This is a genomic window from Pseudoalteromonas sp. SCSIO_11900 (assembly GCF_000576475.1).
GTDB classification, from domain to species: Bacteria; Pseudomonadota; Gammaproteobacteria; order Enterobacterales; family Alteromonadaceae; genus Pseudoalteromonas; species Pseudoalteromonas tetraodonis.
The window spans coordinates 862,534-977,876 of sequence record NZ_KK070023.1; the positions used below are offsets into that span (position 1 = coordinate 862,534).

Below are 115,343 nucleotides of genomic sequence, written 5' to 3' on the forward strand. Positions count from 1 at the left end.
TTTGGTATTTTTCGGCCGATTTTTTCTGACTCAACCAGCACAATAACTTCACGCGCCGCTTTAGCCATCACTTGGCTTAGCCCAACAAGTTCATTAAACGTGGTTGTTCCTCGTGCTACATCAATGCCATCGGCACCAATGAACAGCTGATCAAAATCATATGAGCATAGTACATTTTCGGCTACTTGCCCTTGAAACGATTCTGAATGCGGATCCCACGTGCCACCTGTCATCAAAAGGGTTGGCTCGTTTTCAAGTGCTAATAAACGCGTTGCTACTTTAATCGCGTTCGTCATAACAACTAACCCCTGCTTGGTAGCCAACTCAGGGATCATCGCTGCTGTTGTACGCCCGCTGTCAATAATAATGCGGTTATGATCTTTTATAAGCGCCGCTGCTGCCTGAGCAATGGCTACTTTGCGCTTAGAATCAATCTCATCGCTTACAATCTCTTTTGGTAGCGCAATAGCTCCACCATAACGGCGCAGCAACAAGCCACTTTTTTCAAGCGCGGTTAAGTCTTTTCGAATGGTTACTTCTGATGTTTGAAACTGTTCAGCAAGAGTCTCAACGGCCACTTCACCAAGCTCATTTACTTGGCTAAGGATCAGATGACGGCGTTGCTGAGTGTTTCGTTTGGTCATTAAGTAACTGCTATTAAGTTTCGTTTCGAAAGTTAGTGGATTTTAAACGAAACATTATAAATGGCAAGTGAATGCATAAAAATAAAGCAATTTTATTCAAATTATCATCATGCATAAAGTAGGTTAAGCTAGGCACCATTATTTAAGTTAAACAAAATTGATATGCAGTCATTTAATAGTATTAGTAAAGAGAATCTAGCGCAGCGAAAAGCTGTGCACGAAATTTGCCGCTTATTTAATAAAAGCCCCAGTAAAGGTAATTTAAAGCGAATAAAAGAATTATGCTCACACTGTGGTGATGGAGTAATTATTGAAGCGGGCTTTCATTGTGACTATGGCTCGCAAATACATATAGGTGATCGTACTTTTATAAACATTAACTGCACTGTATTAGATGCACCAATTAATGAAGGAGTGATTAAGATTGGTAGTGACTGCTTAATTGGCCCTAATGTTCAGCTATTAGCAGTTTCACATGCTGTGAACCCAACTGAGCGCCTCAATAAAGAAAATTTTGCAGCACCAATTTCTATAGGTAATAACGTATGGATTGGCGCGGGAGTTATTGTGTTAGCTGGTGTTACCATTGGTGATAACACTGTTGTTGGTGCGGGTTCAGTGGTAACTAAGAGCATTGCATCAAATACCGTGGTTGCCGGCAATCCAGCACGTGAAATAAGAAAGTGCTAAGGATCATCGTTAAGCCTTAGACTCACATTTACCCTTATACCTCGAACCCATATTTTCACTTTATTCCAGACGTAAAAAAGCCCGACTATTTCTAGTCGGGCTTTCTCTTATTTGGAGTCGGTGCGCTACTTCGTAGCGACAACGCAGTAGAGTGTCGTGGTGCCCACAGCGGTAGAGAGCCACATAGCAGATGTATAGAGTCGGCTTTAGGCGCTTATTATTTTCCTTTTACCTGATGCCCTTTACCTTTCACCTGCGCTTTCACTTTCCTGCATACGTAAAAAAGCCCGACTATTGCTAGTCGGGCTTTCTCAATTTGGAGCTTGGTGATGTCGTGGTGCCCACAGCGGTAGAGAGCCACATAGCAAATGTATAGAGTCGGCATTAGGCGCTTATTATTTTCCTTTTACCTGATGCCTTTTACCTTTCACCTGCGTTTTTACTTTCCTGCAGACGTAAAAAAGCCCGACTATTGCTAGTCGGGCTTTCTCAATTTGGAGCCTGGTAATGTCCTACTTTCACATAGCAAATGCTACACTATCATCGGCGCTGTTTCGTTTCACTACTGAGTTCGGCATGGGGTCAGGTGGGTCCAAAACGCTATTGTCACCAAGCAAATATGGTGCAAAGGATTAATGACAAAGCACGTAGTGCCTATATTTCCTTTGCGCAAGGTGCCTCAATGTTAACGCTACGCGCTAAGAGTCACCTCATAAATTTGGAATTCTGATAAAAAAGTCTTCAGTAATCTACTTTAGTCTATTAACTTCTTGCTTAAACTGTCGCATAAAACGCGTTTGGCGTTGTATGGTTAAGCCTCACGGGTAATTAGTACAAGTTAGCTTAATGGCTCACACCACTTCCACATCTTGCCTATCAACGTTGTCGTCTTCAACGGCCCTTCAGAGACTTTAAAAGTCTAGTGAGAACTCATCTCGAGGCCTGCTTCGCGCTTAGATGCTTTCAGCGCTTATCAGTTCCGAACGTAGCTACCGGGCAATGCCATTGGCATGACAACCCGAACACCAGCGGTTCGTTCACTCCGGTCCTCTCGTACTAGGAGCAACCCCTCTCAATTCTCAAACGCCCACGGCAGATAGGGACCGAACTGTCTCACGACGTTCTAAACCCAGCTCGCGTACCACTTTAAATGGCGAACAGCCATACCCTTGGGACCGACTTCAGCCCCAGGATGTGATGAGCCGACATCGAGGTGCCAAACACCGCCGTCGATATGAACTCTTGGGCGGTATCAGCCTGTTATCCCCGGAGTACCTTTTATCCGTTGAGCGATGGCCCTTCCATTCAGAACCACCGGATCACTATGACCTACTTTCGTACCTGCTCGACGTGTCTGTCTCGCAGTTAAGCTGGCTTCTACCATTACACTAACCGTACGATGTCCGACCGTACTTAGCCAACCTTCGTGCTCCTCCGTTACTCTTTGGGAGGAGACCGCCCCAGTCAAACTACCCACCAGGCACTGTCCGTAACCCCGATTCAGGGGCCAACGTTAGAACATCAAAACTACAAGGGTGGTATTTCAAGGACGACTCCACAAAAACTAGCGTCTCTGCTTCTAAGTCTCCCACCTATCCTACACATGTAGGTTCAATGTTCAGTGCCAAGCTGTAGTAAAGGTTCACGGGGTCTTTCCGTCTAGCCGCGGGTACACAGCATCTTCACTGCGATTTCAATTTCACTGAGTCTCGGGTGGAGACAGCGTGGCCATGGTTACACCATTCGTGCAGGTCGGAACTTACCCGACAAGGAATTTCGCTACCTTAGGACCGTTATAGTTACGGCCGCCGTTTACCGGGGCTTCGATCAAGAGCTTCTCCGAAGATAACCCCATCAATTAACCTTCCGGCACCGGGCAGGTGTCACACCGTATACGTCATCTTGCGATTTTGCACAGTGCTGTGTTTTTAATAAACAGTCCCAGCCACCTGGTCACTGCGGCTCCCGTCCGCTTAGAGAGCAAGTCTCATCACAGATAGGAGCGTACCTTCTCCCGAAGTTACGGTACGATTTTGCCTAGTTCCTTCACCCGAGTTCTCTCAAGCGCCTTAGTATTCTCTACCTGACCACCTGTGTCGGTTTGGGGTACGATTCGGTATAATCTGAAGCTTAGAGGCTTTTCCTGGAAGTATGGCATCAGCAACTTCATCACCTTGGTGACTCGTCTCGTGTCTCAGCCTAACAGCAACCCGGATTTACCTAAGTCACTAGCCTACACACTTTCACATGGACTACCATCGCCATGCTTGCTTAGCCTGCTCCGTCCCCCCATCGCAATTATACCAAGTACGGAAATATTAATCCGTTTCCCATCGACTACGCCTTTCGGCCTCGCCTTAGGGGTCGACTTACCCTACCCTGATTAACATGGGATAGGAACCCTTGGTCTTCCGGCGTGCGGGTTTTTCACCCGCATTATCGTTACTCATGTCAGCATTCGCACTTCTGATACCTCCAGCATGCCTCCCGGCACACCTTCAACGGCTTACAGAACGCTCCCCTACCACTCAAAATAAATTTTGAATCCGCAGCTTCGGTGCATAGTTTAGCCCCGTTACATCTTCCGCGCAGACCGACTCGACCAGTGAGCTATTACGCTTTCTTTAAAGGATGGCTGCTTCTAAGCCAACCTCCTGGCTGTCTGGGCCTTTCCACATCGTTTCCCACTTAACTATGACTTTGGGACCTTAGCTGGCGGTCTGGGTTGTTTCCCTCTTCACGACGGACGTTAGCACCCGCCGTGTGTCTCCCGGATAGTACTTTACGGTATTCGGAGTTTGCAAAGGGTTGGTAAGTCGGGATGACCCCCTAGCCTTAACAGTGCTCTACCCCCGTAAGTATTCGTCCGAGGCTCTACCTAAATAGATTTCGGGGAGAACCAGCTATCTCCCGGTTTGATTAGCCTTTCACTCCTAACCACAGGTCATCCCCTAACTTTTCAACGTTAGTGGGTTCGGTCCTCCAGTTGATGTTACTCAACCTTCAACCTGCCCATGGCTAGATCACCGGGTTTCGGGTCTATACCTTGCAACTATTCGCCCAGTTAAGACTCGGTTTCCCTACGGCTACCCTAATCGGTTAACCTCGCTACAAAATATAAGTCGCTGACCCATTATACAAAAGGTACGCAGTCACCCAACAAGTCTGCTCCTACTGCTTGTACGTACACGGTTTCAGGTTCTATTTCACTCCCCTCACAGGGGTTCTTTTCGCCTTTCCCTCACGGTACTGGTTCACTATCGGTCAGTTGGGAGTATTTAGCCTTAGATGATGGTCCACCTATATTCAGTCAAAGTTTCACGTGCTCCGACCTACTCGATTTCACTTAGAATGCGTTTTCATGTACGGGACTATCACCCTGTATCGTGGCACTTTCCAGAGCCTTCCATTAACACATAATAAGCTTAAGGGCTGTTCCGATTTCGCTCGCCGCTACTCTCGGAATCTCGGTTGATTTCTTTTCCTACGGGTACTTAGATGTTTCAGTTCTCCGCGTTCGCCTCGTTAACCTATGTATTCAGTTAACGATACCTGCAAGCAGGTGGGTTTCCCCATTCGGAAATCCTAGTCTCAAGTGCTTTTTACTAGCTTGACTAGGCTTATCGCAAGTTAATACGTCCTTCATCGCCTCCAACTGCCAAGGCATCCACCGTGTACGCTTAGTCACTTAACCATACAACCCAAACGGGTCTTTGTTTTGTGACAGTTTAACTTCGCCAGAAGTTAATATTGAATACTAAAGTAGATACCAATCAACAAACGAAACGTTCATTAAATGGCACTGAATGATACTGCTATCATTCTTTTTTACTTTTGAAAACTCTGTACAAATAACATTGTTATTCATACGAATTTTATTATCAGCTTTTCCAAATTTTTAAAGAGCATATTAATTAGTTAAGCCAGTGGCTTAGCTAACTAACAATCATCTGTGTGGACACTACGAACAAATAAGTTCTAAATCGTATAAGGAGGTGATCCAGCCCCAGGTTCCCCTAGGGCTACCTTGTTACGACTTCACCCCAGTCATGAATCACTCCGTGGTAAACGTCCTCCCGAGGGTTAGACTATCTACTTCTGGAGCAACCCACTCCCATGGTGTGACGGGCGGTGTGTACAAGGCCCGGGAACGTATTCACCGCGTCATTCTGATACGCGATTACTAGCGATTCCGACTTCATGGAGTCGAGTTGCAGACTCCAATCCGGACTACGACGCACTTTAAGTGATTCGCTTACTCTCGCGAGTTCGCAGCACTCTGTATGCGCCATTGTAGCACGTGTGTAGCCCTACACGTAAGGGCCATGATGACTTGACGTCGTCCCCACCTTCCTCCGGTTTATCACCGGCAGTCTCCTTAGAGTTCTCAGCATTACCTGCTAGCAACTAAGGATAGGGGTTGCGCTCGTTGCGGGACTTAACCCAACATCTCACAACACGAGCTGACGACAGCCATGCAGCACCTGTATCAGAGTTCCCGAAGGCACCAAACCATCTCTGGTAAGTTCTCTGTATGTCAAGTGTAGGTAAGGTTCTTCGCGTTGCATCGAATTAAACCACATGCTCCACCGCTTGTGCGGGCCCCCGTCAATTCATTTGAGTTTTAACCTTGCGGCCGTACTCCCCAGGCGGTCTACTTAATGCGTTAGCTTTGAAAAACAGAACCGAGGTTCCGAGCTTCTAGTAGACATCGTTTACGGCGTGGACTACCAGGGTATCTAATCCTGTTTGCTCCCCACGCTTTCGTACATGAGCGTCAGTGTTGACCCAGGTGGCTGCCTTCGCCATCGGTATTCCTTCAGATCTCTACGCATTTCACCGCTACACCTGAAATTCTACCACCCTCTATCACACTCTAGTTTGCCAGTTCGAAATGCAGTTCCCAGGTTGAGCCCGGGGCTTTCACATCTCGCTTAACAAACCGCCTGCGTACGCTTTACGCCCAGTAATTCCGATTAACGCTCGCACCCTCCGTATTACCGCGGCTGCTGGCACGGAGTTAGCCGGTGCTTCTTCTGTCAGTAACGTCACAGCTAGCAGGTATTAACTACTAACCTTTCCTCCTGACTGAAAGTGCTTTACAACCCGAAGGCCTTCTTCACACACGCGGCATGGCTGCATCAGGCTTGCGCCCATTGTGCAATATTCCCCACTGCTGCCTCCCGTAGGAGTCTGGGCCGTGTCTCAGTCCCAGTGTGGCTGATCATCCTCTCAAACCAGCTAGGGATCGTCGCCTTGGTGAGCCATTACCTCACCAACTAGCTAATCCCACTTGGGCCAATCTAAAGGCGAGAGCCGAAGCCCCCTTTGGTCCGTAGACATTATGCGGTATTAGCAGTCGTTTCCAACTGTTGTCCCCCACCTCAAGGCATGTTCCCAAGCATTACTCACCCGTCCGCCGCTCGTCATCTTCTAGCAAGCTAGAAATGTTACCGCTCGACTTGCATGTGTTAGGCCTGCCGCCAGCGTTCAATCTGAGCCATGATCAAACTCTTCAATTAAAAAGTTTTATGTCTTTCGACAGCTCAATGAATTCTGAATTTATTTAATATCTTTCGATATTGAATTGACTGTGCTGCAATAAATAAATTTATTGCTGTTGGTCACTCAGTTTCAATTGAGACTCTAAATTTGTTTGCCTCGTTACTTGCTCAATAAAGAACGAAGTAGCTTGGCTGTTAGAACTCAATCTGTACGAGTGCCCACACAGATGATTGCTTTATATTGTTAAAGAACGTTGCGGTTAAAGCGTTTAACTTTATCTCGCTAGGGCTGCGCATATTACGCTTTCCTATTTTTTTGTCAACACTTAATTTTTAGTTTCTTTTAAAAGATTTAAAAGCTAAGTTTTACTCGACTTATTTACCGTTTGTTCAGCGCTTTTCATTGCTGCCTGCCGGGTCAGTGGATGCGCATTATAGGGATATTCTGGAGAGGGTCAATGCTTTATTTCAGTTTTATTAAATTAATTTCAATTTAGTACAATAACCATACAAATAAAGGGTTGCAGAGGTGTTTTTGATTAAAAAGCATTCAGAAAAGGCATAGTTATTAAGAGAGGAGAAAGTAAAAGCGATTTATAGCTAACCGCTATATCGCTTTTACTTAAAACTTTACTAATTACTGAGTTGTTATTTCCCATACGGCAATTGAGCCTGAGATTTCATTACCGACTATAAGCAGTGCTTCGTTTGTTGCACTTTGCGCTGCAGGAACAAATGTCATTCCTTCAGGAGCGAGATCGCCACTTATATCTGCACTTGGTTCTAAACCTCGATTATAAAAGTAGTCTTGAAATTTCACATCGTAAGGGTTGGTTATATCAAACACCATTATTCCGCCCATGCGCTCTAAACCAACAAAAGCAAACAACCTATCGCCAACCTTACCTAATGTTAGCGCTTCGGGTTCTGCCCCTTTATCATCTGAGCGTGTATCGCCTTTGTTTTCATCTTCATTATTATTAAACGCGTTGCCATGAACAGAAGCGGTTACTCGTGCAATTTGATCGCCTGAGTCAAACACCACCAACCCATTGCTATCCCAAATGGTAAATGAGCGTGCGCCATAAGCATAAAGCGATTCGTATTGGCCATCGTTATTTTTATCACCTTTTGCTGTTGTAACTTTTAAACGACCAATGTCGTTATCATCGTTATTTAAGTAATCAAAATTGGCTGCGAGCGTTAGATTTTCTACGCGGCTTTCATCTATATATGCCAAACACCCATCTTTAGCGTCATAATCAAGGCCGCCCTGAGCGATACAATCAGCTTCATCGCTGGCATCAAAAAAGTATTCGCGTGCATCACCCTCATTGGCAGATACAATAAAGTTGGCTCCTTTCCAACTAAAACTTGCAATTGTATCTGGCTGATACATGCCATATAAACCAGGGTATGATTTAAAGTTAACACCGCCGTCTTTGTCTGAAGCGTCAAATTGTAAGTTTGACCAATCTTTAAAACCGAGCCCTTTTAGCTCAAGGGAATTATCTTCAAGGTTGATGATAGCTAGGCCGTTATTTTCTTGAATAGAGACATAGGCGTATTTATTATCCTTGGAAATACTCACATACTCTGGCTCTAAATCCATAGCAACGGTGGTATTTATTAAATTACCATTAATAGTACGTCCAGTAAGATTGGCAAACACTAAACCCCGTGCTTCTAATTCTGCTTGCTGATTATTGTAAGCTTGAAAGTTTATGCTCAAAGCGTTATCGGCAATAGTGCCGTTAGTGATATCGATAATGCTAATAGTGCCTTCGGGATCGATACTGTAGTCGCCATTAGGTTCACCTTCATTAGCAACCACTACTTTTGCACCATCATGACTAAATGCCACCATGTCGGGTAGGGCGCCTACTATTACATTTTTAACAAATGCAGGTGTATCTCCGCTAATATTGTAAAACGCTATTTGGCCAGCTTCACCCACGCTTGTAGCAGCCATTGCTACCGCTAATAATTGGTTATTCGCATCGATAGCTATGCTGTTTGCATCGCCAGGCGTATTTTCATTTAGTGAGAGCGTAATGGCAGAGGCTAAGTTGGTCGCGGTTACAATACCTTCGTTATCTTTTGCTAATGCTGCAGTGTCGAACGTATCGGCAGGAATGATATTCACAACAGCTTCATCACCAGAGCTATTAATGGCATAAATCCATTTTTTAGAGGCTTGGTAGGCGACTATTTCAGCTGCCCCTTCCGGGCTTTGTGCATTGAGTACTGCGCGGCCAATAAGATTGATATTTAAAGCTGAATTTGCATTAGTGCCGTTTTCGCCATTATTACCCGCTGTACCTTGTACACCCTGTGCGCCATCTTGGCCGTCATCACCATCTAGTGAGCAACCAGTTAATAGTGATAGCAAAGAAAGGGCTATTATTGATTTGTTTAACATTATTGTTTTCCTTAGTGTTGTATTAGTTAAATATCAACACACAGGGATGACAACAGTATGGCATTTTTAGTTGAATTATATTTAGACAATAAAAAGCGAGTTATAAAACTCGCTTTAAATATTTAATAAGTAATGGTCATTACTATTTTTTAACTGGGCGTTTCCAACCGTCTAAATTGCGTTGCTTGCCACGTGCTACGGCTAACTGATCATCCGCGACAGTATTGGTAATAACAGAGCCTGCACCCACAGTTGCTGTAGCACCAATGTTTACAGGAGCAACCAGTGACGAGTTAGACCCTATAAAGGCATTATTGCCAATAATAGTTTTTGCTTTATTAACCCCATCGTAGTTACAGGTAATAGTGCCTGCGCCAATATTCACTTTTTCGCCAATTTCAGCATCACCTAAGTAACTTAAGTGGTTTGCTTTAGAACCTTTGCCTAAACGAGTTTTTTTCATTTCGACAAAATTGCCAATGTGCGAGTCTTCTTCCATTACTGCACCAGGGCGAAGGCGGGCGTATGGGCCGAGTGTACATTGAGCTGCAACTGATGCATCTTCAATTAGTGTATTGGCTTTAATAATAACATTATCACCGATGCTACAGTTTTTAAGTACACAGTTAGGTCCAATTTGTACGTTATTACCTAAGGTCACTGTACCTTCAAAAATAACGTTGATATCGATGAGGACATCTTCACCTGTTTTAACGTCGCCACGTACGTCAATACGTGCAGGGTCAGCAAGGGTGGCCCCATTTAGCATGAGTTCTTCTGCTTGCCATGCTTGATAAGCACGCTCTAATCCTGCAAGTTGTACGCGGTTATTTGCACCTTCAACTTCCATTGGGTGATCTGGTTGTGCTGATGTAATTTCTACGCCTTCACTATGCGCCATAGCAACTATATCTGTTAGGTAGTATTCACCTTGGGCATTATTGTTAGACAAGTTACCTAACCATGTTTTTAAAAGCTTACCATTAACCGCCATAATGCCAGTGTTTACTTCGTTTATAAGTAACTGCTCTGCGTTAGCATCTTTTTGTTCAACAATACCCACTAGCTTGCCATCAACACGCAGCATGCGCCCGTAGCCATTTGGATTTGCTAAATTAACGGTTAATACTGCTAAACCATTTTTAGGTGTCGCGGCTAATAAGCGCTCAAGTGTAGATTGTTTCGTTAAAGGTACGTCACCGTATAAAACCAGTACAGCGTCGTCGTCATTTATATGTGGGCTTGCTTGTGCCACTGCGTGGCCTGTGCCTAGTTGCTCAGCTTGTAGCACCCAGTTTACGTTATTATCGGCTAACTGTTGTTGTAATAGTTCGCCGCCATGACCATAAACTAAGTTAGTCGATGTAGCACCTAGCGCATTGGCATTATCGATAACGTGTTGCACCATAGGTTTACCTGCCACTTTATGCAGTACCTTAGGCAGAGCAGAGCGCATACGAGTACCTTTACCCGCTGCAAGAATTACTGTTGTTAGAGCCATTAAAACAATTTCCTTTTTCCGTTGTTTTAGCTTGATAGAATAAGTGTGCTGCAAAGTAGATTACGTAAGTCACATCATGTGCAAATACTCAGTAGGCTAAGCAATGACTACTGAATCTTAACTTAAGCAAAATAACACCTAATAGAATAGGGTTATTGTAACGAGGATCTTGCGTAGATATAAGTAATAATGAAGAGATATTAGCCATTACGATTAATTTATTTACAAATAGCCACGGGATTTATCATCAAGCACAAAAAAGCCCACATAAAGTGGGCTTTTAAAAACCAGATAGGCTTACTTTTTACGTAATTGCTGAATAATGCGTAGCTGAGCAATTGCTTCAGCTAGTTGCATTGCTGCTTGATTGTAATCAAGTTCAGCAGATGCGCCTTTTGCCATTTGGGCTTCAGCGTCACGCTTAGCTTGCTCTGCAGCTTTTTCGTCTAGGTCTTCACCACGAACAGCTGTATCAGCAAGTACGGTCACTATGTTCGGTTGAACTTCTAGTGTACCGCCAGCAATATAGATGAGTTCTTCTTCACCAAATTGCTTAACTAAACGTACCATACCAGGTTTAAGGGCAGTTAGTAGTGGGGCGTGACCGGCGTTAACACCTAACTCACCTTCACTACCAGATACTTGAATAGATTCTACTAAACCAGAAAATAATTTCTCTTCAGCACTTACTACATCAAGATGTACAGTCATAGCTGCCATACTACCCTCCTAATTACATGCTTTTGGCTTTTTCTTGAGCTTCTTCGATAGAGCCAACCATGTAGAACGCTTGCTCTGGCATATCATCAAACTCACCGTTTAAGATACCTTTGAAGCCTGCAATTGTGTCTTTAAGTGAAACGTATTTACCTGGCGCACCTGTAAATACCTCTGCCACGAAGAATGGCTGAGATAGGAAACGCTGGATTTTACGTGCACGAGATACAAGTTGCTTATCTTCGTCAGAAAGCTCGTCCATACCTAGAATCGCGATGATGTCTTTAAGCTCTTTGTAACGCTGAAGAACTGTTTGAACGCCGCGCGCTACACCGTAGTGCTCTTCACCGATTACTTGTGGATCAAGCTGACGTGAAGATGAATCAAGAGGGTCTACCGCTGGGTAGATACCTAGTGATGCGATATCACGTGAAAGTACCACTGTTGCATCTAAGTGAGCAAACGTTGTTGCTGGAGATGGATCCGTTAAATCATCCGCAGGTACGTATACCGCTTGGATTGAAGTAATTGAACCCGTCTTAGTAGATGCGATACGCTCTTGAAGTACACCCATTTCTTCAGCAAGTGTAGGCTGGTAACCTACCGCTGATGGCATACGACCAAGAAGCGCTGATACTTCTGTACCCGCAAGTGTGTAACGGTAGATGTTATCTACAAAGAAAAGTACGTCGCGACCTTCGTCACGGAACTTCTCAGCCATAGTAAGACCTGTTAACGCTACGCGTAAACGGTTACCCGGTGGCTCGTTCATCTGACCGTATACAAGCGATACTTTATCAAGTACGTTTGAATCGTTCATTTCATGGTAGAAATCGTTACCCTCACGAGTACGCTCACCAACACCTGCGAATACTGAGTAGCCGCTGTGCTCGATTGCGATGTTACGGATAAGCTCCATCATGTTTACGGTTTTACCAACACCGGCACCACCGAATAAACCAACTTTACCACCTTTAGCGAATGGACATACAAGGTCGATTACCTTGATACCCGTTTCTAAAAGTTCCACTGAGCTTGATTGCTCTTCGTAAGTAGGAGCTGCACGGTGGATAGACATACGCTCGTCTTCACCGATTGGACCTGCTTCATCAATTGGCTCACCAAGTACGTTCATGATACGACCTAGGGTCTTAGTACCAACTGGAACTTGAATTGCTTCGCCTGTGTTTGCTACTGCAGCACCACGACGTAAACCGTCTGTAGTACCTAGTGCGATAGTACGTACCACACCGCCACCTAGCTGCTGTTGAACTTCTAAAGTCAAACCAGCTAAATCGCCATCTGTTACTTTTAGCGCGTCATATACGGCTGGCACGCTGTCTTGTGGAAATTCGATATCCACAACGGCGCCGATAATTTGGACGACCTTACCTAAACTCATGTCTATTCCTCTCGTTAATCTTTGCCTGAAGCATTAAACTGCTGCTGAACCAGAACAAATCTCACTAATTTCTTGTGTGATTGCTGCTTGGCGAGCTTTGTTATATACAAGCTGTAACTCATCCATAAGGTCACCGGCATTATCAGTTGCAGCTTTCATTGCAACCATGCGGGCAGCCTGTTCAGAGGCAGCGTTTTCAACTACACCTTGGTATACTTGAGACTCAATGAAACGTACTAACAAAGACTCTAAAATAGCCTCTGGGTTTGGTTCATATAAGTAATCCCACGCATGTGTAGATACTTCTTCTTCAGCTTTTGGCAAAGGGAGTAACTGATCTACTATTGGCTCTTGCTTCATGGTATTAACAAAGTTGTTATATACCAGGAATAAACGGTCAATTTTACCTTCAGAGAATGCATCTAGCATTACTTTTACAGGACCAATTACATCCTGTACTGAAGGCTTATCTCCAAGACCTGCTTTTTTAGCAAGCACTTGACCACCAAAACGTTGAAAGAAGCTAGCTGCTTTACTACCTAAAGTAGCAAAATCAGCATCTACGCCTTTTTCTTTCCACGCTTTGATCTCTAATGCGACTTTTTTAAACTCGTTTGAGTTTAAACCGCCACACAGACCACGGTCAGTAGAGATAACAATATAACCAACTCGTTTTACTTCACGTTCTTCTAAGAACGGGTGAGTAAAATCAAGATTTGCTTGAGCAACACGACCAATCACTTTACGTAATTTTTCAGCGTATGGACGGCTTGAAGCCACTCGTTCTTGCGCCTTTTTCATTTTAGACGCAGCAACCATTTCCATTGCGCTAGTGATCTTTTGAGTATTTTTAATACTGCCGATCTTGCTTTTAATCTCTTTTCCGCTGGCCATGACTCTCTCTCCGAATCAAGGTGTGCTTTAGAATATAAAGCACACCATTAATAACTAAATTACCAAGTTTGCGTAGACTTGAACTTCTCTAGAAGTTCTTTAAGCTGCGCTTCGATCTCGGCGTTGTAGTTACCAGTTTCATTGATTTGAGCCATAAGCTCTGCGTATGTGCTATTTGCGTAAGAAAGTAAAGCCGCTTCGAAATCCATAATTTTAGCGATTTCGATGTCTTTTAAGTAACCTTTCTCAGCTGCGAATAACGACAAAGACATTTCAGCAACAGACATTGGCGCGTACTGTTTCTGCTTCATTAGCTCTGTTACACGCTCACCATGCTCAAGTTGAGCACGAGTAGCATCATCAAGGTCAGACGCGAACTGCGAGAACGCAGCTAATTCACGGTACTGAGCTAGGGCTAGACGGATACCGCCACCTAGTTTCTTAACGATTTTAGTTTGTGCAGCACCACCAACACGCGATACCGAGATACCAGCATTTACAGCCGGACGGATACCTGAGTTGAATAAGTCAGTTTCTAAGAAGATCTGACCATCGGTGATAGAGATAACGTTTGTCGGTACGAACGCAGAAACGTCGCCGCCTTGAGTTTCAATGATAGGCAATGCCGTCAATGAACCTGTTTTACCTTTCACTTCACCGTTAGTGAATTTTTCAACGTAATCCGTGTTTACACGTGATGCACGCTCTAAAAGACGCGAGTGAAGGTAGAATACGTCACCTGGGTATGCTTCACGGCCTGGTGGACGCTTAAGTAGCAATGAGATTTGACGGTAAGCAACAGCTTGCTTAGATAAATCATCATATACGATTAATGCGTTTTCACCACGGTCACGGAAGTATTCACCCATAGTACAGCCCGAGAACGGTGCTAAGTACTGAAGTGCCGCAGATTCAGAAGCAGATGCTACAACTACGATAGTATTTGCAAGTGCACCGTGCTCTTCTAATTTACGTACTACGTTAGCAATAGTAGATGCTTTTTGACCAACCGCAACGTACACACACTTAACGCCTGTGTCTTTTTGGTTGATGATTGCATCGATTGCTAGTGCAGTTTTACCTGTTTGGCGGTCACCGATAACAAGCTCACGTTGACCACGACCAACTGGAATCATTGCATCGATAGATTTGTAACCAGTTTGCACTGGCTCATCTACTGATTGACGCTCGATTACACCTGGTGCAATTTTTTCTACAGGTTCAAAACCGTCGTTATCTAAAGCGCCTTTACCATCGATAGGAGCACCTAGTGTGTTTACAACACGACCAAGTAGACCCGCACCAACAGGCACTTCTAAGATACGACCAGTTGTGTATACTTTTACGCCTTCTGTAAGGTCAGCGTAAGGACCCATTACTACTGCACCAATTGAGTCGCGCTCAAGGTTTAGTGCGATAGCATAACGGTTGCCAGGAAGCTCAATCATCTCACCTTGCATACAGTCAGCTAGACCGTGGATGCGAATGATACCGTCAGTAACAGATACAATTGTACCTTCGTTACGAGCTTCACTTACAACTTCGAACTTCTCAATACGTTGTTTGATCAGATCTGAAATTTCAGTGGAATTAAGTTGCATGCTCTTTTTCCCAATTACGATTGTAGTGTTGTGGCTAAGCGATTTAATTTACCGCGTAAAGAGCCGTCAATTACAGTGTCACCCGCCTTGATAATAAGACCGCCAACAACTGTAGCGTCTTCACTACAATTCAGCTTAACTTTGCGTGCGAAACGTTTTTCAAGTGCCGCTACCAATGATTCTTGCTGCGCTGCAGCAAGAGGCGTTGCCGAAATCACGTCAATATCGATTTCTTTGTCATAGTCTGCTTTTAAAGCAGAAAATAAATGAGCAACTTCAGGTAGTGCAATCAAACGTCCATTTTCAGCCATCACCTTAACTAGGTTCTGACCTTGTTCGTTGAGCTGCTCACCACATAAGTTAATAAATAACTCAGCTTGTGCAGTAGCAGTAGGCAATCCAGCTAAAATGGTTGATGCCTGTTCATTGCTGGCAACGTGGCCAGCAAAGAACAACATGTCATTCCAACTTTCAATGGTGCCTTTTTCAACGGCAAGTTCAAAAGCCGCTTTAGCGTATGGGCGAGCGATAGTAGTCAATTCAGACATGCTCATACCCTCCTAATTACAGCTCAGCGACAAGTTTTTCAACGATGTCACTATGTGCGGCTTGATTGATTTCGCGCTCTAAAATTCTTTCTGCGCCAACCACAGCCAGAGTTGCTACTTTCTTACGTAGCTCTTCTGTCACACGGTTACGCTCTGCTTCGATTTCAGAGTGCCCTTGAGCAATAATTTTTTCACGCTCTTGTTGACCACGAACAGTTTCTTCGTCAACGATTAGCGTGGCACGCTTTTTAGCTTGTTCAATGATATCAGCCGCTTGAGCCTTTGCATCTTTAAGCTGTTCTGCAGCTTTGTGTTGCGCAAGTTCTAAGTCTTTTTCGGCTCTATCAGAGGCAGCTAAACCATCTTCGATTTTCTTCTGGCGAGCTTCAATTGCACCGTTTAGTGGTGGCCATACGTATTTCATACAAAATAATACGAACACCGTAAACGCAATTAATTCACCGATAAGAGTGGCGTTTAAGTTCACAACCGCTCCTCCTTAAATAGTAAGCTGTTCAAAAAATAAAATTAAAGTACGAACAACAATACCATCGCGATACCAACACCAATCATTGCTACAGCATCGATTAGACCAGCAAGGATAAACATTTTAACTTGTAGCGATGGTGCAAGCTCAGGTTGACGCGCACATGCTTCAAGGAATTTACCGCCCATGTTACCAAAACCGATTGCTGTACCGATTGCACCGAAGCCGATAAGTAAAGCTACTGCGATGTACTTAAGACCTAATACTAGTTCCATTTTTTTCTCCAAAGTTTCAATTGTAATTAAAAGTAAAAATTAAAAGTTATAAATTAGTGATTATCCGAACTTGCCATGCTTAGGTATACGATTGTAAGCATCATGAATACGAATGCTTGCAATACAATTACCAAGATATGGAATACAGCCCACACAAAGTGCAACGGTAGTTGCATTAAACCTATTGCACCGATAAGGATGAAGATTAATTCACCTGCATATAAGTTACCGAACAAACGCAGAGCCAGTGAAAACGGCTTAGAAACCAATGCGATAAGCTCTAGTAATAGGTTGAATGGAATTAAAAGAATCTGCATAGCTGTATTGTTTGAACTAAACGGGTGAAGTGTTAGTTCTTTAATAAAACCGCCGATACCTTTGATTTTAATTGAGTAACCAATCATTAGAATAAACACGCCCAGCGCAAGTGCTGCTGTCATGTTGATATCGGTTGTTGGTACAATTTTCATGTATACGTCGTGTGAATCCATACCAAACGCAGTTTCGCCAACAAAGCCGGCAAATGCTGGTAGGAAGTCAACAGGGATTAAATCCATTAAGTTCATTAAGAATATCCACACGAATATTGTTAATGCTAATGGTGCAATTAGCTTACTTTTACCGTGGAAGGTATCGCGTACGTTGTCGCCAACGAACTCAACAACCATTTCAATGAAACATTGAAGTTTTCCAGGTACACCCAGTGTTGATTTTTTTGCGGCACTACGGAAGATCCATAAAAAAATTAGACCTAGTCCGATAGACCATGCGAGGGTATCTACATGCCATGTCCAGAAGCCACTATCCGTACATGCTTTATTGAAGGCAAGACCAGCGTCGGTCGAGCACATCTTAGCATTGGTTAAGTGGTGCTGAATATGGCTAGATAGAGTAACTTCTTCTGCAGCCATGTTATATCCCAAAAGTTAATGTTTAAAAAAAACGGGTGTAAACAATCCTGTAAACAACACCAATACATAAGCACAAAAGAAAGGTAATAAAACTACCGGATAAAGCTTTAGCATTAGTGCAAACAAAACGATTGTTAGCATAAATTTCAATCCGTTGCCGCGTTTTAACGAGGCATACGCTTGATTTGCACGACTTGCACCCATATATCTGAATGCATAAAGCGCAAATACAAAGTTAGGAAGTACTGCGACTGCACCACCAGCTAGCGCTGAAAGTGCGGCATTGGTTTCCCAACCTATAAAAATTATTAGTGCAGCTAAAAGGGCCACAAATCCCTGAAGGCAAATTAATTTTAACGCGGCAAGCCTATACGGGCCTGCTAACTTATTAGTCACTTTTAATTAACCTTTATGACGCTCTAATTGTCAGGGTATGAAAACTGGCGAAATTATACTTAATCCTGCCAGTTTTGCAACTTGAGTAGGTGCTTTGTAACACAAAATCGCTGTAAATGCCCCTTTTTAGACATCCAATGAATTAATGGTGGGAATAGTCTTGATTGATACGGTTTAAAATACCGTCTAACTCGTCAAGATTAGTGTAAGAAATAACCAACTTCCCTTTGCCTTTTTTGTTGTAATTTATTTCTACTTTTGCCCCTAAGTTATCAGCAAGCTGTTGCTCTAACTGTTTAACATCTGGGTCTTTTTCTATTACTTCTTTTGCTGGAACAGGCTCTAAAATAGAACGTACTAGCTTTTCAGTTTCGCGAACGGTCAATGCTTTTGCAACAGCTAAACGGGCAGCATCCGATTGCACTTCGCCTTCAAGTGCTAATAAGCAACGTGCGTGACCCATTTCAATGTCACCATGCTCTAACAAAATCTTTACATCGTTATTGAGGTTGTTCAAGCGTAATAAGTTAGTCACGGTAGTACGCGATTTACCAACGGCATCAGCCACCTGTTGATGCGTTAACTCAAACTCATTAAGCAAGCGATTAAGTGCTATCGCTTCTTCCATGGCGTTTAAGTCTTCACGCTGAATATTTTCAATTAGGGCAATGGCAACGGCCGCTTCATCGGGTACATCTTTAATAATACACGGTACAAACTCAAGCTTGGCAATTTGAGCAGCGCGCCAACGACGTTCACCGGCAATAATTTCATAACTGCTATGCGCAACTGGGCGTACAACAATCGGTTGAATTATCCCTTGTGAACGAATTGAACTGGCAAGTTCTTCAAGTGCCTCTTCAGACATGTCTTTACGAGGTTGGTATTTCCCTGAGTGTAAAAATTCGATGGGTAGTTTTTGTAATTCACTGTTGCTAGGCTGTGCCGCATTTTCAACTGCGTTTGTTACATTGGCGCTGTCGTGTTCCTTGCTTTCGCTTGGTGCAGGTTTAGATGAACTTAAAAGTGCATCGAGTCCTCGGCCTAAACCTCGTTTTTTAGCAGACATGTTATTTTTTTACCTCAAAGTTAGGCGACAACGGGAGTTATTTTTTCTTTTCTGCGTAGCATTTCACCCGCGAGAGCTAAATACGCTTTCGCACCACTTGATGCTCGATCGTAGTACATTGCCGGTGCGCCAAAACTAGGGGCTTCTGCAAGTCGAACATTACGTGGGATCACCGTACGGTATACTTTATCGCCAAAATGTTGTTTTAATTGTTCTGATACATCATTTGCTAATCGATTACGCGGATCGTACATAGTACGAAGTATGCCTTCAATCTGTAAGTTAGGATTAACTAACTTAGCAAGTTGCGTAATCGTATCCATTAATGCAGTTAATCCTTCCAATGCATAATATTCACATTGCATAGGCACTAAAATAGAATCGGCAGCAGCCATGGCATTAACGGTTAGCATATTTAAAGAAGGCGGGCAGTCTATAAAAATAAACTCGTACTGCTCCTGAATTTTTTCAAGTGCATTGCGTAAGCGTACTTCGCGAGCAAATAATTCCATCAATTTAACTTCTGCAGCGGTCACATCGCCGTTTGCAGCAATCATATGATACTCGCCTGAGGTTTCTTTAATAATCACCTCATCAATAGGCTTATCTTCTATGAGTAAATCATAGATAGTAGGGACGTCACCATATTTGTCGACGCCACTGCCCATGGTCGCATTGCCTTGCGGATCGAGATCTATTAACAGCACTTTACGTTTCGTTGCAGCCATAGATGCAGCGAGATTAACGGCAGTGGTCGTTTTACCTACTCCGCCTTTTTGATTTGCTAATGCGATGACTTTTGCCACAGTGTCTCTGATCCCTAGTCTTTAGAAAGAATTATTAAATGTCGTTGTGCATCTAAATCGGGTACTTCTAATGCAATTTTTTGCTCAAACTTAACACCAGCAGGGAGTGAGTCTAATTCCTCACTTGGAAATACCCCTTTAAGTGCAATGAACTTACCTGAATGATCGATTAAGTGCGAACACCAGTCAACCATATCTTGTAACGATGCAAATGCACGACTTAGTACGCCATCTAATTTAACACTTGGTTGATATTCTTCAACTCTTGACTGCACAGGGGTCACATTATCAAGGCCAAGCCCATGTTTAACATGCATTAAAAAACGTACACGTTTGCCTAAACTATCTAATAATACAAACTGCGTATCGGGTAAGGCAATAGCTAACACTATGCCCGGTAAACCAGGACCTGTGCCAACATCAATATAATGATGACCGGTCAAGTGAGGCGCAACAACTAAGCTATCCATTATATGTTTAACCATCATTTCTTGAGGTAAACGTACTGAGGTTAAATTATAGGCTTTATTCCACTTATCGAGTAATTCGACATAGCGAACAAGTTGCTGCTGTTGTTTTTGTGTTAGCGCAATATCAGTTTGCGCTAACAAAGTTGTTAATTGTTGCTGTAACACAATGTACCTTTACTGTTACGCAGTTTTGCGCAACAAGCCTTGCTTCTTCAGATACACTAATAATAGCGAAATCGCCGCTGGGGTGATACCAGAAATACGCGAAGCTTGACCAATAGTGTCTGGACGAGCATCAATTAGCTTAGCAACAACTTCATTTGATAAACCAGAGACGGTTTTATAATCAAACTCTTTTGGTAAAATTGTTTCTTCATGACGAAGCTGCTTATTGATCTCATCTTGCTGGCGTGCAATGTAACCTGCGTACTTCGTATGAATTTCAACCTGCTCTAAAGCGGCCTTATTGGTAAACTCAGATCCGAGTCCTTCAATGGCCATCAAGTCGTTATAACGCACTTCAGGTCGGCGTAATAATTCTTCTAAGCTGGCTTCACGTACAAGTGGAGTTTTAAGTAATTCATTTACTTGATCAACAACCGCATGATCTTTATGGATCCAGGTATCTTTAATACGCTGTTTCTCTTTAGCGATCACTTCCATTTTTTCGTTGAATGCTTGCCAACGTTCATCGTTAACTAAGCCTAATTCACGGCCTTTTTCAGTTAAACGTATATCAGCGTTGTCTTCACGTAGTAACAAACGGTATTCAGCACGGCTAGTAAACATGCGGTACGGTTCTTTTGTACCCAGTGTTGCTAAGTCGTCAATTAATACACCAACATAAGCTTCATCACGACGTGGCGTCCACGATTCTTTACCTTGTACTTGTAAGGCTGCATTCATACCTGCGATCAGACCTTGTGCACCCGCTTCTTCGTAACCGGTAGTACCATTAATCTGACCAGCAAAAAATAAACCATCAATAAATTTAGTTTCTAATGATTGTTTTAAGTCGCGCGGATCAAAAAAGTCATACTCAATAGCATAGCCAGGACGACAGATATGTGCATTTTCAAATCCGGTGATCGATTGCACAATTTCTAACTGCACATCGAACGGTAAGCTGGTTGAAATACCGTTAGGATATAACTCGTATGACGTTAAGCCTTCTGGCTCTACAAATATCTGGTGCTTATCTTTATCAGCAAAACGGACAATTTTATCTTCAATAGACGGACAGTAACGTGGGCCTATTCCTTCGATAACACCTGAGTACATAGGTGAGCGATGTAAGTTTTTGCGAATAACATCATGTGTTTTTTCATTTGTGTAAGTGATGTAACACGGAATTTGTTGTGGGTGATCACTTTGTTTACCCATAAATGAGAATACCGGTGTTGGTGCATCACCTGGTTGTTCTTGCATTTTAGAAAAATCAACAGTGCGTGCATCAATACGTGGTGGTGTGCCTGTTTTTAAACGATCCACTCTAAATGGAAGTTCGCGTAAACGATCAGCCAATGCAATTGAAGGTGGATCGCCTGCACGGCCACCTTTAAAGTTTTCAAGACCGATATGAATTTGGCCACCTAAGAATGTGCCTACGGTTAGTACTACACTAGGAGCACTGAAACGCAGACCCATTTGGGTAACGACACCGGTTACACGGTTGTTTTCAACGATAAGATCATCACATGATTGTTGAAAAATCTTTAAGTTTTCTTGGTTTTGAAGTGTGTTCTGAATAGCCGCTTTGTACAAAGCACGATCCGCTTGAGCACGAGTAGCTCGTACAGCAGGGCCTTTAGAAGAATTAAGCGTACGGAATTGGATCCCGCCTTTGTCAATAGCCTGAGCCATTGCGCCACCCAGGGCATCAATTTCTTTAACTAAGTGGCCTTTGCCAATGCCACCAATCGCTGGGTTACAAGACATTTGACCAAGGGTATCCATATTGTGAGTCAGCAGCAGGGTATTCATCCCCATGCGGGCAGCTGCCAATGCGGCTTCAGTGCCAGCATGTCCACCACCTACTACGATAACGTCAAAATTTTCGTGAAAAATCATTAATGGGATCCTACTTAAATCAAACCAGTAAACTTCAAAAGGGAGCGTATTCTACCTAGAAATTAGCAGAAGATAAATGATTAAACAGTGCTCAAGATCTAAGTAAGTGATCTCTAATAATATAAAGGATCTTTTAAAGAGATCTTTTAATACTATTACTACTACTGATCGGGTTTTCTGTTGATAAGCTTTAGATCATGATTAAAAACATATAATTAGATCGGATCTAAAGGTGTTAATATGATCGGATCTTCAGGCAAATAAGCTCTGATCAAAACAGGCTGTTATGCACAGGCCGATCAAGTCTCGATCTTATCCCATGGATAAGCATGGTTAAAAAAGCAGTTTAATCAGTGTTTATCCACAAAATATTTTAAATTATTAGTAAATTGTGGGTAACTTTATTTATAACTTTTTACTTGATCTTTCTATTTTAGACCTGTTTTTGCTATCCACGAGTCTAACCAAGCTAAGGCCGTATCTTCTGGAAGTGCTTCATCAAGAATATTCAGTTCTAAGCGCGGTGCTAATTGTATCGCGCCTTTTTGGCTTAAAAGCGTATCTATATTACGCCCTGCAAGGTTATACGTGTCATAACTGGTATCACCTAAAGCGATGACCGTGTACTTTAAGTGCGATAAATCATCAACTTGAGATAACTCATCAACAAAGTTAATAAGGTTTTCTGGGTAATCACCCGCACCATAGGTTGATGTACAAATTAACCAAATGGTATTTTGCTGATCTATTTCACAAAATTCAGGTTGATCATGTAGTTGGGTATTAATACCTTGGCTATTAAGCGCATCGCTTAGTTGCTCGGCAACGTACTCGGCGGATCCCATTTGACTACCAACGATAAGATTTACTGAACTCATGAATATTTGTGATCACTATTAGTTTTAATTGCCGCCTATGATAGCCCAGTGAGTATAACAGTAAAGTTAAGAGTGCCATTTTGTATAACTATTTTTGTACTTATTTAAGCCTTCACTTAAATATACTTCTTAACTACCTGATAATTAAAGGTTTAACAAAATATCTTTAAATGTAATCTTCTGATCAAGTTGTTGATAAGGTTGGGGAAAGCTCTGCTTAACTATCAATTAAAGTTGCAGTTTTATTGCTAAGTCATTGATTTTATATTTAGTATTTGCCACCAGCGATTGAAAATAAACGTATAGATGCTTGTTGATCTTAATGTGGATATAAAGCTTGTTGATAACCTTAAATTGGGATCGAAAATAATTTTAAAAAATGATCTATTTAGTCAGATCAGGTTAAATAACCATTATTATTTTTTATAAACAGCCCTTTTTTAATTAAATACAGCTTATTTCCCCATTTTAAAGACGTTTAATTTATCTCTGAGGCAAAAAAACACGCAATTGTGGATAACTGATCTGCAAAAAAATAAATTTGAGTGATCTAAAGTGAATATTTAACTGAATTTTGCTGGTGGTGTAGACGAACAAAACGTATTTTTTAGTTACGTTTTATTTTATGACTTGATAATTCCCCCTATTCAAACATGGATAACCAATGCTATAGCTTCAGTTTTAGAGTGTTTAATAAGCATAACTACAGTTATTTTGTTCTATAAATGAAAACGTTTTAGCCGCTAATAGCTGTGATTATTAGCGTTGTTACATTTTTTATGTACATTATTAAAGGCGAATTGAGGCTGATATAAGTGCAGCTTAAACTGTATTTGTAGTCTGTTTGGTTTTTAAAGTGGATTATTAAAGCACAGCTAGGTGAGTTGTTATTGTAAATATTAGGCATGGAAGAGGGCGCCTAAGCACCCTTAATAAATTATATTGTTACTTATTAATTCGACTATTTACCGATACAGAACGAGCTAAATATTTTGCCAAGTAGATCATCTGAGGTAAATTCACCAGTTATTTCGTTAAGATACTGCTGCGTTAAACGCAGTTCTTCAGCCAAAATTTCACCGGCCACATGCATTTCTAATTGTGTTTTACCGGTATCTAAGTGGTAGGCTGCATGCTCAAGGGCATCTAAGTGACGACGACGCGCCATAAATCCACCCTCTGTGGCCCCATCAAAACCAATACAGGCTTTTAAGTGCTCACGCACAAGTTCTATACCGTCAGCATTTTTAGCACTTAAACTGATGACCGGATATTGTTGCTTTTGATCCATACCGACTACATCACCTGATAAATCGGCTTTGTTTCTGATCACGGTCACGCCCATACCTTGGGGTAACTTAGCCATAAATTCTGGCCAAATAGCATGAGGGTCGGTATCGGTTGTATCGGTGCCATCAAGCATAAATAATACCCGATCGGCTTGGTTTATTTCATCCCAGGCTCGTTCAATACCTATTTGTTCAACGCGATCTGGGCTTTCACGCAGGCCTGCGGTGTCGATTATATGTAGTGGCATACCATCTATATGTATATGCTCACGTAGTACGTCTCGAGTGGTGCCAGCTATTTCTGTTACGATGGCCGCTTCTCGTCCTGCTAATGCATTAAGTAAGCTTGATTTACCTGCATTAGGGCGACCAGCAATAACGACGCGCATACCTTCGCGCATTATGCTGCCTTGTTTGGCTTGATTGGTTACGGCACTAAGCTGCTCAATAATGGCATTTAAATCACCGCCCACTTTTCCGTCTGATAAAAAATCGATTTCTTCGTCAGGAAAATCAATAGCTGCTTCCACATACATACGTAAGTGAATGACTTTTTCTACTAGGGTTTCTATGTGCTTAGAGAATTGGCCTTGAAGTGACTGTAGGGCGCTTTTAGCTGCTTGCTCACTGGTTGCATTAATTAAGTCGGCGATTGCTTCTGCTTGAGTTAAATCAAGCTTGTCGTTCATGAACGCACGCTCAGAGAATTCACCAGGCTTTGCTAAACGTACACCGTCTATTTTACTTATTTCTTTAAGTAGCATATCAAGGACAACAGGGCCACCATGGCCTTGAAGTTCGAGTACATCTTCACCGGTAAATGAGTTTGGGCCAGCAAAGTAAATCGCAATACCTTGGTCAAGTTGCTGACCTGCAAGGGTGTTAAATGGCACATAGTCGGCATAACGAACTTTAGGGACTTTGCCTATTATTTTTTCAGCAACCTGTTTGGCTAGGTTTCCTGAAACGCGAATAATACCAACACCGCCTCGGCCTGGGGCAGTGGCTTGTGCTGCAATTGTATCGTGATTGATCATGCGGTTTATTTGCCAACTTAAATAACGTAATGGCGGTATTGTAACCTATCAAATAGGCACTCGCGAATGCTGTTATAAAAAATTGACAATAAAAAAGGCGACCTAAGTCGCCTTTATATAAGTAGGGAGTTTAATCGCCCCTTACTTTAATTCCTTTTTTTTCCATGCCACGGTAGATGATCAACATCTGGACAATAGAAATAAGGTTAGACACTAACCAGTAAAGTACTAAACCAGATGGGAACCATAAGAAGAACACAGAGAAGATAACCGGCATAAAGGTCATCATTTTTTGCTGCATTGGATCGGTAACCGTCATAGGTTGTAGTTTTTGCGTTATAAACATACTCGCACCAAATAAGATTGGTAATACGTAGTATGGGTCTTTTGCAGAAAGGTCAGTTAGCCAAAGTACAAATTCAGCGTGACGAAGTTCTGTAGACTCTAAGAATACATAGAACAAGGCTAAGAAGATTGGCATTTGGAGTAAAATAGGGAAACAGCCACCCATAGGGTTTACTTTTTCTTTACGGTACATTTCCATGGTCGCTTGGCCGAATTTTTGACGATCATCGCCATACTTTTCTTTTAGCGCCTTCATCTTAGGCTGTAACGCACGCATTTTAGCCATTGAGGTGTACTGTGCTTTAGTCAGTGGATACATTAATGTTTTAACGATAATAGTGATGGCAATAATTGCTACACCCCAGTTACCTAAAATGCTGTGTAACCATTTTAATAGTACAAATAACGGCTGAGAGATAAACCATAACCAACCGTAATCAACGGTTAAGTCTAGGTCAGTGTGAATCGCTTCAAGTTTATCTGACTCTTTAGGGCCCATGTAATAAGTTGCAGTAAGTACTTGTTCACTACCAGCTTGAACATTTACCGCTTCGTCTTTAACACCAATAATAGCTGCGTTACTTTTAGTGATTAAACTATAAAGTGTATTCGCTTGATCTTGCATTGGTACCCAAGCACTTACAAAGTAATGCTGAATAAAGGCAACGTAACCACCTTGGGTATTAATGTTTAGGTTTTTATCGGCCATATCTGAAAAACTATACTTTTCGTATGGTTCCTCATCTGTACCGTATGCAGCCCCTAAATAGTTTTGATCAACCATGCTGCCTTTTTCTTGTACGGTACGCTTTATTTGTGTGTAAAGCTGTACTTGTACAGGCGCGCTGGTGGTGTTGTTAACTTTATATTCTAAGCCAACATCATACTGACCCTTTTTGAATACATAAGTCTTAGTAAAGCTTACACCGTTGCTGTCGGTAAATTGCAGTGGAACGCGAAGCTCATCACCTGTTAAGGTGTAAGAGGTTTGCTCTGATTGGTAAGTAGGACGACCATTTGCAGATGCATCTGGGCCATTTAAACCTATTAAACCACTTTGTGAAAAGTATTGTTTACCATCAAACTCACCAAGTAGCATGTAAGGAACATCACTGCCTTTGGTTTCTTTATAATTAATTAAGTTTGTTTCAACAATGTCACCGCCTTTGGTGTCAATTTTAACTTTGAACACGTCAGTTGTAATATCAATGACTGAGCGTTTAGCTAAAGTAGTTGAAGCAGGTAAACCAGAGTCTGATGAAGCTGGAACATAATCATCTGATTCCGGTGAGTTTGCTTTTAGTGTTTGTGTAGTGGCACTAGGATCGGCTTTTGGTGTGTTGTAGTCATTATTCCATTCTTGAAATAATAAAAACGACACTAGCATTAGGCCGATGAATAAAAACGTGCGTTGCGATTCCATAACAGCTCTTATTTCTCGTGTTGGTGGTTAATACGGGTTAATTTTTCAGGAACGGGGTCGTCTCCACCTGAATGTAAAGGATGGCATTTTAATATGCGTTTAACTGCGAGCCAACTGCCTTTTACTGCACCATGCAAATTAATTGCTTGAATAGCGTAGCTAGAACAGGTTGGATTAAAACGACAATGCGGACCCAATAGCGGGCTAATCCACTTTTGATAACCGCGGATAAATAAAACTAAACAACGTGTTGGTAACGCAGCAAGTGGTTTAAGTAACCTCATGTTGTACATGCCCCTACGTTATGTTTAGTGAATAGATACCATGTATTTAAAGACTTACTTTAAGATTTTAAACGCATGATTAAAAGGTGAGCTAAAGATACCTTAATTAACCCTGTAATTCTATTGCTATTGGGTTTGTTTAGTCGATTTAGCTGATTTGTTTGGGCGTTTTTTAAATGGTGGCGGTTTAGGGGCACCGGGTTTGCAGCGTTCATTAATTTTACGCCACAACTTTGTTAGTTGTTTGGTTAATTCTTCATTAGACTGTTCATCAATGCCACTTTTTACCATCAACACAATATCAATATTATCGAGAGTATGTTGGTTTAAACGAAAACTTTCGCGAGCAAGACGTTTAATACGGTTTCGTTGACATGCCTTTTTTACACGTTTTTTAGCAACAGTAAGGCCTAACCGAGGTTTTGACTGGTCACTTGGTTTTGCTAATAAGGTAAAGAAAGGAGTTGCAGCCCGAGCGGGTTCGTTAAATATGCGAGAGTAATGCGAGGGAGTTAACAGACGTAACTCCCTGCCAAAGCTAAAGTCTTCCACTTATAAATTAAGCAGAAAGAACTTTGCGGCCTTTAGCACGGCGACGAGCTAATACTTTACGGCCATTTACAGTTGCCATACGAGCACGGAAGCCGTGTGTACGTTTGCGTTTTAAAACGCTAGGTTGAAAAGTTCTTTTCATAACAATCTCATCCGATCGGTTAAAGTTAAAACATCCTATGCAGGTCGCGATCCTGGCACAGGTGCCATTGCGAGCGCGAGATATTATAGATGAAGTGACGAAAAGTCAATCATAATAGAGTGCGTAAAGCATGTTTATTTATGATCAATTTTCATGATCCGATAGGATCATCATAAATAAGAAGTTTTCCACAGCCCCTGTATAAAAAGTGAATAAAAGCATGGGAAAAGTAAATTAGATCGTAAATTGTGGTCGCGATCTGCTGCCAGTTTTGTTATGATCTCTAATCAAGCTTTAAAATAAAAAGCTATTTAAATCAGTCTGTTATTATATTTATACATCGATATCAACAATTTTACAAAAATCAATCTTTTACTTGTGGATAAAGTGCATTCATAATAGTCGGTCTTGGGCTGCTTATTGAGCCATTTAAACGCAATACAGGTGTGATTTTTGAATCATTATTGATGTGCGGGAATAAAAATTATATCTCTGGGAGTTTTACTGTGTATCTGTCGGTTTGGCAAAGTTGTTTATATGTATTGCAAGATGAATTGCCTTCGCAGCAATTTAGTATGTGGGTCAGACCACTTCAAGCAGAAAGTACCGAAGATACCTTGACGATTTATGCGCCTAATCGTTTCGTACTTGATTGGGTAAGAGAAAAATACCTAAATAGAATAAATGAATTACTGGTTGAAATTTGTGGTGTAGAAGCACCAGAGTTACGCTTTGATGTAGGCAGCAAGCCGCTATTAAATGCACAAGCTGCGCCGGTAGTTGAAACACAATCAGCACCAAGTACGCAAGCAACGGTAAAACAACAACCACGAGAACAAAAACCAGTTGTTGAGCCCGCTCCTAAATCGGGTTATAAATCAAATATTAAAGAAAACTATACCTTTGACAGTTTTGTTGAGGGTAAATCTAACCAATTAGCAAAAGCGGCTGCCACTCAGGTAGCTGATAATCCTGGCTCTGCATTTAACCCTGTTTTTATTTACGGTGGTACGGGCTTAGGTAAAACGCATTTATTACATGCGGTAGGCAACGGTATTATGGCCAATAAGCCAGATGCTAAAATTGTCTACATGCATTCAGAACGCTTTGTGCAAGACATGGTTAAAGCACTGCAAAATAATGCGATTGAAGAATTTAAGCGTTATTACCGCAGTGTTGATGCACTCATGATTGATGACATTCAGTTTTTTGCTAATAAAGAACGTTCACAAGAAGAGTTCTTTCATACCTTTAATGCATTATTAGAAGGTAACCAGCAAATTATTTTAACCTCTGACCGTTATCCTAAAGAGATAGAAGGGGTTGAAGATCGCCTTAAATCTCGTTTTGGTTGGGGATTAACTATCGCGATTGAGCCGCCAGAGCTTGAAACACGCGTTGCCATTTTGATGAAAAAAGCCCAGCAAAGTAAAATTAATTTACCGCATGAAGTGGCATTTTTTATTGCTAAAAAATTACGCTCAAACGTACGTGAGCTTGAAGGTGCATTAAACCGTGTAATTGCTAACGCAAACTTTACCGGTCGCCCAATTTCTATCGACTTTGTAAAAGAAGCACTGCGTGATTTATTGGCGCTGCAAGACAAACTAGTCACCATAGATAACATTCAACGTACGGTTGCAGAATACTATAGAATACGTGTGTCTGATTTACTGTCTAAGCGCCGTAGCCGCTCTATAGCAAGGCCTCGCCAAGTTGCCATGGCACTCTCTAAAGAACTCACTAATCACAGCTTACCTGAGATTGGGGATGCCTTTGGTGGACGCGACCATACAACAGTATTACACGCGTGTCGCAAAGTTAAATCACTACGTGACGAAAGCCACGAGATTAAAGAAGATTACCAAAATTTAATAAGAACATTGTCATCTTAGGGCTGACTTTATTATGCAAATAACAATATCAAGAGAACAATTTTTAAAACCATTGGTGCAAGTATCGGGTGCCATAGAGCGTAAGCATACGTTACCTATTTTATCTAACGTATTACTCGTGGTAGAGAATGGCCAGCTTTCAATGACAGGGACCGACCTTGAAATTGAATTAGTGGCGAGTGTATTTGTAGGTGATGATGTTGCCGATACTAAACTCACATTACCAGCTAAAAAGTTACTCGATATTTGTAAAAGTTTACCGGATGGGTCTGACCTTACTTTAAGCTTGCAAGACCATCAGCTACTTTTAACCAGTGGTAAAAGTCGTTTTTCACTGACCACTTTAGCTGCTGAAGATTTTCCTAATTTAGAGCAGTGGGATGGTGAAGTTGAATTTCAACTAACGCGTTTAGAGTTACGTAAATTACTTGAAAGCACGCACTTTTCAATGGCAAACCAAGATGTGCGTTATTATTTAAACGGCATGTCGTTTGAAGTTGATAACAGCGATATAAAGACAGTTGCCACTGATGGGCACCGTTTAGCGATTGCACAAAAGCAACTAGGTCAGTCATTAAATACACAGCGCCAATTAATTATACCGCGCAAAGGCGTGCAAGAAATTATGCGCTTAATGGTGGCCGACCAAGAGTTAGTCACTATTCAGTTTGGTGCTAACCACATTCGTATTATTGATATTGAATTTACCTTTACAAGTAAATTAGTTGATGGTCGATTCCCTGACTACCGTCGTGTTTTACCTCGAGGTGGCGATAAAGTAATTACTGCGAATCGTGAATGGCTTCGTAATGCGTTTCAGCGTGTGTCTATTTTATCGAACGAAAAGTTTCGTGGTGTGCGTTTAAATTTATCAAACGGTTTATTAAAAATTACAGCCAACAACCCAGAGCAAGAGCAAGCTGAAGAAGTGGTTGAAATAATGTACGAGGGTGATGACCTAGAAATAGGCTTTAATGTGTCTTACGTATTAGATGTACTAAATACATTAAAAACCGAAGATGTATTATTTACGCTTGCCGATTCAAATAGCAGTGCACTTATAGAAGGTGCCGGCGATGAAGAAGCTATGTACGTTGTTATGCCAATGCGTTTATAAGATCATATATACATAATGAGCTTAAGTCATTTGAGCCTCAAATATTTTCGTAATATTGAGGCACTGACGCTAGAACCAGTTAATGGCGTTAATATAATTTATGGTGAAAACGGCAGCGGAAAAACCAGCCTTTTAGAGGCTATTTATTACCTTTCTCACGGCAAATCTTTTCGAACCTCTAAACATAAAAGCATCATAGCTCATCATCAAGATCAGTTTGTTATTTATGGCCGCAAAGCGTTATACGATTTATCTATCCCTATTGGTATTAGTAAAACCCAAGCGGGTGAAACCAATTTAAAAATACAAGGTAAGGCGAGTCGAAAAGTATCTGAACTTGCCCAGTTAATGCCGGTACAAATAATAACGCCAGAAAGCTACTCACTATTTTTTGGCGGTCCTAAGGAGCGCAGAAAGTTTTTAGACTTAGGTTTGTTCCACGTGGAACATGAGTTTTTTTTCTTATGGCAATCGTTTAATAAAGTGCTTAAACAACGCAACGCCTTATTAAAATCTAAGCCTAAGAATTATTTTGACCAAATCAAGTTTTGGGACAAAGAATTTGTTAGACTGGCAGAACAAATAAATAAATTAAGAATCGCTTATATAACTAGGTTTAAGCAGCAATTTTTTGATAAAATGTGTGCAGAATTAACGCTAATACGCGATTTAGAAATTAGCTTCAATGCGGGCTGGAAAGAGAGTGAATCTCTTTGTGATGCGTTAGAGCAATGTTTTGAGCGAGATGCTCGCCAAGGCTTTACAAGTAAAGGCCCTCATAAGGCTGATTTTAGTTTTAGTGTCGCTGGCAGCAGTGTTGAGAATGTATTCTCACGCGGGCAATTAAAGTTATTGTTGTATGCGTTAAAAGTAACGCAAAATAGTTTAATTGAGTCAGAGACAGATAAGCAATCTATATTGCTAATAGATGATCTACCTTCAGAACTAAGCGAAGATACAAAAGAGAAAGTGGGCCAGTTATTGACTCACTGTAGTTCTCAAATATTTATTTCTTCAATTTTATCTGAAAGTATTTCTGCTGTGGTGGAACCCATGCAACGAGAACTAAAAATGTTCCACGTGAAACATGGCAACCTAATAACAAGATAAGTGGGATTAACCATGTCTGAGAATTATGATTCGTCGAGTATTAAAGTACTTAAAGGATTAGATGCAGTAAGAAAGCGTCCTGGTATGTATATAGGGGACACCGATGATGGTACGGGCTTACACCACATGGTGTTTGAGGTCGTTGATAACTCTATCGATGAGGCCTTGGCGGGTCACTGCGATGATATTTATGTCACTATTCACTTAGACGGTTCGGTATCTGTAAGAGATAACGGCCGTGGTATTCCTACTTCTATACATGAAGAAGAAGGTGTATCTGCAGCTGAAGTAATTATGACGGTGCTACACGCCGGTGGTAAGTTTGATGATAACTCTTATAAAGTATCAGGTGGCTTACACGGTGTTGGTGTATCGGTAGTAAATGCATTATCAGAAAAGTTAAAACTAACCATTCGTCGTGAAGGTAAACTTCATGAGCAGTTTTACACTATGGGTGTACCTGATGCACCACTAGCTGTAATTGGTGATTCTGAAACAAATGGTACTGAAATTCGTTTTTGGCCAAGTGGCGAAACGTTCACTAACCTTGATTTTCATTATGATATTTTGGCAAAGCGTTTACGCGAGTTGTCGTTTTTGAATTCAGGTGTAAGTATCATATTAAGCGATGAGCGCGAGGAAAATAAAAGCGACCACTTTAAGTACGAAGGCGGTATCAGAGCATTCGTTGAATACCTAAACCGCAATAAAACACCAGTGCATAAAGGGGTATTCCATTTTACTCACGAACGTGAAGAAGATGGTATTAGTGTAGAAGTATCAATGCAGTGGAATGATGCATTCCAAGAAAACATTTACTGTTTCACAAATAATATTCCTCAACGTGATGGTGGTACTCACTTAGCTGGTTTTAGATCGGCGCTAACGCGTACGCTTAATAACTACATGGAAAAAGAAGGCTTTAACAAAAAAGCTAAAACAACCAGTAATGCAACGGGCGATGATGCGCGTGAAGGCTTAACTGCAGTTGTGAGTGTTAAAGTACCTGATCCAAAGTTCTCATCGCAAACAAAAGACAAGCTAGTTTCTAGCGAAGTTAAGTCGGCAGTTGAGCAAGCAATGGCTGAAAAATTCACTGAGTTTTTATTGGAAAACCCATTGGATGCAAAAATTGTTGTTGGCAAAATTATTGATGCAGCACGCGCCCGTGAAGCAGCGCGTAAAGCACGTGAAATGACACGTCGTAAAGGCGCTATGGACTTAGCTGGTTTACCAGGTAAATTAGCTGATTGCCAAGAAAAAGATCCAGCTCAATCTGAACTATACATAGTGGAGGGTGACTCAGCTGGCGGTTCAGCCAAGCAGGGTCGTAACCGTAAGAATCAAGCGATTCTTCCGCTTAAAGGTAAAATCTTAAACGTAGAAAAAGCACGTTTTGATAAAATGCTATCTTCGCAAGAAGTGGCAACGCTAATTACTGCACTAGGTTGTGGTATTGGCCGTGACGAATATAACCCTGAAAAACTACGTTACCACCGTATCATAATCATGACCGATGCCGACGTGGATGGTTCTCACATTCGTACCTTGCTACTAACATTCTTTTACCGTCAAATGCCGGAAATTGTTGAACGTGGTTACATTTATATTGCTCAGCCTCCACTTTATAAAGTGAAAAAAGGCAAGCAAGAGCGCTATATTAAAGATGATCCAGCATTAGTTGATTACCTTACATCGTTAGCGCTAAGCAATGCAGCATTGTATACCAGTGATAGCGCAGAGGCGGTTGATGGTGAAGCATTAGAATCGATTGTTCACGATTATCAAAACACGGTTAAAGTTATCGAGCGCTTAAAGCGTAAGTATCCGAATACGGTTATGAACCGTTTGATTTACCAAAGTGAACTGAAAAAAGAAGACCTTTCAGACGAAGCTAAGGTAATTGCTTGGACTAAAGAGCTGGTTGATGACTTAATTGAACGTGATGAAGATGCAACTATTTTCCATGCCGGAACTGAGCACGATACAGAGCGCAACCTGTATTATCCAGTTGTGAATATTCGTCAGCATGGTGTGGATAAAGCGCACGTACTTCATTATGACTTTATTACATCAAGAGACTACCAACGCATTGCTCTAACAGGTAAAAATATTGCTAATATCATCACAGAAGGTGCATATATCCAACGTGGTGAAAAAACAAAACCTGTTGATAACTTTGTGGATGCATTGGAATGGTTGATCGCAGAGTCTAAGCGTGGGATCTACATTCAACGCTATAAAGGACTAGGTGAAATGAACCCAGATCAACTTTGGGAAACCACCATGGATCCAAGCGCACGCCGTATGTTGCAAGTGACGATTGAAGATGCTGTTGCAGCGGATCAATTGTTTGCTACGTTAATGGGCGATCAAGTTGAGCCGCGTCGTGAGTTTATTGAAACGAACGCACTGCGTGTGGTTAACTTAGACGTATAAAACATTATCGTAATCACAAAAAAGGAGCCTTAGGCTCCTTTTTTATTTTTTCAAACGCACAAACTGCTTAAAACCTGAGTGTACACAAGGTATACTGAGAGTAATTTTCACGCTACTTCTCAGATAGTAAAAAGCCAAATATGCAAAAATATGACGTTAAAACCTTTCAAGGTTTGATCCTGGCTTTACAGGATTATTGGGCACAGCAAGGCTGTGTCATTATTCAACCACTTGACATGGAAGTGGGCGCAGGGACATTTCACCCACAAACATTTTTAAAATCAATTGGCCCAGAGCCAATGTCGAGCGCATACGTTCAACCGTGTCGTCGTCCTACCGATGGTCGTTACGGTGAAAACCCAAACCGCTTACAACATTACTACCAATTCCAAGTTGTGTTAAAGCCATCTCCAGATAATATCCAAGAGCTTTATTTAGGCTCTTTAGCGGCGATGGGTATTGATACCCTCACTCACGAAGTGCGCTTTGTAGAAGATAACTGGGAATCACCAACGCTGGGTGCATGGGGACTGGGCTGGGAAATTTGGTTAAATGGTATGGAGGTAACCCAGTTTACCTACTTCCAGCAGGTGGGCGGCTTAGAATGCTCACCGGTCACAGGTGAAATTACCTACGGCCTAGAGCGTTTAGCAATGTATATTCAAGGCGTAGATAGCATTTACGACTTAGTATGGGCAGACGGTCCATTAGGGCGCGTAACCTACGGTGATGTATTCCATCAAAACGAAGTAGAGCAGTCTACTTATAATTTTGAACATGCAAACGTAGAAGACTTATTTGCACAGTTCGATAAATGTGAAGCTGAGAGCCAAAAGCTAATTGAAGCAAACTTACCATTACCTGCCTACGAGCAAGTAATGAAAGCATCGCACGCATTTAACTTATTAGACGCACGCCATGCTATTTCAGTAACCGAGCGTCAACGTTACATTTTACGCGTTCGTGCATTATCAAAAGCGTGTGCACAAAGTTATTACGATGCACGTGAAGCGCTTGGTTTCCCGCTGTGTAAGGATAAGTAAGCATGTCAGCAGAAAATTTATTAGTAGAAATTGGCACCGAAGAGTTGCCACCAAAATCACTTCGAAAATTAGCCGAAGCCTTTGCTGCAAACTTAACAGCAGAATTAGAAAGCCTAGAACTAGATCACCAAGGTGTGAGCTGGTATGCATCGCCTCGTCGTTTAGGTTTACAAGTAAAAGCACTTGAAGCTAAACAACAAGACAAAGAAGTTGAAAAACGTGGCCCTGCAACTAAAGCAGCATTTGATGCTGAAGGTAAACCAACCAAAGCAGCCATGGGTTGGGCTCGTGGTTGTGGGATTGAAGTAAAAGATGCGCAAACACTAGAAACAGATAAAGGCGCATGGTTATTGCACATTGCTAAAGTTGCAGGGCAAGAAACCAAATTACTAATGGCTGATGCAATTAGTAAAGCGCTTGCTAAATTACCTATTCCTAAACCAATGCGTTGGGGCGCGAATAAAACACAATTTATTCGCCCTGTGCATACAGTAACTATTTTACTGGGTAGTGAGCTAATAGAAGGTGAGATACTGGGTAAGCAAGTGAGCAATCAACTGCAAGGCCATCGTTTTCATCATCCAGAAAAAGTTAGCATTAACCATGCTGATGATGTGTTTGACGTACTTAAATCAGCTTACGTGATAGCTGACTACGAACAGCGTAAAGCACAAATTCGTGCGCAAATAGAAGATGCTGCAAGCGCAGTGAATGCTGTAGTTGCAATGGATGAAGATTTACTTGAAGAAGTTACTTCATTGGTTGAATGGCCAGTAACGCTAACAGCTACATTTGAAGAAGCATTTTTAGATGTGCCAGCCGAAGCGCTTATTTACACCATGAAAGACGATCAAAAATACTTTCCGTTATTAGATCAAAACGGCAAACTTTTAAATAAGTTTTTGTTTGTTTCTAATATCGAAAGTAAAGATCCAAGTGTGGTTATTTCTGGTAACGAAAAAGTAGTGCGCCCGCGTTTAGCTGATGCGCAGTTCTTCTTTGAAACAGATAAAAAGAAAACACTTGAAAGCCGACTTGAGTCGCTAGACAGCGTTTTATTCCAAAAGCAGTTAGGCACACTTAAAGATAAGTCACAGCGTATCAGTGAACTTGCAGGTTACATTGCAGAGCAACTCGGTGCAGATAAAGCACTAGCAGCGCGTGCTGGCTTATTAAGTAAAACCGATTTAATGACCGAAATGGTGATGGAATTTACCGACGTACAAGGTGTAATGGGAATGCATTACGCACGTCATGACGGTGAAGCTGAAGATGTCGCTGTTGCGCAAAACGAGCAGTACATGCCACGCTTTGCCGGCGATAACTTACCAACGAGTTTGATCAGCTGTGCAGTGGCTATTGCAGATAAGTTTGACACGCTGGTGGGTATTTTTGGTATAGGCCAAGCACCAAAAGGTGATAAAGACCCATTTGCACTTCGTCGTGCGGCCATTGGTGCATTACGTATCATGGTAGAAAAGCAGCTACCACTTGATATTTTAGACCTGGTTGCTAAATCACAAACCTTGTTTGGTGAAAAGCTGACTAACCTAAATGTATCAACCGATGTATTCGAATTTATGCTAGGGCGTTTCCGTGCTTGGTATCAAGATGAAGGCATTGAGGTAGATGTAATTCAAGCGGTACTTGCGCGCCGTCCAACGAAGCCTGTTGATTTTGATCGCCGAGTTAAAGCCGTAAGCCATTTCCGTACGTTAGACGCCGCAGAGTCGCTTGCAGCCGCTAATAAGCGTGTAAGTAACATTCTGGCTAAAAACAACATTACAACGCAAGGTAATGTTGATCAGAGCTTATTAAGTGATGATGCAGAAAAAGTATTGGCTGCGCAAGTTGCAAAATTTGCCACTGATTTAGCACCACTGTACAGCGATGGAAACTACCAAGAGGCATTAAGCCAATTAGCAGGCATTCGTGACAGTGTTGATAACTTTTTTGACAATGTCATGGTAATGGCCGACGATGAAGCGGTTAAGCAAAACCGCCTTGCGCTTTTAAGTCAGTTAAGTGGGTTATTTTTAGAAATTGCAGATATTTCTGTATTACAAAAATAACAGCCAATAGCTATTAAAAAAGCCAGCATAATGCTGGCTTTTTAGTGTTTTATTTATATTAGTTAATAGAGGATTCACCATGAAGCTCCCAATGAAACGCATTTTCACGTTAGCCTTAGTGGGCCTATTGAGTGCCTGTACCAGCCAAATTTCAATTAACGATGTGTTACCGCAGCAAGAATTGGATCGCAGTATTTATTTAAGAGGGGACTTCACATTATGGGATGCCGAACCTCAATATCAATTTAAACAAGTCGGGCCTGCGCTTTACCAAGCCCAAGTTAGGTTTTCGACCCCAGGCAAAGTGTACGAATTTAAAATAGCGGATGCAGATTTTAGTGAAGGCTTTAACTGTGGCTACAGCGATTCACAGCCAACAGGGCAAAGCCTAACACTTGGCCAATCAACACGCGCCGACTGTAATACCATTTATAATTACTTTAGCTATACACCAGCGATTAAAGGCTCCTACATAGTCAGCATTGATTTTAGTGACTACGATGAGCCGCAAGTGACGATAACGAAGAAGTAAAAGCTGTCAGTCGTTAGTTTAAAGATAAAAATAAAAAACCGTGCTTGATTTAACAAACACGGTTTTTTTATTTTGAGCTGATAGCTTTACAACCCTTTCTTCACCACATACCTATACGGTAATTCTTCAACTTCTTTAGCCACTAGCGTGTGATCCATAAAGGTACAAAAGCTGGGAATGTCGCGGGTAGTTGAGGGGTCGTCGGCAATAATAAGCAGTGTTTCACCATCGCTCATTTTGCGAATTGCAGCGCGTATCATCATCACAGGTTCTGGGCAGCGTAGACCGATAGCATCTAATTGGTGATCGGGGTTATCAAAGCTCATAAAAATTACCTGTAAAAATAGTCGTGGCTTGGTTAGGTCGGGTAGTTTAGCGCAAATAAAGCTGTTGGTTAACTATTTTACGTATAACAAAACAGCTCAACTTATTAATAGATAATCTGAAATAAATTTAATGTACTCGATCACATTATTCATTTTAAACCTGCAAAAGCTGGTGGCATAAAAAAGGCGAACTAACTTGCGCTAGTTCGCCTTTTAATCACCAAGCTGGTTTTACATATTCAACACTAATTAGTCTTGAACACGTTCAAATACAGTTGCGATGCCTTGGCCTAAACCAATACACATAGTCGCTAAACCGTATTTTGCGTTTTTGTCTTCCATTAAGTGAATAAGTGAGGTGCTAATACGCGAACCCGAACAACCCAGCGGGTGACCCAGTGCGATAGCGCCGCCATTTAAATTCACTTTTTCGTCAACCACATCCGCTAAACCTAAGTCTTTAAGTACGGGTAATGATTGTGCTGCGAATGCTTCGTTAAGTTCAGCAACATCGATGTCATCAATAGTAATACCAGCTTGTGCCAATGCTTTTTTACTTGCTGGTACTGGGCCGTAACCCATGATTGATGGATCGCAACCGGCAACGGCCATCGCGCGAATATATGCACGAATTGGTAAGCCAAGTTCTTTTGCTTTTTCTTCGCTCATCACTAACATAGCTGATGCGCCATCAGAAAGTGCTGAAGACGTACCCGCAGTAACAGAGCCCGTAGCAGGGTTAAACACTGGACGTAGCTGCGATAAACCTTCAACGGTTGTTTCAGGGCGAATTACTTCATCATCTTCAACAAGGATAAGTGAACCGTCAGCATCGTGACCTTCCATTGCTAAAATTTCGCGGCGGAAACGCCCTTCAACTGTTGCAGCATGTGCACGTTGATGCGAGCGGTAAGCAAACTCATCTTGTTGCTCACGGCTAATACCGTGAATAGTAGCAAGGTACTCAGCAGTTAAACCCATAGAGCCAGATGCTTGTGCAATTGATGTAGCTAGGCCAGGGTGAAAGTCGTTACCGTGAGTCATAGGTACGTGGCCCATGTGTTCAACACCACCAATTAGGTAAGTATCACCAGCGCCAGTCATAATAGCGCGAGCAGCGTCATGCAATGCTTGCATTGATGAGCCACATAAACGGTTAACTGTGGTTGCTGGCACTGAATGTGGAATGCCTGCAAGTAGAGATGCGTTACGTGCAACGTTAAAGCCTTGCTCTAAAGTTTGCTGTACACAACCCCAATAAATATCGTCAATTGACGCAGGGTCAACTGCTGGATTACGTTCTAATAAGCCTTTCATTAAATGAGCGCTTAAGTCTTCCGCACGTTTGTTTTTAAATACGCCGCCTTTTGAGCGACCCATTGGTGTGCGGATACAATCTACAATTACTGGATTATTCATGATATTAACCTTCCACCTTATAGAAAACACGGCCTTCTTCAGCCCACTTGCGAGTTTGCTCTGATACTTGGTAAATCGCACCTAGGTGAGCGTATTTGTCTGCTGCTGCAACAAAGTTAGCTAAACCTGTTTGATCTAAGTAACGGAACGCGCCGCCTCTAAATGGAGGGAAACCAACACCGTATACAAGTGCCATATCAGCTTCTTGAGGAGAAGCAACAATGCCTTCTTGTAAACAAAGTAGCACTTCGTTGAGCATTGGGATCATACAACGGTCAATGATTTCTTGTTTATCAAATTCTTTTGGTGCGTCTGTAATTGGTGCAAGTAGTTCAATCGCTGTTTGGTCATGCGATTTTTTAAGACGACCACGACGGTCTGTTTCGTACTTGTAAAAACCTGCTTTATTCTTTTGGCCAAAACGTTTTTCGTTAGCAAAAACAGTCACTGGATCTTTCTCTGCACGTGCCATACGTTCAGGGAAGCCGTCTGCCATTACGCCAGTACAATGGAAAGCCGTATCAATACCGACTACATCAAGTAGGTAAGCCGGACCCATAGGCCAGCCAAATACGCTTTCCATGATTTTATCTACTTTTGCAAAGTTAGCGCCTTCAACCACTAATTTGCTAAAGCCTGCAAAGTAAGGGAATAAAACACGGTTTACAAAAAAGCCTGGGCAATCGTTAACAACAATCGGCGATTTACCTAGTTTAAGTGCGTAATCAACCACGGCATTAATAGTTTTATCTGAGGTTTTTGCACCACGGATAATTTCTACTAATGGCATTTTTGGTACTGGGTTGAAAAAGTGCATACCACAGAAGTTTTCTGGTTTTTCAAGTGCTTCTGCAAGTAGGTCAATACAAATAGTCGATGTATTTGACGTGAGCACAGTGCCTTCTGGCATATTCTTTTCAAGATCAGCAAGTACTGCTTGCTTCACTTTAGGGTTCTCTACTACCGCTTCAACAATAATGTTGGCGTTTTGTAGATCTGCATCGTTAAGCGTTGGTTTGATTTTGCTAAGCGTTGCTAGCATTTTTTCCATCGGCATATGGCCGCGCTTAACTTTTGCACCTAATAGCTTAGACGCTTCACCCATACCTAAATCAAGTGCATCCTGTTGGATGTCTTTCATTATGATTGGTGTACCTTTATAAGCAGATTGGTATGCAATACCGCCGCCCATAATACCTGCGCCTAAAACAGCAGCTTGTTTAATTTCTACATCGCTGTGCTTAGCAAATTTACGTGCTTTACCTTTAATGTATTGATCCGCTAAAAAGATACCTGTTTGCGCGGCTGCTTCGTTGGTACGAGCAAGCTTTGCAAAGTTGGCATTTTCAATTGCCATTGCTTCGGCGCGTGAGCAGTTTGCTGCCGCTTTAATAGTGCGAACGGCCATAACTGGAGCAGGATAGTGGCCTTTGGTTTTACCCATAACCATACCTTCTGCCATTGCAAAGCTCATGCCTTGCTCAACACGGTTTAATTTAAGCGGTTGTAATTTTATAGCGCGTTTTGCTTGCCAATCTAGCTTGCCAGCAATCGCCAATTCTAATGTTGCTATGCCTGACTCTTGTAGTTTGTTGGCACTAACTACTGCGTCAAATGCACCTACTTTAAGGGCATCAGCTGCGCGATTTTCGTTACCTGTGGTGATCCACATCATCGCGTTATCGGCACCAATAATGCGCGGAAGACGCACTGTACCGCCAAACCCAGGCATTATGCCTAATTTAACTTCTGGTAAACCGATTTTTGCTGAGTCACTTGCAACACGATAATCGGTAGCAAGTGCCCACTCACAGCCGCCGCCAAGCGCCAAGCCGTTTACAGCACTGAGTGTTGGGAATGGTAAGTCTTCAATTGCATCAAAAACGTCAGTTGCATCTTTGATCCACGTTACTAATTCTGCTTCAGGCTTAGTAAAAGTAGGTAAAAATTCGAAGATATCGGCACCAATAATAAAGTGGTCTTTATCACTGGTAAAAATCATGCCTTTAATATCAGTGTTAGCGGCTAATTCTTTTAATGCTGCCGCGCAATCTGAAAGAGTTTGTTGAGATAATGTGTTTACAGAACCTGTAGCACAAAACTTAAACTCGGCGATGTTTTCCTTCACGAAGCTAACTTCAAAGGAATCGCTTTTATATAACATTATTATTCTCCCTAGTTGATGAACTAAGACTGGTACGATGAGTTCATATTCAGACCAGTGTGCTTGCTTTAAATTAAAAATGCAACGAAAAATTTATCTTGGTTACAAACGTCTGGTTAAAATATAGCTGGTTTGGTGCTAAGGTGGGTTTGAAAGTTTTCTTTATTCATTTTATTGCGCTGTCTTAGTGTTCATAGCTTGGGTTTTATTAGAATAAATAGTACAGCTGTGTATGTGCTGTTGTTTACTTGCTCTTCGCCACACTTCGCCAGCCTTAAAGGTTACATGCCCTAAAGGACATTATGAAAAAATACTTATTAAGCGTAGCGGCAGCGACTCTATTTCTTTCTTTTACCTCTGCCAATGCGAAAACTGATATTGATGCATTTTTAGACGCTGAAAAACAGGCGCGCTATGGCAATTATCAAAATTTTAAAGAAGCGGTAGATTCATTGTCTCATCCGCTTAAACCGTATGTTGAAAAAGCATATTGGGAACGTTACCCCAGCTTAGCCCACCAAACAGAGATAGAAAATTTTCTCACTATTTATGAACATACGCCATTAGAGTGGCCAGTGCGTAAAGCATGGTTAAACTATTTAAAACGCAGAAATCAAAAAGCAGCGTTTATTAAAAACTATCGTGAAACCTCTGACAGTGAGCTTACTTGTACCCACCTTACTTTTCAGCTTGATCTTGGTGCGCCTAAAAAAGCAATACTCAATCAGGTAACCGACTTATGGACAGTGGGTGAGTCGCAGCCCAGTGAATGCGATGGCCTTTTTAAACGCTGGCGTCAAGATGGTTATTTAACGCCCGATGTTGTTTGGCAACGGGTCACTTTAGCGGCACAAGGTGGGTCTTATCGTTTACTGCCTTATTTAAAAACATTGTTGCCAGCCAATGAGCGCTACTTAGCCGATTTATACTCAAAAGTAAGACGTGACCCAAGTGCAGCGGCGGGGTTATACCGTTATAAGCGCAAAACAGTGAAAGAGGGTGAAATAGCGCTTTATGGTATTAAGCGTTTAATTTGGCGTGATAAAGAGTTGGCATTAAAGGCGTGGCAAAAAATTGAGGGGTTATTTGATTACACTGATGATGAAAAAGCGGATGTATATTATACCTTTGCGCTTTCATTGGCGTCGAGCGGCCATAGCCAAGCGAGCTTCTATTTAAATAAAGTACCTAAAGAGCGCCAAGATCGTAAATTAATGCAATGGCAGTTAGCTAATCTACTCAAAACCCAAGATTGGGAGGGAATTGCGGCATTTTTTACAGGTAAAGAAAATCTTAGCTTAGGGCAACAGTATTGGCTTGCTTATAGTTATGACAAACGCGCAGATCATGAAAAAGCCAAGGCAATTTGGACTAAAGTGGCCGCTAACCGTGATTATTACGGTTTTTTAGCCGCTGCGCGTTTGGGGATACCGGTTGACTTAAATGAGTTGCCCGTTAATGTAAATCAAGCTTTAGTAACAAGAGTGAGTAACGCACCGGGCTTTAAGCGTGCCAAAGCCCTGTATGAATTAGAGCGCTTTACTGCCGCTCGACGCGAGTGGAATTATTTAACTGATACCTCAACTGATGATGAAAAATTAGCTGCGTCGGTACTTGCAGCCGAGCTGGATTGGTTTGATAGTACTATATTCACCCTAGCAAAAATAAAAGCATGGGATTATGTGGATTTGCGTTTCCCTTTTGCATTTCAAGAAATGTTTGAGCGTTACAGCAAGCGAAGCAAAATTGACCTAACTTGGAGTATTGCCATTGCACGTCGCGAAAGCTCATTTGCACCTGATGCGCGCTCTCATGCAAATGCACGCGGGTTAATGCAGTTATTACCAAGTACGGCAAAGTATATTAATAAAGGCACGGTTTCTAATCGTCGTTTGTATCAACCAAAAACCAACATTCGTCTTGGGACTCGTTATTTACAGTATTTAAAAAAGAAAAACCACGGCAATGAGGTGCTAGCTACAGCATCTTATAACGCTGGGTACCATCGTATTAAACGCTGGATACCTGAAGAGGCAATGCCGGCTGAGCTATGGGTTGAGCTTATTCCTTACAGAGAAACCCGAGATTATGTAAAAAATGTATTTGCTTATCGGCAGGTTTATCATACTCGCCTTGGTCGGGAGGGAAACCTTCTAGCCCCCATATTAGAAATGACGATGGGCGGATAGTAAAAATAAATCTACAACCACAGAGGGATATTTAGACAGTAAGTATCCCTCTTTTTTGAGCGCTTTGTGTATAAGTGGTAGACTCAAAGCAAGTTAAATTTAACAGATGGGTTTATTATGGAAAAATTAGCCGTTTTATACGCCGAACATATTGCAACATTGCAACAGCGTACACGTACTATTTGTGAGCAAGAAGGGTTAGAAGGATTAGTCATTCATTCAGGCCAAGCTAAGCGCCAATTTTTAGATGATATGTATTACCCGTTTAAAGTTAACCCTCATTTTAAAGCGTGGCTACCGGTTATTGATAATCCACATTGCTGGATTGTGGTAAATGGTAGCGATAAGCCAAAACTTATTTTTTATCGCCCAATTGATTTTTGGCATAAAGTACCTGATGAGCCAAGAAATTTTTGGGCAGAATACTTCGATATTGAATTATTATTACAACCTGATCAGGTTGAAAAGCTACTACCTTACGATAAAGCTAAATTTGCCTACATTGGTGAATACCTCGAAGTAGCACAAGCACTTGGCTTTAGTATTATGAACCCTGAGCCAGTACTTAACTATATTCATTACCACCGTGCTTATAAAACGCAATATGAGCTTGAGTGTTTGCGTAATGCTAATCGCATTGCGGTTGATGGCCATAAAGCAGCGCGTGATGCGTTTTTTAATGGTGGTAGTGAGTTTGATATTCAGCAAGCCTACTTAATGGCAACGCGTCAAAGTGAAAACGAAATGCCATATGGTAATATTGTGGCCCTTAACGAAAACTGCGCTATTTTGCACTACACTCATTTTGAGCCAAAAGCACCACAAACGCATAATTCATTTTTAATTGATGCGGGCGCTAACTTTAATGGTTACGCTGCAGATATTACCCGTACCTACGACTTTAAAAAGCAGGGTGAGTTTGCTGACTTAGTTAACGCTATGACAGCGCATCAAATTGAGTTAGGAAAAAGCTTAAAGCCAGGTTTACTGTATGGCGATCTGCATATTGATTGTCATAACCGTATTGCTCAGCTATTAAGTGATTTTAATATTGTTAAACTACCGGCAGCGGAAATTGTTGAGCGTCAAATTACCTCAACTTTCTTCCCGCATGGCTTAGGGCATCATTTAGGTGCACAGGTTCACGATGTGGGTGGTTTTATGCGTGATGAAACAGGGGCACATCAAGCGCCACCAGAAGGCCATCCATTTTTACGCTGCACTCGCTTAATTGAGAAAAACCAAGTGTTTACTATTGAGCCAGGTTTGTACTTTATTGACTCTTTATTGGGTGATTTAGCACAAACAGACAATAAGCAGTTTATTAACTGGGAAAAGGTCGAAGCGTTTAAACCTTTTGGCGGTATTCGTATCGAGGACAATATTATTGTTCACGAAGATAGCCTAGAAAATATGACGCGTAATTTATTACTCGACTAAATCCTTATTAAAGACGAGTTAGCCAATACGCGCTAAAATAAACGGATACAAAGGGGCCTTTTGGCCCCACTTTTTTAATTAAAGCCTAAGTAAGTGCTATGTCTGAATATAAATACCCAGCCGAAGCTGTATTTCATCAAGAAGAAATTAAAAAAAGTACCTTTATCGTTCACATAGGTCACACGCCCGATCTAAATGCTGCGAAAGCCTTTATTAAAAATATTGAAGAAAAATACAGCGATGCACGCCACAATTGCTGGGCACATGTTGCAGGTAACCCAGGGGGCAGCCATGTTTATGGTTTTTCTGATGACGGGGAGCCCAATGGCACCGCCGGTAAACCCATGCTCAATGTGCTAGTGGGCTCAGGCTTAGGTGAAGTGACCGCTGTGGTAACACGTTACTTTGGAGGTATAAAGCTCGGTACGGGTGGGCTGGTGCGTGCTTATGGTGGTTCACTCAATAATGCCTTAGCGAAACTACAAACCGTGGTGAAAGTGCCGAGTACTGAGCTGGTGGGCTTTAGTGAATACAGTATGCAAGGGGTGATAGAGCAACATTTAAAAACGAACTTTCAGGTACTTAATATTGAAAAGCAGTTTACTGCAAATATTGAGTGGACTATTACCATTGATAGTCGCCAAGCGCAGCAAGCCATCAAAGATATTTTTGATTTAAGCCACGGCGCAGTTGAGTTAACAATCAAAGAGTAATAGTCTTACATTCATCCCATTTAATGGTTAAACATTAAATTTTCGAGTCATACAGTAGTTATTTTAATTTACTAATAAAAAAGCGATACGCTCAATGCAATTTCGTACCATCATAAAAATTCTTGGCCAATTGGTTGCGCTATTCAGTATTACTATGGTGCCACCAGCGCTAGTGTCTTTAATTTATAAAGATGGTGGAGGGGTGCCGTTTGTTTTAGCCTTTATATTCAGTGTTGTTATTGGCTTAATGGCTTATTACCCAAATAGGCATGAGCATGGCGATTTAAAAGCCCGCGAAGGCTTTTTAATCGTGGTTTTATTTTGGCTGGTACTCGGTACGTTTGCTTCCTTACCGCTGGTATTTTTACAAGAACCCAATCTCTCTTTAGCCGATGCCGTGTTTGAAGCCTTTTCTGGCTTAACCACTACAGGAGCTACCGTACTGACAGGCATAGAGTATCTGCCTAAATCGGTATTGTTTTATCGCCAACAATTACAGTGGTTTGGTGGTATGGGGATCATTGTATTAGCGGTAGCAATCCTGCCAATGCTTGGCGTAGGTGGTATGCAGTTGTATCGGGCTGAGATTCCAGGCCCCGTAAAAGATTCCAAAATGACCCCGCGTATAGCCGACACTGCTAAACACCTTTGGTATATTTATGTGTCTATTACCCTTGCATGTACTTTGGCGTATTGGAGCGCTGGCATGAATTGGTTTGATGCAATTTGCCATGCTTTTTCTACGGTGGCTATTGGTGGTTTTTCTACTTATGACGCTTCAATGGGGCATTTTGATAGCCCAGTAATTAACTTTATTTGTGTGTTCTTTTTAATTATCGCGGCCATTAACTTTTCACTGCATTATGCTGCTGTAGCGAGTCGTAATATTAGTGTCTACATTCGTGACCCTGAATTCAAAGTGTTTCTATGTATTCAGCTCGCGCTGGTGGTGATTTGTTTCACGGTACTTTCATCTCACGATGTTTATGCCAATGGCGATGAAACCCTCGATCAGGCATTGTTTCAAGCTGTATCTATGAGCAGCACCGCAGGATTTGCCACAGATAACTTTTCTGCTTGGCCTTTGTTTTTACCTATTTTATTAATATTCTCTAGTTTTATTGGTGGCTGTGCTGGTTCAACTGGCGGCGGTATGAAAGTAGTGCGCGTGTTTTTACTTTATCTACAAGGGGTGCGAGAGCTAAACCGCTTAGTGCATCCTCGAGCTATATACTCTATAAAGTTAGGACGAAAGGCGCTACCAGATAAAGTAGTTGAAGCAGTATGGGGTTTTTTCTCGGCTTATGCATTAGTCTTTATTATTATTATGTTAGCGTTAATGGGCACCGGGTTAGACAATATAACGGCATTCTCAGCAACGGCAGCGTGTTTAAATAACCTTGGGCCTGGTTTAGGTGATGTTGCTTCTCATTATGGCGCTATTACCGATACTGCAAAATGGATATTAACCGTGGCAATGGTATTTGGTCGTTTAGAGATATTTACACTATTAGTGCTATTTACCCCAACATTTTGGCGTGGATAACGTTTTAAATATTAGGAAAGAACTATGCAAAAAACCAATTTGGAAAAGTTAAGCCAAATCGTCACAGGTGGCATGGTCGATTTAGAAATACTGACACCAACCAGTAGCCGACGCGTAAAAACAGAGTTTATAGGCTTATTAGAAAAAAAGTTTATTATTTTAAATTACCCCAATGCAAAACGGCTCCCCATGGCAAGTGATTATTTACGCGATGGTGTGATGGTGGTGGTAAGAGCGCTTATAGAGGGCAGTGGTGGGCATGTACTAGCGTTTCGTCAGCAGCTTATGTCTGTAGCATCTCACCCGGCTAAGTTATTGTTTATCGACTATCCATCACAAGTACAGTTATTTGAGCTGCGCTCGCAAGCGCGTATACCGACGCTGTTTCCTGCCAAGTTAAAATTATCGGATGATCGCCCCTCCTTTGAAGGTGTTATAAAAGATATTTCGTTAACGGGTGTTATGTTTGATATTAAAACAACCCAAGAAATTGACGACATTAAAGATATGCGTTGTATTGTAGTCTTTGATGAAGATACAAAGCACGAAGGGCAAATATGCAGCGTGAAAAAACATGCTAAAGGTATATATTGCGGAATTCGATTATTTGCCAGTGAAGAGCAAATGAAAACCCTGATGGGAGATCACTTCATTGACCCTAGTGCACTTGAATTTGAAATTGTATAAGGCCTGTTATCTTTCGACGCTGAACATTTTACAATTCTAAAATATCAACAAGCTCTAACATTTTCGCTCTTTTGCAACAAATAGCCATGTGTTGTTGTTATTTTTAAAATCTATTTCAAATTTATTTTATAAATTTATTAAAAACAATTAGTTAAATATGTTTTTTTATTCTAATTTTTTGTTTATAACAAAATTAAACTTAACTCACCTTCCTTTTTGTTTATTTAATCCTCTTTTTTAGCGATTGCTCATCGACTGTGTGGGGCTTTCCTTAAACTCAACTCTTTGATTTTTATTGTTTTAATTTTATTGCCTCATCTACTGTTGCTAAAAAGCAACAAAATAACGAGTTAAATAGCGCCATTTTCAGCTAGTTGCAGGTTAATTTATTGAAAATTATAGTTTTTATATTATTGGCATCGAAGTTGTAATAGTCAGGCTGTATAGAACGAAACGTGATTTAAAGTAAAACACTTAATCGCATAAAACATAAACTTTGAAGGAAGATAGATTATGAAAAGCATTAATAAAACTTTAGCACTTATCGCATTGGCTTCTTCATCAGCTGCTTTTGCAGCAAGCGACTTTGATAAGCTAGACGTTGACGGCAACGGCGCGATCAGTCAAAGCGAAGCATCAGTTGATGCAAAACTAATGAGCATGTTTTCAGAGCTTGATACAGACCAAAACGGTGAGCTATCAAAAGAAGAGTTCTCTAAAGCATAACCCTAAGCTATTAAAGTTTTGGGAGTTAAAAGCTCCCCCATAATTTAAACGATTTTAAGGAATACTCATTATGAAAACATTACACAAAACATTTGCACTTATCGCTCTTGCTTCTTCATCAGCTGCCTTTGCAGCGAGCGACTTTGACACACTAGATACTGACGGTAACGGCGCTATTAGCCAAAGCGAAGCATCGGTTGATGCAAAACTTATGAGCATGTTCTCAGAGCTTGATACTGACCAAAACGGTGAGCTATCAAAAGAAGAATTTTCGAAAGCATAAGACAAGTCTAAGTATATTCTGAGTTGCCAAAGACAACCTAAATAGGCAAGGAAGCCTATGAAAGAGAATAACAAGGACTGTGATAGCCAGACACAATTTTTTGATAGACCATTGCATTACATTTTGAAGGATTAAATTATGAAAACATTACACAAAACATTCGCACTGATCGCGCTAGCTTCTTCATCAGCTGCCTTTGCCGCTAGCGACTTTGACACAATTGATGCCGACGGTAATGGGGTTATTAGTCAAAGCGAAGCTGCTGTAAATGCTGATTTAACGGCCGCATTTACTGAGCTTGATACTGACGGTAATGGTGAGCTTTCTAAAGCTGAGTTTGCAAACTTTTAATTTTTAACTTTTTTCATTGCACAGGGATCTCAGAAAAGGATTTCCCTCTTATAGGAGACTTATTATGAAAGCATTAAACACAACACTTGCGATTTTAGTATTAGCGTCATCATCAGCAGCTTATGCAGCGGTAGATTTTGCCTCTTTTGATAGCAATGGCGACGGTGTAATTAGTCAGCAGGAAGCTGCGTCTAATAAACAACTCATGAATATTTTTGATGACTTAGATACTGACGGAAATGGTGAACTTTCTAAAGAAGAGTTTGCAAGAGTACAATAAGTATTACCCCATCATACTCCACTAAAGCCGCTTAATAGTCAGTAATGCGGATCGTTTAAGTTAATTGAACGATCTTTCAGAGGCTTCATAATAGGCTACAACAAAAGTTGTGGCCTATTTTTATGTCTGAATTTATTAAAGAATTACACCTTACTACTGAGTTTAGCCAAGATCGTGATATTGATTCGTTTACTAAGCATATTCCCCTTGAGTGGATTGAAGCAGCCGTTACTCAAACAGGGAGAGCCTCTGTGCGTAAACGACGTTTCCCCGCCGAGCAAGCTGCTTGGCTTGTATTAGGGATTGGTTTATTAAGAAACCGCTCAATATCTGAAGTCTGTGACAAACTAGAGCTCGCTTTTCCTGACGCTAAAGGAGAGCTTCCACCATTGGCGACGAGCAGTATTATAAAAGGGAAAGAAAAGCTAGGCGCAGCGCCTATGAAACACCTTTTTAAACATACAGCAACGCAGTGGGAGCAGTCGCAAACTTTTGATGACGTGTGTGGTTTAAAGCTGCTCAGCATTGACGGTACACAATTTAAAACTCAAGATACACCGAGTAACCGTCACTTTGGCTATGCTAAATCGACAACAAACTTCCCCTCAGTACTTGCTGTGACCTTGATGTCGACAAGAACGCATTTAATATCCGATGCAGCGTTTGGCCCCATTACTCAAAGTGAAATTCATTATGCTCAACAGCTTGTTGGCTCAGCACCTGAATATTCATTGACGCTATTTGATAGAGGTTTCTTTTCGGCTGAACTATTTACGAGCTGGCAAGGCGTTAGCGAAAATCATCATTGGCTTACGCCCATCAAAAGCAAAATGCGCTATGAAATAACGGAGTCATTTAGCGATTACGACCACTTAATAACAATGCCTATTTCACCACAAGCTAAGAAATCAGCCCCTTACCTAGGTGATACATGGCAAGCAAGGCTTATTCAAATTCCGACACCTAAAGGGGAAATAAAAGGGTTCATCACCTCATGCGTCTGTCCAGAAAAGTACCCGCTGAAAGCGCTACTCGATGTGTATTGGCAACGATGGGAAATAGAGCGAGGCTATGGTGAGCTCAAGCAATATCAACTATCAAATAAACCAGCATTACGGAGCCTGAAACAGGAAGGTATTTATCAAGAGCTCTGGGGTATTCTGACATCATATAATATCGTGAGACTTGAAATGGCAGAGATGGCTAAAGCCCATAAAGTTGAGCCATTACGCATCAGTTTTATTAACGCATTATACCTCATACAAGACGAGTTTTTATGGTGTTCAGGTCGAAGCCCAGGGACAATCCCTAAAAAGCTAAAAGAACTACGTGAAAACGGTAAACGGCTAATATTACCGGAGAAAAGAAAGCGAAAAGCTTATCCGCGAGCGGTGCTGGCAAAGACACAAAAATATCCGGTTAGATATAAACGAAAAAACACCACTCGCTCTTAAACGAGTGGTGTTACTTAATAGTCAGCGGCTTTTTTGTGCTTGTTAGAGACTATATTTAAGTTGGAGAGAGAAGCTTCTTGGCTTACCATAACGATATTGGTTATAGAACCCAATTTGACTGTAATAATGCTTATCAAATAAGTTATCGATATTTAGGCTTACAGATAATTGCTCATTCATTTGATAATTCGCCATTAGGCTGGCAATACCATGACTAGGCTGGTTTACCTCAACAGCACCATAAACAGGGTTGTTAACTTCATCATAGCTATTGCTTTGCCAGCGATAGCCACCACCTACTTTTAGATTGTCTAATGCACCTGAGAGTTGATAGCTAGTAAAAAGTTTAAATTGATCTTTTGGGTTGGTGGTATTTAATACCGTATTATCCGGTTTTTCGCCTTTACTATGGGTATAGCCAAAATAAGCGTTCCAGTTGTCGGTTAATTTTCCGTTGATTTCTAGCTCGTAGCCCTGAGTTAATGTGCCGTCAATGGGCTTGTAGATGGCCTGAAGTGTTTCTGCAATGGTATCTCCCGTGTACTCGCCTACATTATCTTGATAAATTTTAAATCCAGAAAGGGATATGTCTAAACGTTCATCAAGTACAGAAGCTTTTATGCCAAGTTCATAATTCTTACCTTTAATAGGGCTTAAATAATGTCCATTTTTATCAACTCGACTTTGTGGTGTAAAAATATCAGTGTAATTAGCATACAAAGCCCAACTCTGTGTTAGTTCATAAGTTGCTCCAAAATAATTAGTTAGTTCATCATTTATTTTATAATCATGCATGCGACCAAAATTATCTTGATTGGTTTGCCATTGATTTAACCGGCTTCCAACAATTAAAGACAAGGCATCGGTTATATTTAGTTGTGCAGCAACATAAAGTGCATCTTGTTTAGTTGTGCCATAAGAGCCGTAAGCCGCTTCTGACTGCCAATTTGGTTTTGCAATGCTATAACTAGAGTCAGTGAAATCGCCGATAACATAGTCACTTTGTTGACTAGCATAATAAGGGGTCGAAAACTGTTGCTCTTGGGTATTATAACCAAATAGCAGTTGGTGACTTTGGCCCAGCCAATTAAACCGACCATTGAGTTCAACCTCATAGGTATCCTGCGTTCTGTTTGCATCAATATAGTTTATAGAGCCGGGTTTCATTCCAGTGTTGTTTATAGGATCGGGCTCTCCTTTTACCCAAAACACATCATAGTCTAGGTCGTTATCACCATAAACATAATTAGCGGTTAGCTGCCAGTTAGCGTTAAAGTAATGCTCTAGGCGAATAAACGCATTAAGTGCATCGGTTCGAGAAGAGGCCCAATCTTGAGCTGTTGAAACACCTCTGTCATAAGCAGTGCGGGAGCCATCACTATAAAAAATAGGCAAACCACCTGACATTGTTCCTTTGGGAGTTGTCGATTGATTATCAACAGCAAGCGTCAACAAAGTATTGTTAGAAAGATCTGCCTCAATAATGCCATATAATGTTTGACTGGTTTGCGAAAAGCGATCTTGATATGAGTGTCTATCTTGATAAGCAACAACAGCTCGTCCTCTTATACTTTCACTATTATTTATGCTTCCCGACACATCCACCATCGCGCGGTAGTTGTCCCATGAGCCTAATGAAGCAGTAAGATTTACTTGAGTGTTTACAGTTGGGCGTTTACGTATCAAATTAATTGCTGCCGAAGGGTTACCCGCGCCCAGCATTAACCCCGTTGCCCCTCTAACTATTTCGATACGCTCATAAATTGCGGTATCGGTTAGGTTATCTCCATAATTAAAGCGGGTGTCATAGGTGGTCGCTATGCCATCATAAAGTATGCTGGTGACACTTATACCTCGGGCTGAAATAGAAAACTTACCATTATCTGCTTCTCGAGCATTTATGCCTGTCACACTGGTTATAGCTTCAATTGCTGTATTTAGTTGTTGGTCTGCCATGAAGTCGCTGGTTATCGCTATCGTTGATTGCGGCGTTTGCAAATGTGATAGCTCAAGACCTGTTGCAGAGCTCATGGAATTAACTTTATAGCCGTTCGCTTGCTCTCCGATTACGGTTAACCTTTCGATACCTTCGCTAGTGTGGGCGAGCGTTTGAGTTGAAACTGTTGAAAGTAAAAGGCCAACCAGAGTGTAATGAGTTACGGGATAATTTTTCTTTGAGAGTAGGTGTATCATTTGAAATCCATTTTTATTTAAAAACGTGAAATTAACTTTTCACATCAGTAGATGTCGCTGCTTGATAATCGAGCAAGAAGAGACTAATGGATTTTCCTTTATTAGTAAATGCTTTTGATAATGATTTTCATTTAGGTTTGGGTGTTCTCCTTTTTACTTACAAGCGGGTTGTGAATAAAAAGGAGGAATTAATTATAAAAAGATTGCGCTAACTTGGAATAACTTTTCAACCACGTTAATGTGCTTTTTATCAATTAAGAACATGATTACATGATCGCCTGACAAAATAATTGTATCGTCATGGGCAATCAGTACATCGTCATTTCGCACAATTGCACCTATTGTGGTACCTGCTGGCAATTTAATATCGGCAATTGCGCGACCTACCACTTTAGAGGTATTTTCATCACCATGGGCAACCGCTTCTATGGCTTCTGCGGCTCCTTTACGTAGTGAGTACACGTTTACAATATCACCACGGCGCACGTGAGTCAGCAATGCAGAAATAGTCGCTTGTTGTGGTGAAATCGCAATATCAATTTCGCCGCCCTGTACTAAATCAACGTAAGCGCCTCGTTGAATAAGTACCATGGTTTTTTGTGCCCCCATGCGTTTTGCGAGCATAGCCGACATTATATTTACTTCATCGTCGTTGGTAACGGCAATAAACACATCAACCTGTTCAATGTGTTCTTCAGAGAGCAGCTCCTGATCGGATGCATCACCACAAAATACCACGGTGTTGTCGAGCATTTCAGAAAGCTGTTCGCCACGCTCTTTACTTCGCTCTAGTAACTTAACGCTGTGGTTTCTTTCCAGTGAACGGGCTAGACCTGCACCAATATTACCGCCACCGGCAATCATGATTTTTTTATACGAGCGTTCCAGCTTTTGTAGCTCGTTCATTACCGCACGAATGTGTTTGGTTGCGGCAATAAAAAATACTTCATCGTCGGCTTCTATTACGGTGGTGCCTAAGGGTTTTATCGCTTTACCTTGGCGGTAAATAGCGGCTACCCGAGTTTCAACATTAGGAATATGCTGCTTAAGTGTAGATAGGGCATAGCCTACCAATAAGCCGCCATAGTAGGCTTTTACAGCCACTAAAGAGAGCATGCCATCGGCAAATTGCAGTACTTGTAATGCGCCAGGGTAGTCTATTAGGCGGCGAATATACTTAGTAACGAGTGCTTCTGGGGCAATATAATGATCGACGGGTAAGTCATCATTATGGAATAGTTTTTCGCGGTATTTTAAATACTGCTCAGAGCGAATACGGGCTATTTTGGTCGGTGTATTAAAAATACTGTAGGCAACTTGGCATGCCACCATGTTAACTTCATCTGAGCTGGTCACCGCAATAATCATATCGGCATCTTCAGCCCCTGCGCGACTTAGCACGTCAGGGTGAGCGCCATGACCTGCAACACCTTGTAAATCGTACTTATCTTGCAGTTCGCGCAAGCGGTTACCGTCGATATCAACTACGGTTATTTCGTTTTGTTCACCCACTAGGTTTTCTGCGAGTGTGCCGCCAACTTGCCCAGCACCGAGTATGATTATTTTCATTATGTGCCCATATTATTAATACTAATTACATCAAAGTATTAGCTACCTCTAAACTGAAGTAGCTAAATGTGTTGCCTAGGTTTTTTTAACTAATTTAGCGTAGTAAAAACCGTCACTTTCGCCTGGTAATAACTGCAAGCCTGGTATGGTTTTAGTGTCTTCGCTGTGCAAAGGAATATGCTCTGCGTCTTCATTATTAGCTAAAAACTTAGCAACTTGTTGTTGGTTTTCTTGTGGAAGCACCGAACAAGTTGCATACACCAATGTACCGCCTGGCTTTAACAATGGCCAAATGCTGTCGAGTATATCGCCTTGGAGGGTCGATAAATCGTTAATGTCGGATGCGCGACGTAACCATTTAATATCTGGGTGACGACGAATTACGCCAGTTGCAGAGCAGGGTACATCTAACAAAATACGATCAAACTGTTCTTCATCCCACCAAGTGTGAGGTTGCGATGCATCACCACATTGTAAGTCGGCGCCCAAACCTATGCGTTCTAGGTTTTGTTTAACACGTTCTAGGCGTGTGGCATCGCTATCAAGCGCAAGCACATCAGCATCGGCAAGCTCTAAAATATGGCAGGTTTTACCACCAGGCGCTGCACAGGCATCGAGTATTGCATCACCATTTTGTGGGTCTAGGTAGCGTGCAGCAAGCTGCGCTGCCGCATCTTGTACTGAACAGGCACCGGTATCAAACTCAGGAAGTGAAAACACATCGCGTGGTTTGCTTAGTTTAATGCCATCAATAAAATCAGGGTTTAGAGTATGTTCAATATCGTTAGCGGTTAGCATTTCACTATATTCTTGGGTGCTAAACTGCGATTGATTCACTCGAAGCCACATTGGCGCTTGTTGCTGATTAGCTTCTAGAATGTCTTCCCAGCTATCTGGGTAGGCTTCTTTTACTTGCTTTATAAACCAGTTTGGATGGTTGTATAAACACACCGGAATTTGTTTGGCTTTTTCTTCAAGCTCAGTTTGTTGGCGCTGAAAGCTTCGTAAAATGGCGTTAATAAGCCCTTTCAAGCCAAGAGCACGTAATTGTTGTAACGCATTAACGGTTTCGCTAATTGCTGCATGCGGCGGTACACGCATGTGTTGTAGTTGGTAAATACCCACATACAACAAGAACTGGAAAATACGGCGTTTGCCTTTAAGCGGTTGTTCTACTAAATGCTGGCAATAATTTTCTAGGCTAGGTAAGTAACGTAATACTCCATAGCAAATTTGCTGCAGTAAGGCTTTATCTTTAGGTGATAAGCCTTGGCTAGCGAAAGGGAGTTCTTGATTAAGCGATGCGCCTTTATCAACCACGTTATATAAAGTTTCAGCGGCTAGCGCTCTGACATTGCTTACATTACTCATTATTTTCGCCTAATACGGTGCCGGGTGTGACCCAGTCGCTACGACCGTTTAAAAAATCATTAATTGCCATTGGCTTTTTGCCTTGTGGTTGTAATTCGCTAATAGATAAAGCGTGTTTACCACAAGCCACAACGATACCGTTTTTATCACTTGCTAATACAGTGCCAGCTGCGCCTGACTGTTCAACCACGTTTGCTTGGTATATTTTTACCGTATTACCACGCATTTGGGTAAAGCATACTGGCCATGGGTTAAAGGCACGAATGTTACGCTCGATTTGCTCGGCATCCATAGACCAATCAATGTTGGCTTCGTCTTTTGAGAGCTTTTTAGCGTAATTGGCATCGGCGTCGTTCTGTGGCTCAGGCGTTATGTCCCCGTTGGCTAAACGATTTATGGTGTCGATTAATGCATCAGGTCCCAGTTCAGCAAGCTTAGCGTATAAGCTTGCACTGGTTTCAGTACTATCAATAGGGCAGCGGCTAATATGCAGCATATCGCCGGTATCTAGCCCTTCATCCATTTGCATTATGGTTACACCGGTTTGCTGATCGCCTGCCCAAATAGCACGTTGAATAGGCGCGGCGCCACGCCAGCGCGGTAAAATAGAACCATGTACATTTAAACACCCTAAACGTGGGGCATCTAAAATGGCTTTAGGTAAAATTAAACCGTAGGCAACGACAATCATGATATCGGCATTGAGGCAGCTTAGCTCTTCAAGTGCTTCGTCTGTTTTGAGTGATTGCGGTTGAAAAACGGGTAGGTCATGTTCTAATGCAAGCGCTTTTACTTCACTGGCTTTTAGTTTTTTTCCGCGACCCGCTGGACGATCTGGTTGACTGTAAACGCCCACTATTTGGTGTTCACTATCTATGAGTGCTTGCAGATGGCGTGCAGCAAAGTCCGGCGTACCGGCAAATATAATGCGTAATGGTTGTGTCACTGAGTTTCCTAATTATTTACTAAGGTGCTTATTACTGCGCTGCAAACTTCGCTTCTTTTTCAAGCTTTTTACGAATGCGTTGGCGCTTTAATGGAGATAAATAATCAATAAATAATTTACCTTGAAGGTGATCAAGTTCATGCTGAATACAAATCGCTAATAATTCGTCAGCATCAAGAATAAACTCTTTACCTTCTTCGTTGAGTGCAGCTACGGTAACGGTTTCTGCACGGTCAACTTTTGCATACGAATGAGGAACTGATAAACAGCCTTCTTCGCTTACGGTTGAGCCATCTTTTTTGATAATTTGCGGATTGATAAGTACGAGTGGTTCATTGCGCTCTTCTGATACGTCGATCACCACAATACGCTGGTGAATATCAACCTGTGTAGCAGCAAGCCCAATACCATTTTCATCGTACATGGTTTCTAGCATATCTTTGACAATTTCACGCACTTGATCGTCAACAACAGTTACTTCTTTTGCGATTGTACGTAAACGTTCATCTGGAAATCTTAAAACTTCTAACCTAGCCATAGTTACCTTTTACACTTATGCTTGAATTTAGGGTATTGTATGTTCTTATTTTAGCCATTCACGTTCCCCTTTAACAGGTTTTGGTTAATAATAATGAAAAAACACTATGAGGAAGCTCAATGAAATCTCCATTAATTGCAATTATACTTGTATTAGGTGCAACTTTTCCTGTGCTGGCAGATGTACTAACTATAAAAAAAGATGCACCTAAACAGTATGTTGTGAAAAAAGGTGACACGCTTTGGGATATCTCAGCTATATATCTAAACGAACCTTGGTTATGGCCTGAACTATGGCAAATGAACCCACAAATAAATAACCCTCACCTTATTTACCCCGGAGATGCGTTAGCATTAATTTACGATACAGACGGTAATCCGCGTTTAGTGATTAATAAAGCGTATCGAAAGCTATCACCTATGGGGCGTATTACGCCAAAAGGGAAAGATGCGATAACAACTTTACCGCTTGCGTTGATTAAACCGTATTTGTCGTTTGAGCAAGCTATTAACAGCGATACCATAAAAGAAAAGCCCTATATTTTGGGCGCCAACGAAAATACCAAAACCCAAACTATTGACCATATTTTATATGTAAAAGGTAACTTAAAACGTCATCAGGCATATGCTATTTATCACAAAGATGCGCCTTATACTGACCCTAATACCGGTGAAGAGTTGGCGAGTAGAGCATCTTATGTGGGTATGGCTCGCGCGTTTAGAACAGGTGATGCGGCCAATGGCGAACCTGCCTCAGTAAGAGTTGAATCAGTAAAACGTGAGATCAAACAGGGTGACTTTTTATTACCTGCAATGGAAGGGCAGATGCTGCCAGTATATTTTGAGATGCATCGTCCTGAACAGCCAATGCAGGGTCAAGTGATTGCCTCTCCGCGCGAGATGAAAGAATTTAGCACGATGGATGTAGTGGTGCTAAACTTAGGTTCAGAGCAACAAGTTAAAGTAGGCCATGTACTGGATATTGAACGTCAGTCACCTAAGGTGATTGATAGTGCCAGAGGCCCGCGTTATACCGAAGATTCAAGTCGTTTAGAAAAATTGGTATCGGCTACTAGCGAATTATTTGGCTCAGAAACCGATGAAGATAGCGTTACTTGGAAAATGCCAGCAGAGAAAGTTGGTGAAATGATTATTTTTAAAGTGTATGACAAAGTTAGTTATGCGCTGATCACTAAAAATCAGCACCCAATTCGCATTGGAGATTTGGCAGTAATTCATTAAGTAGCGAGTCGGTGTTCTAGGAGGGAGCATGGAGCAATCGTTTGGCAAGCTAAGCCATTGGCTTGCCTTTTACTTATGCAAAGGGCTTGGAATAAAAACGCTATTAGCCCTCTCTAAACAGCATAGTTTAGAGTCACTGTTTTCCTTATCGCATTCCCAGCTGGTTATGTTGGGCTTAACAGCGAGCCAAGCAAGTAATTTACTTAATACAAATTGGCAGCAAGTTGCGCATTATGAACAGCTTATTAGCCAGCAACATATTATTGTTATTAGTATTTTTGATACCACCTACCCAGAACACCTAAAACAAATAGCCAGTGCGCCATTATTACTTTTTTGTAAAGGCGATATCAGCTTACTGTCTTCTCCACAAATTGCGATTGTTGGCAGTCGAAATGCAACCACCACTGGACTTGAAATTGCTGCAGAGTTTGCACATCAGCTAACGCTTGCTGGCATAACAGTAACCTCTGGTATGGCGCGTGGCATTGATGGTGCTGCCCATAAAGGAGCGCTGGCAGGAAATGGTAAAACCATTGCCGTACTAGGGACTGGTGTTGATGTTTATTACCCTAAACGCCATAAGTTACTTACAGAGCAAGTATTAACACAGGGTTTATTGGTAAGTGAGTTTTTACCGGGCACCGCGGCCAACGCGCATAACTTTCCACGACGTAATCGCATTATTTCAGGACTCTCTTTAGGCGTTTTAATTGTTGAAGCCGAAATTAAAAGTGGCTCACTCATCACCGTACGTTATGCGCTTGAACAAAATAAAGACGTTTTTGCGGTGCCAGGCTCAATTAAAAACCCGCTGGCACAAGCAAGCCATTTTTTAATTAAGCAAGGTGCTAAGCTGGTAGAAAACGTCGCGGATATTCTTGATGAGATGAACTTTTCATACCCTTCTGGTCTAAACTATAAAGAGTTAACTGATGCTGTAACCTCAGATTGTGAGGTGCTTAACAGTATTGGTTTTGAGGTGACCAGTGTGGACGATATTATGCGTCGAGTACAGTGGCCAATTGATAAATTACAAGCGCGATTGCTTGATTTAGAGTTAGACGATCAAATTGAACGTGTATTAGACGGCTATATTAAATTAAGCGCTGGAGGATAATATGTTTGATATTCTCATGTATTTATTTGAAAACTATGTTCACAGCGAAGGCGATGTATTTGTTGAGCAAAGCACACTTACCGATGAGTTACTCCGCGCTGGGTTTAACAAACCCGAAATTAACAAAGCCATTGACTGGTTAGATCAACTTGCCGCATTACAATACAGCAATGAATCGCCTTATTTATTAGCCACTCCACAACATGCAGTGCGTATTTTTACCGACAGTGAGTGCCAAGTTCTCGACACCGAGTGTCGCGGCTTTTTAATGTTTGTTGAACAAACGGGCGTCATTAATAGCACCACTCGTGAAATGGTGATGGACCGTTTAGCGGCGCTTGATAATTCAGCTATTACTTTGGAAGATTTAAAATGGTTAATTCTTATGGTGTTATTTAACGCCCCTGATTCTCAGCAGGCGTATGAGCAAATGGAAGATCTTATTTTTGATGAGCCCAGTGAAGTGTTACATTAATCATTATTGCGTGTTTTATTATTTTCAGCGTTAACAAACCGACTGCCATAGCTTGTATCTTTAAGGGTTTTGGGTATATTAGGCGAAAATTCACCAACCACTAGGATTTACATGAGTAAAATCGATCATTCACTTTTCTCGGCTAATAAACACGCCTTAGAAAAAGAATATGAGATATGCCCGCAATGTGGTTCAGAACTCGTCATTCGTAATAGTAAATCTGGGTATTTTTTAGGCTGCGCTAGTTACCCTAAGTGCGATTTTATTCGTCCGCTTGCACATCATGATAGCAATGAAATCAAAATACTTGAGGACAGCGAGTGTCCAGAGTGTCGTAAGCCGCTGGTGGTGAAAAATGGCCGCTACGGTATGTTTATTGGCTGTACCGGTTACCCTGAATGTCATTATATTGCCAGTGAGCATGACGATACACCAAGTGAAGAGCCTGTGATTAGTTGTCCTAAATGTAAAAAAGGCCACTTGGTTTCACGCAGCAATAAATTTGGGAAAGTGTTTTATTCTTGCGACTGTTACCCAAGCTGTAAATATACGCTTAATCATAAACCTGTAGATCAAGCGTGCCCAGCATGTGACTGGCCAGTTGTTACTGAGAAAAAAACCGCGAGTGGTATTGTGTTACAATGCCCACAAAAAAGTTGTATGCATAAGTTTGCTGCCACTGAATAACGTAAATATCTCTGGAGACAATTTTGTCTGACCTTTCTTCTTTATCTGCTGCAATAACTAGCTTAGAACAAGGCGATGTTATTTTATACCCAACCGAAGCTGTTTATGGCCTTGGTTGCGATCCTGACAATCAACAGGCGGTGGAACGTTTATTGAGTATTAAACAGCGCCCTGTTGAAAAAGGGCTTATTTTAATTGCTGACAATTACGGGCAATTATTAAAATACGTCGATGACGCTAAGCTGCCTATGGATAAACGTGCCGATATTTTTTCAAGTTGGCCAGGCGCACTCACTTTTGTGATGCCTGCAGCTAAGTCTACCCCAAAGTGGTTAACTGGGCAGTTTGATACTATTGCAGTAAGAGTAACTAACCACCCTACAGTTAAACGTTTATGCCAACAGTTTGGTAAACCACTGGTATCAACAAGTGCTAATTTAACCGGCCAAGCAACGGTAACAAGTATTGTTGAAGCTCAGCAGCAGTTTGGCGAGCAGGTTAGTTTTTATGTTGATGAACCATTAGGTGGTAATACACAACCAAGTACCATTAAAGATGCCATGACTGGCAATGTATTCAGAGGTTAACGATGCAAAGCGAATTATTAAAACAAGTAAAAGCGTACTTTATGGCTTTGCAAGATACCATTTGCCAAGGCTTAGAATCAGCCGACGGGAAAGCACAGTTTGTTGAAGACAGCTGGCAGCGAGAAGAGGGCGGCGGTGGTCGTACTCGCGTTATTACCAATGGTAATGTGATTGAGCAAGGCGGTGTGAATTATTCGCATGTATTTGGTGCCTCTATGCCGGGCTCTGCCACTGCCCATAGACCTGAGCTTGCTGGGCGCAGCTTTCATGCGTGTGGTGTATCGTTAGTGATCCACCCTAAAAACCCGCATATACCAACAAGCCATGCCAATGTACGCTTTTTTATTGCCGAAAAAGAAGGTGAAGAACCGATTTGGTGGTTTGGTGGTGGTTTTGATTTAACCCCGTTTTATCCTGTACTTGAAGATGTAGTGCATTGGCACCAAGTTGCGCACGATGTCTGTCAGCCTTTTGGCGATGATGTATATCCAAAATATAAAAAATGGTGTGATGAATACTTTTATTTAAAACATCGAGATGAAACCCGTGGCGTAGGCGGCTTATTTTTTGACGATTTGAATGAGTTAGGTTTTGAGCAAAGCTTTGCATTTATGCAATCGGTGGGTAATGGCTTTTTAGATGCTTACGTTCCTATTATTGAGCGTCGCAAAAACGATAAGTACACCGAACAACAACGCGACTTTCAATTATATCGCCGTGGTCGTTATGTTGAGTTTAATTTAGTCTGGGACCGCGGCACATTATTTGGCTTACAAAGCGGTGGCCGAACTGAATCTATTTTAATGTCGATGCCACCCTTAGCACGTTGGGAATATAACTATACCCCAGCCGAAGACAGTGCAGAGGCATTACTATATAAAGATTTCTTAAAGCCACGTGATTGGTTAGCTCTAGGCTAGAAATTGTCCGCCAGTCAATAAACTACTTATTGACTGGCTTTTAAAGTTATTGTTCTAGTTTAAAGCTTCGTACCTGCTCATCTAACGAGCGAGCTAAATTGAGTAACTCTTCACTGACTTTTTGATTTTCATCCGCATCTACTAACGATTGCTCTGCATTATCACTGATACCAACAACGCTTCTATTTATTTCTTCGGCGGCTAGATTTTGCTGCTCTGTTGCATCGGCTATTTGTATATTTAGCTCATTTATTTCATTCATTTGGCTAGAAATATCTTTTAAAGCCTGTGCAACTTGTTGTACTTGTTGCGCTCTTTCGTCTGCCTCCGCACACGACTCACCCATGGTTTTAACTGTTTGCGCTGCTTCTGATTGCAACTTATCTATAGTGCGGCGTATTTCATCGGTAGAGGCATGAGTTCGGGTTGCTAAAGTTCGTACTTCATCAGCAACAACGGCAAATCCTCTTCCAGCTTCACCTGCACGGGCAGCTTCAATGGCTGCATTAAGTGCTAATAAATTTGTTTGCTCGGCGATACTGCTAATCACCTCAAGCACTTTACCCACTTCAAGCGTTTGCTCTTGCAGTTGTCTCACTTGATCTGCCGCTTGGCGTACATCTTGTGCTAACTGATTAATGCTGAGCTCTGTTTGCTCTGCAACCTGCATGCTTTGCTGTGCTAGCTCATTACTGTTCTCAGATTTTTCTTGAGCAAAATGAGTGGTGTTTCTTACCTCGTTTGAAGAGCTTTCTAGCTCATTAATTGCTGCGGCCACCGAGTCGGTACTTTTCTTTTGTTCTAAAATAGCGCGCTCAGTAGTATCGGCAGAAGTATAAATTTTCTCTGCTGAATGAATAAGCACTTTTGAAGAGTGAGATACCTGAGCAATGTTATCTTTAAACGTAGCAATCATTTGGTTAAAACTGGTGGCAAGCCAGCCGAGTTCATCTTCGGCGTTATCTTCAATGCGTAAGGTTAGATCTTTATTAGTAGTGGCTAAGTGCATTGCATGGCCGAGCTTTTTAAGGCGCACTATAAATATTTTTCTAAACACTATACCTAGCAGCACAAAGGCAATAATAAAAATAGTAGACAGTAGGCTGGTGGTTATTAAGGTGTTGTAAGTTACCTCGCTATCAATATCGGCTAAGGAATAGCTAATTTTTACCACGCCTAGCACATCGCCTTCTTGTGCTTGATGGCAGCCTAAGCAGTTAGTGCCTTTATAATCAGAGCTCGCATACATCGGGCGTAGGTAGGTCATACTGCGATTATTATTGCTTTGCTCTATAAATAAACTTTCTTTACCCTGCAGTGCTTCGCGTTCGCTATTATTACTCGCTGTTTGGTTTTTATTTCCGGCCCCATACAGTTTATTAACTATATCGGAGCGAATAATATGAGCATCTTCAATATTAGGGTGTTTGCGTAGCTTTTGGCTCAATAATTCTCGATTAGCCATAGTACCCGTTAGCATCATGGTGTTTATTGAATCAAAATAGTTATCGGCAAGTAGCTTGATGTTTTCTGCCACCGTATCTTGTGCGAGTGTGCGCTGTTGGCTCGCACTACTAAAAATACTGGCTATGAGTACTATAATGCCGGTAAATGCTAACAAAGCATAAATTTTATGTTGGATTGATTTCACACGCGCCACGCTTTTCTAACTATTTGATAGGGTATTATCTTTATTTTAGAAAAGCGGGTTTTGACTTAGCGCAAATAATCCCCAATTGAAGAACGGGATAGATTAATGCTGATTAATCATATGACTGGCAAGCTGTGCCAGTGATTGGCGTAAACCTTCGCGTAAAACGGGGTTATCAATTTCTATGTCTAAGGTTTTATTCATGCAATACATCCACTGATCACGTAGGTCTTGATCAATAGGAAATGGCATATGACGTTTGCGCAGCATTGGATGGCCATGTTTTTCTACAAATAAGTCTGGGCCACCAAGCCAACCGGATAAAAACTCAAAAAATACTTGGCGAATTCTATCTAATGGTTGAGGATGCATATCATATAACGGTTTAGCGTATTCATCGCTGGTCATTATGTCGTAGAATCTATTGGCAATTGCACGCGTGGGCGCTTCTCCGCCGATGATTTCATACGGGGTTTTCTCTGGCGTAGGCGCTTGAGTGGTTGTAGACGGCTTTGATCTTGAAAAGAGTCTTTTAATCATAATTTTATCATCGTTAATAGGCAGTACTAAAACTGCAAAGAGGTTGTTTAAAATGGACAAATATGCGGTTTTTGGAAATCCAATCAAACATTCAAAATCTCCCAGCATACATCAGCAGTTTGCTAAGTCATTGGGAGAGCAAATCGACTATCGCGCAATATTAGCACCTATCGATGGATTTGAAAAAACAGTCGCTGCTTTTTTTGAGCAAGGGGGAAAAGGCGCCAATGTCACTGTTCCTTTTAAAGAGCAGGCTTTTGCTTTAGCCGATGAACTCACCCCAGTTGCTAAACTTGCAGGCGCAGTAAACACCCTTAAAAAGCGCGATGATGGTACCTTACTCGGTGATAACACCGACGGCATAGGCTTTGTGAACGATTTACTAGCGAATAAAATAACAATTACAGGTAAACGCCTGCTGATCATTGGTGCAGGTGGCGCTGCCCGTGGTGTTATTTTACCTTTACTTGAGCAGCAGCCTGAAGAAATCATTATCGTTAATCGCACTGCACATAAAGCTCAAACATTGGCAAAGCTCTTTACTGGGCACGGCAATGTTTCGGGGTATGGTTTTGACGACCTTCCTCAAGTTGATTATCACTTGGTTATAAATTCAACCTCGAGCAGCATGAATAACGAGTTACCTGCGTTAAGCGAAAAGCACTTAAGCGCATGTGAAATGGCTTATGATATGTTTTACGCCACGCAAAATACGCTATTCATGAATTGGGTGAGCGAACACAACAAAGCGGCTAAGCTATTAGACGGTAGTGGCATGCTAGTAGGCCAAGCCGCACAAGCTTATTATGTATGGCGAAATAAAATGCCGGACATTGTTCCCGTTGTTATTGCACTAAAGCAGGGAGTACTTAAATGAATCAAGCAATACAGTTTATAGACCGACTCGAATTTAGAGAGCCAACTCACCAGCTAGTTTTTTTTGCACAAGTAAGCGGAATGCTAGTTGAGTGTGTGATTGCTGTAAGTAGTTTAAATTTAGCCGATGAGAGTCATGCAACGCGTTATTTTGAACAATATCGATTTGATTATGAAGAGCGTGCCGAGCAGCTAATCGAAGACGAAAGCTATAACTCGGCAGGGCAAATAGAAGTGAGTTTACTTAATTAAGTAAAAAAGCTGTGGTTATTTCGCGTCTTCAGCTAAGTATTCATCTTTAAGCTGCACGTAATTATCGGCAGACACTTTTAAAAAGCTCAGCTCTTGCTCTGTTAAAGGACGGGTTTGTTTCGCTGGGCTACCTACATATAAAAAACCAGACTCTAAACGCTTATTAGGGGGTACTAAAGCACCGCCACCAATAATAACCTCATCTTCTACAATCACATTATCCATAATAATAGCGCCCATCCCCACGAGTATGCGGTTACCTAATACGCAGCCATGTAGCATTACCTTATGACCAACGGTTACATCATCACCAATAATAAGTGGGTAGCCATCTGGATTACTCTTTGTTGCTCTTGATAAGTGTAAAACACTGCCATCTTGTATATTAGTACGCTTACCGATACGAATATGATTAACATCACCACGGGCAGCAACTAGTGGCCATACACTACTATCATCACCTAGGGTGATATCACCGACTAATACAGACGACTCGTCTACATAAACAGATTCATTAAACGCAGGAGTTATTCCTTTATAAGAACGTATTGCCATACATGCACCTTTAAATTAAACATATTAAGAGTATTAGTGTAACAGTAGCGCTTATTTTAGTGCCAGCAAAGCCTATATTGATTATAAAACTACCAGTTTCACCTGCTTTCGCTCAGATACTAACCGAACAGTGTGTTTTTTTAGTTTTTCTTTAAAAAAGTACTTGCGTAAAAATCTGTTCTCCCTATAATGCGACCCCACTGAGACAGGGAACGCCAACGCATAGCGAGGCATGAGCTACTCAGAGAGTTTCAGAGAGTTAAGTAAAACTTAAGTTTAAATCATCGAAAGAAAGTTTAAAATTAAGTGTTGACTCAAAAAATAAAGGATGTATTATACGCATCCCTAGCGACAACGTCGCAACGTTCTTTAACAATATAAAGCAATCATCTGTGTGGGCACTCGTACAGGTTGAGTTCTAACAGCCAAGCTACTTAAGTAGTGAGGCAAACAAATTTAGAGTCTCAATGTGATTTCTCGAAAGAGAAACTGAGTGACCAACAAAATAGTTACTTTTAGTAATTATTCAGCACAGTCAATTCGATTCGAAAGAATCAAAATTCAGAATTCATTGAGCTGTCGAAAGACATAAAACTTTTTAATTGAAGAGTTTGATCATGGCTCAGATTGAACGCTGGCGGCAGGCCTAACACATGCAAGTCGAGCGGAAACGAAGAGTAGCTTGCTACTCTGGCGTCGAGCGGCGGACGGGTGAGTAATGCTTGGGAACATGCCTTGAGGTGGGGGACAACAGTTGGAAACGACTGCTAATACCGCATAATGTCTACGGACCAAAGGGGGCTTCGGCTCTCGCCTTTAGATTGGCCCAAGTGGGATTAGCTAGTTGGTGAGGTAATGGCTCACCAAGGCGACGATCCCTAGCTGGTTTGAGAGGATGATCAGCCACACTGGGACTGAGACACGGCCCAGACTCCTACGGGAGGCAGCAGTGGGGAATATTGCACAATGGGCGCAAGCCTGATGCAGCCATGCCGCGTGTGTGAAGAAGGCCTTCGGGTTGTAAAGCACTTTCAGTCAGGAGGAAAGGTTAGTAGTTAATACCTGCTAGCTGTGACGTTACTGACAGAAGAAGCACCGGCTAACTCCGTGCCAGCAGCCGCGGTAATACGGAGGGTGCGAGCGTTAATCGGAATTACTGGGCGTAAAGCGTACGCAGGCGGTTTGTTAAGCGAGATGTGAAAGCCCCGGGCTCAACCTGGGAACTGCATTTCGAACTGGCAAACTAGAGTGTGATAGAGGGTGGTAGAATTTCAGGTGTAGCGGTGAAATGCGTAGAGATCTGAAGGAATACCGATGGCGAAGGCAGCCACCTGGGTCAACACTGACGCTCATGTACGAAAGCGTGGGGAGCAAACAGGATTAGATACCCTGGTAGTCCACGCCGTAAACGATGTCTACTAGAAGCTCGGAACCTCGGTTCTGTTTTTCAAAGCTAACGCATTAAGTAGACCGCCTGGGGAGTACGGCCGCAAGGTTAAAACTCAAATGAATTGACGGGGGCCCGCACAAGCGGTGGAGCATGTGGTTTAATTCGATGCAACGCGAAGAACCTTACCTACACTTGACATACAGAGAACTTACCAGAGATGGTTTGGTGCCTTCGGGAACTCTGATACAGGTGCTGCATGGCTGTCGTCAGCTCGTGTTGTGAGATGTTGGGTTAAGTCCCGCAACGAGCGCAACCCCTATCCTTAGTTGCTAGCAGGTAATGCTGAGAACTCTAAGGAGACTGCCGGTGATAAACCGGAGGAAGGTGGGGACGACGTCAAGTCATCATGGCCCTTACGTGTAGGGCTACACACGTGCTACAATGGCGCATACAGAGTGCTGCGAACTCGCGAGAGTAAGCGAATCACTTAAAGTGCGTCGTAGTCCGGATTGGAGTCTGCAACTCGACTCCATGAAGTCGGAATCGCTAGTAATCGCGTATCAGAATGACGCGGTGAATACGTTCCCGGGCCTTGTACACACCGCCCGTCACACCATGGGAGTGGGTTGCTCCAGAAGTAGATAGTCTAACCCTCGGGAGGACGTTTACCACGGAGTGATTCATGACTGGGGTGAAGTCGTAACAAGGTAGCCCTAGGGGAACCTGGGGCTGGATCACCTCCTTATACGATTTAGAACTTATTTGTTCGTAGTGTCCACACAGATGATTGTTATTGTAAAGAGAACAACACTTATTGTTTGGGTCTGTAGCTCAGCTGGTTAGAGCGCACCCCTGATAAGGGTGAGGTCGGTAGTTCAAATCTACTCAGACCCACCACTTTGCTCCCATACTACGTTATGGCAAGCCTCGTTTAGTGAACTAAACGTCGTTATACCATGTCTTGTCTGGAAACAAAGTCGGTATACAAACAGTAAGGCCAGCATATGTGGGGCTATAGCTCAGCTGGGAGAGCGCCTGCCTTGCACGCAGGAGGTCAGCAGTTCGATCCTGCTTAGCTCCACCACTTTACTTCTTAAAAATAAATATTCTTTTATCGGGTGGCACAATCACCTGAGAATAGAGTGTGTTTAATTTTGAGAAGTTTTTGATTCTCTGCTCTTTAAAAATTTGGAAAAGCTGATAATAAAATTCGTATAAATAACAATGTTATTTGTACAGAGTTTTCAAAAGTAAAAAAGAATGATAGCAGTATCATTCAGTGCCATTTAATGAACGTTTCGTTTGTTGATTGGTATCTACTTTAGTATTCAATATTAACTTCTGGCGAAGTTAAACTGTCACAAAACAAAGACCCGTTTGGGTTGTATGGTTAAGTGACTAAGCGTACACGGTGGATGCCTTGGCAGTTGGAGGCGATGAAGGACGTATTAACTTGCGATAAGCCTAGTCAAGCTAGTAAAAAGCACTTGAGACTAGGATTTCCGAATGGGGAAACCCACCTGCTTGCAGGTATCGTTAACTGAATACATAGGTTAACGAGGCGAACGCGGAGAACTGAAACATCTAAGTACCCGTAGGAAAAGAAATCAACCGAGATTCCGAGAGTAGCGGCGAGCGAAATCGGAACAGCCCTTAAGCTTATTATGTGTTAATGGAAGGCTCTGGAAAGTGCCACGATACAGGGTGATAGTCCCGTACATGAAAACGCATTCTAAGTGAAATCGAGTAGGTCGGAGCACGTGAAACTTTGACTGAATATAGGTGGACCATCATCTAAGGCTAAATACTCCCAACTGACCGATAGTGAACCAGTACCGTGAGGGAAAGGCGAAAAGAACCCCTGTGAGGGGAGTGAAATAGAACCTGAAACCGTGTACGTACAAGCAGTAGGAGCAGACTTGTTGGGTGACTGCGTACCTTTTGTATAATGGGTCAGCGACTTATATTTTGTAGCGAGGTTAACCGATTAGGGTAGCCGTAGGGAAACCGAGTCTTAACTGGGCGAATAGTTGCAAGGTATAGACCCGAAACCCGGTGATCTAGCCATGGGCAGGTTGAAGGTTGAGTAACATCAACTGGAGGACCGAACCCACTAACGTTGAAAAGTTAGGGGATGACCTGTGGTTAGGAGTGAAAGGCTAATCAAACCGGGAGATAGCTGGTTCTCCCCGAAATCTATTTAGGTAGAGCCTCGGACGAATACTTACGGGGGTAGAGCACTGTTAAGGCTAGGGGGTCATCCCGACTTACCAACCCTTTGCAAACTCCGAATACCGTAAAGTACTATCCGGGAGACACACGGCGGGTGCTAACGTCCGTCGTGAAGAGGGAAACAACCCAGACCGCCAGCTAAGGTCCCAAAGTCATAGTTAAGTGGGAAACGATGTGGAAAGGCCCAGACAGCCAGGAGGTTGGCTTAGAAGCAGCCATCCTTTAAAGAAAGCGTAATAGCTCACTGGTCGAGTCGGTCTGCGCGGAAGATGTAACGGGGCTAAACTATGCACCGAAGCTGCGGATTCAAAATTTATTTTGAGTGGTAGGGGAGCGTTCTGTAAGCCGTTGAAGGTGTGCCGGGAGGCATGCTGGAGGTATCAGAAGTGCGAATGCTGACATGAGTAACGATAATGCGGGTGAAAAACCCGCACGCCGGAAGACCAAGGGTTCCTATCCCATGTTAATCAGGGTAGGGTAAGTCGACCCCTAAGGCGAGGCCGAAAGGCGTAGTCGATGGGAAACGGATTAATATTTCCGTACTTGGTATAATTGCGATGGGGGGACGGAGCAGGCTAAGCAAGCATGGCGATGGTAGTCCATGTGAAAGTGTGTAGGCTAGTGACTTAGGTAAATCCGGGTTGCTGTTAGGCTGAGACACGAGACGAGTCACCAAGGTGATGAAGTTGCTGATGCCATACTTCCAGGAAAAGCCTCTAAGCTTCAGATTATACCGAATCGTACCCCAAACCGACACAGGTGGTCAGGTAGAGAATACTAAGGCGCTTGAGAGAACTCGGGTGAAGGAACTAGGCAAAATCGTACCGTAACTTCGGGAGAAGGTACGCTCCTATCTGTGATGAGACTTGCTCTCTAAGCGGACGGGAGCCGCAGTGACCAGGTGGCTGGGACTGTTTATTAAAAACACAGCACTGTGCAAAATCGCAAGATGACGTATACGGTGTGACACCTGCCCGGTGCCGGAAGGTTAATTGATGGGGTTATCTTCGGAGAAGCTCTTGATCGAAGCCCCGGTAAACGGCGGCCGTAACTATAACGGTCCTAAGGTAGCGAAATTCCTTGTCGGGTAAGTTCCGACCTGCACGAATGGTGTAACCATGGCCACGCTGTCTCCACCCGAGACTCAGTGAAATTGAAATCGCAGTGAAGATGCTGTGTACCCGCGGCTAGACGGAAAGACCCCGTGAACCTTTACTACAGCTTGGCACTGAACATTGAACCTACATGTGTAGGATAGGTGGGAGACTTAGAAGCAGAGACGCTAGTTTTTGTGGAGTCGTCCTTGAAATACCACCCTTGTAGTTTTGATGTTCTAACGTTGGCCCCTGAATCGGGGTTACGGACAGTGCCTGGTGGGTAGTTTGACTGGGGCGGTCTCCTCCCAAAGAGTAACGGAGGAGCACGAAGGTTGGCTAAGTACGGTCGGACATCGTACGGTTAGTGTAATGGTAGAAGCCAGCTTAACTGCGAGACAGACACGTCGAGCAGGTACGAAAGTAGGTCATAGTGATCCGGTGGTTCTGAATGGAAGGGCCATCGCTCAACGGATAAAAGGTACTCCGGGGATAACAGGCTGATACCGCCCAAGAGTTCATATCGACGGCGGTGTTTGGCACCTCGATGTCGGCTCATCACATCCTGGGGCTGAAGTCGGTCCCAAGGGTATGGCTGTTCGCCATTTAAAGTGGTACGCGAGCTGGGTTTAGAACGTCGTGAGACAGTTCGGTCCCTATCTGCCGTGGGCGTTTGAGAATTGAGAGGGGTTGCTCCTAGTACGAGAGGACCGGAGTGAACGAACCGCTGGTGTTCGGGTTGTCATGCCAATGGCATTGCCCGGTAGCTACGTTCGGAACTGATAAGCGCTGAAAGCATCTAAGCGCGAAGCAGGCCTCGAGATGAGTTCTCACTAGACTTTTAAAGTCTCTGAAGGGCCGTTGAAGACGACAACGTTGATAGGCAAGATGTGGAAGTGGTGTGAGCCATTAAGCTAACCTGTACTAATTACCCGTGAGGCTTAACCATACAACGCCAAACGCGTTTTATGTGACAGTTTAAGCAAGAAGTTAATAGACTAAAGTAGATACTTGAAGACTTTATTATCAGAAATTCCAAATTTATGAGGTGACTCTTAGCGCGTAGCGTTAACATTGAGGCACCTTGCGCAAAGGAAATATAAGCACTACGTGCTTTGTCATTAATCCTTTGCACCATATTTGCTTGGTGACAATAGCGTTTTGGACCCACCTGACCCCATGCCGAACTCAGTAGTGAAACGAAACAGCGCCGATGATAGTGTAGCATTTGCTATGTGAAAGTAGGACATTACCAGGCTCCAAATTGAGAAAGCCCGACTAGCAATAGTCGGGCTTTTTTACGTCTGCAGGAAAGTGAAAAATAAAGGTAAAGGCATTAGGTTAAAGGAAGAAAATTGACCAGAACCGACCCCACGACATGCTACTGCGCTGTCGCTACGAAGTAGTATACCCACTCCAAATACAAGTCAGTGTTTAAGCCATGCGCTATAAGTTTTGAAGTATTATTATCAGCCCTGCTACTCTTTACTGATCTCAGTTATTCACCTTGCACTTTAAACTAGTCCCTAAATTATCATCTTGTTGCAATTTCATTGTTGGTTTAATAACTGTCCTGTGTAAAACTATCTAGGATAATTTAGTAAATCAGGTGACATGAATGTCGAATATAAAAGCTTGGAAACTTCTCAGCCTGTTTTGTTTGTTTACAGCACTGATTGGTTGTCAATCTAAAGAAGAACAGCTACAACAAACAATTCAAGAGTCCATTAAAAAGGCCGATGTTGAGCTTACTCAGCTTGGTAAAGCACTTGATAATGGTAGTATACGTAATGCGATTATTCTTAAAGAATACAGTCGTATCCTTAAACAACAGCAACCTGAACTCAGTAAGGTTGTTGATGTAGTTAGCCTTGATGCCACACGCCAGGGAGCCCTTTATAGTGGCTTAACCCAACGCCTTGATGATATTAAGGGTAATTACTTAATTCCTCCTTACGAAGACACTTTATACAATATTGATTTATTGCGTGAAGCCGCCAAGCCAACGTTATTTTCTGATGCCTTAACCGATCCTATTAATATGCTTGCGGATATGTCGAATGGTTCTTTGGCACGAGTTGGTGCTATAAGCCAAAAAGCTGAAGGCGAAGGGGTCGGTAACCAAATGGTAGGTAATCCTAACTATGGTAATTGGCAAACGAATAGTAGTGGTATTAGCTTTTGGCAATGGTACGGCATGTACCGTATTTTGGGTGATGTTTTTGACCGAGTTGAATACGGAAGTTGGAGTAAACGCCGTAAGTATAGTTACTACAATGACTATGGTCGTACTCGTTACTCAAGCCCTAAACAAATAAAAGCCCAAAGTGCATTAGAAACACGTACACGACAATCTTACCAACGCCAAGGCAAGCAGTTCACTAGTCCTTATGCGAGTAAAAAAACAGGTGCATCAGGTTTGAGTCGCAGCAGTTATACGCCGCCTAAAAGTCGCAGCAGTTACTCAAGAGCGAGTAGTTATAGCAATAATTCAGGATCGGTTCGTAACAGCAGTAGCAGAACCTCGCGCGGCGTAAGTCGTGGTAAGTAAAGAATAACGTTGGAGTTAGAATAATATGTATGAATTTAATGGAATAACTATGTGGTCTTTGCAAGCACTGTCTGTGGACTTTGCAATTATCATCTTACTATTTGTGAGTTTAAAGTATATTAAAGGTTGGGTATCTAATTTACACGCCAATGACGAAATTACTGAGCGCGATAACTTTGCATTTGGAATAAGCTTTGCCGCTGGTTTAGTCGCACTTGCGATTGTATTAACGGGTGTTAGTAGTGGTGCGTTTGCTGCTACGTTACAAAAAGAAGCTCTGTTAATGCTTGGCTATGGCGCATTAGCAATTTTGCTTATAAAGCTGGGTCACTTTTTCCAAGATAAAGTGGCACTGCGTAAAGTGAGCTTACATAACGAAATAGTTAAAGGTAACGTTACTGCGTCAATTATTGATTTTGGCCATGTAGTAAGTGTTGCAGTTGTTATCCGCTCTGCACTATTGTGGGTTGCTACTGAAGGTTGGCATGGCATTCCTATTGTTATTGCTGCGTTTGTCATTGGTAGTGTGGTATTGCTGTTAGTTAGCCAATATCGCGTGCAGTTATTTAAGCGCACCAATAAAAGTGGCGACTGCCTACAACAGGCTATTATTGATGGTAATTTAGCAGTAGGTGTTCGTTATGCAGGCTTTTTAATTGGTAGTGCATTAGCCATTACTGCTGCAACAGGCATTGCTCCTTATGCTGCTGACAATATTAATGCGAGTTTACTTTACTGGGCGCTAAGCGCCGTTGTTTGTTTGGTTGCTTTCATTTTACTGCACTTACTGACGATTAAAATCATTCTTGCTGGCTGTAATATTTCAGATGAAGTGAATCGTCAAAAGAATGTGGGTGTTGCCGCTATTTCTGCAGCTGTGTCATTTGCTGTCGGGATCACTATGGCCACACTACTGGGTGCATAATCACGTGTCATCAACTCAAGCTTCCCCAAGTAAATTTAAATTACTTGGGCATGATATTTTACTGATCACTGTTATGGCCGTACTCGCAGGATGCGGCCTTATTTATGAATACTTACTTTCTCATTACGCTGGCCGAGTACTCGGCTCAGTTGAGAGTGCAATTTACGCCATGATAGGCACTATGATTGTAGCTATGGGGATGGGTGCATTTTTAGCGCGTTGGTTTAAAGATGCCTTCACCGCATTTGCTTGGCTAGAGAGTATTATTGCGCTCATAGGTATGGGCTGTATATTAGCCATTGCCAGCATTATTGCCGTGAGTTATTCCCTCCCTCATTTATTATCAAGTATTTTTAATATTCCACCTGACGTTATTCTTAATGGTTACGTGTTTCAAAAGCTGCAAGAGTGGTCTCGCTTTTTACCTTATGTATTTGGCTTAATATTAGGGCTATTTATTGGTATGGAAATACCGCTTATTGCGCGTATTCGCCAGCATGTTTATGGACGTTTTTTAGAAAATAACGCCGGCACTATATATGGGGCTGACTATATTGGCGCTGGTATTGGCGCGGCAATTTGGGTGAGTATTATGCTCGCGATGCCAATAATGCAAGCCGCCGCTTGGACAGCGCTATTTAATATTATTGCCGGACTTGCCTTTTTATGGCGTTACCATAGCTATGTACGCTTTGCTAAGTTGCTATTGGTTTGCCATATATTACTGCTGGTGTTATTCGCTTTTATTTTGCAGTTTGGTAGTAGCTGGATGGATAACCTAAGTAACGTACTATACAAAGATAAAGTTATTTACTCTCAGGCGACTAAGTATCAACATGTGGTGCTAACAGAGCGTTTAAGTAAAAATCAGCCTCAGCCAATTACTGATCTATATTTAAATGGTCGTTTGCAGTTCTCTAGTGTAGATGAGCAAATATATCACTCAATGCTTGTTTATCCTGCAATGCTCGCATCTAATCGTCATGACCGTGTTTTGATTATTGGTGGCGGTGACGGATTAGCCATGCGTGATGTATTAAAGTGGCCAGTCAAAGAAGTCACACTAATTGATTTAGATGGCCAGCTACTGAATTTATTTGGCCATGAAGACGATAAATTCACACCGCCAGAAGAGATTAAACAGCGGTTGGTAGCACTCAATAATGAATCGATGCATGACCCGCGAGCAAATATTATTGTGGGCGATGCATTTTTAGAAGTCGAAAAGTTACTGGATCAGTCAAAGCAGTTCGATACTATTTTAATTGATTTGCCAGACCCTAATCACCCTGATCTTAATAAGATGTACAGCGATTACTTTTATAATCATGTACGCCAATTATTAGCGCCTGATGGTGCTATGGCGGTACAGTCAACATCGCCTTATCATGCGAAAAAGGCATTTTTAAGTATTGCTAAAACGGTGAAAGCCGCAGGTTTTGATTATGTAGAGCAATATCAGCAAAACATTCCTTCGTTTGGTCAATGGGGATGGACTATTGCGACTAAAATGGGGCAATCACCTAGTGCCCGTATTAGCAATATAACTGATATGCCAGTGCCATCTCGGTGGATTAGTAAAAAATATTTATTAGCGAGTTTTGCATTTCCTAATAACTATTTTGAACAAGTGAACGATATTGAAGTCAATAGGTTAGGTTCTGGTCGCTTATATGATTACTACCGAGCAGCTTGGCAAATAGAAAGTGAATTGTATAAAAATTAATAAAACATGGTTGACATAATATGTCGACCATGCGAATCTTAACTCAGACATAATATGTCATATGACGAAAAGGCAGAGACATGGAATTAAATGAACTTTCAATAAAATTAGCGTCTTTTGAAACCGAGGGTGCTAACTTTGAGTCTTTCTTGATTGCCAATCCAGGTGAGCAAGATGTTTTACAAGTCATTGTTGATGGAAATGACGAGCTTCCAATTTTTGTTACTCAAACACAAGAGCAATTACTATGTATTAGCTACTTGTTTGACGAAGATGAAGTAAAAAGTGAATTACGCAACGAGTTAAACGAAACATTACTGCGTTTAAACGTGCCAATTCCACTGAGTGCATTTGCTAAGATCGATAATAAATACGCGATTTTTGGTGCACTGTCGGTAAATTCATCTCTAGATGATGTTACCCACGAACTAGTGACATTAGCTGATAACGCTATAGATGCACTAGAAGCCGTGACCTTATATTTAAACGATTAGTAGCTAGTTAGTGGAGTTAAGATTATGAGTATTTTAAAAAAATTATTTACAGCAGTACGTGGCGGCGCACGTGAAGCAGGCGAAGCAATCGTTGATGCCAATGGTATTCGTATTTTTGAACAAGAAATTGCCGATGCACAAAATGCACTGAATCGTGCTAAAAAAAGCCTGACAGAAGTAATGGCTAAAGAGATGCAAACTAAGCGTAAAATTAGCGCAGTAGATGCATCAATTGCTGAGCACGAAGCGTATGCAGGTCAAGCCCTTGAAAAAGGGAATGAAGCATTAGCATTAGAAATTGCAGAAAAAATTGGTGACTTTGAAGCTGAGAAAGCCGAACACGAGCAAGTATTAGCGGGCTTTACTAATCACATAGTGACATTGAAGCAGCAAGTTAAAGATGCTGAAAAATCAATTAAAGAAAACCAGCGTCAGCTTACTATGGTTAAAACCACAGAAAGCGTTCAACAAGCGACAATGGCTGTAAATAGCACGCTTAATACTAATAATTCGTCAATGACGTCGGCGCGTCAGTCGCTTGAGCGTATTAAGCAACGCCAGCAAGACCGTACTGATCAATTAGGTGCTGCAAAGTCTCTAGAAGCAGATGTTAATGGCGACGATTTAAAAGCTAAAATGGCTGAAGCAGGTATTGGTGATACGAATCCAAAAAGTGCTGATATTTTAGCGCGCATTAAAGCGAAGCAAAATAGTTAACATTTAGAACCATATCAAAAAGGTAACCGAGTTTCGCTCCGTTACCTTTTTTGCTTACAGAGGCACCTTATATGTTTAATTTTTTCAAATCTAAAAAAAAGCCAGAACGTCAGCTTAATCATGCGAGTGACCTTAAAAAAGGCGACATGTTTACTGTCATTGATTCGTTTGCTTATCCTTCATGGCTTAAAGGTCAAACGTTGCGCGTTATTGATGTGCAAACGTATCAGTACCAACACAGCAGTGATACTGAATTTGTACTTGAAACTAACACTGGCCAAGTGGTGTTTTTACAAATAGAGCAAAATGATGGTGAACAGTGGGCAAACTTCTCTATAAAAATTCAGCGTGATGAAGTTGAAGAGATCTTTGGTCTTGATGAATTTGCGCGTATTTTTGATGAAGAGTCATTAACACATATCACGGTACAAAATACCCCTGAGCGTTTTATGCAATTTTTAGCGAAAAGCTATCAGCAAAGTGAATCGCCTTATGTTTGTTATTTTCATAATAAAGACTTTCGTGGCCAAACGCTGCCTCGCTATGAGCAAGAAGGTGGTGAACCATGCGAAATGATTTGCTTAGCCTCTCCTGATGAAGGGCATAGCGTTAATATAGAGATTTGGGAGGGAGGTGAAACAGAAGTCTCACTGACGTTAACTCGCCCAATTAGCGATATTGTTGATTTGTTTCCTGGAGATGCTCAGTGAGTGATGCTAAAGACAAGTGGTTGCGCCAAGAGCAAGCTGTGCGCGCCACGCAAATGGCATTTGATTTGAGTAGTGAGGTACAAAAGTCGATAAAAAAACAAGCTATCGATCAAGAGCTCACTCCCTCAGATATGATCCGTAAAATTTTAGGTCTTGATGTAAAGTCTAAAAAAACACGGCAACGACTATCGTTTAATTTAAATGATGACGAAATAGCGCAATTGGCTAGCCGGTTTGAAGTGGCAGTAGATGATAAAAGAGCGGTAAAGCAACAGGTAGCAGAGTTACTAATTGAGCATACAAAAAAGACTAAGTAACCCTTTTGCCTTCTTTATGTAAAATACTTACACTGGGGCTATTATTTTCTAAAAAAGTACCGCTGTGAATATCTTATTGATTGCCTACTTACTCATGTTTGCTTTATTTGGCACGGCGGCAAGCTACTTCGTGCGTTTTATATATGCTTACTGGGTACAGAAAAAAATGCCACTGGAATACATTTTTAAGGCAGGTGTGTGTATTTTCATGGTGGTGGTTATTTCGGTGTTAATACCACTATTAGATTAACACCGAAACGAACTGCTACTGGTAGTTAACTGTTTTACATTGATTATCAATACATAAAGAGTGGACTTCTAACACTGGTGAGCAGTCTTTGAACTCAAGCATTGCATTATCTAGTTGTTCTTGCTCAGTGATTTTTTGCGCTAATTGCTCTGCTTGTTCTTGAGAGTGATTTAATGTTGAGTACACAACATACTTACTCGGCCCCCCACAGACACGCGAGCAAACACCTAACATTGATAGCTGGCTGTACAGCTTTTATTACTTGTAAGCTCATTAAGTTAAGTATTTAAAACAGATTCACTCGCGTTTTGAGCTTTGCTTGATGTTAGTGCACTACTGCAACTGCTAAGCAGCATAGTCATAACAACACAGGTAGCTGATAGCTTAATTACGGATGACAAACAACTCATAATCTAATCCTTAAAATACACTTACCGCAGAGCCTTCAAGTTTAACACATTTATTTTCAACACACTGAGTGCTTGGCGCAGTTAAATGTTGGCAAATACTCATCATGCCTTTTTGCACATTATAGGTACTTTCTAATTGAGTGATAGTATCGCTTAGGGCTGAAACCTGCTCTTGGGGTGCGCTTTGTGTAGAGTACACAATGTAATCACTTGGTCCACCACAGGCACGGCTACCAACAGCACTGACTTTACACTGTGAACTAGTTGAACATTGTTTATCTGCTATGAGGTTATTTAATTTATTTTTTGCTGTTTTAATATCATCAAGCGACACTTCCTTTGCAGCATCAACCGGTAGTTGCTGTGCTATTTTATTTTCTCTATTCGCTTGTGGTAGTTTTTGTTGTGGTATCGGCGTAGACGTGTTTTCTACCGTATTGGTTTTAGTTTGCTCAGTTTCATTTGAGGTGCTTTCTAAGCAAGCTGTTAAGCAAAGCGGTAGTAGTAGAGCGAGTAATGGAGTACGCATAATCGTTCCTGATAGTGATGAATTATTCATCACTATCATACACGGTGCATTTATTACGGCAATAAAAACTCTACTATCAATATATTAAAGCGCCATTAATGGCGTTTTTACATTAACCCACCTTGGGTTAATTTAGCTGGATTGAGTAATGCCTCTAATTCTGAGCGAGATAGGTCTGTCTCTTGCTCGGCGATATCAATAATTGGCTTTGCTTGCTGGTAAGCTTGTTTGGCAATTTTTGCTGCTTTTTCATAGCCAATAACTGGGTTGAGTGCAGTAACTAAAATAGGATTTTTAGTCAGCGCTTTATCAATCTGTGCTTGATTAACTTTAAAGCTAGTTATGGCTTTATCCGCTAGTGCTTGCGCACTGTTAGCAAGTATCTCTGTACTTTGCAGGATATTATAAGCAATCACGGGTAGCATTACGTTAAGCTCAAAGTTGCCAGCTTGGCCTGCTACGGTAATTGTGGCGTCGTTACCGATGACTTGCGCACTAGCCATTGCAGCGGCTTCTGGGATCACCGGGTTCACTTTGCCAGGCATAATGGATGAACCAGGCTGCAATGCTTCAAGCTCTATTTCACCAAGTCCCGCAAGCGGCCCTGAATTCATCCAACGTAGATCGTTGGCTATTTTCATTTGCGCAACGGCATAGACTTTCAGCTGCCCTGATAAAGCCACAATGGCATCTTGCGATCCAATATTATAAAAAAAGTTATCACTGGGGATAAAGTTAATCCCTACTTTTTCACTTAGCTGTTTGGCAAATAGAGCGGCAAATTGTGGGTCGGCATTAATACCTGTGCCGACCGCTGTTCCCCCCTGAGCCAGTTCACAAACACGTATTAGTGCATGCTCAATACCGCGGGCTGCGTGCTTTACCTGCGATTGCCATGCGCTGAGTGTTTGCTCAAAGGTCACTGGCATTGCATCCATTAAATGAGTGCGCCCAGTTTTAACTATATGACCGATGTCTGCTTTTTTCTGCTCTAAGGCGTCGGCTAAGTTTGCTAGTGCTGGCAGTAATTTTTTATCAACACTGATAGCACTGCTTAAGGCGATTGCAGTGGGAATAACATCATTCGAGCTTTGTCCCATATTCACATCGTCGTTAGGGTGAATAGGTTGATTAGCATGTTTTGAAGCCAAACTTGCAATAACTTCGTTGGCATTCATATTTGAGCTGGTACCTGATCCCGTTTGAAAAATATCAACGGGGAAATGCTCATAATGCTGACCATCAATAATTTCTTGGCAGGCATGCTCGATTGCATTTGCTTTTGTTTTATCTAAATGGCCAAGCTTTAAATTGGTTAATGCTGCGGCTTGTTTTATATACGCTAAAGCAATAATAAATTGCTGTGGCATGGTGAGGTTGCTAATCGTAAAGTTATTAATGGCGCGTTGGGTTTGTGCTTTATAAAGTGCGTTAACGGGTACGTCGAGTGTGCCCATGCTATCTGATTCTGTTCTAAAGTTACTCATTAGTACTCCTAAAAAAGAGAATATATGACATTAAACTACGCTATAAAAAAAGATATGGTGCTGTTATTGCTATTTACAACGGTATAGCTAAAAAGTAGGGGGCGTCAAGGCAAGTTAACAAGTGGGATTAAAACTAAAAAGTCGACTTAAACGGATTTTAAGTCGACTTAAATAATGTATTTATATAAACAGCCAGTTATAAGGCTAAACAGAACTTTAATTGTAGCCAAGAATAAATATTTGGTCTGTTTCATGTTTGTTTTGTGCCTTTTGAGTGTGTTTTACATGAGAAAGTAAGTCGATAACCGTTGCTCTACAATCTGTTTCATGACTCGTTTTATCTAGGCTTTTATCGGTAATTGCCATTACAGCGTCTACGGCGGTATAGGGTGAAATATACATAATGTTATCCTTTTGTCGTTTAGTACTCATTAAGTGAGTAATTTAATAAAAGCATATAGCGTACCAGCTCGGTAAATATAATTTAACGTATTGAAATTAAAGTTATTTTATTATTTTGGTCAATTTACTCACGACAGAATAGTTGAAATTTGTTTTACTATTGTGCATTCATTTGCAATTTAGGTGCATCAGTATGACCAAACCATTTTCACAAGCCTGCGAAAATAATAAAAATCATATACTTAAGGCTTTGCAGCCTGCATTGCAAAATGCAGCATCAGTACTTGAGATAGGCTCGGGGACGGGTCAGCATAGCGTTTTCTTTGCCAAAAAATTGCCACATTTACAATGGTATACCAGTGATCGAGAGGTTAATCATCAAGGAATAAAGTTATGGCATGATGAGGTGCAACTGGCAAACTTGCATCCGCCTTTATTGCTTGATTTAAACGATCCTTGGCCAGTAAATAAAGTGGATGCGATATATACTGCTAACACTTTTCACATAGTGAGCTGGGAGTTAATTACGCGTTTTTTTGCTGGAGTAAATCAGCACTTAAACCAGCAAGGGGTGGTGTGTGTATATGGCCCTTTCAAATATAAAGGGGAGTTTACCAGCCCCAGTAATGATGAATTTAATAGTTTATTGCAAAGTCGCTATCCGCTTAGTGGTATTCGTGATTTCGAAGCGGTTGAGCAACTTGCAGTGCAATCTGGGCTTAAGTTACTTAGCGATACTGCGATGCCTGCAAATAATCAGTTACTCATTTTTAAACGGCAATAAAATGCTGCATTGTTGTTTATAAATATCGATATGTTGGCGTTCGCGTTTTAAGTAATCTGCAATAGCATGATTAAAATCGGGGTGAATAATATGATGAGCAGAATAAGTAGTGATGGGTTGAAAGCCGCGTGCTATTTTATGCTCACCCTGAGCACCGGCATTAAAACAGTGAATATTATGCTTAATCGCATATTCAATTCCTTGGTAGTAACACAGCTCAAAGTGAAGAGAATCAACCTCTTCGCTTGCTCCCCAATAACGCCCATAAAGGGTATTGTCACCAATTAAACTTAATGTGGCGGCAATCACTTTATGGTCTTTTTTGGCTAGCATAATGAGCAATTTTTCAGCCATTAAGGCGTGTAGCAAGCTAAAAAAATCGTTGTTTAAGTAGCCTAAATGGCCTGAACGTTTTAAATAAGTACGTTGATAAAACTCACAAAAAAGCTGCATCACTGTTGTGGTGATTTGCTCACCTTGCAGCCATTCAATGGTGATATTTTGCTGTGATATTTTAGCGCGTTCTTTTTTTACTGCTTTGCGCTTACGGGCATTAAAGGTTTTTAAAAAATCGTCAAAATCTTTAAAGCTATTATTAAACCACTGAAACTGTACCCCGGTTCTCAGCATGGCACCTGCATCATTTAGCTGTGAGGCTTGTGCTTTATCGCAAAAGTTTACATGCCAGCCTGACCAGGCTTGTTTTGCGCAGTGGGTATTAAGTTGCTCTGTTATATATTCATACACTAACTTTGGATTGCTATGCATAATACGTATTCTTTGACCCTCAATCGGACTAAAGGGAATACAGCACAGCCATTTAGGGTAATAATCTAAGCCATTTTTTTCATAAGCTTCAGCCCATGCCCAGTCAAATACATATTCACCGTAGGAGTGCGCTTTTAAGTAGCCAGGGGCAAGGGCAACTAGTTTATCGTCTTCATAAACGGCTAAGTGGTGAGGCTGCCAACCTGTTTTTGCGCTTACACATTGGCTTTGCTCAAGGGCATATAAAAAAGCGTGTTGAGTAAAAGGGTCATTACCAAAAAAATAATGCCATTGTGTTGCGTCAATTTGGTTGATGCTATTAAACCATTGATGTGAAAAGTGGCTCATAATGCTTTGCCTACTATTTTTTAAGTGGGTTGCTGATTAATTTTGGTAATAGTGCGACAGCCATATTTGGTTTTCTATTTTCGATAAATCTTTATGGTTTATCTGGCGCAATATATTGAGATAGGCACTGTATGAGCTTATCGAGTTCGAGAGGTTTTGCAAGATGTTCGTTAAAACCAATTGCTAAGGCATTGGCTTTATCTTCAGGCATTACATCAGCAGTTAAGGCAATAATTGGTAATTGCTCAGTACTTTTCATTTGACGTATCAAGGCGGTGGCTTGGTAACCGTCCATAATCGGCATCTGGCAATCCATTAATACTAAATCGAAGTCATTTACTTTAACTTGTTCTACTGCTAATTCGCCATTTTCCACTAGTGTTGGTGTAATCCCTAAAGAGCTAAGCATTGCTTTTATGACTAATTGATTGACGCTGTTATCTTCTGCAACCAGTATTTTTAGTTTACTTAAATTAACATGCTGGTGTGTGTGCTTTGACGTTACTTGTTGTGCTGCACATGTATTTAACTCGACAGACAGAGTAAAAGTAGAGCCCTTACCTGGCTCGCTTTGTACGCTGATATCTCCAGACATTAATAAGCTAAGTTCTTTTGCGATTGCTAAACCAAGCCCTGTCCCACCAAATTTACGTGATGTTGAGCTATCAGCTTGGGTGAACGCATCAAATAACTTACTTTGCTCTGATAGCGCAATACCGATGCCCGAGTCCTTAATAGTCAAGGTAATTTGACGACGTCTATTGGTGATCTCCTTGCTGTATGCGCTAACACTTACTTCACCTTCATGGGTAAACTTAATGGCGTTACTACATAGGTTTAATAAAATTTGCTCAATTCGCATAACATCACCTTCAAACCAAATGTCGGTTGGTAATTGGTTATTAACTTTCCAGAGAATGCCTTTTTGTTCTGCGCTTTGCTCGAACATACTACTGATCCGAGCAAGAAGCGCATTCAAATCAAAAGAAGCGACTTCTAAGGTGAGCTTTTGTGATTCAATTTTAGAGATATCGAGTACATCATTTATTAAACTTAACAATGATTTAGACGCTAAATTAATTTTATTTAAATAATCAGAAAGAATTTCAGGACTATCTTCATTTTTAGCTAGAGTGGAAAAGCCAATCACGGCATTAAGCGGAGTGCGAATTTCATGACTCATATTTGCTAAAAATCGGCTTTTAGCTTGATTTGCTAAATCAGATTGTTTTTTAGCCTTAACCAGCGAGCGTGTACGCTCTGCTACCAAGCGTGAGAGTGCAAGGTGCTGGTTATTAAACAGCAGTAATATCAGTAAAATGAGTGAGCTTACAATGACCTGTAAAATAAGCAAAAAGAGTGTCATGTTATTAGTTTGATGCGGTAGAAATTCATCTTTAATGGTTAAATCAACGAACCATGTTTGCCCTGCAAAATCAATTTTGATAGTTGTAAGTTTATTGCTTTTGGTTGGAATATTTTCGGCATTTGAATAAAACGGATTGATAGCATTGGCTTCATAAATAGCGATATTAAACATTTTATTTTGTGCTTGCGTAAGCGACTGAGCAAGTATGTTTTTTACTAAAAATACACCTGTTGCGTAACCTTTAATTGAGGCAACCTCATTATTTTGTTGATACACGGGAGCAAATAATAAATACGCGGGTTCAGGTTGCTGTGTTTGAACTAATTGAATTATTTTAGTCCCTATCGGGCGAATTTTGATACGTGGGTCGAGCAAAGTTTCACGGCGATCTTTTCGAGAATTAAGATTAAAACCTATCGCTGATTGGTTTTCTGTAAAAGGGGCAATATAGGTAATAACCACCAATGGGTCATTGTTTGATAATGGTGCCCCTTTAATGCTTGGATCAAAGTTGTATGCGTTATAAATTTCATTAAGCTGTTTGTTAAAGTCACTGACCTGAGCGGGATCAATTTTACGATTCCATGAAAATGCTTTAATAAATGAATGCTCAGCCAATAGTTGGGCACTGTAGCTATTAAACTCTTGCCTTCTTAAAGTTGGCGTTGATTGTATTTGGCTTGCAAGGCTTTGTACGGTTATTTGGCTGAGGTTTAAATTGCTCAGCAAACTGTTTTCAATAATAGATGTTTCGCGCTTGGCAATTTGTATTGAATTTGAATAAGTCTCTTGGTTATATAGCTTAGTGGTTAAGGCTACTGAGATGAATAATACCGAGCATACTGCGATAGTAGGTAATGGGGTAACATCATGGCGTTTAAATTTAGGTTGTAATAACGCTAATAAAAAGGGGGTTGCGATCAGCACGCCTAGAGAATCACCAAGCCACCAAAAAGTAACATTTCTCCAATGATTATCAATGCTGTGAGCAGGGTTAAATTGACTTAAAGCATAGACGCCAATATTGGCCGATATTAGGCTAACAACAATACCAACGATAAAAATAAAATATATTATTGATTGGCGTTTCTTTAAGAACAGCGGATGACCTAGCCAGTATTTTAAAATAGCTGCGCCAATCATCCCTTGCAGCACAGCGCCAAAGCCGATTAGTAACACCTGCTCTAATGTATTGCCAATTAAAACTTGATCAGAGATAACGTTATCACTGGTACTTAAATTAAAGGAGACAGAGGCAATAAATAATGCAGGGATAAAGCGCCACCACCAGATAAAACAGCCAACTAGGGCAATACCTGCAGGGAGCCAGATAGGGATGACTTGTGATTGAAAGGCAAAATTAGTTAATAAATTACCAGTTATAAAGTAAGCAACCGCAAACGATATGTAAAAAACAAAAGAATTGGATGTTGAACCAAAAATCTTCACATGCATCCTTGTTAAATATTATTTTTATAATGATATTTTAGTATAGCGAATCGACAGTAAATAGTATTATTTTTAAAGTGGTAGCTGCTTTTTACTAAATGATTGTTTGAGTACTACCGTTGACTCTATATTGGCGATGCAGCTTAAGCTCCCCAGCTGGTGCTTTACAAACTGCTCATAGCTTTCTAAATCCTGAGAAATAATTTTCAGTAAATAATCGTGGCTACCTGAGATCACAGAGCACTCAAGTACATGGGGAAGTTTTTCTACATGCAGCTCAAATTGCTGTGCCGCACTCACCGAGTTTTGACTTAGTCGCACGAAAGCATAAACCAGCACATTAAGGTTGAGCGACTTAGGGTTAATTGCAGCGTGATAGCCCGTAATTACATGTTCCTGCTCAAGCTTTTTGATACGCCTAAGAGTAGGGGTGTCTGATAGGTTAATGGTATTGGCTAATTCAGAAACCGACATGCGGGCATGCGATTGTAAGGCAACCAGTAACTGCTGATCTTTTTTATCTAACATGACTATGGGATCTTATTAATTATTTTAATATTGTTAGTGATTATTACTAACAAAAGGTATTTTTACTATTTTTTTTGGCGTTTTACCCTCAGGGATTTTTGTTAGCATTAAGACATAATAATAACAGAGTGTAGTTATGAGTTCTTTTACTGCTAAGTTTGACCGTTGGATAAGATCAGAGTTTGTAAGCTTAAACTCGCAATTAGAACAGCTTTATTGGCAGCAAACCGATAAGGCTAATGTTGAGGGGGTTGGTGATAGCTTAAAGCTGGCACTAAAGGAGCAAGGTAATGCGTTGATCAGCGACTTATTAGCCGAAGGTAATACCGACGAAGGATTTGATAGCGCATTCGATTTGCTTGGTAATGTTGGTTTGTTCATGGCGGCCTGCCGTAGACATGAGATCACAGAGCCAAGCAGAGAAACAACCTCACCATTAGTTGAAGCATCGGCGCTTGCTATGCATATTGGTGCTTCTATTGGAGTAACCCCTCGTTTTGCTACTGCGCATCTAACTACGCATAATAAAGCCATTAATGGCACCTATAAACGGTTTACAAATCTTGATGATGAAGCCCTTTTTTTAGATTACAACACCCAAGGTATTTTAGCGTATAAACGTGCGAGTGATGCTTTATTAAAAATACTGCCATTAGGCATTTCACACCCTGTCACGGCTGAACTACTTGAGGTGGTTAAAACGGCATTAATGGATGTAATAGCGTCGAATAACGCCTTATACACTCAGCTAGACACCGAACGTTTTTTTAATTGTGTACGCCCATATTACAAGCCTTACAGGGTAGGTAAAGAGGTTTACCGTGGTGCAAATGCGGGAGACTTTGCCGGTATTAATGTTATTGATATGCTGCTAGGGCTTTGCAGTGCCAATGAGCCGAGTTACTCGCAAATGCTGGTGGATAAATTTTTATATATGATGCCAGAGGATCAACAAATACTTCGTGAAGCCATGCGTATGCAAAGCCTAATGGATGATTTTTTAGAGGCCGAACAATATAAAAATACAAAGTGGTTTCAAAAGCACGGCAAACTATTTATTCAAGTGTGTAAATTACATGGCGACACCGCTATCGGTCATCATAATCAGTTGGTGGAAAAGTTTATTGCTCAGCCATCACAGCACATGCAACAACAGCATATGAGTAAAGTCACTGCCAGTGGACCTCCTCTACCGGTACTGCTTGATTCATTAGCTAAGTTAAGAGATAGGCGTGCCGCGGCAAAGCGTGACGACATAAATACGCGCTTTGATGATTTAAACACGCTAAAACAGTGGATTAATTAATATGGCTAAAAATGATTTTTGTATGCCACAGGGTTGTTATTTACTAAGCCACTCTGTTGGCCGCCCATTAAAAACGAGCTTAGAAAATGCCACTGAACATTTTTTTACTCCTTGGCAAGAAAGTGTAAAAGAGCCATGGCAACAGTGGTTACCCGCCATTGAAAGATTTACTGAGGCATTAGGGCAGTTGTTTAATGCGCCTAGTGAGCAATTTTGTCCTCAGGTTAATTTATCCAGTGGTTTAACTAAATTGGTTATGTCACACCCCGTATTTAATAAACCACAGTGTACGGTATTAATGGCGCAGGCTGACTTTCCCAGTATGGGGTTTGTAATGCAAAAAGCATTGCCTGAATGTGCAAAAATACGCTACATCCCTGAGCATGAAGACTTGAGTGATAGACAGGTATGGCAGCGATATTTAACTCCAGAGATTGATGGTGTGTTTGTCAGCCATGTTTATTCTAATACGGGTGTACAAGCTCCCATAAACGATATTGTGGCGCTGAGTAAAGTCACGAATACACTCTCAATAATTGATGTGGCGCAATCGGCAGGGGTTATTCCTATAGACCTAACGGCGTTAAATGCTGACTTTATGATTGGTTCAAGTGTGAAGTGGCTATGCGGAGGGCCAGGAGCTGCTTATTTATGGGTAAATCCAAAGCAAATAACACAATGTGAACCAAAAGATGTTGGCTGGTTTTCACATCAAAACCCATTCGAGTTTGATATTGCGCATTTTCAATATAACGCTAAAACACTAAGGTTTTGGGGCGGTACGCCCTCGGTACTTCCTTATATTATTGCCGCTCATAGTATTGAATATATTGTTGAATTTGGCGTTGAACAAGTGAGATCGCACAACTTGATGTTACTTGAGTTAATTCAGCAGCAATTGGGCGCTTTTTTAATATCACCTAGCGCTAAAGAGCAATGTAGTGGCACCGCTATTTTGCAGTTTTCTGAGCATCAGCAAAATGTATTAACGGCATTAGAGGCTGCAAAAATAAGTGTTGATGTGCGTAAACTCGGCATCCGTGTTTCACCTCACATATACAATACAAAGTCAGAGATACAAACATTTATTGATGTTGTGAAGCACATACTTAAGGTTGCTGACTAAGCTGCTGTTTTTTTTGAGTGAGTGCTTCTATTTGTTGTTGTGCTTGCTTGATTTGTGGGTCAAATCGCTGCTTAAGTGCCGCCGTTTCAGTGGTAATGGCATTCGCAATTGAGCTGGCCCCTAAGCGATTTGCTTTATCTTGGGTCATGTAATCGATTTGCTGTTTTTTTTGTGCGTATTCTTGTTGGTATTGTTTAATCTTAAGCTCAAGCTGCACAATATCACGCTCTATTTGTTGCACCGCTAGATAATCGTCAACAGAAGTATCGGCAACTGGTGTGTTCTCAGATTGTGGCGTATTTATTTGCATGATGTTGACGTTTCTAAGCGTGATCACTTGAGCGTCTTCAGCGCAAGGAGTTTGACTAAAAGTAGGCACTCCTTTAATGGTGCATTTATAAACCGTCACTTCATTTGCCATGCTAACAGCACAGGCACCCAAACAATACAGTAGTAATATTAGCTTCGCCATGGTTAAACCTAAGCTGGTTTAAAGTACCATTTATAATGCACTAAGTTGTGACACCATACAATTTGTTTAATTTATTAGCATACGCTTGCGACTGCGTTATAAAAAGTGCAAATTAATAGAGGCTATTAAAATTTAGGCACAAAAAACCACAATTAAGTGGCTTGTAACCAGTAATGGTGGAGAGGGATAGACTTACTTACATCCCGTAATTAATCGCTGCGCGACGCTTGCAGCGGCCTAAACTGTTCCCGACACTTTATCGAACCCTGTCGAGAGTGCTCACCCTCCCAATTAGCAGCAAAGCTTATTTTTGGGCACAAAAAAACCACAATTAAGTGGCTTATATTCAGTAATGGTGGAGAGGGAGGGATTCGAACCCTCGATAGAGCTACAAACTCTATACTCCCTTAGCAGGGGAGCTCCTTCGGCCACTCGGACACCTCTCCGACGCATTATTTAGCGTGTTATCAATCGGAAAAAACCAATTAATACAAATAAGTGGTGGAGAGATAGGGATTTGAACCCTAGAGGGGCTATAAACCCCTGCCGGTTTTCAAGACCGGTGCATTCGACCACTCTGCCATCTCTCCACGTCGTGATGCAGGATAATACTTAGGTGAGTTGCCTGTGTAAATAGCAAAAAGATCGTTTGCTTAAAAAGTGAGCGTAAATGAGGTTTTTTTTGTAAATTATGAAAATTAAAGATGATTTTAGCTATGAGGAGGGAGCTGGCAGCAAACAGATGGAGCTAAAGAAGAAACTTCATTTAGTGGTTGGGTGTTTGCTGCAACAATACAAAAATCATGGTTGGGTGACTATTTGTATTGAATTGCACCGCCAAGTGCTAATTTTTTTCCGTAACGGTTAAGTTTAGCTAACATTCTCGCTTTGCGATTAGTTGGTTTAACTGCAACGTGAGTTGTGGCTGTTTGGTTTAATGTATTAATTGGGTTCATTGTATTCGCTCCAAGGTTGTGTCTGTTGAAAACGTGTGCATTTTGCCCGTGGGTTGGTTAAAAATAAAGCGATAAAAATTGCTGGTGAAGTATTAGTTTTTTTAATCTGAAAATGTTTTTTTTGATTTGCTATTTAATGGCGTTTGTTTTGATATTTGTATATTTATTCATTATGTTTGTGTGCTATATCACTTTTGTATGGGGTTTTTTTCAGTTTTTTTATTTTAATATGTTTATAAATAGATTATTTTGAATAGTTATTCAGATTAAATTATTTTGTATTTTTGGGGTGGGTTTTACTTCGTTCAAAGATTTAACATGCTATTTATAGGTGGTTAATTATTTATCCGAGAAGAGCATTAAAATAAACGATAAAAAAGAGTGTTGCTAGGCTTTTAAATTATAAAAAAAGTACCTAGGTTACTAGGTACTTTGGAGCTGGTTGCGTTTTAAAACGCGTCTAACTGGGGATCGCACCGCCTCAGAATTTAAAACTTAAAAAGGGGTGGTTTTAATATGTTGCAATTTGGGCTTACAATCATCAGCTCGAACGGCATTCTATGTGATCTAGAGCGAAGTGAAGATTATACTTTGGTTTGTATTTTACTATGAAGCCACAAAATGCCTCTGCACAGCAAGAGCAGATCCACTCAACAGTCTATTATTTGAGTTAAATGGAACTGGTGGGGTAAAAACGCAAAATGCGGCATAGCTTAAAAGCAAATGCCGCAAAGGGAGATTAATTAAAATGCTGAGCAGTTAGTGCTGTTTTATAGTAAATAACTCATAGCCTTTTAATGCAGGCACTTGCGCAGCAAGTTGAGTTTCTTGTTGTGCGATTTCAATAAAGTCACCACACAGTGTATTTGCACGCTGTTCAAGTTTTTTTGCATGGAGCTCTACTTTTTCTTCTATTTGTGCGCCCATATTTTCCATGCGCTCTTCAAAGGCTTGCATATCGCCACCTGAACCCATTAGCTCAGAGCCTAATGCTACTAAAATACTGCCCATTGATTGCATTACGGCCGACTCAACGGCAGTTTCTATTTGTTGTTCAAACTGCTGTTCAAAGTTTTCACCAAACTGAGTGAAGCTTTGCTGGCCCATGACAAATGTACCTTGTTGGTAAAAGGTACCCTCTACTTCTTGTTGAATATCGTCCATCAAGGTTGCAATGTTATCGAGGCCATTAATATTAAATGCATTGGCGACTTCTTCTAATGCAACACCTGCAATTTTAACCCCTTCAAGGGCAATATTGGCCACTTCAGGTAATTGCACGCGTAAATTATCTGTGTAGTTGGTCAGTGCTTGGCGCTGTGCACTATTTAATGCTACTTGCTCGCCATTGATAGACAGCTCACCTTCAGCGGTAAATAGCATGCGCTGATTATTGGCTTTAACAATTTCTAACTCATTAGGTTTGATGCGCACATCGTTCTTAAATACAACGTTACATTCGTCGTTACTAAATGAAATTGAAGAGCTGTTATCGGTATGAGCCATGGCGACGGGGGCGCACATAATTGCGCTAACTAATAATAATTCTTTCATGTTTATTCTCTGTTTTTTGCTGATGATAATTAACTTATAACAAGTTTGGTGCCAATAGTTTTTAGTGTTTAAAAACAGTGGTTTGTGATTTTTAAGGTGCTTTGAAGTTAAAAGTAAAGTCATTGAAAAAGCTAAAATTTGGTCAAAATAACCAACAATCAAATGCAAATAAATAAAATTTATCGATACGATAAAAAACTCTCACTTTCCACAATTCAAATTTAGCGCTATTTATTCACAATACTGACACAGAGACTATTTAGGATAGCGATGTGGCTTTATTTTGACGGAAATTTGTACAATGAATTTGCGTTGAACATTTTAATTTCACCAATTATCGCGATACAAGAATCCGTAATTGGTCTCAAACACTTTATGGAGTGGGTTGTGGGTAAGACATTTAGTTACGATGCGCTAGATGATGATTTTGTTGAAGACGAATACGAAATGGTCGGGCGTAATCAACACGACAAGAAAAAGCAAAAGGTGAAAAGAAAGTTAGAGGATTACCTTGAGCAAAAACGCTTGCGTAAAAACCTAGGTGAAGATGACTTAAACGATTATATTGATTAGGTTGTCGCTAGTACAAATCAGTGCCGACATATTAGCTTTTAACTGCTACTTAGGTAGTATTTAAAGCTCTGTGGGTTGGTAATAAAGAGGCTTTATGCCTCTTTATAATTTTTAAGCCTCAAACTTTAGCTGCGAGCAATGCTTTTTCAATTACTTTTTCTAGTTTTTCAGGTTTAGTAAAGGGCGCGTAGCGCTTAATCGGTGAGCCATCTGAATTAATCAAAAATTTTGTGAAATTCCACTTAATTTTTCGTGTTAACAACCCCGGTAATACAGATTTTAAATAGCGAAAAACCGGATGTGTATGCTGACCATTAACGTTCACTTTTTCTGCGATTAAAAAACTAACTCCGTACTTGATTAAGCAACCTTGCGCTATTTGATTCGCGTCTCCGGGTTCTTGCTGGCCAAATTGGTTACACGGGAAACCTATAATGACTAAACCTTGGCAGGCATACTTTTCGTGTAATGCTTGCAATGACTTATATTGATAAGTGAATCCACACTCACTTGCAGTATTTACTATTAATACAACTTTACCTACAAACTCTTGAAAATCGATAGGTTGGCCTTGCAGGCTAGTAGCACTTAGTTGATGAAATGGGTGCATATTATTAAGCTATTATTTGTTTATTTGGCATAGTCTAACCTTTGCTTGGTGATTAACAAAGTCGAAATAGTGAACACTGCTATGGCGTTACTGTTAATTTAAAATCAAAAATAACCCCATACCAGCAAGTGTGGTTAGGTAAATATTATGTGTTTTGTAAGCAACTATAATGGCTACAATCGCTGCGCTTAAATAAGGATTTTGCCAATTTAGATTAATGCCACCATCATTTATAAATACGATAGGCACCCAAATCGCTGTTAGAACCGCAGGTGCACTGAAGCTCAAAAACTGCTGCATTTTAGGCCCTACTTTAAATGGTAGCGCGCGATGTAAGAATAAATAACGGGTAAAAAAGGTAATACATGCCATAAGTAAAATAGTCGTCATCATGATTTAGTGTCCTTATTTTTTACTATTCTAGTTACAGCGTAACCTGCACTCATCGCGAGTAGTGCTGAGCATACCAACCACAGCTCAAAGCCTGTGCTTTTTAATAAAGTGGCACAGATCCCTGCAACAATGACAGTGATAAGTGTGGCTAAATTTTTAACTCCTGGGATAACCAAAGCAATAAAGGTTGCAGCAATCGCAAAGTCGAGTCCTAAATTGGTGAGATCAGGGAGTATAGTACCGGCTACAATACCGAACAGTGTCCAAATATTCCAAGCAATGTAAAAGCTAAAGCCTGCGCTGAGCGCGTAAATTAGGCGCGTTTTAGTCTGGTAGGCGCGAGGATGATGCGAAAAAGCAAATAGTTCATCGGTTAATACAAAGCTGACTGGAAGGCGCCAACGCATAGGTTGCTCAATCACTTTGTGACGAACCGCCAAGCCATATAAAAAATGACGAGAGCTAATAATAAATGTGGTAAATAAAATGGTTAACAGAGGGGTATTACCAGCCATTAACTCAATAGCAACCAGTTGAGCCGAGCCAGCAAATACCAATAGCGACATAGCTTGAGTTTCAAAAGGAGTAAAGCCATTTTGTATTGCCAACGAGCCACATAAAATACCCCAAGGAATAACGGCTAAACATAATGGCAGCATATCTAAAAAGCCTTTTAGTATCGGTTTTTTAATGGACTGCATGTGTTTTACTCTGTGTAATAGTAGAAAGACTCATCGGGATACCTTAAGATTAAGATGCTAAAATAGTTAGCGTTTTAGATGATACTGTTTTTTAGGGAAGGTGCAATGTTCAAGGTAAAAGTGTGGGATGGCTTTTTAAGAAGCTTTCATTGGTTATTAGTATTGAGTATTGCTGCGCTTTATTTTAGTGCTGAAGAGGGCATGATAGAGCTACATTTTGTGGTTGGCTTTTTTACTTTAGCGCTTATTTCAACGCGGATTATATGGGGTCTCATAGGCAGTAAAACGGCAAGAATATCGGCATTACTGCATTCTCCTAAATCGGTGCTTGCTTCTTTTAGTGGCAAAAAAACAAATGATGTGGGCCATTCTGCACCAGGCAGTTATATGGTGTTATTATTTTTTATACTGATTATTACGCAGCTGGTTAGTGGTTTAATGAGCAGTGATGGTATTTTAACTGATGGCCCGTTAGCGCAGTATGTATCGAGTGATACGATTGATTTCGCTAACTGGCTGCATCATATCAATTTTGATATTTTATTTTATGCGATTATTTTGCATATTGTGGCTATTATTGCTTATAAAATAAAAGGCAAGCCTTTAGTAAAAGCTATGATCACCGGTAATAAAGCACTGGCAACACAAAGCTCAGAGCCTGAGACAAAGTCACCATGGATTGCATGGGTTTTATTTTTACTATTACTGGTTTTAATTATGAGTACTTGGGGAAGTGAACCTTTAAGTTATCTGCTTAGTTAAAAAAAATGGCGCTAATACAGCGCCATTTTTATTGTTTAATACACAGTGTTTATTAGTCTTTGAATTGCTTATGGCAATCTTTACAGCCTTTAGCCCATGCACCAAATGCTTTACCAATGACCGCTTTGTCACCTGTTTGAGCTGCTACAGCAAGTTCATCAGCATATTGCTGAAACGCTGTCGCTTTTTTCATAAAAGTATCGTTTTCAGACCATACCGCAGGAAGTGCTGATGTATCGCCTTTTTCAGTGCCTGCGTAAAATGCCTCCCAAGGCATTTTAGATAATGCCGCCGCGTTATTTGCACGCTGTTTGAATTGCTCTGCATCAAAAGGAATTTTACCCTTAAGCATAGCACCCATATCGCCTATTTGAACTGAAATCATAGAAAATGCAGCTTGGCGATACTCAATTGCATCACTAGGCTCTTTAAACGCAGAATTTGCAGATACACTAAGTGCACATGTAGATAGTAATGCCCCGATAAATACTTGCTTCAATTTCACTTTACTCTACTCCTTTGACGGTTATTTGATTGTATTTGTATATTAGCTTAGGCTTTAGTTCAAGGGAAAGCATAGATTATTACCTGAATATTAATTAAAAGAGCTTGGAAATAATTAGTATTACCTTTGTCTTTTTTGTGAATGTTTGTAAATACCTTGTTGTTGATGAAGGCTGGGTTGTGTACATTCAGATGTCATAAAAATAACCAATGAAGAGCATTTATGAAAAATAATATTTTTAAGCTGTCAGCGTTGTCTGCAGCGATAGTAATTTCGCTATCAGGGTGTGGTGGAAGCGATAATGATAATAACAATACAGTTCCAGTTGTTACTGATGTAGCACCAAAAGCGAGTGATGTTGTCGTTACTGATTTAAAACAATGGGTTCCAGTTACTGCAGACTTTAAAGCAAGTGATAATGATGGTGACGCACTTACTTTTAGTTTTACTGAAAATGGCGAGGCAATTACCGCGCAAGATGGTGTCTTTAAGTTTAGCCATGGGATGTTAACGGTAGAGGGTACATCATTTACATATGTTCCTGTTTCTGGTGAAGATGCGGTTATTGATTACACAGTAACTGCAAACGGTAAAACGGCCTCTGCGAAAATTAATATCTCAGGAATTATTGGAGATCCTCTTGCAAATCAGCAGTGGCACTTAAACAATACAGGTCAGAAAGCTTACTCTCTTAGTGATGAGATGAAACAAGGCTTAATTGATTTATACGTTAGTCTATTTGGCGATACAGAAGAAGAAGCACAAGCCAATGTTAACGCTAGTTTTGCTCAATCAGAGGCGACAGAGCTTGTATCTGGCGAAGATATGAATGTTGTTGACGCTTATGCCCAAGGTGTTACTGGGGCAGGTGCAACGGCAGTTGTCATCGATTCGGGTATGGAAATCCGCCATGAAGATTTAATCGATAATGTATTACCAAACCGTTCTTTAAACTTAAATGCTGATGCGACTGACCGTACAGATCCTACTAGTATGTCAAACAGTGGTGATCATGGTACAAGTGTTGCTGGTTTGATTGCTGCAAAAGGTTGGAATGGTAAAGGTGGCCGTGGCGTTGCTCCTGATGCTGGTTTAATTGGTATGAATTATCTTGGTGGTGCTAAAATCCCGCAAACTGAGTTAATGGTGCATGGTTTCCCTGGAAGCGGCATTAGCACAACAGAAAATATTTCTGCGTTTAACCGTAGTTATGGCATAACTTTCCCAACATTTATTGCATATTCAGAATTAGATGAAGCTATTGAGTCATACCCAAACCTAAACCTGCGAGATGGTAAAGGTGCACTTAATATGAAATCGAGTGGTAACTCTTTTGTTGATGGCGGTGATGAAGGCTCACTATGTGAAGATAATGGTGCTAATGATTTAGGTTTAACGTGTTATAACGGTGCGTTTGAGCCAAGCCAAGGCCATCCTTACTATCTAAGTGTTGCTGCTGTAAATGCAAATGGTAAGCACACTAGCTACTCAACAGCAGGTGCTAACTTAATGGTTTCAGCGCCAGCTGGTGAATATGGTCGTTGGGCACCTGCAATGGTAACAACGGATCAGATGACATGTATCAACGGTTACTCAGGCTTTAATAGTGGTGCTGTTGCAAGCTTTACTCAGGCGTATGGAGAAGAGTTTGCTATAAGCCAGTTCCCATTTAACTATCCTGGTAATGAAGATAACGCAAGTTGTAACTATACATCTACATTTAACGGTACATCGTCTGCTGCGCCAAATGCATCAGGTGTAGTATCACTTATTCTTTCGGCTAATCCTGAACTAACTTGGCGTGATGTGCGTCATATATTAGCGTCAACAAGTACATTAATTGACGCTGAAAATGCCCCTGTAAAATTAACTACCGCAGATGGTGAGTTTGTTGCACATGACGGTTGGGTTGAAAATGCCGCTGGTTATAGCTTTAATAATTTATATGGCTTTGGGCGTGTAGATGCTGGTGCAGCCGTTGCAATGGCTAAGTCTTATGACGCTTCATTAGGTGAGCAAGTAATCACGGACTGGAATGGTGTTGGTTCAGCCGTTTCTGAAAGTGCACTAGCATTAGAAATTCCTGATAACAGTGCTACAGGTTTAACGCAAGAAATTGTAGTTACAGAAGAATTAAACATTGAGGCAATGCAATTTAAATTTGATGTAAGCAACCCTGAAATGGGCTTCGGCCTAGGTGATGGTACTCAAACATCTGCTGGTAATGATTTAGCTATTGAGGTTACTTCGCCAGCGGGTACTCGAAGTGTATTACTTTCATCTAAACAAGCTTTGTTTTACCCTGCATATAGCTTCACGAATAGCTGGAGTGTAGGTTATGTACTTAAAGACGCTGTGATGCTTTCAAATGCTTTCTACGGAGAGTCTACGAAAGGTACTTGGACTGTTCGTTTGTTAGATACAAGCGCAGACAGCTTTGCATTTAGTAGAGGCTCAAATAATTCCCTAGGTGTTACTGGTATTAGTAATAATAACTCAGCAAGTGTACTTGAAGGTGTATCTCTTCGTGCATTTGGTCACGCAGGTCAAGAGTAAGGATTATAAAGATGAAAATTAAACAATTAATCGTATTGGGTGCTGCTGCGTGTATTTCGTTTGGGGCAACAGCAAACACAAGCTCAGATAAAGAGCTTCCGCTTCCTAAAAAACAAGTAGCTAAATTAAACTTGGATAAAGTAGATTTTGGTTCTTATAAAGTTGAAAAAAATCTGCGTTTAGTGCCTTCGAGTGTTGCTTCAGAAGAGCATGTCGTTATGCAAAAAGGTGAGATGACAGTAGTAAGCGTAGATAAATCGTCTGATGTGGTTACAAAAGGAACATTAGTTCGTAATATTTTTACTAATAACCTAACGTCGCTATCTGGTAATATTACTATTCTTTTAAAAGATGGTATGAGTGCAAGCGATGTTGCTTCGGCTGCAGGTTTGAAGGTCGTATCTTTATTCCCAGGCACTAAAATTGCTGTTTTAGCTGTAAATGATGGTCAAGATATTTTAGTTGCATCAAAGCAGCTAAAAGAATCAGGCTTGATTAAAGAAGCTAAAATAGAAGTGCTAGAAACAATTTACACTGCACAGTAATCTGTTTTAAATAGGTAAAACCCCGAGTAGCACAATTGACTCGGGGTTTTTTATTATTCGTTTATATCTATATCTGCGAAAATCATCCCTCGACGCATACTGCGCGTTGCCAAGAACACCTCACCGAGTAATGACATAAATGCACATATCAGTAATGCCATTGCACCAACAAAACAGCTGCCAATAGTGACACCTAAATTAATCGACTGTATGTGAGATAAAAATAACAGCATAACCACGGCGCAAACTAATAGTGCACTTAATACACTTAAACTAAATGCAATGTGTATGCAGCGAGAGCGCTTAAGGAGTGCTCTAAGCTCTGTAGTCAGAGACAAGTTAAATTCTTCATCGGTGCTAACTTTTAATTTTCGTTCTAATTGTCTGGCTCTGTCTGTAATTCGCGCCAAGCGATTAGATAAAACCCCGAGCGTTGCTGCAATACCAGTAATTAAAAAAACGGGTGCAACCGCTGTTTGAATGACCTTAGCCATTGTTAAAATGTTAATTACGTCGTTATTCATTATTGTCCTTATTGATTAGCAGCAGGAAGAGACTATTTAATGCTGCTTCGTTAATGTTAGGATAACTGAAGTCTTAACTATATAAAAAGAATTTCTCGGCTCCCTTTTTACATAGCTTCACAAACTAAATTTCTGTCGTGTTTAATATTAGGTATATTTAATAAAAATAAAAACTACAGAGATTCCAATCAATGAAACATACCCCATTTGTTCTTACTTTTATTTCCTTAGCTATTTTAGGGGGATGCAACAAAGCTCCTGACGTTGAGCAATCAGCAAAAATTGAAAACGCAGCTACTCAAATCGCAGTAATGCCGCCGGTTGCTAAAAAAGTACCATATGAAATATCTATTCATGGCGACACGCGTATCGATAATTATTATTGGCTTAGAGATGATGAGCGAAAAGATCCTGAGGTAATTAGTTACCTTGAGGCTGAAAATGCTTATACAGATACAATGCTTGCGCATACAAAAAAGTTACAAACTAAGTTATTTGAAGAGCTGAAAGGGCGAATTCAAAAAGACGATGATTCAGTGCCAGTTAAAAACGGTGACTATTATTATTCATCACAAACTCGTGGTGATAACGAATACGCAACTTATGTACGTAGTAGTGATTTTGCAGGCACTGACCAGCAGGTTATTTTAGATGTAAACGAGCTAGCTAAGGAACATGATTATTATGCCGTAAGTGGTTTAGATGTAAGTCCAAACGGCAATTTAATGGCGTATGGTGAAGATACCGTAAGTCGTCGTATTTATAATATAAAAATAAAAGACTTAAGCACTGGTAAATTACTCGAAGATACGCTTAAAGGTACGAATGGCAGTGTTGTTTGGGCAAACGACAACAAAACGCTTTATTACATAAAAAAAGATTTACAAACCTTACTTGGTTATCAAGTTTATCGTCATACACTTGGTACACCACAAAGCGATGATGAGCTGGTTTACGAAGAAACAGACACAAGCTATTACACTGGTATAAGCAAGAGCAAAGACGATTCAGAAATTTATATTTGGCACAGCAGTACAACTGCGTCAGGTGTATCGGTTTTAAGTGCTGATGATGTTAAGGCTATGCCAAAACGCTTGATTGAACGTGAAGCGGATCTGGAGTATGGAATTTCTAAGCTGGGTAATACTTACTACATTGTCACTAATTTAAATGCGGTTAACTTTCAGCTTATGAAAGTTGATATTGATAAAGCCGGTGATAAAGCAAATTGGCAAAGTGTGATCCCTGCCCGCGATAATATAAAATTAGAAGGCATCGACTTATTTAACGACTACTTAGTGTATCAGCAGCGTGAAATGGGTCAGTCGACTATTATTGCTCGTAACTTAACCACGGGTAAAGAGATACCGCTTAGTTTTAACGACAGTGCTTATACAATTAGCACCTACGGTAACAATGATTTAAATAGCGATACATTACGTGTGTATTATACCAGTATGACAACACCCGCTTCATCGTATGATGTTAATTTAGCTACTGGCAATAAAACATTACTTAAACAACAAAAAGTACTCGGTGATTTTAGTGCAGATAATTACGCATCAGAGCGAATTTTTGTCACTGCACGAGATGGTATTAAAGTACCGGTAAGCCTAGTCTATCGCAAAGACATGTTTAAAAAAGAGGGGACTAATCCGCTGCTACAATATGGTTATGGCTCGTATGGCGCGACCATGGATCCTACCTTTTCTAGCGCTCGCTTAAGTTTGCTCGATCGGGGTTTTGTATTTGCCATTGCGCATATTCGTGGTTCACAAATGCTAGGTCGCCCTTGGTATGAGGACGGTAAACTACTGACTAAAAAGAACACCTTTAACGACTTTGTAGATGTTACCAAGGCATTGGTTGAGCAAAAGTATGGTGCAAAAGATAAAATATTTGCTCAAGGTGGCAGTGCGGGTGGCTTGTTAATGGGGGCAGTGGCAAACCAAGCTCCTGAGTTGTATAAAGGTATGGTGGCTGCGGTTCCATTTGTTGATGTAGTGACCACGATGCTTGATGCAAGTATTCCACTTACAACCAACGAATACGGTGAGTGGGGTAACCCTAACGAGAAAGAATACTATGAGTATATGTTATCGTATTCACCTTATGATCAGGTCAGTAAGCAAGATTACCCAAATATGTTAGTTACTACTGGCTTACATGATTCACAGGTACAATATTTTGAGCCTGCAAAGTGGGTGGCTAAGCTGCGAGATTACAAAACAGATGATAATAAGCTACTGTTTAAAATCGATATGGAAGCAGGGCACGGAGGTGCATCAGGTCGCTTCAAACGCTTAGAAGATACTGCCTTAAATTATGCTTTTATGCTTGATTTAGCGGGTGTGAATAAGTAACTGGTCTGGCAATATCAATAAGCGCAGCTATTTGCTGCGCTTTTTTATTTTTAAATATACACAAATGCTTTGCATTGGATAAATAAGCATTTACATTAAGGTGGCTAATGAGTATGAATATCATTTTAGCGCAAAATAAAAACGAGAAGGGAGAGTGTAATGGAACAAAATCAAGAGATTAAAGTCGTCAATAAAGATGACCGCACCTGGGCAATGCTATGTCATTTAAGTGCATTAGCGGGGTTTATTGTGCCATTTGGGTCGGTACTCGGCCCTCTTATTATCTGGTTAATTAAAAAAGATGAAATGCCAATTGTTGATATACATGGAAAAAAAGCCCTTAATTTTCAAATTACTATGGCTATAGCTTATTTTGTTTGTTTTTTACTAATTTTTGCAGCGGTTGGTTTACTACTGTTACCTATGGTGGCTATTTTTTCATTTGTGATGGTGGTTATCGCAAGCGTGAAAGCCAACGATGGCAAAGAGTTTAATTATCCCCTTAGCTTAAATTTGATAAAATAACTGTTTTTATTATTCAGCGCTTTGGTTTTAAGTTAAAAAATCGTCAAACCCAGCTAATTGCTGGGTTTAGTTTTTAGTCATAAGGAAAAAATGCTCTATATAACATTATTTTTTACAGCATTTATATCTGCCACGTTATTACCTAGCTCGTCTGAAGTATTGATGAGTGGCATGATCATGCAAGGCAATACTAACTTATGGCTGATTTGGTTTGCAGCAACCTTGGGTAATGTACTGGGCAGTTGTGTTAACTATTGGTTAGGGACGCAGGCATTGCGTTTTAAAGATAAAAAATGGTTTCCAGTATCTGAAAAAGGGCTTAAAAAAGCACAACAGCAGTTTAATAAATATGGTGTTTATAGCCTGTTGTTTGCTTGGCTGCCCATCGTTGGCGACCCACTAACCGTTATTGGCGGCGTGTTTAAAGTTCGCTTTACTACATTTTTAGTGCTGGTAACGCTCGGCAAGGGGTTACGTTATTTAGCGGTAATAGCCCTTGCCGTTGGATTATTTGTGCCAGTCGAGGGTTAAAGAAACCGAATCGGCAAAGCGCAACGCATGAGGTTTATCTACTCGAGCCTTAGCATAATTAACACTTGGGTGTGAGTGGCAAACAGCAAGAATTTCAGCAACTAGTTTTTCTAACAATAAAAAGTGTCCTTGCTCTACTAAGCTAATCACCTCTTTAGTAATCACTTTGTAGTTAAGTGCTTGGTCTACTTCATCTGTTTCACAAGCTTGATCAGCAGGGTAGTGAATTTCAAGGTTAATGACCACATCTTGTTTTTTTTCACGCTCATCAGGATTAAAACCAATAAATGTGCGTAGTCGTAAATTAGTTACATTAATAATTGCGTTTGCCATACATTATCCTTTGATCAGCTGTAAAAACTCATTACGTGTTTTCGGATCGGCTCTAAAGTTTCCTAGCATTACCGAGGTACGCATGCTTGAGTTTTGCTTTTCTACACCACGCATCATCATACACATGTGTTTTGCTTCAACAATTACACCCACACCTTTTGCACCGGTTACTTCCTCAACCGCTTTTGCAATTTGATGGGTAAGCTGTTCTTGAATTTGAAAACGGCGCGAAAACATATCAACAATACGCGCAAACTTAGATAAGCCTAATACTTTGCCATCAGGGATATAAGCAATATGACAGCGGCCAATAAAAGGGAGTAAATGATGTTCACACATAGAGTAAAGCTCGATATCTTGTATCAATACCATGTCGTCAGCGTCAGAGGTGAATACCGCATTGTTCGTGATTTCGTTAAGCGTTTGACGATATCCTTGAGTAAGGTACTCCATCGCTTTTGCAGCGCGTTTTGGGGTATCAAGTAACCCTTCACGTTCAGCATCTTCACCTACAGCAGTTATAATTTTTCGATAGCTTTCTTTTAATTCGTTATGCATAAGTTTCTCAGTTTTATTAGGACTTACTTAAGATGGCGACCACCATCAACAGGTAAAGCACGCCCTGTGATGTAATGGCTGTTCAGTAGTAGGTCTATACTATTGATAATTTCTTGGCATCCAGGTTCGATACCCATTAATGATTTTTTTAAAGTTTTAGCGCGGTACTGCTCATCATCATGTTGGTTAAAAATAATTAATGATGGCGCGACTGAATTCACTTTTATGTTAGGTGCGTATTTAGCGCTAAATGATTTAGTTAAGTTATCCAGTGCGGCTTTACTGGCCGCATAAGCAAGATGCTTTGGACTGCCTGTTTCCACTACATAATCAGTCAAATGAATAATGTCAGCGGGTTTAGCATGCGACGCCTGATAATTTAATAGTAAATCTGCGCAATATAAGTTTACCAAGTACGGTGTTTTTGCATGAATGCGCATCATATTGTCAAACAGCTGCTCAAAGTGAGGGTTGTTAGCTTCACAGTCCCAGCTTGATGCATTATGAATAACTGCCCTGAGTGAGTCAGTGTGTGATTTAAGCAACGTAATAAAAGTATTAATGCCCTCATCAGTACTAAAGTCAGCATAAAGGCAGGTAACCCCTTGCTGTTCCAACGAATCAACAGCCTCATGACGGGTCCGATAAGTAATAATGACCGCTTGCCCTTGGGCTATAAAGTGCTTTGCCAGCGCAAGCCCTATACGTTGTGCTGCACCAGTAATCAAAATAGGGGGGGTCATAAAATATAAAACTCTCTGTTGGCAAGCGTTAAGGTTAACGTTTAAAAATTTAAGCCACTTATTTTCACGTCATGTTTACGTAAAATACAAGCGGCTCGATCAGTTAAATCACGCTCATAATATTGATTTAAAAAGCATCGTATATTGTTGGAATAGGCTGGCGCTTATGTTGCGTGCGCTGGTAAATTGCAATTAGCGTTTCTTCTACATAACTTGAAACTGCTTTACCTTCTAAAAAGTCATCAATTTCTTCATAACTTAAGCCAAGTGCTTCTTCGTCTGTTAGTCCTGGTCTATCACTTTCTAAATCCGCTGTTGGTGCTTTCTCAACTAAAAACGCAGGCGCACCCAATGTGGTTGCTAATGCACGAACTTGGCGTTTTGATAGGCCAAATAAAGGAGCCAAATCGCATGCACCATCACCAAATTTAGTGTAAAAACCAGTAATATTTTCAGCACTATGATCGGTACCGACCACTAAGCCTTGGCAAAAGCCGGCTATTTCATATTGCGCAATCATGCGTTGGCGAGCTTTGACATTACCTTTAATAAAATCGATTTTATCTTGCGAAGGGAGTGTTTGTTCGGTACCCGCGAGAGTTGCCATTGTCTGCTCATGCAGTGCATCGGTTGCGGGTTTAATGTTTACCGTCATGCGGGTGCTCGGCTTAATGAAATCAACCGCCATTTGCGCTTCACTTTCATCAGCTTGAACGCCATAAGGTAGGCGTACAGCAATAAATTGATAATGAGTGTCAGGGTGTTCTTGGTTAAGCTCATCAATAGCAAGTTGACACAAACGGCCACAGGTCGTTGAATCTACACCACCACTGATCCCTAGTACAAGTGAGGTTGAATATGCCGCTTTTAAACGTGCTTTAATAAAATCCACTCGGCGTTTAATTTCAGCGTTTACATCAATCGAAGGCTGAACTTTCATTTCAGCCATAATCTCGGCGCGCATGGCCCGCTCCTTTAGTTAAATAATTTTTACGCTCTATATAGAACAACTATTATGTGATTTCATATTTATGAATTAAAGCCCTAAGTGAGCTTTTATTTGTTTAAGCTGGGCTTTTAGCTCATCAATTTCTGCAAGTAAGTCATTTAGCTCAGTGTTTTTTATATCATCAGTGTGTGTTTGTGCCTCAAGTGAAGCCTCGTTCACAGATGATTGATCTGCAAATAAATGAATATATCGACAATCCCGTTTACCTGATTCGCGCGGCATCTTTTTAACATGATTGCTTTGAATTAGTTGTTCAAGTGACTTTTCAACATCATCAATACGAGCAAAGTCGGCAAGGCGGCTACAACGTGTTTTTAATTCGCCAGGTGTTTGTGCGCCTCGCAATAATAATAAACAAATAATCGCCCTTTGCTGTAGATCAAATTGCAGGTGACTAAACTCAGTATTACAAAAACGATGATCGTATTTATTAACTCGCCCAGACAGCCCTTCATTTACAGTGACTAATCGCATACTGATTAACTCATCAACGGTTATTTGAACTTGCTCTTCTGTATAATTAACAACTGGCGCGCGATTCGATTTTTGATTACAGGCATTTGTTAATGCATTTAACGATAAAGGGTAGTGCTCAGGTGTTGTGCTTTGTTTTTCTAATAAACAACCAATAACGCGTTGTTGCTCCATTGATAATTGCAATTGCATACCTTATCTCACCTAATAAATCCTATTTTTAGCTTACACTGTTATTTGCTTGTAAGCCATTGCTGGAGCTTAGAATGAAGAGTTGAGGCATTGAGGGGTTTAGTTAAATAGTCATCCATACCAGTGGCCAAACATTTGTCTTTATCACCCTGCATTGCGTTTGCGGTAAGCGCTATTATTGTTATGTTTTTATTTACCTTGCCTGCTTTGCCTTCTCTGATGGCAATAGTTGCTTGATAGCCATCCATCGTAGGCATTTGGCAATCCATTAATATTAATTGATAAGTGTTAGCTGGGTTTTGATTCAACTTTTCAATTGCCTCAGCACCATTTTCAGCAATCTCAAATGTCACGTTCAACTGTTTTAAAAAAGCAGCGGTAACAACTTGGTTAATTTTATTATCTTCTACTAATAAAACATGCGCCGCCAGTGTATCTGTCATAACCTCAGTGGCAGCAAGCGACTTTAGTTGTGTACCAACGTGTGTTTGCTCGATAGAGCTTTTTGCAGTCAGCGCATTTTGTAAATCAAGAGGGGTGAGTGGTTTAAATACGAGGGTTTCTTCGGTTAAAAATGTGGCACTTTTATTTGTATAACTCATGGGAGCCATAATAATTAAATGGCTATTACTTTTTGTTAAAAACTGCTTAAGTGCGAGTGCTTGAGCTTCGTATAATGGTTCAAATAAAGCACTGTCAACAAGCACAATGTTTGGTGGGGTATCTTCATGGCTATTAATGTAGGCACTTATAGACAGGTAATCGCAGATCGTGCTGACCTTAGCCCCCCAGCGAGTTAATTGTTTTTTGGCAATAGTGGTATTAAGTAAGCAATCATCAATAACCCAAATACGCTTATTTTTAATTGCTTGATATGCTTCGTGCTGTTGAACTAATTGAGGGGTTATCTTTATAAAAAAGGAAAATGTACTGCCTTTATTTGGTGTACTGCTCACATTCACTTCGCCACCCATGAGCTCACACAGCTGCTTGACAATAGCAAGACCCAGGCCTGTGCCACCATATTGGCGTGTGGTTGATGTGTCTGCTTGAGTAAATGAATCAAATAAATGGGGCTGTTTTTCTGCGCTGATTCCTATACCTGAGTCAGCGATTGCACATTCTAAAACTGTGGCGTCAAGTGTGTGGGCAATTTTAGCGGTTATCAATATTTCACCGTTTTGGGTGAATTTAACGGCATTACCAATTAAGTTACTTAAAATTTGACGTAATCTATTTGGATCGCTAATAAATTCGCTGCTAGTGATATGTGTTGCATCCAAAATTAACGTGGTGTTATTTTGCTCGGCTCTTAATGCAAATGACTCAACCACTTCACCCAGTAAGTGAGGTAAATTAAATTGAATATTTTCAATGTCTAACTTGCCAGCCTCTATTTTAGAAAAGTCTAAAATATCATTAATAATTTCTAATAATGACTCTGCAGATGATTGCGCAAGTTTAATATGACGCTTTTGTTGTTGATCTAATTGGGTTGCTTTAACAATATTAAGCATTCCCAACACCCCATTCATGGGTGTGCGAATTTCATGGCTCATACTGGCTAAAAACTCACTTTTTGCAATCACAGCTTGTTCTGCGGCTTCTTTTGCCCTGACTAGTTGTGCCTCTGTTTCTATACGTTGTTGGCTAGCGTAAAGGCTGCCAATTAAAGCCCCTACAGCAATTAAAAAGCTTTCTTCATTATGGCTCCATGTTCTAACTATATCTTGCTCAGCACATACTATTCCAATAGAGCCACTGCTTGCAGGAATAAGAACACACAGCATCGCCTTGACTGAAAACGGTTGAAGGTAGCTTTCTTTGATGGGGGCTAAGTAGGGATGTTGTTGAGCATTATCAACACAAAATATCGCTTTTCGTTCTATTGCGGTAAAAAAGTCAGGAATAGTTTCTTGCAGCCACGGAATATTATTTTCGCTACCTGAACGATTAAAACTCGCAAATTGAATTAGCTGGGTTCTTTGTTGGTTAAACAATTTTATACTGGCGCAGTTTACCTCAAGGGCTTGGCAAATAGACTGCGTGATTAATTCTTTAGATTGGCTTAGTTTGCCATTTAATATTTCATCACTCACCGTTAAGGAGGCCAAGGTTTCGTTAAAACGAGCAATTTTACGATTTTCTAATTCTACTTTTTTACGGGCATCAATATTTTGTAATGAACCAAATATTCTTACACAACGGCCATTTTTATGTTCAGCTTCACCGTGAACAAGTGCCCATACAGGCTGACCATTTGCATTGATCACTTCAAGCTCAGTTTCGTAACTTTCACCATGCTTAATTGCTCTTTCAACCAGTTTAGCGATTTTTTCTCTACTTTCACCTTCTTTAAAATAGTTTAAATTTTCTGACCATTTTGGTTGCTCATCTAATGGGTATTCAAGTATTTTTTTAGTCATATCTGACCAAAACACGTGTTTTTTTTCTAAGTTAAACGACCATGCACCGACTTGTGCTAAATTACTCATCACCTCAAGCATTCTTTCGCTTTCTTGTTCACGGTTGAGTATTTTTAGATAAAACAAAAAGGCAGAAATGAGCAAGCCTAACACGGTTAAAATAATGAACCGTAAAGGCCAGACCGAAGAACTCACTGGTTGCCAGCCTTGCTTGGGTATAACATAAAGCTGCCAAGCACCTCCTTGAAAGTTTAAAGTAAATTCTAGAGGGTCTTGATCAGTAATAGAGGGGTCACCGAAAAAAAAACCACCTTGCTTACCTAATCCATTACGTCCTTGTATTGCTATATTATAATTTTGCTGTAGTTCAATGATCCCCGAATTTTCATAAACTTTTTCTATATCGAGTACCACTGAGAGCAATCCCCAAAAGGCGTTATTTTCTGGCAAGTATACTGGTACGCGCGCAATCAAAGCTTCGTTGCCTTGGATAAGCTGAAGTGGACCTGCCATCACGATCGTATTCGTGTCTCTTGCTTTAATGGCATCTTCGCGCTGTGCTTTATTTTCCAAAAAATTAAGGCCTATCGCTTTTTCGTTACCTTTAATCGGATGGGTCATTTTTATTACCATGTCTGGCGCCGCGCCAATGTTACGTAGCTCATTTGAGGTTTCAAAAAGGGGAGCTGCAATTTGTTCAAAGCGAGTTTGATCTAAGTTTGGCTCAGCGGCAACAGCAATAGCTAAGCCACGAATGAGTTGAATATTAGACACTAATACAGCTTCAAGTTGTGCTCTATAGGTACTTACCTGCGACAGAGTGCGTAATCGATAAGCATCTTTCTCACGGTGATAATTGACGTGATCAAGCACCAAGCTGATAGTGATTATCAACACCAGCGATAATAAAAAAGCCAGCTTAGCGTTATTAATTCGGGTGCGTTTGTTTTTGCGCTGCGGGGACATAGAATGTAATTAAGTTGTTAATCAAGACTGGCTAACTATAGTCAATTTATCGAAGAAATAAAAATGGCGCAGTTAAAAGTGCGCCATTTTATTTTTATAATTAGTAGTTTAGGTGTGGTTATGAGTCGCTAATTTCGCGCGCCCAATGTTGTTGCTTTGCAACGTGTAATTTGCGGTAACCATCAAGAAGTGCTGCATGCTTTTTAAAGCCCTCAAGCGATAAGCCTGGGAAAGTTAAGCCGTTAAATAATTTACGACCTTCAGCAATTTCAATAGCAAGCGTGACATTGTCGCTACCAAACATTAAACCTAATGCATCTTGATAACTTGCATATTCGCGCTCGTCATCATATTTAATTTCAAGGATTGCTTTTAAGCAACGAAAGTGACGCATCGCTTCGTCGTTTACTTGGCCGGTATGCAAAATCCAATCAACCCAGTCAATAGCTTCTTCATTACCCGCCGCTAAGCATAAATGTGCTTTAAGCTCACCAATGCGTAGTGTGTGCCAAGGTGTATCGGCGTCGGTTGCTAAGCCAATGAATTCAGCTGCGCGAATAATATCGCTGTGACCTGCTTCTTCGAGGTTGTCGTAAATTTCCATCCATTGTTTGCTATCGTACTGATCAAGCGATAAGAAGTCTTCGCGGAATTTAGCGCCTTCATTATTGTTGCGCCAAATTAGCTCATCTACAGGATAAATGTCTGACATACCAGGAACTAAAATACGACATGCATACACGTTTAAGTGGGTGTAATCCATAATATAGATATCGTGACCCATGCTATGAATTAAATCAGTACAGAAGTTGTATTCTTGCTCAGTTGAACCACTAAAGTCCCAATGTACAAATTCAAAATCTGCTTCAGAGCGGAAAAAGTCATGTGAAATTAAACCGCTTGAATCAATAAAGTGCAGTTCAATGTTCTCAGGAGTAGCGACTTCGTCGTTATCAAATGTAGCAGGTTGGAATACGTCAAGTTGATCTAGGCGACGACCTTGCAGTAATTCGGTAACGGTACGCTCTAGCGCTACTTCAAATGAAGGGTGAGCACCAAAAGAGGCAAATACTGACCCATCAACAGGGTTTATAAGCGTGACGCTCATTACTGGGTATTTACCGCCTAGTGATGCATCCGCAATGCGTAAATGGAAGCCATGGCTACGCAGCTCTTCACAGGCTTCATGAATTTTAGGGTATTGTTTTACCACCTCTTCAGGCACGATTGGTAAGCTGATACCTTCGGCAATAATGCGGTTTTTAATAGCGCGCTCAAATACTTCAGATAACCCCTGAACACGGGCTTCAAATTTAGTATTACCGGCACTCATGCCATTAGAAACAAAAATATTACCAATCACATTCACCGGAATATAAATGTCTTGGTTGTCGCGCTGACGAGTGTACGGTACAGAACAAATACCACGTTCAAAATTGCCAGAGTTAAAGTCATAAAGGTGTGATGCGGTTAATTCACGCTCTGGGTCAAAATAATCCCATAAGCTTTCATCCATAATACCCTGTGGTATTTCATCGTTTTCAACTTTAAACCATTTCTCGTTTGGGTAATGAGTAAAGTCATCATTGGCAAACTCTTCGCCTAAGTAAAAATCAGCAAAAAAGTAGTTACAGCTTAAACGCTCAAAATATTCACCTAGCGCAGAGGCGATAGAGGCTTTATCAGTGGCACCTTTACCATTAGTAAACATCACACCGCAGTCGCTATCTTTTATATGAACTGAATAACAGTTTGCTACAGGGTTAAGCCACAGCGCTTCTTCAATATTAATATTTAGCGCTTTTAGCTTGTTTTGCATGGTAGAGATAGACGATTCTAAATCGCGGTCTTTACCTTTAATAAATGTTTTTTCAGTCATTTTGATCTCAACTAGGTCTGCACAATACATGAACTGTGTATTATCGTGGATTTTGATGTTTATTTCACCCTTTACCCGCTTTTCGTAGTGTTTTTAATAGAATGAATATGAATATATGCTAATAATAGTTTATTGAAAAAGTTGAAGGGTATGTTTATGTTTAAAGTAATCAAACGGTTGCTATTAATTGTTGTGATTTTAGCGCTCGCCAGTACTGCAATTGTTTACGGCGTGTTGACTCTAAGTTTACCTACCCTTGATGGCAAAGGCCGAAGCGATGCGGTAACGCAGCCAGTTAAAGTCGCTCGTGATACGCTTGGCCAAGCTGTTATTACTGCAGCAACTCGCCACGATGCTGCCTATGGCTTAGGTTATGCTCACGGGCAAGACCGCTTTTTTCAAATGGATTTACTTAGACGTAATGCCGCAGGTGAGCTAAGCGAGCTATTTGGTGAATCCGCGCTTGGGCTTGATAAAAAAATGCGTTTTCACCAATTACGTAAACGCAGCCAAGCTATTTTAAAAACCCTTCCGAAGGCCGACAAACAGCTGCTACGCAGTTATGCCCAAGGTGTAAATGAAGGCCTTGCACAAGTAGGGTACCCCAGTTTTGAATATTTACTCACGGGGGCTGAGCAAAAGCCTTGGCAAAGTGAAGACAGTTTACTAGTTATTTTTAGCATGTACCTTGATTTACAGTCATCTACATTTGAGCGCGACCAAGCTTTAATTCAAATAGAGCAGCAGTACGGGGCTGAAATGGTAAGTTTTTTAACTCAGCCTAGCCAATATCAAGCCGCATTGGATGGCAGCCAGCTCGCTCTTTTGCATAACCCAATCCCCGAACTTTTATCGCAACCAACCACCGCGATTAAACCCATTACCGCTAACTTGGAAGTGGGTAGTAATAATTGGGCTGTCACCTCAAATTTAACCAACACTCAGGCTGCGATGCTCTCTGATGATATGCATTTATCAATGGCTGTGCCGGTTATTTGGTATCGAGCCCAATTAAACTATTCATTAAATAATAAACCCATGCAGGTAACGGGTGTCTCGCTTCCGGGAGCGCCGGCGATTGTAGTAGGCACAAATAACAACGTTGCATGGGGGTTTACCAACGGGTATTTAGATACCGCCGATTGGATTGCGCTTAATAGCGATAGCAAAATGTGGCAAGTAGATGAGTCTATTGCATTACCCAGTGGCAAAGTAGAAAGTTACTCCCTTACGCTCAGTGAATATGGTCCGGTAAAATACATCAATGAAAAGCCTTACGCACTGAGCTGGGCTGCACATCAACCATACGCCGTTAATATGCAGCTATTACAGCTTGAGCAAGCACAGACTGTTGATGATGCGCTTGATATTGCAAGTGACGTAGGCATTCCTGTGCAAAACCTGCTGGTGGTCGATGACCAAGGAAATGCAGCATGGAAAAATATGGGCGGCATACCTGCGCGAACAACACCCAATGAATTAGCCGTAAAAGAAGAAGATTACTCTGCGCTTTGGCAGCAAAACGAAATCGATCGACCTTTTATTAAAAATCCTGAAAACGGGCGATTATGGACAGGTAATTCTCGAGTGGTATCTGCTGATGATAACGTCCGTTTTGGTAATGGCGGCTATGCGCTTGGAGCCCGTGCAACGCAAATTCGCGATAGGTTATTTGAAAAACAACGCTTTAATGAAAGTGATTTTTATCAGTTGCAGTTAGATAACCAAGCACGATTTTTAATGCCTTGGCATGCCTTATTGCTTGAGCAGTTAAAAAAGCAGCCCACGCGCTATAAAGATCATATAAATGCCCTCGAAAACTGGCAGCAATGCGCTTGCCCGCAATCAATAGGGTATACCTTAGTAAAGACGTATCGTGATGAACTGATTAATATTCTATTTAGCAGTATTGAGACAACACTCAACCAGCAAGATGGCACATTAAAATATGTGAAACGTGATTTAGAGCCTGCTGTTTGGCAGTTAATAAAGGCTCAGCCAACAAGTTGGGTTAATCCGCAGTTTACTAATTGGGAGCAGCAATTACAGGGTGCCTTTGAGCAAACACTCACGCAGTTAACATCACGGTTTGGTAGTAACATACAAAACTGGCAGTGGGGAAAAGTAAACGAATTAGCGATTGAGCACCCGTTTGCTAAACAAATGCCCATACTAAGTAAGTTACTTAACATGCCAACAGCGCCCGGGTTTGGTGACAGTTATATGCCAGCGGTGCAAAAACGTAGTTTTGGCGCATCACAGCGTTTTATTGTTCAGCCTGGGCACTTAAAGAATGCTATTTTAACGATTCCGGGTGGGCAATCAGGGCACCCACTTTCTGAATTTTACCGAGCTGGCTTTGATGAATATGTAAAAGGTAAGCACACGCCATTATTACCGCAAGCATTAATGCATCAAATTGAAATTATACCAATGAACGACTAGCCTTGGATGCAAAGTGAGCTAAATAAGTAGTAATAACGTTTTATAACCCAGATAAAGCAATTATAGGAAAACAAAAATGAAAAAATTACTACCGGCATTAATCACCAGTTTACTGTTAAGCAATCATGCATTTGCGGATGAAAACCCTGTTACGGCTACACAATTAAGTGAA

General features: G+C 41.1%; 100 protein-coding genes, 4 tRNA genes, 6 rRNA genes and 1 pseudogene (2 of these 111 only partly in view). 51 read left to right on the plus strand and 60 right to left on the minus strand.

The genetic code is table 11. The features are described from left to right. Nucleotides 1-644, minus strand: the 5' portion of a protein-coding gene (locus BG00_RS03990) for a DeoR/GlpR family DNA-binding transcription regulator (RefSeq protein WP_036980693.1). It extends 121 nt beyond the left edge of the window; 644 of the gene's 765 nt are visible here — the first part of the coding sequence; the start codon lies at nucleotides 642-644; its stop codon lies beyond the left edge, outside the window. A gap of 162 nt (nucleotides 645-806) precedes the next feature. Between BG00_RS03990 and BG00_RS03995 the strand changes: the two genes are divergently transcribed. Beyond that, complete coding sequence (locus tag BG00_RS03995) at nucleotides 807-1,334, plus strand: sugar O-acetyltransferase (RefSeq protein WP_036980694.1); 528 nt, start codon at nucleotides 807-809, stop codon at nucleotides 1,332-1,334. 499 nt (nucleotides 1,335-1,833) lie between these two features. Here the strand turns inward: BG00_RS03995 and rrf (BG00_RS04000) are convergent. The 24 genes from rrf (BG00_RS04000) to rpmH all read right to left on the minus strand — a co-directional run bounded on the left by rrf (BG00_RS04000) (nucleotide 1,834) and on the right by rpmH (nucleotide 28,357). After that, nucleotides 1,834-1,948: ribosomal RNA gene (rrf, locus tag BG00_RS04000) — 5S ribosomal RNA — on the minus strand. Between the two features lie 193 nt (nucleotides 1,949-2,141). Then, nucleotides 2,142-5,028 (minus strand): 23S ribosomal RNA (locus BG00_RS04005). 294 nt (nucleotides 5,029-5,322) lie between these two features. Then, nucleotides 5,323-6,856: ribosomal RNA gene (locus BG00_RS04010) — 16S ribosomal RNA — on the minus strand. 619 nt (nucleotides 6,857-7,475) lie between these two features. Next, a complete protein-coding gene (locus BG00_RS04015; RefSeq protein WP_036980695.1) occupies nucleotides 7,476-9,260 on the minus strand; it encodes a choice-of-anchor I family protein in 1,785 nt (594 codons plus the stop codon). A gap of 142 nt (nucleotides 9,261-9,402) precedes the next feature. Next, nucleotides 9,403-10,761 (minus strand): bifunctional UDP-N-acetylglucosamine diphosphorylase/glucosamine-1-phosphate N-acetyltransferase GlmU, encoded by a 1,359-nt coding sequence (gene glmU / locus BG00_RS04020; protein ID WP_036980698.1) that lies wholly within the window; start codon nucleotides 10,759-10,761, stop codon nucleotides 9,403-9,405. Between the two features lie 297 nt (nucleotides 10,762-11,058). Further along, nucleotides 11,059-11,481 carry a F0F1 ATP synthase subunit epsilon gene (locus BG00_RS04025; protein ID WP_008464176.1) on the minus strand — a complete coding sequence of 141 codons (423 nt, stop codon included), beginning with the start codon at nucleotides 11,479-11,481 and terminating at the stop codon, nucleotides 11,059-11,061. A gap of 13 nt (nucleotides 11,482-11,494) precedes the next feature. Next, nucleotides 11,495-12,880: a F0F1 ATP synthase subunit beta gene (atpD, locus tag BG00_RS04030; RefSeq protein WP_024601473.1), complete on the minus strand. Its 1,386-nt coding sequence runs from the start codon at nucleotides 12,878-12,880 to the stop codon at nucleotides 11,495-11,497. A gap of 33 nt (nucleotides 12,881-12,913) precedes the next feature. Beyond that, nucleotides 12,914-13,774, minus strand: coding sequence for a F0F1 ATP synthase subunit gamma (gene atpG / locus BG00_RS04035; RefSeq protein WP_036980701.1), 861 nt, complete (start codon nucleotides 13,772-13,774; stop codon nucleotides 12,914-12,916). Nucleotides 13,775-13,833: 59 nt separating this feature from the next. Further along, complete coding sequence (gene atpA / locus BG00_RS04040) at nucleotides 13,834-15,375, minus strand: F0F1 ATP synthase subunit alpha (RefSeq protein ID WP_013466263.1); 1,542 nt, start codon at nucleotides 15,373-15,375, stop codon at nucleotides 13,834-13,836. Nucleotides 15,376-15,389: 14 nt separating this feature from the next. Beyond that, nucleotides 15,390-15,923, minus strand: a complete 534-nt coding sequence (gene atpH, locus BG00_RS04045) for a F0F1 ATP synthase subunit delta (protein WP_016900009.1) — start codon at nucleotides 15,921-15,923, stop codon at nucleotides 15,390-15,392. A gap of 16 nt (nucleotides 15,924-15,939) precedes the next feature. Further along, nucleotides 15,940-16,410: a F0F1 ATP synthase subunit B gene (atpF, locus tag BG00_RS04050; protein WP_036980703.1), complete on the minus strand. Its 471-nt coding sequence runs from the start codon at nucleotides 16,408-16,410 to the stop codon at nucleotides 15,940-15,942. Between the two features lie 41 nt (nucleotides 16,411-16,451). Beyond that, nucleotides 16,452-16,685 carry a F0F1 ATP synthase subunit C gene (gene atpE, locus BG00_RS04055; RefSeq protein ID WP_004335261.1) on the minus strand — a complete coding sequence of 78 codons (234 nt, stop codon included), beginning with the start codon at nucleotides 16,683-16,685 and terminating at the stop codon, nucleotides 16,452-16,454. A gap of 53 nt (nucleotides 16,686-16,738) precedes the next feature. Further along, entirely contained in the window at nucleotides 16,739-17,596 is an 858-nt protein-coding gene (gene atpB, locus BG00_RS04060) for a F0F1 ATP synthase subunit A (protein ID WP_036980705.1), read from the minus strand. Nucleotides 17,597-17,611: 15 nt separating this feature from the next. Then, entirely contained in the window at nucleotides 17,612-17,992 is a 381-nt protein-coding gene (locus BG00_RS04065; RefSeq protein ID WP_013466267.1) for an ATP synthase subunit I, read from the minus strand. A gap of 142 nt (nucleotides 17,993-18,134) precedes the next feature. Further along, entirely contained in the window at nucleotides 18,135-19,061 is a 927-nt protein-coding gene (locus tag BG00_RS04070) for a ParB/RepB/Spo0J family partition protein (protein ID WP_036980707.1), read from the minus strand. A 20-nt stretch (nucleotides 19,062-19,081) separates the two neighbouring features. Then, nucleotides 19,082-19,867, minus strand: coding sequence for a ParA family protein (locus BG00_RS04075; RefSeq protein WP_036980710.1), 786 nt, complete (start codon nucleotides 19,865-19,867; stop codon nucleotides 19,082-19,084). Between the two features lie 14 nt (nucleotides 19,868-19,881). After that, nucleotides 19,882-20,502, minus strand: a complete 621-nt coding sequence (gene rsmG, locus BG00_RS04080; RefSeq protein WP_036980712.1) for a 16S rRNA (guanine(527)-N(7))-methyltransferase RsmG — start codon at nucleotides 20,500-20,502, stop codon at nucleotides 19,882-19,884. 15 nt (nucleotides 20,503-20,517) lie between these two features. Next, nucleotides 20,518-22,407 (minus strand): tRNA uridine-5-carboxymethylaminomethyl(34) synthesis enzyme MnmG, encoded by a 1,890-nt coding sequence (gene mnmG, locus BG00_RS04085; RefSeq protein ID WP_013466270.1) that lies wholly within the window; start codon nucleotides 22,405-22,407, stop codon nucleotides 20,518-20,520. 428 nt (nucleotides 22,408-22,835) lie between these two features. Then, complete coding sequence (locus BG00_RS04090; RefSeq protein ID WP_036980715.1) at nucleotides 22,836-23,285, minus strand: flavodoxin domain-containing protein; 450 nt, start codon at nucleotides 23,283-23,285, stop codon at nucleotides 22,836-22,838. Nucleotides 23,286-24,246: 961 nt separating this feature from the next. Beyond that, nucleotides 24,247-25,611 (minus strand): tRNA uridine-5-carboxymethylaminomethyl(34) synthesis GTPase MnmE, encoded by a 1,365-nt coding sequence (gene mnmE / locus BG00_RS04095; RefSeq protein ID WP_036980718.1) that lies wholly within the window; start codon nucleotides 25,609-25,611, stop codon nucleotides 24,247-24,249. A gap of 130 nt (nucleotides 25,612-25,741) precedes the next feature. Further along, a complete protein-coding gene (gene yidC, locus BG00_RS04100; RefSeq protein WP_036980721.1) occupies nucleotides 25,742-27,379 on the minus strand; it encodes a membrane protein insertase YidC in 1,638 nt (545 codons plus the stop codon). 8 nt (nucleotides 27,380-27,387) lie between these two features. Continuing rightward, nucleotides 27,388-27,663: a membrane protein insertion efficiency factor YidD gene (gene yidD / locus BG00_RS04105; RefSeq protein ID WP_008467044.1), complete on the minus strand. Its 276-nt coding sequence runs from the start codon at nucleotides 27,661-27,663 to the stop codon at nucleotides 27,388-27,390. Between the two features lie 126 nt (nucleotides 27,664-27,789). After that, entirely contained in the window at nucleotides 27,790-28,215 is a 426-nt protein-coding gene (gene rnpA, locus BG00_RS04110; RefSeq protein WP_008467046.1) for a ribonuclease P protein component, read from the minus strand. Nucleotides 28,216-28,222: 7 nt separating this feature from the next. Further along, nucleotides 28,223-28,357: a 50S ribosomal protein L34 gene (gene rpmH, locus BG00_RS04115; RefSeq protein ID WP_008112968.1), complete on the minus strand. Its 135-nt coding sequence runs from the start codon at nucleotides 28,355-28,357 to the stop codon at nucleotides 28,223-28,225. Between the two features lie 506 nt (nucleotides 28,358-28,863). Between rpmH and dnaA the strand changes: the two genes are divergently transcribed. The 7 genes from dnaA to BG00_RS04150 all read left to right on the plus strand — a co-directional run bounded on the left by dnaA (nucleotide 28,864) and on the right by BG00_RS04150 (nucleotide 38,565). Then, nucleotides 28,864-30,252, plus strand: coding sequence for a chromosomal replication initiator protein DnaA (dnaA, locus tag BG00_RS04120; protein WP_036980723.1), 1,389 nt, complete (start codon nucleotides 28,864-28,866; stop codon nucleotides 30,250-30,252). Between the two features lie 13 nt (nucleotides 30,253-30,265). Continuing rightward, nucleotides 30,266-31,369, plus strand: coding sequence for a DNA polymerase III subunit beta (gene dnaN, locus BG00_RS04125; protein ID WP_036980725.1), 1,104 nt, complete (start codon nucleotides 30,266-30,268; stop codon nucleotides 31,367-31,369). A gap of 15 nt (nucleotides 31,370-31,384) precedes the next feature. Next, complete coding sequence (gene recF / locus BG00_RS04130; RefSeq protein ID WP_036980728.1) at nucleotides 31,385-32,479, plus strand: DNA replication/repair protein RecF; 1,095 nt, start codon at nucleotides 31,385-31,387, stop codon at nucleotides 32,477-32,479. 12 nt (nucleotides 32,480-32,491) lie between these two features. After that, on the plus strand, nucleotides 32,492-34,918 hold the full coding sequence (gyrB, locus tag BG00_RS04135; RefSeq protein WP_036980730.1) for a DNA topoisomerase (ATP-hydrolyzing) subunit B: 2,427 nt from the start codon (nucleotides 32,492-32,494) through the stop codon (nucleotides 34,916-34,918). A gap of 140 nt (nucleotides 34,919-35,058) precedes the next feature. Then, nucleotides 35,059-35,961 (plus strand): glycine--tRNA ligase subunit alpha, encoded by a 903-nt coding sequence (gene glyQ / locus BG00_RS04140; RefSeq protein ID WP_013463645.1) that lies wholly within the window; start codon nucleotides 35,059-35,061, stop codon nucleotides 35,959-35,961. 2 nt (nucleotides 35,962-35,963) lie between these two features. Further along, a complete protein-coding gene (gene glyS / locus BG00_RS04145) occupies nucleotides 35,964-38,033 on the plus strand; it encodes a glycine--tRNA ligase subunit beta (RefSeq protein WP_036980731.1) in 2,070 nt (689 codons plus the stop codon). 79 nt (nucleotides 38,034-38,112) lie between these two features. Further along, nucleotides 38,113-38,565, plus strand: coding sequence for an early set domain-containing protein (locus tag BG00_RS04150; RefSeq protein WP_036980733.1), 453 nt, complete (start codon nucleotides 38,113-38,115; stop codon nucleotides 38,563-38,565). Between the two features lie 86 nt (nucleotides 38,566-38,651). Here BG00_RS04150 and tusA read toward each other — a convergent pair whose 3' ends face one another. The 3 genes from tusA to fadB all read right to left on the minus strand — a co-directional run bounded on the left by tusA (nucleotide 38,652) and on the right by fadB (nucleotide 42,474). Then, nucleotides 38,652-38,891 carry a sulfurtransferase TusA gene (gene tusA, locus BG00_RS04155; protein ID WP_036980734.1) on the minus strand — a complete coding sequence of 80 codons (240 nt, stop codon included), beginning with the start codon at nucleotides 38,889-38,891 and terminating at the stop codon, nucleotides 38,652-38,654. Between the two features lie 249 nt (nucleotides 38,892-39,140). Next, entirely contained in the window at nucleotides 39,141-40,310 is a 1,170-nt protein-coding gene (fadA, locus tag BG00_RS04160; RefSeq protein ID WP_013463651.1) for an acetyl-CoA C-acyltransferase FadA, read from the minus strand. Nucleotides 40,311-40,314: 4 nt separating this feature from the next. Then, a complete protein-coding gene (gene fadB, locus BG00_RS04165) occupies nucleotides 40,315-42,474 on the minus strand; it encodes a fatty acid oxidation complex subunit alpha FadB (RefSeq protein WP_036980736.1) in 2,160 nt (719 codons plus the stop codon). Between the two features lie 302 nt (nucleotides 42,475-42,776). Here fadB and BG00_RS04170 point away from each other — a divergent pair, with 302 nt between their 5' ends. The 10 genes from BG00_RS04170 to BG00_RS04215 all read left to right on the plus strand — a co-directional run bounded on the left by BG00_RS04170 (nucleotide 42,777) and on the right by BG00_RS04215 (nucleotide 52,143). After that, nucleotides 42,777-44,663: a lytic transglycosylase domain-containing protein gene (locus BG00_RS04170; RefSeq protein WP_036980738.1), complete on the plus strand. Its 1,887-nt coding sequence runs from the start codon at nucleotides 42,777-42,779 to the stop codon at nucleotides 44,661-44,663. Between the two features lie 117 nt (nucleotides 44,664-44,780). Then, nucleotides 44,781-46,103 (plus strand): Xaa-Pro dipeptidase, encoded by a 1,323-nt coding sequence (gene pepQ / locus BG00_RS04175; protein ID WP_036980739.1) that lies wholly within the window; start codon nucleotides 44,781-44,783, stop codon nucleotides 46,101-46,103. Nucleotides 46,104-46,201: 98 nt separating this feature from the next. Beyond that, nucleotides 46,202-46,816 (plus strand): YigZ family protein, encoded by a 615-nt coding sequence (locus BG00_RS04180; protein ID WP_036980740.1) that lies wholly within the window; start codon nucleotides 46,202-46,204, stop codon nucleotides 46,814-46,816. A 94-nt stretch (nucleotides 46,817-46,910) separates the two neighbouring features. Next, the gene (locus BG00_RS04185; protein WP_036980742.1) at nucleotides 46,911-48,362 is read left to right on the plus strand and encodes a TrkH family potassium uptake protein; all 1,452 of its coding nucleotides are present in this window, start codon (nucleotides 46,911-46,913) and stop codon (nucleotides 48,360-48,362) included. Nucleotides 48,363-48,386: 24 nt separating this feature from the next. Beyond that, nucleotides 48,387-49,049, plus strand: coding sequence for a flagellar brake domain-containing protein (locus BG00_RS04190; RefSeq protein WP_036980743.1), 663 nt, complete (start codon nucleotides 48,387-48,389; stop codon nucleotides 49,047-49,049). A gap of 513 nt (nucleotides 49,050-49,562) precedes the next feature. Next, nucleotides 49,563-49,775 (plus strand): EF-hand domain-containing protein, encoded by a 213-nt coding sequence (locus BG00_RS04195; protein ID WP_036980745.1) that lies wholly within the window; start codon nucleotides 49,563-49,565, stop codon nucleotides 49,773-49,775. 70 nt (nucleotides 49,776-49,845) lie between these two features. Beyond that, complete coding sequence (locus BG00_RS04200; RefSeq protein ID WP_013463659.1) at nucleotides 49,846-50,058, plus strand: EF-hand domain-containing protein; 213 nt, start codon at nucleotides 49,846-49,848, stop codon at nucleotides 50,056-50,058. Between the two features lie 138 nt (nucleotides 50,059-50,196). Next, nucleotides 50,197-50,409, plus strand: a complete 213-nt coding sequence (locus BG00_RS04205; protein WP_036980747.1) for an EF-hand domain-containing protein — start codon at nucleotides 50,197-50,199, stop codon at nucleotides 50,407-50,409. 64 nt (nucleotides 50,410-50,473) lie between these two features. Beyond that, on the plus strand, nucleotides 50,474-50,689 hold the full coding sequence (locus BG00_RS04210) for an EF-hand domain-containing protein (RefSeq protein ID WP_010392739.1): 216 nt from the start codon (nucleotides 50,474-50,476) through the stop codon (nucleotides 50,687-50,689). A 122-nt stretch (nucleotides 50,690-50,811) separates the two neighbouring features. Next, nucleotides 50,812-52,143 carry an IS4 family transposase gene (locus BG00_RS04215; protein WP_036979639.1) on the plus strand — a complete coding sequence of 444 codons (1,332 nt, stop codon included), beginning with the start codon at nucleotides 50,812-50,814 and terminating at the stop codon, nucleotides 52,141-52,143. 42 nt (nucleotides 52,144-52,185) lie between these two features. Here the strand turns inward: BG00_RS04215 and BG00_RS04220 are convergent, their stop codons facing one another. The 5 genes from BG00_RS04220 to def form a co-directional block, all read right to left on the minus strand. Further along, nucleotides 52,186-54,174, minus strand: coding sequence for a TonB-dependent siderophore receptor (locus tag BG00_RS04220; protein ID WP_036983346.1), 1,989 nt, complete (start codon nucleotides 54,172-54,174; stop codon nucleotides 52,186-52,188). A gap of 354 nt (nucleotides 54,175-54,528) precedes the next feature. Continuing rightward, nucleotides 54,529-55,905, minus strand: coding sequence for a Trk system potassium transporter TrkA (trkA, locus tag BG00_RS04225; protein WP_036980748.1), 1,377 nt, complete (start codon nucleotides 55,903-55,905; stop codon nucleotides 54,529-54,531). A gap of 75 nt (nucleotides 55,906-55,980) precedes the next feature. Continuing rightward, nucleotides 55,981-57,276, minus strand: a complete 1,296-nt coding sequence (rsmB, locus tag BG00_RS04230; RefSeq protein WP_036980750.1) for a 16S rRNA (cytosine(967)-C(5))-methyltransferase RsmB — start codon at nucleotides 57,274-57,276, stop codon at nucleotides 55,981-55,983. Continuing rightward, nucleotides 57,269-58,222 carry a methionyl-tRNA formyltransferase gene (gene fmt, locus BG00_RS04235; RefSeq protein WP_036980751.1) on the minus strand — a complete coding sequence of 318 codons (954 nt, stop codon included), beginning with the start codon at nucleotides 58,220-58,222 and terminating at the stop codon, nucleotides 57,269-57,271. The genes rsmB and fmt overlap by 8 nt, the downstream gene beginning before the upstream one ends. Nucleotides 58,223-58,253: 31 nt before the next feature. Further along, nucleotides 58,254-58,760 (minus strand): peptide deformylase, encoded by a 507-nt coding sequence (gene def, locus BG00_RS04240; RefSeq protein ID WP_013463665.1) that lies wholly within the window; start codon nucleotides 58,758-58,760, stop codon nucleotides 58,254-58,256. A gap of 119 nt (nucleotides 58,761-58,879) precedes the next feature. Here def and BG00_RS04245 point away from each other — a divergent pair, with 119 nt between their 5' ends. The 6 genes from BG00_RS04245 to hemF all read left to right on the plus strand — a co-directional run bounded on the left by BG00_RS04245 (nucleotide 58,880) and on the right by hemF (nucleotide 63,790). Then, nucleotides 58,880-60,001 carry a LysM peptidoglycan-binding domain-containing protein gene (locus tag BG00_RS04245; protein ID WP_036980753.1) on the plus strand — a complete coding sequence of 374 codons (1,122 nt, stop codon included), beginning with the start codon at nucleotides 58,880-58,882 and terminating at the stop codon, nucleotides 59,999-60,001. 28 nt (nucleotides 60,002-60,029) lie between these two features. Further along, complete coding sequence (gene dprA / locus BG00_RS04250) at nucleotides 60,030-61,121, plus strand: DNA-processing protein DprA (RefSeq protein ID WP_036980754.1); 1,092 nt, start codon at nucleotides 60,030-60,032, stop codon at nucleotides 61,119-61,121. 1 nt (nucleotide 61,122) lies between these two features. Further along, on the plus strand, nucleotides 61,123-61,596 hold the full coding sequence (locus BG00_RS04255) for a DUF494 family protein (RefSeq protein ID WP_036980756.1): 474 nt from the start codon (nucleotides 61,123-61,125) through the stop codon (nucleotides 61,594-61,596). A gap of 111 nt (nucleotides 61,597-61,707) precedes the next feature. After that, nucleotides 61,708-62,283, plus strand: coding sequence for a DNA topoisomerase family protein (locus BG00_RS04260; RefSeq protein ID WP_036980757.1), 576 nt, complete (start codon nucleotides 61,708-61,710; stop codon nucleotides 62,281-62,283). Nucleotides 62,284-62,306: 23 nt separating this feature from the next. Beyond that, the gene (locus BG00_RS04265; RefSeq protein ID WP_036980759.1) at nucleotides 62,307-62,870 is read left to right on the plus strand and encodes an L-threonylcarbamoyladenylate synthase type 1 TsaC; all 564 of its coding nucleotides are present in this window, start codon (nucleotides 62,307-62,309) and stop codon (nucleotides 62,868-62,870) included. Between the two features lie 2 nt (nucleotides 62,871-62,872). Beyond that, entirely contained in the window at nucleotides 62,873-63,790 is a 918-nt protein-coding gene (gene hemF, locus BG00_RS04270) for an oxygen-dependent coproporphyrinogen oxidase (RefSeq protein ID WP_036980761.1), read from the plus strand. A 46-nt stretch (nucleotides 63,791-63,836) separates the two neighbouring features. Here hemF and BG00_RS04275 read toward each other — a convergent pair whose 3' ends face one another. Beyond that, complete coding sequence (locus BG00_RS04275) at nucleotides 63,837-65,441, minus strand: methyl-accepting chemotaxis protein (RefSeq protein ID WP_036980763.1); 1,605 nt, start codon at nucleotides 65,439-65,441, stop codon at nucleotides 63,837-63,839. Nucleotides 65,442-65,543: 102 nt separating this feature from the next. Continuing rightward, complete coding sequence (locus tag BG00_RS04280) at nucleotides 65,544-65,981, minus strand: group II truncated hemoglobin (RefSeq protein WP_036983347.1); 438 nt, start codon at nucleotides 65,979-65,981, stop codon at nucleotides 65,544-65,546. 52 nt (nucleotides 65,982-66,033) lie between these two features. Here BG00_RS04280 and aroE point away from each other — a divergent pair, with 52 nt between their 5' ends. Both aroE and BG00_RS04290 read left to right on the plus strand, forming a co-directional pair. Beyond that, nucleotides 66,034-66,858, plus strand: coding sequence for a shikimate dehydrogenase (gene aroE, locus BG00_RS04285; protein WP_036980765.1), 825 nt, complete (start codon nucleotides 66,034-66,036; stop codon nucleotides 66,856-66,858). After that, nucleotides 66,855-67,109 (plus strand): DUF1488 family protein, encoded by a 255-nt coding sequence (locus BG00_RS04290; RefSeq protein ID WP_013463676.1) that lies wholly within the window; start codon nucleotides 66,855-66,857, stop codon nucleotides 67,107-67,109. Before aroE ends, BG00_RS04290 begins: the two co-directional genes overlap by 4 nt. 15 nt (nucleotides 67,110-67,124) lie before the next feature. Here the strand turns inward: BG00_RS04290 and BG00_RS04295 are convergent, their stop codons facing one another. Next, nucleotides 67,125-67,664 (minus strand): gamma carbonic anhydrase family protein, encoded by a 540-nt coding sequence (locus BG00_RS04295; protein WP_036980767.1) that lies wholly within the window; start codon nucleotides 67,662-67,664, stop codon nucleotides 67,125-67,127. Nucleotides 67,665-68,263: 599 nt separating this feature from the next. Between BG00_RS04295 and BG00_RS04300 the strand changes: the two genes are divergently transcribed. The 13 genes from BG00_RS04300 to BG00_RS04360 all read left to right on the plus strand — a co-directional run bounded on the left by BG00_RS04300 (nucleotide 68,264) and on the right by BG00_RS04360 (nucleotide 80,070). Next, nucleotides 68,264-69,799: ribosomal RNA gene (locus BG00_RS04300) — 16S ribosomal RNA — on the plus strand. A 75-nt stretch (nucleotides 69,800-69,874) separates the two neighbouring features. Next, nucleotides 69,875-69,951, plus strand: a tRNA-Ile gene (locus tag BG00_RS04305). Nucleotides 69,952-70,062: 111 nt separating this feature from the next. Further along, nucleotides 70,063-70,138 (plus strand) — tRNA-Ala (locus tag BG00_RS04310). A gap of 304 nt (nucleotides 70,139-70,442) precedes the next feature. Next, nucleotides 70,443-73,329, plus strand: a 23S ribosomal RNA gene (locus BG00_RS04315). A gap of 194 nt (nucleotides 73,330-73,523) precedes the next feature. Beyond that, nucleotides 73,524-73,638, plus strand: a 5S ribosomal RNA gene (gene rrf, locus BG00_RS04320). A gap of 360 nt (nucleotides 73,639-73,998) precedes the next feature. Then, nucleotides 73,999-74,931, plus strand: a complete 933-nt coding sequence (locus BG00_RS04325; RefSeq protein ID WP_036980768.1) for a hypothetical protein — start codon at nucleotides 73,999-74,001, stop codon at nucleotides 74,929-74,931. A gap of 25 nt (nucleotides 74,932-74,956) precedes the next feature. Further along, nucleotides 74,957-75,856, plus strand: coding sequence for a DUF350 domain-containing protein (locus BG00_RS04330; protein ID WP_013463678.1), 900 nt, complete (start codon nucleotides 74,957-74,959; stop codon nucleotides 75,854-75,856). 4 nt (nucleotides 75,857-75,860) lie between these two features. Next, complete coding sequence (locus tag BG00_RS04335; protein ID WP_036980770.1) at nucleotides 75,861-77,582, plus strand: polyamine aminopropyltransferase; 1,722 nt, start codon at nucleotides 75,861-75,863, stop codon at nucleotides 77,580-77,582. An 80-nt stretch (nucleotides 77,583-77,662) separates the two neighbouring features. Then, nucleotides 77,663-78,076, plus strand: coding sequence for a YjfI family protein (locus BG00_RS04340; RefSeq protein ID WP_004335098.1), 414 nt, complete (start codon nucleotides 77,663-77,665; stop codon nucleotides 78,074-78,076). A gap of 24 nt (nucleotides 78,077-78,100) precedes the next feature. Then, entirely contained in the window at nucleotides 78,101-78,793 is a 693-nt protein-coding gene (locus BG00_RS04345) for a PspA/IM30 family protein (RefSeq protein WP_036980772.1), read from the plus strand. Between the two features lie 71 nt (nucleotides 78,794-78,864). Further along, nucleotides 78,865-79,503, plus strand: a complete 639-nt coding sequence (locus BG00_RS04350) for a hypothetical protein (RefSeq protein WP_013463680.1) — start codon at nucleotides 78,865-78,867, stop codon at nucleotides 79,501-79,503. Continuing rightward, on the plus strand, nucleotides 79,500-79,820 hold the full coding sequence (locus BG00_RS04355; RefSeq protein ID WP_008113280.1) for a hypothetical protein: 321 nt from the start codon (nucleotides 79,500-79,502) through the stop codon (nucleotides 79,818-79,820). The genes BG00_RS04350 and BG00_RS04355 overlap by 4 nt, the downstream gene beginning before the upstream one ends. Nucleotides 79,821-79,884: 64 nt before the next feature. Continuing rightward, a complete protein-coding gene (locus BG00_RS04360) occupies nucleotides 79,885-80,070 on the plus strand; it encodes a hypothetical protein (protein WP_008113278.1) in 186 nt (61 codons plus the stop codon). 15 nt (nucleotides 80,071-80,085) lie between these two features. Here BG00_RS04360 and BG00_RS18470 read toward each other — a convergent pair. The 4 genes and pseudogenes from BG00_RS18470 to BG00_RS04380 all read right to left on the minus strand — a co-directional run bounded on the left by BG00_RS18470 (nucleotide 80,086) and on the right by BG00_RS04380 (nucleotide 82,898). Continuing rightward, nucleotides 80,086-80,480, minus strand: a pseudogene (locus BG00_RS18470) (hypothetical protein). Nucleotides 80,481-80,490: 10 nt separating this feature from the next. Next, nucleotides 80,491-81,009 (minus strand): hypothetical protein, encoded by a 519-nt coding sequence (locus tag BG00_RS04370; protein ID WP_175610069.1) that lies wholly within the window; start codon nucleotides 81,007-81,009, stop codon nucleotides 80,491-80,493. A 107-nt stretch (nucleotides 81,010-81,116) separates the two neighbouring features. Next, entirely contained in the window at nucleotides 81,117-82,496 is a 1,380-nt protein-coding gene (locus tag BG00_RS04375; protein ID WP_036980776.1) for a class II fumarate hydratase, read from the minus strand. A 216-nt stretch (nucleotides 82,497-82,712) separates the two neighbouring features. Then, the gene (locus BG00_RS04380; RefSeq protein WP_013463685.1) at nucleotides 82,713-82,898 is read right to left on the minus strand and encodes a hypothetical protein; all 186 of its coding nucleotides are present in this window, start codon (nucleotides 82,896-82,898) and stop codon (nucleotides 82,713-82,715) included. 193 nt (nucleotides 82,899-83,091) lie between these two features. Here BG00_RS04380 and BG00_RS04385 point away from each other — a divergent pair, with 193 nt between their 5' ends. Next, a complete protein-coding gene (locus BG00_RS04385) occupies nucleotides 83,092-83,682 on the plus strand; it encodes a DUF938 domain-containing protein (RefSeq protein WP_036980778.1) in 591 nt (196 codons plus the stop codon). Here BG00_RS04385 and BG00_RS04390 read toward each other — a convergent pair. The 3 genes from BG00_RS04390 to BG00_RS04400 form a co-directional block, all read right to left on the minus strand. Then, the gene (locus BG00_RS04390; RefSeq protein WP_036980779.1) at nucleotides 83,659-84,798 is read right to left on the minus strand and encodes a GNAT family N-acetyltransferase; all 1,140 of its coding nucleotides are present in this window, start codon (nucleotides 84,796-84,798) and stop codon (nucleotides 83,659-83,661) included. The two genes, BG00_RS04385 and BG00_RS04390, sit on opposite strands and share 24 nt — an antisense overlap. Before the next feature lie 91 nt (nucleotides 84,799-84,889). After that, nucleotides 84,890-87,616, minus strand: coding sequence for an ATP-binding protein (locus tag BG00_RS04395; RefSeq protein ID WP_036980782.1), 2,727 nt, complete (start codon nucleotides 87,614-87,616; stop codon nucleotides 84,890-84,892). Between the two features lie 72 nt (nucleotides 87,617-87,688). After that, nucleotides 87,689-88,144 (minus strand): Lrp/AsnC family transcriptional regulator, encoded by a 456-nt coding sequence (locus BG00_RS04400; protein WP_036980784.1) that lies wholly within the window; start codon nucleotides 88,142-88,144, stop codon nucleotides 87,689-87,691. Between the two features lie 136 nt (nucleotides 88,145-88,280). On the opposite strand from BG00_RS04400, the gene BG00_RS04405 reads away from it, so the two are divergent. After that, nucleotides 88,281-89,450, plus strand: a complete 1,170-nt coding sequence (locus tag BG00_RS04405; protein ID WP_036980786.1) for a PrnB family protein — start codon at nucleotides 88,281-88,283, stop codon at nucleotides 89,448-89,450. A gap of 1 nt (nucleotide 89,451) precedes the next feature. Continuing rightward, entirely contained in the window at nucleotides 89,452-90,576 is a 1,125-nt protein-coding gene (locus BG00_RS04410) for an aminotransferase class V-fold PLP-dependent enzyme (RefSeq protein WP_036980788.1), read from the plus strand. Here BG00_RS04410 and BG00_RS04415 read toward each other — a convergent pair. The 5 genes from BG00_RS04415 to BG00_RS04430 form a co-directional block, all read right to left on the minus strand. Beyond that, nucleotides 90,560-91,048 carry an RNA-binding protein gene (locus BG00_RS04415; protein ID WP_036980790.1) on the minus strand — a complete coding sequence of 163 codons (489 nt, stop codon included), beginning with the start codon at nucleotides 91,046-91,048 and terminating at the stop codon, nucleotides 90,560-90,562. The genes BG00_RS04410 and BG00_RS04415 overlap by 17 nt on opposite strands. A 353-nt stretch (nucleotides 91,049-91,401) precedes the next feature. Continuing rightward, nucleotides 91,402-91,494: transfer RNA gene (locus BG00_RS04420), tRNA-Ser, on the minus strand. A gap of 53 nt (nucleotides 91,495-91,547) precedes the next feature. Next, nucleotides 91,548-91,638: transfer RNA gene (locus tag BG00_RS04425), tRNA-Ser, on the minus strand. A gap of 225 nt (nucleotides 91,639-91,863) precedes the next feature. Further along, a complete protein-coding gene (locus BG00_RS17760) occupies nucleotides 91,864-92,004 on the minus strand; it encodes a hypothetical protein (protein ID WP_008113257.1) in 141 nt (46 codons plus the stop codon). A gap of 759 nt (nucleotides 92,005-92,763) precedes the next feature. After that, the gene (locus tag BG00_RS04430; RefSeq protein ID WP_036983348.1) at nucleotides 92,764-93,558 is read right to left on the minus strand and encodes a YggN family protein; all 795 of its coding nucleotides are present in this window, start codon (nucleotides 93,556-93,558) and stop codon (nucleotides 92,764-92,766) included. Between the two features lie 387 nt (nucleotides 93,559-93,945). Here BG00_RS04430 and BG00_RS04435 point away from each other — a divergent pair, with 387 nt between their 5' ends. After that, nucleotides 93,946-94,131: a PA3496 family putative envelope integrity protein gene (locus BG00_RS04435; RefSeq protein WP_008108975.1), complete on the plus strand. Its 186-nt coding sequence runs from the start codon at nucleotides 93,946-93,948 to the stop codon at nucleotides 94,129-94,131. A 118-nt stretch (nucleotides 94,132-94,249) separates the two neighbouring features. Here the strand turns inward: BG00_RS04435 and BG00_RS04440 are convergent, their stop codons facing one another. The 3 genes from BG00_RS04440 to BG00_RS04450 form a co-directional block, all read right to left on the minus strand. Further along, nucleotides 94,250-94,741 (minus strand): glutathione peroxidase, encoded by a 492-nt coding sequence (locus BG00_RS04440; protein WP_036980792.1) that lies wholly within the window; start codon nucleotides 94,739-94,741, stop codon nucleotides 94,250-94,252. A 93-nt stretch (nucleotides 94,742-94,834) separates the two neighbouring features. Next, nucleotides 94,835-95,134 carry an AzlD domain-containing protein gene (locus tag BG00_RS04445; RefSeq protein ID WP_016900234.1) on the minus strand — a complete coding sequence of 100 codons (300 nt, stop codon included), beginning with the start codon at nucleotides 95,132-95,134 and terminating at the stop codon, nucleotides 94,835-94,837. Further along, nucleotides 95,131-95,835 (minus strand): AzlC family ABC transporter permease, encoded by a 705-nt coding sequence (locus tag BG00_RS04450; RefSeq protein WP_036980794.1) that lies wholly within the window; start codon nucleotides 95,833-95,835, stop codon nucleotides 95,131-95,133. Before BG00_RS04450 ends, BG00_RS04445 begins: the two co-directional genes overlap by 4 nt. Before the next feature lie 105 nt (nucleotides 95,836-95,940). Here BG00_RS04450 and BG00_RS04455 point away from each other — a divergent pair, with 105 nt between their 5' ends. After that, a complete protein-coding gene (locus BG00_RS04455; RefSeq protein WP_036980795.1) occupies nucleotides 95,941-96,597 on the plus strand; it encodes a cytochrome b/b6 domain-containing protein in 657 nt (218 codons plus the stop codon). A gap of 52 nt (nucleotides 96,598-96,649) precedes the next feature. Here BG00_RS04455 and BG00_RS04460 read toward each other — a convergent pair whose 3' ends face one another. Further along, a complete protein-coding gene (locus BG00_RS04460) occupies nucleotides 96,650-97,102 on the minus strand; it encodes a c-type cytochrome (RefSeq protein ID WP_013463699.1) in 453 nt (150 codons plus the stop codon). 222 nt (nucleotides 97,103-97,324) lie between these two features. Between BG00_RS04460 and BG00_RS04465 the strand changes: the two genes are divergently transcribed. After that, nucleotides 97,325-99,658 (plus strand): S8 family serine peptidase, encoded by a 2,334-nt coding sequence (locus tag BG00_RS04465; protein ID WP_036980799.1) that lies wholly within the window; start codon nucleotides 97,325-97,327, stop codon nucleotides 99,656-99,658. Nucleotides 99,659-99,669: 11 nt separating this feature from the next. Beyond that, nucleotides 99,670-100,203 carry a S8 family serine peptidase gene (locus BG00_RS04470; protein WP_036980802.1) on the plus strand — a complete coding sequence of 178 codons (534 nt, stop codon included), beginning with the start codon at nucleotides 99,670-99,672 and terminating at the stop codon, nucleotides 100,201-100,203. Nucleotides 100,204-100,256: 53 nt separating this feature from the next. Here the strand turns inward: BG00_RS04470 and BG00_RS04475 are convergent, their stop codons facing one another. Next, nucleotides 100,257-100,727 carry a DUF2721 domain-containing protein gene (locus tag BG00_RS04475; RefSeq protein WP_013463702.1) on the minus strand — a complete coding sequence of 157 codons (471 nt, stop codon included), beginning with the start codon at nucleotides 100,725-100,727 and terminating at the stop codon, nucleotides 100,257-100,259. Between the two features lie 191 nt (nucleotides 100,728-100,918). Between BG00_RS04475 and BG00_RS04480 the strand changes: the two genes are divergently transcribed. The 3 genes from BG00_RS04480 to BG00_RS04490 all read left to right on the plus strand — a co-directional run bounded on the left by BG00_RS04480 (nucleotide 100,919) and on the right by BG00_RS04490 (nucleotide 104,146). Then, nucleotides 100,919-103,090, plus strand: coding sequence for a S9 family peptidase (locus tag BG00_RS04480; protein ID WP_036980804.1), 2,172 nt, complete (start codon nucleotides 100,919-100,921; stop codon nucleotides 103,088-103,090). Between the two features lie 159 nt (nucleotides 103,091-103,249). Next, on the plus strand, nucleotides 103,250-103,615 hold the full coding sequence (locus BG00_RS04485; RefSeq protein ID WP_010392586.1) for a DUF4870 domain-containing protein: 366 nt from the start codon (nucleotides 103,250-103,252) through the stop codon (nucleotides 103,613-103,615). Between the two features lie 90 nt (nucleotides 103,616-103,705). Then, the gene (locus BG00_RS04490; protein ID WP_036980806.1) at nucleotides 103,706-104,146 is read left to right on the plus strand and encodes a YqaA family protein; all 441 of its coding nucleotides are present in this window, start codon (nucleotides 103,706-103,708) and stop codon (nucleotides 104,144-104,146) included. Here the strand turns inward: BG00_RS04490 and folX are convergent. From folX to ycaO, 7 genes are all read right to left on the minus strand, one after another. Next, nucleotides 104,123-104,479 carry a dihydroneopterin triphosphate 2'-epimerase gene (folX, locus tag BG00_RS04495; RefSeq protein ID WP_013463705.1) on the minus strand — a complete coding sequence of 119 codons (357 nt, stop codon included), beginning with the start codon at nucleotides 104,477-104,479 and terminating at the stop codon, nucleotides 104,123-104,125. The genes BG00_RS04490 and folX overlap by 24 nt on opposite strands. A 3-nt stretch (nucleotides 104,480-104,482) precedes the next feature. Next, nucleotides 104,483-105,037 carry a GTP cyclohydrolase I FolE gene (folE, locus tag BG00_RS04500; protein WP_036980809.1) on the minus strand — a complete coding sequence of 185 codons (555 nt, stop codon included), beginning with the start codon at nucleotides 105,035-105,037 and terminating at the stop codon, nucleotides 104,483-104,485. 23 nt (nucleotides 105,038-105,060) lie between these two features. After that, nucleotides 105,061-105,780 carry a dihydromonapterin reductase gene (gene folM, locus BG00_RS04505; protein ID WP_036980812.1) on the minus strand — a complete coding sequence of 240 codons (720 nt, stop codon included), beginning with the start codon at nucleotides 105,778-105,780 and terminating at the stop codon, nucleotides 105,061-105,063. 127 nt (nucleotides 105,781-105,907) lie between these two features. Continuing rightward, the gene (gene nadE / locus BG00_RS04510; RefSeq protein WP_036980816.1) at nucleotides 105,908-106,744 is read right to left on the minus strand and encodes an ammonia-dependent NAD(+) synthetase; all 837 of its coding nucleotides are present in this window, start codon (nucleotides 106,742-106,744) and stop codon (nucleotides 105,908-105,910) included. A gap of 72 nt (nucleotides 106,745-106,816) precedes the next feature. After that, nucleotides 106,817-107,449 carry a YceH family protein gene (locus BG00_RS04515; RefSeq protein WP_190276276.1) on the minus strand — a complete coding sequence of 211 codons (633 nt, stop codon included), beginning with the start codon at nucleotides 107,447-107,449 and terminating at the stop codon, nucleotides 106,817-106,819. A gap of 47 nt (nucleotides 107,450-107,496) precedes the next feature. Next, nucleotides 107,497-110,847, minus strand: coding sequence for an ATP-binding protein (locus BG00_RS04520; RefSeq protein WP_036980821.1), 3,351 nt, complete (start codon nucleotides 110,845-110,847; stop codon nucleotides 107,497-107,499). A 118-nt stretch (nucleotides 110,848-110,965) separates the two neighbouring features. After that, nucleotides 110,966-112,726, minus strand: a complete 1,761-nt coding sequence (ycaO, locus tag BG00_RS04525; protein ID WP_036980823.1) for a 30S ribosomal protein S12 methylthiotransferase accessory factor YcaO — start codon at nucleotides 112,724-112,726, stop codon at nucleotides 110,966-110,968. Nucleotides 112,727-112,882: 156 nt separating this feature from the next. On the opposite strand from ycaO, the gene BG00_RS04530 reads away from it, so the two are divergent. Further along, nucleotides 112,883-115,171, plus strand: a complete 2,289-nt coding sequence (locus BG00_RS04530) for a penicillin acylase family protein (RefSeq protein WP_036980824.1) — start codon at nucleotides 112,883-112,885, stop codon at nucleotides 115,169-115,171. A 76-nt stretch (nucleotides 115,172-115,247) separates the two neighbouring features. Next, on the plus strand, nucleotides 115,248-115,343 hold the 5' portion of the coding sequence (locus tag BG00_RS04535) for an MBL fold metallo-hydrolase (RefSeq protein WP_036980826.1). It continues 753 nt past the right edge of the window; 96 of the gene's 849 nt are visible here — the first part of the coding sequence; it begins with the start codon at nucleotides 115,248-115,250; its stop codon lies beyond the right edge, outside the window.

Coding starts and splice junctions, on each gene's coding strand:
- BG00_RS04245 (WP_036980753.1), top strand. CDS start 58,880: ATGAAATCTCCATTAATTGCAATTATACTTGTATTAGGTGCAACTTTT.
- BG00_RS04415 (WP_036980790.1), bottom strand. CDS start 91,048: ATGGCGAAGCTAATATTACTACTGTATTGTTTGGGTGCCTGTGCTGTT.
- dprA (WP_036980754.1), top strand. CDS start 60,030: ATGGAGCAATCGTTTGGCAAGCTAAGCCATTGGCTTGCCTTTTACTTA.
- gyrB (WP_036980730.1), top strand. CDS start 32,492: ATGTCTGAGAATTATGATTCGTCGAGTATTAAAGTACTTAAAGGATTA.
- BG00_RS04520 (WP_036980821.1), bottom strand. CDS start 110,847: ATGTCCCCGCAGCGCAAAAACAAACGCACCCGAATTAATAACGCTAAG.
- BG00_RS04455 (WP_036980795.1), top strand. CDS start 95,941: ATGTTCAAGGTAAAAGTGTGGGATGGCTTTTTAAGAAGCTTTCATTGG.
- BG00_RS17760 (WP_008113257.1), bottom strand. CDS start 92,004: ATGAACCCAATTAATACATTAAACCAAACAGCCACAACTCACGTTGCA.
- rpmH (WP_008112968.1), bottom strand. CDS start 28,357: ATGAAAAGAACTTTTCAACCTAGCGTTTTAAAACGCAAACGTACACAC.
- hemF (WP_036980761.1), top strand. CDS start 62,873: ATGCAAAGCGAATTATTAAAACAAGTAAAAGCGTACTTTATGGCTTTG.
- BG00_RS04385 (WP_036980778.1), top strand. CDS start 83,092: ATGACCAAACCATTTTCACAAGCCTGCGAAAATAATAAAAATCATATA.
- BG00_RS04450 (WP_036980794.1), bottom strand. CDS start 95,835: ATGCAGTCCATTAAAAAACCGATACTAAAAGGCTTTTTAGATATGCTG.
- dnaN (WP_036980725.1), top strand. CDS start 30,266: ATGCAAATAACAATATCAAGAGAACAATTTTTAAAACCATTGGTGCAA.
- atpH (WP_016900009.1), bottom strand. CDS start 15,923: ATGTCTGAATTGACTACTATCGCTCGCCCATACGCTAAAGCGGCTTTT.
- aroE (WP_036980765.1), top strand. CDS start 66,034: ATGGACAAATATGCGGTTTTTGGAAATCCAATCAAACATTCAAAATCT.
- atpE (WP_004335261.1), bottom strand. CDS start 16,685: ATGGAACTAGTATTAGGTCTTAAGTACATCGCAGTAGCTTTACTTATC.
- folE (WP_036980809.1), bottom strand. CDS start 105,037: ATGCATAACGAATTAAAAGAAAGCTATCGAAAAATTATAACTGCTGTA.
- BG00_RS04015 (WP_036980695.1), bottom strand. CDS start 9,260: ATGTTAAACAAATCAATAATAGCCCTTTCTTTGCTATCACTATTAACT.
- BG00_RS04465 (WP_036980799.1), top strand. CDS start 97,325: ATGAAAAATAATATTTTTAAGCTGTCAGCGTTGTCTGCAGCGATAGTA.
- BG00_RS04370 (WP_175610069.1), bottom strand. CDS start 81,009: ATGCGTACTCCATTACTCGCTCTACTACTACCGCTTTGCTTAACAGCT.
- atpG (WP_036980701.1), bottom strand. CDS start 13,774: ATGGCCAGCGGAAAAGAGATTAAAAGCAAGATCGGCAGTATTAAAAAT.
- BG00_RS04025 (WP_008464176.1), bottom strand. CDS start 11,481: ATGGCAGCTATGACTGTACATCTTGATGTAGTAAGTGCTGAAGAGAAA.
- BG00_RS04090 (WP_036980715.1), bottom strand. CDS start 23,285: ATGAGTTCAGTAAATCTTATCGTTGGTAGTCAAATGGGATCCGCCGAG.
- nadE (WP_036980816.1), bottom strand. CDS start 106,744: ATGCGCGCCGAGATTATGGCTGAAATGAAAGTTCAGCCTTCGATTGAT.
- folX (WP_013463705.1), bottom strand. CDS start 104,479: ATGGCAAACGCAATTATTAATGTAACTAATTTACGACTACGCACATTT.
- BG00_RS04490 (WP_036980806.1), top strand. CDS start 103,706: ATGCTCTATATAACATTATTTTTTACAGCATTTATATCTGCCACGTTA.
- glyQ (WP_013463645.1), top strand. CDS start 35,059: ATGCAAAAATATGACGTTAAAACCTTTCAAGGTTTGATCCTGGCTTTA.
- BG00_RS04205 (WP_036980747.1), top strand. CDS start 50,197: ATGAAAACATTACACAAAACATTCGCACTGATCGCGCTAGCTTCTTCA.
- BG00_RS04345 (WP_036980772.1), top strand. CDS start 78,101: ATGAGTATTTTAAAAAAATTATTTACAGCAGTACGTGGCGGCGCACGT.
- mnmE (WP_036980718.1), bottom strand. CDS start 25,611: ATGATCAATCACGATACAATTGCAGCACAAGCCACTGCCCCAGGCCGA.
- BG00_RS04530 (WP_036980824.1), top strand. CDS start 112,883: ATGTTTAAAGTAATCAAACGGTTGCTATTAATTGTTGTGATTTTAGCG.
- atpA (WP_013466263.1), bottom strand. CDS start 15,375: ATGCAACTTAATTCCACTGAAATTTCAGATCTGATCAAACAACGTATT.
- BG00_RS04375 (WP_036980776.1), bottom strand. CDS start 82,496: ATGAGTAACTTTAGAACAGAATCAGATAGCATGGGCACACTCGACGTA.
- def (WP_013463665.1), bottom strand. CDS start 58,760: ATGGCTAGGTTAGAAGTTTTAAGATTTCCAGATGAACGTTTACGTACA.
- pepQ (WP_036980739.1), top strand. CDS start 44,781: ATGGAAAAATTAGCCGTTTTATACGCCGAACATATTGCAACATTGCAA.
- yidC (WP_036980721.1), bottom strand. CDS start 27,379: ATGGAATCGCAACGCACGTTTTTATTCATCGGCCTAATGCTAGTGTCG.
- BG00_RS04350 (WP_013463680.1), top strand. CDS start 78,865: ATGTTTAATTTTTTCAAATCTAAAAAAAAGCCAGAACGTCAGCTTAAT.
- BG00_RS04330 (WP_013463678.1), top strand. CDS start 74,957: ATGTATGAATTTAATGGAATAACTATGTGGTCTTTGCAAGCACTGTCT.
- glmU (WP_036980698.1), bottom strand. CDS start 10,761: ATGGCTCTAACAACAGTAATTCTTGCAGCGGGTAAAGGTACTCGTATG.
- fadA (WP_013463651.1), bottom strand. CDS start 40,310: ATGAATAATCCAGTAATTGTAGATTGTATCCGCACACCAATGGGTCGC.
- recF (WP_036980728.1), top strand. CDS start 31,385: ATGAGCTTAAGTCATTTGAGCCTCAAATATTTTCGTAATATTGAGGCA.
- BG00_RS04170 (WP_036980738.1), top strand. CDS start 42,777: ATGAAAAAATACTTATTAAGCGTAGCGGCAGCGACTCTATTTCTTTCT.
- BG00_RS04180 (WP_036980740.1), top strand. CDS start 46,202: ATGTCTGAATATAAATACCCAGCCGAAGCTGTATTTCATCAAGAAGAA.
- folM (WP_036980812.1), bottom strand. CDS start 105,780: ATGACCCCCCCTATTTTGATTACTGGTGCAGCACAACGTATAGGGCTT.
- ycaO (WP_036980823.1), bottom strand. CDS start 112,726: ATGACTGAAAAAACATTTATTAAAGGTAAAGACCGCGATTTAGAATCG.
- BG00_RS04070 (WP_036980707.1), bottom strand. CDS start 19,061: ATGTCTGCTAAAAAACGAGGTTTAGGCCGAGGACTCGATGCACTTTTA.
- BG00_RS04220 (WP_036983346.1), bottom strand. CDS start 54,174: ATGAGCTCTGCAACAGGTCTTGAGCTATCACATTTGCAAACGCCGCAA.
- BG00_RS04405 (WP_036980786.1), top strand. CDS start 88,281: ATGAGTTCTTTTACTGCTAAGTTTGACCGTTGGATAAGATCAGAGTTT.
- atpD (WP_024601473.1), bottom strand. CDS start 12,880: ATGAGTTTAGGTAAGGTCGTCCAAATTATCGGCGCCGTTGTGGATATC.
- BG00_RS04185 (WP_036980742.1), top strand. CDS start 46,911: ATGCAATTTCGTACCATCATAAAAATTCTTGGCCAATTGGTTGCGCTA.
- BG00_RS04470 (WP_036980802.1), top strand. CDS start 99,670: ATGAAAATTAAACAATTAATCGTATTGGGTGCTGCTGCGTGTATTTCG.
- BG00_RS04410 (WP_036980788.1), top strand. CDS start 89,452: ATGGCTAAAAATGATTTTTGTATGCCACAGGGTTGTTATTTACTAAGC.
- glyS (WP_036980731.1), top strand. CDS start 35,964: ATGTCAGCAGAAAATTTATTAGTAGAAATTGGCACCGAAGAGTTGCCA.
- BG00_RS04210 (WP_010392739.1), top strand. CDS start 50,474: ATGAAAGCATTAAACACAACACTTGCGATTTTAGTATTAGCGTCATCA.
- BG00_RS04290 (WP_013463676.1), top strand. CDS start 66,855: ATGAATCAAGCAATACAGTTTATAGACCGACTCGAATTTAGAGAGCCA.
- BG00_RS04475 (WP_013463702.1), bottom strand. CDS start 100,727: ATGAATAACGACGTAATTAACATTTTAACAATGGCTAAGGTCATTCAA.
- fadB (WP_036980736.1), bottom strand. CDS start 42,474: ATGTTATATAAAAGCGATTCCTTTGAAGTTAGCTTCGTGAAGGAAAAC.
- BG00_RS04340 (WP_004335098.1), top strand. CDS start 77,663: ATGGAATTAAATGAACTTTCAATAAAATTAGCGTCTTTTGAAACCGAG.
- BG00_RS03995 (WP_036980694.1), top strand. CDS start 807: ATGCAGTCATTTAATAGTATTAGTAAAGAGAATCTAGCGCAGCGAAAA.
- BG00_RS04440 (WP_036980792.1), bottom strand. CDS start 94,741: ATGCACCCATTTCATCAACTAAGTGCTACTAGCCTGCAAGGCCAACCT.
- BG00_RS04430 (WP_036983348.1), bottom strand. CDS start 93,558: ATGAAAGAATTATTATTAGTTAGCGCAATTATGTGCGCCCCCGTCGCC.
- BG00_RS04400 (WP_036980784.1), bottom strand. CDS start 88,144: ATGTTAGATAAAAAAGATCAGCAGTTACTGGTTGCCTTACAATCGCAT.
- BG00_RS04150 (WP_036980733.1), top strand. CDS start 38,113: ATGAAGCTCCCAATGAAACGCATTTTCACGTTAGCCTTAGTGGGCCTA.
- BG00_RS04190 (WP_036980743.1), top strand. CDS start 48,387: ATGCAAAAAACCAATTTGGAAAAGTTAAGCCAAATCGTCACAGGTGGC.
- BG00_RS04200 (WP_013463659.1), top strand. CDS start 49,846: ATGAAAACATTACACAAAACATTTGCACTTATCGCTCTTGCTTCTTCA.
- mnmG (WP_013466270.1), bottom strand. CDS start 22,407: ATGATTTTTCACGAAAATTTTGACGTTATCGTAGTAGGTGGTGGACAT.
- trkA (WP_036980748.1), bottom strand. CDS start 55,905: ATGAAAATAATCATACTCGGTGCTGGGCAAGTTGGCGGCACACTCGCA.
- BG00_RS04390 (WP_036980779.1), bottom strand. CDS start 84,798: ATGAGCCACTTTTCACATCAATGGTTTAATAGCATCAACCAAATTGAC.
- BG00_RS04295 (WP_036980767.1), bottom strand. CDS start 67,664: ATGGCAATACGTTCTTATAAAGGAATAACTCCTGCGTTTAATGAATCT.
- tusA (WP_036980734.1), bottom strand. CDS start 38,891: ATGAGCTTTGATAACCCCGATCACCAATTAGATGCTATCGGTCTACGC.
- atpB (WP_036980705.1), bottom strand. CDS start 17,596: ATGGCTGCAGAAGAAGTTACTCTATCTAGCCATATTCAGCACCACTTA.
- BG00_RS04445 (WP_016900234.1), bottom strand. CDS start 95,134: ATGATGACGACTATTTTACTTATGGCATGTATTACCTTTTTTACCCGT.
- BG00_RS04380 (WP_013463685.1), bottom strand. CDS start 82,898: ATGTATATTTCACCCTATACCGCCGTAGACGCTGTAATGGCAATTACC.
- yidD (WP_008467044.1), bottom strand. CDS start 27,663: ATGAGGTTACTTAAACCACTTGCTGCGTTACCAACACGTTGTTTAGTT.
- BG00_RS04325 (WP_036980768.1), top strand. CDS start 73,999: ATGTCGAATATAAAAGCTTGGAAACTTCTCAGCCTGTTTTGTTTGTTT.
- BG00_RS04195 (WP_036980745.1), top strand. CDS start 49,563: ATGAAAAGCATTAATAAAACTTTAGCACTTATCGCATTGGCTTCTTCA.
- BG00_RS04480 (WP_036980804.1), top strand. CDS start 100,919: ATGAAACATACCCCATTTGTTCTTACTTTTATTTCCTTAGCTATTTTA.
- BG00_RS04255 (WP_036980756.1), top strand. CDS start 61,123: ATGTTTGATATTCTCATGTATTTATTTGAAAACTATGTTCACAGCGAA.
- BG00_RS04485 (WP_010392586.1), top strand. CDS start 103,250: ATGGAACAAAATCAAGAGATTAAAGTCGTCAATAAAGATGACCGCACC.
- rsmB (WP_036980750.1), bottom strand. CDS start 57,276: ATGAGTAATGTAAGCAATGTCAGAGCGCTAGCCGCTGAAACTTTATAT.
- BG00_RS04215 (WP_036979639.1), top strand. CDS start 50,812: ATGTCTGAATTTATTAAAGAATTACACCTTACTACTGAGTTTAGCCAA.
- BG00_RS04280 (WP_036983347.1), bottom strand. CDS start 65,981: ATGATTAAAAGACTCTTTTCAAGATCAAAGCCGTCTACAACCACTCAA.
- BG00_RS04260 (WP_036980757.1), top strand. CDS start 61,708: ATGAGTAAAATCGATCATTCACTTTTCTCGGCTAATAAACACGCCTTA.